107 protein-coding genes and 2 tRNA genes (1 of these 109 running past the window's edge) are annotated in these 112,161 nt (G+C 72.1%); 51 read left to right on the top strand and 58 right to left on the bottom strand.

The features are described 5' to 3' along the window. A protein-coding gene (locus tag ACULK2_RS01595; RefSeq protein WP_445969822.1) for a DUF7882 family protein crosses the window boundary here: on the top strand, window positions 1-225 show its 3' portion. 99 nt of this gene lie to the left of the window's left edge; the window shows 225 of its 324 coding nt (coding positions 100-324); its start codon lies off the left edge, out of view; it ends in the stop codon at window positions 223-225. Window positions 226-253: 28 nt separating this feature from the next. Here ACULK2_RS01595 and ACULK2_RS01590 read toward each other — a convergent pair whose 3' ends face one another. Next, complete coding sequence (locus tag ACULK2_RS01590) at window positions 254-457, bottom strand: hypothetical protein (RefSeq protein ID WP_445969821.1); 204 nt, start codon at window positions 455-457, stop codon at window positions 254-256. A gap of 201 nt (window positions 458-658) precedes the next feature. Between ACULK2_RS01590 and ACULK2_RS01585 the strand changes: the two genes are divergently transcribed. Continuing rightward, window positions 659-1,189 (top strand): SRPBCC family protein, encoded by a 531-nt coding sequence (locus tag ACULK2_RS01585; protein ID WP_445969820.1) that lies wholly within the window; start codon window positions 659-661, stop codon window positions 1,187-1,189. On the opposite strand, the gene ACULK2_RS01580 is transcribed toward ACULK2_RS01585, so the two are convergent. Continuing rightward, the gene (locus ACULK2_RS01580) at window positions 1,186-1,548 is read right to left on the bottom strand and encodes a DUF7882 family protein (RefSeq protein WP_445969819.1); all 363 of its coding nucleotides are present in this window, start codon (window positions 1,546-1,548) and stop codon (window positions 1,186-1,188) included. The two genes, ACULK2_RS01585 and ACULK2_RS01580, sit on opposite strands and share 4 nt — an antisense overlap. Window positions 1,549-1,688: 140 nt before the next feature. Between ACULK2_RS01580 and ACULK2_RS01575 the strand changes: the two genes are divergently transcribed. The 4 genes from ACULK2_RS01575 to ACULK2_RS01560 all read left to right on the top strand — a co-directional run bounded on the left by ACULK2_RS01575 (window position 1,689) and on the right by ACULK2_RS01560 (window position 5,099). Beyond that, window positions 1,689-2,570, top strand: coding sequence for an SDR family oxidoreductase (locus tag ACULK2_RS01575; RefSeq protein ID WP_445969818.1), 882 nt, complete (start codon window positions 1,689-1,691; stop codon window positions 2,568-2,570). A gap of 32 nt (window positions 2,571-2,602) precedes the next feature. Next, window positions 2,603-2,875 carry a DUF7218 family protein gene (locus ACULK2_RS01570; protein ID WP_445969817.1) on the top strand — a complete coding sequence of 91 codons (273 nt, stop codon included), beginning with the start codon at window positions 2,603-2,605 and terminating at the stop codon, window positions 2,873-2,875. A 10-nt stretch (window positions 2,876-2,885) separates the two neighbouring features. After that, window positions 2,886-3,860 carry a DNA topoisomerase IB gene (locus ACULK2_RS01565; RefSeq protein ID WP_445969816.1) on the top strand — a complete coding sequence of 325 codons (975 nt, stop codon included), beginning with the start codon at window positions 2,886-2,888 and terminating at the stop codon, window positions 3,858-3,860. 210 nt (window positions 3,861-4,070) lie between these two features. After that, window positions 4,071-5,099, top strand: coding sequence for a fatty acid desaturase (locus ACULK2_RS01560; protein ID WP_501044947.1), 1,029 nt, complete (start codon window positions 4,071-4,073; stop codon window positions 5,097-5,099). A 69-nt stretch (window positions 5,100-5,168) separates the two neighbouring features. On the opposite strand, the gene ACULK2_RS01555 is transcribed toward ACULK2_RS01560, so the two are convergent. Both ACULK2_RS01555 and ACULK2_RS01550 read right to left on the bottom strand, forming a co-directional pair. Continuing rightward, the gene (locus tag ACULK2_RS01555) at window positions 5,169-5,510 is read right to left on the bottom strand and encodes a DUF7882 family protein (protein ID WP_445969815.1); all 342 of its coding nucleotides are present in this window, start codon (window positions 5,508-5,510) and stop codon (window positions 5,169-5,171) included. 52 nt (window positions 5,511-5,562) lie between these two features. Further along, entirely contained in the window at window positions 5,563-8,082 is a 2,520-nt protein-coding gene (locus ACULK2_RS01550; protein ID WP_445969814.1) for an ATP-dependent DNA ligase, read from the bottom strand. A 184-nt stretch (window positions 8,083-8,266) separates the two neighbouring features. Between ACULK2_RS01550 and ACULK2_RS01545 the strand changes: the two genes are divergently transcribed. The 3 genes from ACULK2_RS01545 to ACULK2_RS01535 all read left to right on the top strand — a co-directional run bounded on the left by ACULK2_RS01545 (window position 8,267) and on the right by ACULK2_RS01535 (window position 11,047). Then, a complete protein-coding gene (locus ACULK2_RS01545; protein ID WP_445969813.1) occupies window positions 8,267-9,616 on the top strand; it encodes a glucose-6-phosphate dehydrogenase in 1,350 nt (449 codons plus the stop codon). A gap of 96 nt (window positions 9,617-9,712) precedes the next feature. Continuing rightward, window positions 9,713-10,678 carry a non-homologous end joining protein Ku gene (ku, locus tag ACULK2_RS01540; RefSeq protein ID WP_445969812.1) on the top strand — a complete coding sequence of 322 codons (966 nt, stop codon included), beginning with the start codon at window positions 9,713-9,715 and terminating at the stop codon, window positions 10,676-10,678. A gap of 51 nt (window positions 10,679-10,729) precedes the next feature. Then, window positions 10,730-11,047 (top strand): hypothetical protein, encoded by a 318-nt coding sequence (locus ACULK2_RS01535; RefSeq protein WP_445969811.1) that lies wholly within the window; start codon window positions 10,730-10,732, stop codon window positions 11,045-11,047. A 32-nt stretch (window positions 11,048-11,079) separates the two neighbouring features. Here ACULK2_RS01535 and ACULK2_RS01530 read toward each other — a convergent pair whose 3' ends face one another. From ACULK2_RS01530 to serS, 11 genes are all read right to left on the bottom strand, one after another. After that, window positions 11,080-11,610 carry a ClbS/DfsB family four-helix bundle protein gene (locus ACULK2_RS01530; RefSeq protein ID WP_445969810.1) on the bottom strand — a complete coding sequence of 177 codons (531 nt, stop codon included), beginning with the start codon at window positions 11,608-11,610 and terminating at the stop codon, window positions 11,080-11,082. 43 nt (window positions 11,611-11,653) lie between these two features. Continuing rightward, window positions 11,654-13,423: a malto-oligosyltrehalose trehalohydrolase gene (gene treZ, locus ACULK2_RS01525; protein ID WP_445969809.1), complete on the bottom strand. Its 1,770-nt coding sequence runs from the start codon at window positions 13,421-13,423 to the stop codon at window positions 11,654-11,656. Further along, the gene (gene treY / locus ACULK2_RS01520) at window positions 13,420-15,819 is read right to left on the bottom strand and encodes a malto-oligosyltrehalose synthase (protein ID WP_501045005.1); all 2,400 of its coding nucleotides are present in this window, start codon (window positions 15,817-15,819) and stop codon (window positions 13,420-13,422) included. Before treY ends, treZ begins: the two co-directional genes overlap by 4 nt. Before the next feature lie 101 nt (window positions 15,820-15,920). Further along, entirely contained in the window at window positions 15,921-18,128 is a 2,208-nt protein-coding gene (glgX, locus tag ACULK2_RS01515) for a glycogen debranching protein GlgX (protein WP_445969807.1), read from the bottom strand. Between the two features lie 219 nt (window positions 18,129-18,347). After that, window positions 18,348-18,797, bottom strand: coding sequence for a hypothetical protein (locus ACULK2_RS01510; RefSeq protein WP_445969806.1), 450 nt, complete (start codon window positions 18,795-18,797; stop codon window positions 18,348-18,350). Between the two features lie 370 nt (window positions 18,798-19,167). After that, window positions 19,168-19,256: transfer RNA gene (locus ACULK2_RS01505), tRNA-Ser, on the bottom strand. Window positions 19,257-19,385: 129 nt separating this feature from the next. Further along, window positions 19,386-20,699: an LCP family protein gene (locus ACULK2_RS01500; protein ID WP_445969805.1), complete on the bottom strand. Its 1,314-nt coding sequence runs from the start codon at window positions 20,697-20,699 to the stop codon at window positions 19,386-19,388. Window positions 20,700-20,760: 61 nt separating this feature from the next. Then, window positions 20,761-20,845 (bottom strand) — tRNA-Ser (locus ACULK2_RS01495). Window positions 20,846-20,995: 150 nt separating this feature from the next. Then, a complete protein-coding gene (locus ACULK2_RS01490; RefSeq protein ID WP_445969804.1) occupies window positions 20,996-22,408 on the bottom strand; it encodes an LCP family protein in 1,413 nt (470 codons plus the stop codon). A gap of 127 nt (window positions 22,409-22,535) precedes the next feature. After that, window positions 22,536-23,348 carry an HAD family hydrolase gene (locus ACULK2_RS01485; protein ID WP_445969803.1) on the bottom strand — a complete coding sequence of 271 codons (813 nt, stop codon included), beginning with the start codon at window positions 23,346-23,348 and terminating at the stop codon, window positions 22,536-22,538. After that, window positions 23,345-24,613 (bottom strand): serine--tRNA ligase, encoded by a 1,269-nt coding sequence (serS, locus tag ACULK2_RS01480; protein ID WP_445969802.1) that lies wholly within the window; start codon window positions 24,611-24,613, stop codon window positions 23,345-23,347. Before serS ends, ACULK2_RS01485 begins: the two co-directional genes overlap by 4 nt. A gap of 129 nt (window positions 24,614-24,742) precedes the next feature. On the opposite strand from serS, the gene ACULK2_RS01475 reads away from it, so the two are divergent. Further along, window positions 24,743-25,975: a diacylglycerol/lipid kinase family protein gene (locus ACULK2_RS01475; protein WP_445969801.1), complete on the top strand. Its 1,233-nt coding sequence runs from the start codon at window positions 24,743-24,745 to the stop codon at window positions 25,973-25,975. Between the two features lie 130 nt (window positions 25,976-26,105). On the opposite strand, the gene pheA is transcribed toward ACULK2_RS01475, so the two are convergent. Next, window positions 26,106-27,065 carry a prephenate dehydratase gene (gene pheA, locus ACULK2_RS01470; protein ID WP_445969800.1) on the bottom strand — a complete coding sequence of 320 codons (960 nt, stop codon included), beginning with the start codon at window positions 27,063-27,065 and terminating at the stop codon, window positions 26,106-26,108. A gap of 138 nt (window positions 27,066-27,203) precedes the next feature. Between pheA and ACULK2_RS01465 the strand changes: the two genes are divergently transcribed. The 3 genes from ACULK2_RS01465 (at window position 27,204) to ACULK2_RS01455 (ending at window position 31,007) form a co-directional block, all read left to right on the top strand. Continuing rightward, window positions 27,204-28,490, top strand: a complete 1,287-nt coding sequence (locus tag ACULK2_RS01465) for a DUF445 domain-containing protein (RefSeq protein WP_445969799.1) — start codon at window positions 27,204-27,206, stop codon at window positions 28,488-28,490. 58 nt (window positions 28,491-28,548) lie between these two features. Next, a complete protein-coding gene (gene pgm, locus ACULK2_RS01460; RefSeq protein ID WP_445969798.1) occupies window positions 28,549-30,180 on the top strand; it encodes a phosphoglucomutase (alpha-D-glucose-1,6-bisphosphate-dependent) in 1,632 nt (543 codons plus the stop codon). Between the two features lie 116 nt (window positions 30,181-30,296). Further along, a complete protein-coding gene (locus tag ACULK2_RS01455) occupies window positions 30,297-31,007 on the top strand; it encodes a hypothetical protein (RefSeq protein WP_445969797.1) in 711 nt (236 codons plus the stop codon). Here the strand turns inward: ACULK2_RS01455 and ACULK2_RS01450 are convergent. Continuing rightward, window positions 30,902-32,251 (bottom strand): nucleotide disphospho-sugar-binding domain-containing protein, encoded by a 1,350-nt coding sequence (locus tag ACULK2_RS01450; RefSeq protein WP_445969796.1) that lies wholly within the window; start codon window positions 32,249-32,251, stop codon window positions 30,902-30,904. The two genes, ACULK2_RS01455 and ACULK2_RS01450, sit on opposite strands and share 106 nt — an antisense overlap. After that, window positions 32,248-34,419 (bottom strand): glycosyltransferase, encoded by a 2,172-nt coding sequence (locus ACULK2_RS01445; RefSeq protein ID WP_445969795.1) that lies wholly within the window; start codon window positions 34,417-34,419, stop codon window positions 32,248-32,250. The genes ACULK2_RS01450 and ACULK2_RS01445 overlap by 4 nt, the downstream gene beginning before the upstream one ends. Window positions 34,420-34,552: 133 nt before the next feature. Here ACULK2_RS01445 and ACULK2_RS01440 point away from each other — a divergent pair, with 133 nt between their 5' ends. Continuing rightward, window positions 34,553-35,749 (top strand): polysaccharide pyruvyl transferase family protein, encoded by a 1,197-nt coding sequence (locus ACULK2_RS01440; RefSeq protein ID WP_445969794.1) that lies wholly within the window; start codon window positions 34,553-34,555, stop codon window positions 35,747-35,749. A gap of 81 nt (window positions 35,750-35,830) precedes the next feature. On the opposite strand, the gene ACULK2_RS01435 is transcribed toward ACULK2_RS01440, so the two are convergent. The 4 genes from ACULK2_RS01435 to ACULK2_RS01420 form a co-directional block, all read right to left on the bottom strand. Continuing rightward, complete coding sequence (locus tag ACULK2_RS01435) at window positions 35,831-37,441, bottom strand: amidase domain-containing protein (RefSeq protein WP_445969793.1); 1,611 nt, start codon at window positions 37,439-37,441, stop codon at window positions 35,831-35,833. A gap of 136 nt (window positions 37,442-37,577) precedes the next feature. Continuing rightward, the gene (locus ACULK2_RS01430; RefSeq protein WP_445969792.1) at window positions 37,578-38,975 is read right to left on the bottom strand and encodes an MFS transporter; all 1,398 of its coding nucleotides are present in this window, start codon (window positions 38,973-38,975) and stop codon (window positions 37,578-37,580) included. After that, window positions 38,968-39,768: a M15 family metallopeptidase gene (locus tag ACULK2_RS01425; protein WP_445969791.1), complete on the bottom strand. Its 801-nt coding sequence runs from the start codon at window positions 39,766-39,768 to the stop codon at window positions 38,968-38,970. The genes ACULK2_RS01430 and ACULK2_RS01425 overlap by 8 nt, the downstream gene beginning before the upstream one ends. Continuing rightward, a complete protein-coding gene (locus ACULK2_RS01420; protein ID WP_445969790.1) occupies window positions 39,768-40,502 on the bottom strand; it encodes an amidase domain-containing protein in 735 nt (244 codons plus the stop codon). Before ACULK2_RS01420 ends, ACULK2_RS01425 begins: the two co-directional genes overlap by 1 nt. A gap of 300 nt (window positions 40,503-40,802) precedes the next feature. Here ACULK2_RS01420 and ACULK2_RS01415 point away from each other — a divergent pair, with 300 nt between their 5' ends. From ACULK2_RS01415 to ACULK2_RS01395, 5 genes are all read left to right on the top strand, one after another. After that, window positions 40,803-42,071: an ABC transporter substrate-binding protein gene (locus ACULK2_RS01415; protein ID WP_445969789.1), complete on the top strand. Its 1,269-nt coding sequence runs from the start codon at window positions 40,803-40,805 to the stop codon at window positions 42,069-42,071. Between the two features lie 85 nt (window positions 42,072-42,156). Beyond that, entirely contained in the window at window positions 42,157-43,191 is a 1,035-nt protein-coding gene (locus ACULK2_RS01410; protein ID WP_445969788.1) for a carbohydrate ABC transporter permease, read from the top strand. Further along, window positions 43,188-44,105 (top strand): carbohydrate ABC transporter permease, encoded by a 918-nt coding sequence (locus tag ACULK2_RS01405; protein ID WP_445969787.1) that lies wholly within the window; start codon window positions 43,188-43,190, stop codon window positions 44,103-44,105. The genes ACULK2_RS01410 and ACULK2_RS01405 overlap by 4 nt, the downstream gene beginning before the upstream one ends. Window positions 44,106-44,131: 26 nt before the next feature. After that, the gene (locus ACULK2_RS01400) at window positions 44,132-45,577 is read left to right on the top strand and encodes a GH1 family beta-glucosidase (RefSeq protein WP_445969855.1); all 1,446 of its coding nucleotides are present in this window, start codon (window positions 44,132-44,134) and stop codon (window positions 45,575-45,577) included. 59 nt (window positions 45,578-45,636) lie between these two features. Then, complete coding sequence (locus tag ACULK2_RS01395) at window positions 45,637-46,662, top strand: LacI family DNA-binding transcriptional regulator (RefSeq protein WP_445969786.1); 1,026 nt, start codon at window positions 45,637-45,639, stop codon at window positions 46,660-46,662. Between the two features lie 26 nt (window positions 46,663-46,688). Here the strand turns inward: ACULK2_RS01395 and ACULK2_RS01390 are convergent, their stop codons facing one another. Genes ACULK2_RS01390 through ACULK2_RS01380 form a run of 3 tightly spaced genes read right to left on the bottom strand, consistent with a single transcriptional unit; the run spans window position 46,689 to window position 50,870 of the window. Continuing rightward, window positions 46,689-47,663, bottom strand: a complete 975-nt coding sequence (locus ACULK2_RS01390; RefSeq protein ID WP_445969785.1) for a DNA-methyltransferase — start codon at window positions 47,661-47,663, stop codon at window positions 46,689-46,691. Window positions 47,664-47,697: 34 nt separating this feature from the next. Beyond that, window positions 47,698-49,425 (bottom strand): amidohydrolase, encoded by a 1,728-nt coding sequence (locus tag ACULK2_RS01385; RefSeq protein WP_445969784.1) that lies wholly within the window; start codon window positions 49,423-49,425, stop codon window positions 47,698-47,700. Further along, a complete protein-coding gene (locus ACULK2_RS01380; RefSeq protein WP_445969783.1) occupies window positions 49,422-50,870 on the bottom strand; it encodes an APC family permease in 1,449 nt (482 codons plus the stop codon). Before ACULK2_RS01380 ends, ACULK2_RS01385 begins: the two co-directional genes overlap by 4 nt. 123 nt (window positions 50,871-50,993) lie before the next feature. Between ACULK2_RS01380 and ACULK2_RS01375 the strand changes: the two genes are divergently transcribed. Together ACULK2_RS01375 and ACULK2_RS01370 are read left to right on the top strand one after the other, a co-directional pair. Continuing rightward, window positions 50,994-51,620 carry a TetR/AcrR family transcriptional regulator gene (locus ACULK2_RS01375; protein WP_445969782.1) on the top strand — a complete coding sequence of 209 codons (627 nt, stop codon included), beginning with the start codon at window positions 50,994-50,996 and terminating at the stop codon, window positions 51,618-51,620. Between the two features lie 107 nt (window positions 51,621-51,727). Next, window positions 51,728-52,273, top strand: a complete 546-nt coding sequence (locus tag ACULK2_RS01370) for a flavodoxin family protein (protein WP_445969781.1) — start codon at window positions 51,728-51,730, stop codon at window positions 52,271-52,273. Window positions 52,274-52,335: 62 nt separating this feature from the next. On the opposite strand, the gene ACULK2_RS01365 is transcribed toward ACULK2_RS01370, so the two are convergent. The 3 genes from ACULK2_RS01365 to ACULK2_RS01355 form a co-directional block, all read right to left on the bottom strand. Beyond that, window positions 52,336-52,656 (bottom strand): hypothetical protein, encoded by a 321-nt coding sequence (locus ACULK2_RS01365; protein ID WP_445969780.1) that lies wholly within the window; start codon window positions 52,654-52,656, stop codon window positions 52,336-52,338. 183 nt (window positions 52,657-52,839) lie between these two features. Beyond that, complete coding sequence (lplAB, locus tag ACULK2_RS01360) at window positions 52,840-53,889, bottom strand: lipoate-protein ligase LplAB (protein WP_445969779.1); 1,050 nt, start codon at window positions 53,887-53,889, stop codon at window positions 52,840-52,842. 147 nt (window positions 53,890-54,036) lie between these two features. Continuing rightward, window positions 54,037-55,272, bottom strand: a complete 1,236-nt coding sequence (locus ACULK2_RS01355) for a glycoside hydrolase family 6 protein (RefSeq protein ID WP_445969778.1) — start codon at window positions 55,270-55,272, stop codon at window positions 54,037-54,039. Window positions 55,273-55,430: 158 nt separating this feature from the next. Between ACULK2_RS01355 and ACULK2_RS01350 the strand changes: the two genes are divergently transcribed. Continuing rightward, window positions 55,431-56,093, top strand: a complete 663-nt coding sequence (locus tag ACULK2_RS01350; protein WP_445969777.1) for a histidine phosphatase family protein — start codon at window positions 55,431-55,433, stop codon at window positions 56,091-56,093. Window positions 56,094-56,125: 32 nt separating this feature from the next. On the opposite strand, the gene ACULK2_RS01345 is transcribed toward ACULK2_RS01350, so the two are convergent. The 5 genes from ACULK2_RS01345 to ACULK2_RS01325 form a co-directional block, all read right to left on the bottom strand. Further along, entirely contained in the window at window positions 56,126-56,974 is an 849-nt protein-coding gene (locus ACULK2_RS01345; RefSeq protein WP_445969776.1) for an alpha/beta fold hydrolase, read from the bottom strand. Between the two features lie 93 nt (window positions 56,975-57,067). Beyond that, window positions 57,068-57,913 (bottom strand): transglutaminase family protein, encoded by an 846-nt coding sequence (locus ACULK2_RS01340; RefSeq protein WP_445969775.1) that lies wholly within the window; start codon window positions 57,911-57,913, stop codon window positions 57,068-57,070. Further along, window positions 57,910-58,839 carry an alpha-E domain-containing protein gene (locus ACULK2_RS01335; protein WP_445969774.1) on the bottom strand — a complete coding sequence of 310 codons (930 nt, stop codon included), beginning with the start codon at window positions 58,837-58,839 and terminating at the stop codon, window positions 57,910-57,912. Before ACULK2_RS01335 ends, ACULK2_RS01340 begins: the two co-directional genes overlap by 4 nt. Then, window positions 58,833-60,605, bottom strand: a complete 1,773-nt coding sequence (locus ACULK2_RS01330) for a circularly permuted type 2 ATP-grasp protein (protein ID WP_445969773.1) — start codon at window positions 60,603-60,605, stop codon at window positions 58,833-58,835. Before ACULK2_RS01330 ends, ACULK2_RS01335 begins: the two co-directional genes overlap by 7 nt. Before the next feature lie 254 nt (window positions 60,606-60,859). Continuing rightward, window positions 60,860-61,663 carry a maleylpyruvate isomerase N-terminal domain-containing protein gene (locus ACULK2_RS01325; RefSeq protein ID WP_445969772.1) on the bottom strand — a complete coding sequence of 268 codons (804 nt, stop codon included), beginning with the start codon at window positions 61,661-61,663 and terminating at the stop codon, window positions 60,860-60,862. Between the two features lie 501 nt (window positions 61,664-62,164). Between ACULK2_RS01325 and ACULK2_RS01320 the strand changes: the two genes are divergently transcribed. From ACULK2_RS01320 to ACULK2_RS01310, 3 genes are all read left to right on the top strand, one after another. After that, window positions 62,165-62,734 (top strand): hypothetical protein, encoded by a 570-nt coding sequence (locus ACULK2_RS01320; RefSeq protein ID WP_445969771.1) that lies wholly within the window; start codon window positions 62,165-62,167, stop codon window positions 62,732-62,734. 58 nt (window positions 62,735-62,792) lie between these two features. Beyond that, window positions 62,793-63,191, top strand: a complete 399-nt coding sequence (locus tag ACULK2_RS01315; protein ID WP_445969770.1) for a hypothetical protein — start codon at window positions 62,793-62,795, stop codon at window positions 63,189-63,191. 111 nt (window positions 63,192-63,302) lie between these two features. Then, a complete protein-coding gene (locus ACULK2_RS01310) occupies window positions 63,303-63,881 on the top strand; it encodes a Pr6Pr family membrane protein (protein WP_445969769.1) in 579 nt (192 codons plus the stop codon). Window positions 63,882-64,153: 272 nt separating this feature from the next. Here the strand turns inward: ACULK2_RS01310 and ACULK2_RS01305 are convergent, their stop codons facing one another. The 3 genes from ACULK2_RS01305 to ACULK2_RS01295 form a co-directional block, all read right to left on the bottom strand. Then, window positions 64,154-64,291, bottom strand: a complete 138-nt coding sequence (locus ACULK2_RS01305) for a hypothetical protein (protein WP_445969768.1) — start codon at window positions 64,289-64,291, stop codon at window positions 64,154-64,156. 236 nt (window positions 64,292-64,527) lie between these two features. Next, the gene (locus ACULK2_RS01300; protein ID WP_445969767.1) at window positions 64,528-65,058 is read right to left on the bottom strand and encodes an RNA polymerase sigma factor; all 531 of its coding nucleotides are present in this window, start codon (window positions 65,056-65,058) and stop codon (window positions 64,528-64,530) included. Further along, window positions 65,055-65,795 (bottom strand): hypothetical protein, encoded by a 741-nt coding sequence (locus ACULK2_RS01295; RefSeq protein ID WP_445969766.1) that lies wholly within the window; start codon window positions 65,793-65,795, stop codon window positions 65,055-65,057. The genes ACULK2_RS01300 and ACULK2_RS01295 overlap by 4 nt, the downstream gene beginning before the upstream one ends. Before the next feature lie 312 nt (window positions 65,796-66,107). Here ACULK2_RS01295 and ACULK2_RS01290 point away from each other — a divergent pair, with 312 nt between their 5' ends. Beyond that, the gene (locus tag ACULK2_RS01290; RefSeq protein ID WP_445969765.1) at window positions 66,108-66,686 is read left to right on the top strand and encodes a hypothetical protein; all 579 of its coding nucleotides are present in this window, start codon (window positions 66,108-66,110) and stop codon (window positions 66,684-66,686) included. A 98-nt stretch (window positions 66,687-66,784) separates the two neighbouring features. Here ACULK2_RS01290 and ACULK2_RS01285 read toward each other — a convergent pair whose 3' ends face one another. Then, window positions 66,785-67,021, bottom strand: a complete 237-nt coding sequence (locus ACULK2_RS01285) for a hypothetical protein (protein ID WP_445969764.1) — start codon at window positions 67,019-67,021, stop codon at window positions 66,785-66,787. Between the two features lie 189 nt (window positions 67,022-67,210). On the opposite strand from ACULK2_RS01285, the gene ACULK2_RS01280 reads away from it, so the two are divergent. Further along, window positions 67,211-67,609: a hypothetical protein gene (locus ACULK2_RS01280; protein ID WP_445969763.1), complete on the top strand. Its 399-nt coding sequence runs from the start codon at window positions 67,211-67,213 to the stop codon at window positions 67,607-67,609. 108 nt (window positions 67,610-67,717) lie between these two features. On the opposite strand, the gene ACULK2_RS01275 is transcribed toward ACULK2_RS01280, so the two are convergent. Next, a complete protein-coding gene (locus ACULK2_RS01275; RefSeq protein ID WP_445969762.1) occupies window positions 67,718-68,251 on the bottom strand; it encodes a DUF2510 domain-containing protein in 534 nt (177 codons plus the stop codon). 103 nt (window positions 68,252-68,354) lie between these two features. On the opposite strand from ACULK2_RS01275, the gene ACULK2_RS01270 reads away from it, so the two are divergent. From ACULK2_RS01270 to ACULK2_RS01250, 5 genes are all read left to right on the top strand, one after another. Next, complete coding sequence (locus tag ACULK2_RS01270; RefSeq protein WP_445969761.1) at window positions 68,355-69,140, top strand: nucleotidyltransferase domain-containing protein; 786 nt, start codon at window positions 68,355-68,357, stop codon at window positions 69,138-69,140. A gap of 608 nt (window positions 69,141-69,748) precedes the next feature. Then, entirely contained in the window at window positions 69,749-70,363 is a 615-nt protein-coding gene (locus ACULK2_RS01265; protein WP_445969760.1) for a recombinase family protein, read from the top strand. Window positions 70,364-70,484: 121 nt separating this feature from the next. Next, window positions 70,485-70,958 (top strand): MarR family winged helix-turn-helix transcriptional regulator, encoded by a 474-nt coding sequence (locus ACULK2_RS01260; protein ID WP_445969759.1) that lies wholly within the window; start codon window positions 70,485-70,487, stop codon window positions 70,956-70,958. Between the two features lie 5 nt (window positions 70,959-70,963). Further along, window positions 70,964-72,448 (top strand): MFS transporter, encoded by a 1,485-nt coding sequence (locus ACULK2_RS01255; RefSeq protein WP_445969758.1) that lies wholly within the window; start codon window positions 70,964-70,966, stop codon window positions 72,446-72,448. Window positions 72,449-72,650: 202 nt separating this feature from the next. Then, window positions 72,651-74,294 (top strand): M20/M25/M40 family metallo-hydrolase, encoded by a 1,644-nt coding sequence (locus ACULK2_RS01250; protein WP_445969757.1) that lies wholly within the window; start codon window positions 72,651-72,653, stop codon window positions 74,292-74,294. A gap of 101 nt (window positions 74,295-74,395) precedes the next feature. Here ACULK2_RS01250 and ACULK2_RS01245 read toward each other — a convergent pair whose 3' ends face one another. After that, entirely contained in the window at window positions 74,396-75,403 is a 1,008-nt protein-coding gene (locus ACULK2_RS01245) for a LacI family DNA-binding transcriptional regulator (RefSeq protein WP_445969756.1), read from the bottom strand. 241 nt (window positions 75,404-75,644) lie between these two features. Between ACULK2_RS01245 and ACULK2_RS01240 the strand changes: the two genes are divergently transcribed. The 5 genes from ACULK2_RS01240 to ACULK2_RS01220 all read left to right on the top strand — a co-directional run bounded on the left by ACULK2_RS01240 (window position 75,645) and on the right by ACULK2_RS01220 (window position 81,966). Further along, window positions 75,645-76,124, top strand: a complete 480-nt coding sequence (locus tag ACULK2_RS01240; RefSeq protein ID WP_445969755.1) for an L-rhamnose mutarotase — start codon at window positions 75,645-75,647, stop codon at window positions 76,122-76,124. After that, window positions 76,121-77,287: an L-rhamnose isomerase gene (gene rhaI, locus ACULK2_RS01235; protein ID WP_445969754.1), complete on the top strand. Its 1,167-nt coding sequence runs from the start codon at window positions 76,121-76,123 to the stop codon at window positions 77,285-77,287. Before ACULK2_RS01240 ends, rhaI begins: the two co-directional genes overlap by 4 nt. 5 nt (window positions 77,288-77,292) lie before the next feature. Then, window positions 77,293-78,264: an alpha/beta hydrolase gene (locus ACULK2_RS01230; protein ID WP_445969753.1), complete on the top strand. Its 972-nt coding sequence runs from the start codon at window positions 77,293-77,295 to the stop codon at window positions 78,262-78,264. Between the two features lie 29 nt (window positions 78,265-78,293). Further along, complete coding sequence (locus ACULK2_RS01225; protein ID WP_445969752.1) at window positions 78,294-80,330, top strand: bifunctional aldolase/short-chain dehydrogenase; 2,037 nt, start codon at window positions 78,294-78,296, stop codon at window positions 80,328-80,330. Between the two features lie 199 nt (window positions 80,331-80,529). After that, window positions 80,530-81,966, top strand: a complete 1,437-nt coding sequence (locus ACULK2_RS01220; RefSeq protein ID WP_445969751.1) for a rhamnulokinase — start codon at window positions 80,530-80,532, stop codon at window positions 81,964-81,966. A gap of 11 nt (window positions 81,967-81,977) precedes the next feature. Here the strand turns inward: ACULK2_RS01220 and ACULK2_RS01215 are convergent, their stop codons facing one another. Continuing rightward, a complete protein-coding gene (locus ACULK2_RS01215) occupies window positions 81,978-82,553 on the bottom strand; it encodes a hypothetical protein (protein WP_445969750.1) in 576 nt (191 codons plus the stop codon). A 33-nt stretch (window positions 82,554-82,586) separates the two neighbouring features. Next, entirely contained in the window at window positions 82,587-83,084 is a 498-nt protein-coding gene (locus tag ACULK2_RS01210) for a pyridoxamine 5'-phosphate oxidase family protein (RefSeq protein WP_445969749.1), read from the bottom strand. Window positions 83,085-83,182: 98 nt separating this feature from the next. On the opposite strand from ACULK2_RS01210, the gene ACULK2_RS01205 reads away from it, so the two are divergent. From ACULK2_RS01205 to ACULK2_RS01195, 3 genes are read left to right on the top strand one after another with little or no spacing between them, the layout of a single operon-like run. Beyond that, window positions 83,183-83,845: a TetR/AcrR family transcriptional regulator gene (locus tag ACULK2_RS01205; RefSeq protein WP_445969748.1), complete on the top strand. Its 663-nt coding sequence runs from the start codon at window positions 83,183-83,185 to the stop codon at window positions 83,843-83,845. 28 nt (window positions 83,846-83,873) lie between these two features. Continuing rightward, window positions 83,874-84,827: a 2-hydroxyacid dehydrogenase gene (locus tag ACULK2_RS01200; protein ID WP_445969747.1), complete on the top strand. Its 954-nt coding sequence runs from the start codon at window positions 83,874-83,876 to the stop codon at window positions 84,825-84,827. A gap of 40 nt (window positions 84,828-84,867) precedes the next feature. After that, entirely contained in the window at window positions 84,868-85,839 is a 972-nt protein-coding gene (locus ACULK2_RS01195) for a serine hydrolase domain-containing protein (RefSeq protein ID WP_445969746.1), read from the top strand. 87 nt (window positions 85,840-85,926) lie between these two features. Here the strand turns inward: ACULK2_RS01195 and ACULK2_RS01190 are convergent, their stop codons facing one another. Next, complete coding sequence (locus tag ACULK2_RS01190; protein ID WP_445969745.1) at window positions 85,927-86,703, bottom strand: IclR family transcriptional regulator; 777 nt, start codon at window positions 86,701-86,703, stop codon at window positions 85,927-85,929. Window positions 86,704-86,905: 202 nt separating this feature from the next. Between ACULK2_RS01190 and ACULK2_RS01185 the strand changes: the two genes are divergently transcribed. The 3 genes from ACULK2_RS01185 (at window position 86,906) to ACULK2_RS01175 (ending at window position 90,774) form a co-directional block, all read left to right on the top strand. Then, window positions 86,906-87,499: a DJ-1/PfpI family protein gene (locus tag ACULK2_RS01185; protein WP_445969744.1), complete on the top strand. Its 594-nt coding sequence runs from the start codon at window positions 86,906-86,908 to the stop codon at window positions 87,497-87,499. A gap of 100 nt (window positions 87,500-87,599) precedes the next feature. Next, on the top strand, window positions 87,600-89,531 hold the full coding sequence (locus ACULK2_RS01180) for a cell wall-binding repeat-containing protein (RefSeq protein ID WP_445969743.1): 1,932 nt from the start codon (window positions 87,600-87,602) through the stop codon (window positions 89,529-89,531). 136 nt (window positions 89,532-89,667) lie between these two features. After that, a complete protein-coding gene (locus ACULK2_RS01175; protein ID WP_445969742.1) occupies window positions 89,668-90,774 on the top strand; it encodes an NYN domain-containing protein in 1,107 nt (368 codons plus the stop codon). Between the two features lie 5 nt (window positions 90,775-90,779). On the opposite strand, the gene ACULK2_RS01170 is transcribed toward ACULK2_RS01175, so the two are convergent. Beyond that, window positions 90,780-91,289, bottom strand: a complete 510-nt coding sequence (locus ACULK2_RS01170) for a DUF1707 SHOCT-like domain-containing protein (protein ID WP_445969741.1) — start codon at window positions 91,287-91,289, stop codon at window positions 90,780-90,782. A 182-nt stretch (window positions 91,290-91,471) separates the two neighbouring features. Here ACULK2_RS01170 and ACULK2_RS01165 point away from each other — a divergent pair, with 182 nt between their 5' ends. From ACULK2_RS01165 to ACULK2_RS01150, 4 genes are read left to right on the top strand one after another with little or no spacing between them, the layout of a single operon-like run. Next, window positions 91,472-92,284, top strand: coding sequence for a FadR/GntR family transcriptional regulator (locus tag ACULK2_RS01165; protein WP_445969740.1), 813 nt, complete (start codon window positions 91,472-91,474; stop codon window positions 92,282-92,284). Window positions 92,285-92,299: 15 nt separating this feature from the next. Then, complete coding sequence (locus tag ACULK2_RS01160; protein ID WP_445969739.1) at window positions 92,300-93,586, top strand: alpha-hydroxy acid oxidase; 1,287 nt, start codon at window positions 92,300-92,302, stop codon at window positions 93,584-93,586. Then, window positions 93,583-94,629, top strand: coding sequence for a lactonase family protein (locus ACULK2_RS01155; protein WP_445969738.1), 1,047 nt, complete (start codon window positions 93,583-93,585; stop codon window positions 94,627-94,629). Before ACULK2_RS01160 ends, ACULK2_RS01155 begins: the two co-directional genes overlap by 4 nt. A gap of 40 nt (window positions 94,630-94,669) precedes the next feature. Further along, window positions 94,670-95,455, top strand: coding sequence for an SDR family NAD(P)-dependent oxidoreductase (locus ACULK2_RS01150; RefSeq protein ID WP_445969737.1), 786 nt, complete (start codon window positions 94,670-94,672; stop codon window positions 95,453-95,455). A 43-nt stretch (window positions 95,456-95,498) separates the two neighbouring features. Here ACULK2_RS01150 and ACULK2_RS01145 read toward each other — a convergent pair whose 3' ends face one another. Further along, window positions 95,499-97,862 (bottom strand): glycoside hydrolase family 3 C-terminal domain-containing protein, encoded by a 2,364-nt coding sequence (locus ACULK2_RS01145; protein ID WP_445969736.1) that lies wholly within the window; start codon window positions 97,860-97,862, stop codon window positions 95,499-95,501. A gap of 151 nt (window positions 97,863-98,013) precedes the next feature. Further along, window positions 98,014-99,474 (bottom strand): hypothetical protein, encoded by a 1,461-nt coding sequence (locus tag ACULK2_RS01140; RefSeq protein ID WP_445969735.1) that lies wholly within the window; start codon window positions 99,472-99,474, stop codon window positions 98,014-98,016. Window positions 99,475-99,601: 127 nt separating this feature from the next. Between ACULK2_RS01140 and ACULK2_RS01135 the strand changes: the two genes are divergently transcribed. Both ACULK2_RS01135 and ACULK2_RS01130 read left to right on the top strand, forming a co-directional pair. Further along, complete coding sequence (locus ACULK2_RS01135; RefSeq protein ID WP_445969734.1) at window positions 99,602-100,792, top strand: molybdopterin-dependent oxidoreductase; 1,191 nt, start codon at window positions 99,602-99,604, stop codon at window positions 100,790-100,792. Beyond that, window positions 100,789-101,238, top strand: coding sequence for a hypothetical protein (locus ACULK2_RS01130; RefSeq protein ID WP_445969733.1), 450 nt, complete (start codon window positions 100,789-100,791; stop codon window positions 101,236-101,238). The genes ACULK2_RS01135 and ACULK2_RS01130 overlap by 4 nt, the downstream gene beginning before the upstream one ends. On the opposite strand, the gene ACULK2_RS01125 is transcribed toward ACULK2_RS01130, so the two are convergent. From ACULK2_RS01125 to ACULK2_RS01095, 7 genes are all read right to left on the bottom strand, one after another. Continuing rightward, on the bottom strand, window positions 101,124-101,957 hold the full coding sequence (locus ACULK2_RS01125) for a class I SAM-dependent methyltransferase (protein WP_445969732.1): 834 nt from the start codon (window positions 101,955-101,957) through the stop codon (window positions 101,124-101,126). The genes ACULK2_RS01130 and ACULK2_RS01125 overlap by 115 nt on opposite strands. Then, window positions 101,954-102,622 carry a TIGR04282 family arsenosugar biosynthesis glycosyltransferase gene (locus tag ACULK2_RS01120; protein ID WP_445969731.1) on the bottom strand — a complete coding sequence of 223 codons (669 nt, stop codon included), beginning with the start codon at window positions 102,620-102,622 and terminating at the stop codon, window positions 101,954-101,956. The genes ACULK2_RS01125 and ACULK2_RS01120 overlap by 4 nt, the downstream gene beginning before the upstream one ends. Beyond that, window positions 102,619-103,302, bottom strand: coding sequence for a glycosyltransferase family 2 protein (locus tag ACULK2_RS01115; protein WP_445969730.1), 684 nt, complete (start codon window positions 103,300-103,302; stop codon window positions 102,619-102,621). Before ACULK2_RS01115 ends, ACULK2_RS01120 begins: the two co-directional genes overlap by 4 nt. Further along, on the bottom strand, window positions 103,299-104,408 hold the full coding sequence (locus tag ACULK2_RS01110; RefSeq protein ID WP_445969729.1) for an NAD-dependent epimerase/dehydratase family protein: 1,110 nt from the start codon (window positions 104,406-104,408) through the stop codon (window positions 103,299-103,301). Before ACULK2_RS01110 ends, ACULK2_RS01115 begins: the two co-directional genes overlap by 4 nt. Beyond that, window positions 104,405-105,196: an MTAP family purine nucleoside phosphorylase gene (locus ACULK2_RS01105; RefSeq protein WP_445969728.1), complete on the bottom strand. Its 792-nt coding sequence runs from the start codon at window positions 105,194-105,196 to the stop codon at window positions 104,405-104,407. Before ACULK2_RS01105 ends, ACULK2_RS01110 begins: the two co-directional genes overlap by 4 nt. 84 nt (window positions 105,197-105,280) lie before the next feature. Next, a complete protein-coding gene (locus tag ACULK2_RS01100) occupies window positions 105,281-105,631 on the bottom strand; it encodes a hypothetical protein (protein ID WP_445969727.1) in 351 nt (116 codons plus the stop codon). Window position 105,632: 1 nt separating this feature from the next. Next, window positions 105,633-106,109, bottom strand: a complete 477-nt coding sequence (locus ACULK2_RS01095) for a hypothetical protein (protein WP_445969726.1) — start codon at window positions 106,107-106,109, stop codon at window positions 105,633-105,635. 124 nt (window positions 106,110-106,233) lie between these two features. Here ACULK2_RS01095 and ACULK2_RS01090 point away from each other — a divergent pair, with 124 nt between their 5' ends. Further along, the gene (locus ACULK2_RS01090) at window positions 106,234-106,833 is read left to right on the top strand and encodes a TetR/AcrR family transcriptional regulator (RefSeq protein WP_445969725.1); all 600 of its coding nucleotides are present in this window, start codon (window positions 106,234-106,236) and stop codon (window positions 106,831-106,833) included. A 14-nt stretch (window positions 106,834-106,847) separates the two neighbouring features. Next, on the top strand, window positions 106,848-108,380 hold the full coding sequence (locus ACULK2_RS01085) for a carboxylesterase/lipase family protein (RefSeq protein WP_445969724.1): 1,533 nt from the start codon (window positions 106,848-106,850) through the stop codon (window positions 108,378-108,380). Between the two features lie 40 nt (window positions 108,381-108,420). Here ACULK2_RS01085 and ACULK2_RS01080 read toward each other — a convergent pair whose 3' ends face one another. From ACULK2_RS01080 to ACULK2_RS01055, 6 genes are all read right to left on the bottom strand, one after another. Next, the gene (locus ACULK2_RS01080; protein WP_445969723.1) at window positions 108,421-108,864 is read right to left on the bottom strand and encodes a VOC family protein; all 444 of its coding nucleotides are present in this window, start codon (window positions 108,862-108,864) and stop codon (window positions 108,421-108,423) included. A gap of 85 nt (window positions 108,865-108,949) precedes the next feature. Further along, complete coding sequence (locus ACULK2_RS01075; protein WP_445969722.1) at window positions 108,950-109,522, bottom strand: dihydrofolate reductase family protein; 573 nt, start codon at window positions 109,520-109,522, stop codon at window positions 108,950-108,952. 19 nt (window positions 109,523-109,541) lie between these two features. After that, window positions 109,542-109,880: a cupin domain-containing protein gene (locus ACULK2_RS01070; protein WP_445969721.1), complete on the bottom strand. Its 339-nt coding sequence runs from the start codon at window positions 109,878-109,880 to the stop codon at window positions 109,542-109,544. Next, a complete protein-coding gene (locus ACULK2_RS01065) occupies window positions 109,877-110,440 on the bottom strand; it encodes a dihydrofolate reductase family protein (RefSeq protein WP_445969720.1) in 564 nt (187 codons plus the stop codon). The genes ACULK2_RS01070 and ACULK2_RS01065 overlap by 4 nt, the downstream gene beginning before the upstream one ends. Window position 110,441: 1 nt before the next feature. Next, complete coding sequence (locus tag ACULK2_RS01060; RefSeq protein ID WP_445969719.1) at window positions 110,442-111,260, bottom strand: alpha/beta fold hydrolase; 819 nt, start codon at window positions 111,258-111,260, stop codon at window positions 110,442-110,444. Between the two features lie 52 nt (window positions 111,261-111,312). Further along, window positions 111,313-112,035 carry an AraC family transcriptional regulator gene (locus ACULK2_RS01055; protein WP_445969718.1) on the bottom strand — a complete coding sequence of 241 codons (723 nt, stop codon included), beginning with the start codon at window positions 112,033-112,035 and terminating at the stop codon, window positions 111,313-111,315. Between the last annotated feature and the right edge of the window lie 126 nt (window positions 112,036-112,161).

Here is a 112,161-nt window from a genome sequence, read left to right as displayed (position 1 = left end):
TCCGAGAGCTTCGCCATGACCTGGGAGCACGGCATCGAGCACGGCAGCGGCCGGACGACGCTGTGGCTGCACGAGTCGATCCCGCTGCAGTTCGTGTTCAGCGGCAACCGTCCGCCGAAGCTCAACCGGCTGTGGATCGAGCAGATGCTGCTCTCCGCCAACAGCACGACCGGCCTGCAGAACGTGCCGGAGCCCGACGAGAACGAGCCCTTCGAGTTCGACTGATCGAACCGGTCGCCCGGACGGGCTCGGTTCAGTCGACGGACTCGATCTGCGTCGTGACGTAGTCCACGTCGGAACGGTCCAGCCGCTCGGGCGCGGCCCGGCCGGTGAGCTCCACGATCTCGGCGCGCACGCCGTCACCGAGCGGCGCGTCCGGATCGGCGAGGATCGCGTGCTTGCCCTCGATCGACAACCGCGGCCACCAGTCCTCGATCCGGCCCTCGCGCTCGCTCATCCGATGCCCCCTCCGTCGTGTCGCCCGATCCCCGCGACATCGTGTCGCCCGGTCCCCGCAGACGTAACCCCGACCCGCGCGACCCTTCCGTAGTAACAGCCGCCCACGCATGCGGCAACCCCCTCGATCGGCGGCGACCGACATGCCTACGGTGGCCGCCGACGTGCGGTTCTGCGCGTCGACCGAAGGAGGGAGATCACCATGAGCACGACCGTGACCGCCGACATCGAGGTGGACGTCCCGATCCGCGTGGCCTACGACCAGTGGACGCAGTTCGAGTCGTTCCCGCACTTCATGAGCGGCGTCGACTCCGTCCGTCAGCTCGACGACTCGACGACCCACTGGGTCGTCTCGATCGGTGGCGCGACCCGCGAGTTCGACGCGGACATCTCCGACCAGGTGCCGGACGACCACGTCGCATGGCACAGCACGACTGCCGAGGTCCATCACCGGGGCCGCGTGCAGTTCCGCCCGGTGACCGCCGACCGGACCCGCGTCGACGTCACCCTCGAGTGGGAGCCGGAGGGCTTCGTCGAGGAGGCGGGCGCAGCGCTCGGGTTCGACGACCGCCAGGTCGAGCACGACCTGAAGAAGTTCAAGGAGTTCATCGAGTCGCGCGAGCTGCCGACCGGCGCCTGGCGCGGGGAGGTTCACCAGGGAGCCGCACGCAGCGGCGCCGACCCGCTCGGGACGGACGGCGTGGTCGGCCAGGACCCGGACCTCCGCCCCTAGTCGGCTTCGGAGGCGGGCCCGCGGTCGGCGGCGCCCGCCTCCGCGCCGATCTGCTCGGGCCCGATCTGCTCGGGCACGAGCTGGATCCCGCCAGTGGAGTTCGCGCTGCGCATGAGTTCCTCGAGGTAGGCGCGATTGAGTTCGGGCGGCTCGGGATCGTCGAAGGAGAAGCGCAGCGGGATGTTCGGGTGCAGCCACAGCGTGGTCCGCCCGAGCGGCTGGTCCTCGGGATGCTGCCACGAGACGGTGAACGATTCGCCACGACGCAGCTTGGTCACGATCGCGATCTGCAGGTGCGCGAGCGCCCGATCCTCGATGCCGATGGCGGTGGCCGTGTTCCCGTAGTACAGCGTGCCCATGCCACGAGCGTATCGGGGTCGCGCGGCCGATCGGCGGGCCGTCGGTCCCACCACCACCGGTGGGAGGACGTCAACCCCCTCCGCGCCGGCCGCGCCCGAGCGTACCGTGGCCGCACGGACATTCGAAGGAGGAGGTCCCGGTGCACGACCGTCTGATCGACCCGACCACCAAGCACACCGCAGAACCCTTCCCGCGCCAGGAGCAGCCACCGCCCGGCATCACGCCGCGGATGTCGCCGCAACCCGATCACGGCGAGCACACCTACCGCGGCTCGGGCCGCCTCGCCGGTCGTCGCGCGCTCATCACGGGCGGGGACTCCGGCATCGGCCGGGCCGTCGCGATCGCCTTCGCGCGGGAGGGCGCCGACGTCGCGATCGCCTACCTGCCGAGCGAGCAGGAGGATGCCGACGAGACGGCGTACTGGGTGCGCGACGCCGAGCGGCGCGCCGAGCTCCTGCCCGGGGACCTCGTCGACGAGCAGCACTGCGCGGAGCTCGTCGAGCGGACCTGCGACGCCTTCGGCGGCATCGACCTGCTCGTGCTGAACGCCGCACACCAGCGCGATCGCGGCGGCATCGACGAGGTGCCCACCGACGACTTCGACGCGGTCATGCGCGTCAACCTCTACGCGAGCGTGTTCCTCGCCCGCGCCGCGGTGCCGCGGATGGAGGCCGGCTCGTCGATCATCACGACCTCGTCGATCCAGGGGTTCGACCCGTCGTCCCGCCTCGTCGACTACGCGATGACGAAGGCGGCGCTGGTCGCCTTCACCAAGGCCCTCGCGGAGGAGCTCGGACCCCGCGGCATCCGGGTCAACTCGGTCGCCCCCGGACCGATCTGGACACCGCTCATCCCGTCGACGGGATGGCCGGACAAGCTCCCGAAGTTCGGGCAGGACACGCCGCTGGGACGTGCCGGGCAACCGGCCGAGCTCGCGGGCGCCTACGTCTACCTCGCATCGGACGACGCGTCGTACACGTCGGGCGCGATCCTGCCCGTCACCGGGGGCAAGCCGCTCTGACGGGCGGCTCGGACACGGAAGGAGCAGAGGACATGCCCGGGAAGCGACGGGGACAGAACTCGCTGAAGGACCCCGACCTCTACGAGGAACTCCGCGACGACGGTGCGTCGAAGGAGAAGGCGGCGCGCATCTCGAACGCGGCCGCGGCGCGCGGCCGGAGCTCGGTCGGCAGGAAGGGCGGCGAGTCCGGCAGCTACGACGACTGGACCGTGCCGGAGCTGAAGAAGCGCGCCAGGGAACTCGGCCTGTCGGGCTACAGCGACATGCGCAAGGGCGAGCTCATCAGCGCCCTGCGCAACCACTGAGAGGCGACGGATGCCGCGACTGCGACGCGTCGAACCGTACGCGTCGCCGGGGCTCACGCGCCATCGCAGCGGACGGGGATTCACGTACCGCCGCGCCGACGGCTCGCACGTCGACCGCGCCGAGCGGAACCGCATCGCCGACCTCGCGATCCCGCCCGCGTGGACGGACGTGTGGATCGCCGAGGCGCCCGACGCGCACATCCTCGCCGTGGGCGTCGACGCGGCCGGACGCCGGCAGTACCTGTACCACCCGGTGTGGCGGGAACGCCAGGACGCCGAGAAGTTCGAGCGGATGACGGCGCTCGCCGGGGTGCTTCCCGGTGCACGGCGCGGGGTCCGGCGCGACCTCGCACTCGACCTGCTGCTGCGCGAGCGCGTGCTCGCCGCCGCCTTCCGCACGCTCGACCTCGGCGGCATCCGCATCGGGTCGGAGGAGTCGCTCGCCCAGGCCAGGAGCCGCGGCCTCACGACGCTGCTCGTCCGCAACGCCCGGCTCGAGGGCTCGGACGCGGTCCGGCTGCGGTTCCGGGCCAAGGGCGGGATCGCGCAGGACCTGGTGCTCGAGGACGCCGCGCTCGCGGCGTTCGTCGAGGGAATGTCGGGCCGATCGCCGTCCGCCCGGCTCTACGCGTTCGCGGAGGGGCGGCGCATGCGCCCGCTCGGGCCGGCCGACGTGAACGAGGACATCCGCGCGCGGACCGGCGGGGACTTCACGGCGAAGGACTTCCGCACGCTCCGGGGTTCGATCGCGGCCGCCGACCGTCTCGCCGAGCTCGGCACCGCAGGCACGGCGAGGGCCCGCGCCGCGGCCGAGCGGGAGGCGATCGTCCGAGCGAGCGAAGTGCTCGGGAACACGCCGGCCATCGCGAAGGCCAGCTACGTCGACCCCCGGATCATCGAGGCCTACGAGCACGGACGGCTCGTCGACCTGCGCGGCGGCCGGGAGCGCGCGCTGCTGCAGCTGCTCGTCGACGACGCCGGATGATCCGTGCGCGGACCGTGCGTCAGCTGGGGATCCCCCGCACGTACGTCCGACGGCACATATGCGGACGTACGCTTGCCTTATCCGCGGGTGCACGCCCGCACCACACCGGCTGGGAAGTCGACGACGACGGGCCGGACCATCAGTTCACTCACCTCAGCACCGCAGGTCGGTGCCATCCGTTCGACCAAGGCGCGCGGCGATCGGCCGCCCGTGACCCAGAGCTACACCGCGTTGTCGCAGGTGATCAAGGAGAGCGGGCTCCTCCGCCGCACGCCGGTCTTCTACGCGCTCCTCGTCGGCGGACTCGCGCTCGCCCTCGGCGGCGCGATCACGGGATTCATCCTGCTCGGCGACTCGTGGTACCAACTGCTCATCGCCGCGGCGCTCGGCATCATCTTCACCCAGTTCGCGTTCTTCGCCCATGAGGCGTCGCACCGCGCCGTCCTCACGTCGGGCCGGGCCAACGACCGGGTCGGACGTGTCGTCGCGGCCGGCGTCGTCGGGATCAGCTACCAGTGGTGGATGACGAAGCACACGCGCCACCACGCGAACCCCAACAAGGTCGGCAAGGACCCTGACATCGACTTCGACACGATCTCGTTCGTCGAGGAGGATGCCGCGCGGCAGCGCGGCCTGCTCCGCTGGATCGCGCGCCGCCAGGGCTGGCTGTTCTTCCCGCTGCTGACCCTCGAGGGCCTGAACCTGCACGTCACCTCGATCCGCTCGCTGTTCGAACGCCGCCCGGTCCCCGGCCGCGTGCTCGAGCTGTCGCTCATCGCGCTGCGCCTCGGCGCCTACCTCGCGGTCGTCTTCTGGTTCCTGCCGCTCGGCATGGCGTTCGCGTTCCTGGGCGTGCAGCTCGCGGTCTTCGGCGTGTACATGGGCGCCTCCTTCGCGCCGAACCACAAGGGCATGCCGATCGTCCCCGCCGACGCGAAGCTGGACTTCCTCAGCAAGCAGGTGCTGACGAGCCGCAACATCACCGGCCGTTGGACGGGTGCGCTGATGGGCGGCCTCAACCACCAGGTCGAACACCACCTCTTTCCGAGCATGCCGCGCCCGCACCTCTGGCGCGCGAGGGAGATCGTCCGGGAGCACTGCCGATCGCTCGGCGTCCCGTACACCGAGACCACGCTCGTCGACTCCTACGGGATCGTGATCAGGTACCTCAACCGCGTCGGCCTCGCCGCGCGCGACCCGTTCGACTGCCCGGCCGCGGGCGAACTCCGGCGCCGCTGAGCCGCTCCTCGGGCGCTCCGGATCGGGCCGCCATCGCCGACCGATGGGGCCGTTCGCGTGATCGACCGGTCAGGCCGCCTCGACGGGTGCCGCTGCCGGGTGCCGCTCGGCGGCCGGGTGCTCGAGGTCGAGCACGATGCCGCCGCCGGAGTTCGCCCCCCGCATGAGCTGCTCGATCCACTCGCGGTCGAGCTCGCCCGCCTCGGACGTCTCGAACACGAAGCGGAGCGGGATCGCGGGATGCAGCCACAGCGAACCGCGGCCACGGACGGAACCATCGGTGTGGCGCCACGACATGGTGAAGCTCTCGTTCCGGCGGAGCTTCGTCGTGATGGCGATCTTCAGGTGCGCGAGCGCGCGGTCGTCGATCTCGATCGGCGTTCCGGCGTCGCCGTAGTAGAGAGTGCCCACGAGGGAAGATTACCCCCGATCGGGTGACACGGGTACGGCGAGTTCCCCGGAATCACGGGCCTCGGCCGTCCGTGTCCCCCGACCGCGCCTCGCCCTCCCACCGGACGTCCTCGGGCGACTTGTCCGGCCGGAGACCCCGCCATCGCGGATGCCGCGCGACCCCGGTCCGCGTCCATTCGCCGAACTCGATCTCGCCGACGAGTTCGGGCCGGACCCACACCGCGTCCACGGCATCGGCCGCCGGCACGTCGACGAACGGCTCCGTGTCCCCCACGAGGCCGTCGAGCATTCCCTGCAACCTCTCGGATTCGCGCTCGCGCAGACCGGAGCCGACCCGCCCTGCGTAGCGGAGCCCCTCGTCGGTCGGGATGCCGACGAGCAGCGAGCGGATCCGCCCCGAGCGGGTTCCGCTGCCCACGCGATACCCCCCGATGACGACCTCCTGCGTCCGGGAGAGCTTGACCTTCACCCAGTCGTCGCTGCGGACGCCGGGCCGGTAGCGGGACCCGCGCCGCTTCGCGACGATTCCCTCGAGGCCGATCCGTCGCGCCTCCTCGAGCGCGGCGCCCGCGTCGAGCGCCACGATCGGCGGCACCTCGACGGGCGCGTCGGTCGTCGGGCGCAGCAGGCGCTCGAGGCGCTCCCGCCGGCGCGTGTACGGTTCGTCGAGCGTCGGCACGCCCGCGACCTCGAGCACGTCGAAGAGCCGCAGGCGAACGGGCACGGATGCCGCGGCCGCGGCGATCTCGCGCGGCCTGCCGACGTTCATCCGACGTTGGAGCAGCCCGAAGTCGGGCCGCCCCTCCTCGTCGAGGGCGACGATCTCGCCGTCGACCACGGCATCCGCGCGGAGCGCGGAGCCGAGCCCTGCGAGCTCGGGATACGTCGCCGTCTGGTCGATCCCGTTCCGGCTCACGAGCCGGGCGACGCCGTCCTCGACGCGGGCGACCACGCGGATGCCGTCCCACTTCCATTCGATCGCCCAGTCGTCGCCGCCGACCAGGCCGGCGGTGCCGGGGACGGCGAGCATCGGCGTGGGCACGGGATCGCGGGACGCGCCCGGACGGGCGGCCGGCGCCGGCGGTTCGGCCGTGGCGTCACGGGATCGGGACGACGAGGCCGCACGCGGGCGGGACGAACGCGGCGCCGCGGCGACCGGCGCGACATCCGCCCCTCGCCCCTCGCCGGACCCGGCGCGCTGCTCCTTCATCCGGTGCAGGAGCCACTGGCTCTTCTCCCCGTCGCCCTGCGTGCGGATGAGCGCGAGTCGCACCCGCCCGAGCGGCCCGCCGACGCGCCCGTGCAGCGTGAAGATGACCTCGTCGTCGCGCCATTTCTCGGTCTCGTAGGTTCCCGTGTCCCAGACGCTCATGGAGCCGGCCCCGTACTGGCCCTCGGGGATCGTCCCCTCGAAGACGAGGTACTGCATCGGGTGGTCCTCGGTCTGCACGGCGAGGTGGTTCGTCCCCGTGTCGCCCGGGACGCCCTTCGGCACCGCCCAGCTCTTCAGGACCCCGTCGCGTTCGAGCCGCAGGTCGAAGTGCAGTCGCCGGGCGTGATGCTCCTGGATCACGAACCTCGGGTCGCCGTCGTTCGCGACACCCCACGCCGAGTCGGGCATCGGCTCGGGCGTCGACCCGGCGCTCCGCATCGAGAGGTAGGTGCTGAGCGGGCCGTCGGCGTTCGCGCCCGTCACCTCGAGCATCGGATCGCCGCGCTCGGCGACGAGCGCGACCACCTCGTCGGCCTCGAGGTGGCGGAGCTCGGGGTCGTCGAGCTCCCCCCACGTGCGCGGCGCGGCGACGGTCGGGCGGAACCGCCCGCGCAGCGAGTAGGGCGCGATCGTGGTCTTCTTGCCGTTGTTCTGGCTCCAGTCGATGAGCACCTTGCCGCCCCGGAGCGTCTTCCGCATGCTCGACACGATGAGGTCGGGATGGTCGGCCTCGAGCGCCCGCGCGAGTTCGTGCGCGACGGCCGACACCTGATCCGAGGTCTGCGCGCCGTCGAGGGCGGCGTACAGGTGGATGCCCTTGCTGCCGCTCGTCACCGGGACCGGCTCGAGCCCCATCGGGCCGAGGATGCCGCGCACCATCCGCGCGACCTCGGCGCACTCGGCGAGGCCGACGCCCTCGCCCGGGTCGAGGTCGAACACCATGCGGTCGGGGTTCGCGGGCGAGCCGGAGGCGTCGAACCGCCACTGCGGCACGTGCAGCTCGATCGCCCCCATCTGCGCGAGCCACACGAGGCTCGCCCTGCTGTCGGCGACCGGATACGACTTGTCGCCGTCGGAGTGGTGCTGGACACCGCGCCGCACCCAGTCGGGCGCGTGCTCGAGGTTCTTCGCGAAGAACGCCTGCTCCGGATGGCTCGGCGTGCCGACCCCGTTCACCCACCGCTTCCGCGTGATCGGCCGCCCGGCCACGTGCGGCAGCATCACCGGCGCGATGTCGGCGTAGTAGGCGATCATCTCGCCCTTGGTCATGCCGGTCTCCGGATACATGACCTTGTCGAGGCTCGTCAGCCGGAGCCGACGTCCGTCGACGTCGACCATCTGCGCCGGGCCCTGCGCCATGCACCCATCCTGCCCCGTCCGAAGCGTCCGATGCCGTGCGACCGGCAGGGGGTTGCGGATCGCGGCGCGGGGCGCCCGCCGCGGCATCCGCTGCGCCTGTCAACCCCGGGGGCCGATCGGGCGGATCCGACGGCACCGCCCTAGCGTGGATGGCGCCAGTCGTTCCAGGATGGAGGAGACCGACATGACCGCACCGGCCACGCTCCTCATCCTCGGCGCCGACGGCGACCTCACCGAGCGACTGCTCCTGCCCGGGCTCGGAACGCTGCTCGCGTCGGATGACCTCGAGCTCGAGGTGATCGGCGCCGGCCTCGGCGACCTGGACGCCCCGTCGTGGCGCGCGAAGGTCGCGGCGGCGGTCGCCGACGTGCCCGAGCCGCGCCGCTCGCGCCTGCTCGAGGGCACCCGCTACCTCCGGGCGGATGCCACCGAGCCCGATGGGCTCGCGCGGCTGCTCGACGCGTGCCGCTTCGTGCCCGTGCTCTACTTCGCGCTGCCGCCGGCGGTGACCGTGCGGGTCTGCGCCGTGCTCGAGCACCTCGAGACGCCCGCCGGGCTGCGGCTCGCGCTCGAGAAGCCCTTCGGCGGCGACCTCGAGGGGGCTCGGGCGCTGAACGGACTGCTCACGCGCATCGTGCCCGAGCGCCAGGTCTACCGGATCGACCACTTCCTCGGCCGCGCGACGGTGCTGAACCTCCTCGGCGTGCGCTCCGCGAACCGCCTCATGGAACCCGTCTGGGACCGGCACTCGATCGAGCGCTTCGACCTCCTCTACGATGAGACGCTCGGGCTCGAGGGTCGCGCCGGCTACTACGACCATGCGGGCGCCCTCATCGACATGGTCCAGAGCCACCTGCTCGCGGTTCTCGCGCTCGTCGCGATGGAGCCGATCTCGCGGGTGGACGAGGTCGACCTGCGCGACGCGATGGCCGCCGTGCTGCGGGAGACGTCGGTGCGCGGCGAGGACGCGGTCGCGTCCAGCCGCCGCGCCCGGTACGCGGCGGGCACCGTCGACGGTCGCACGCTGCCCGCCTACGTGGACGAACCCGGAGTCGACCCGGACCGCAGCACCGAGACGCTCGCGGAGATCGTGGTCGAGATCGGCACCGAGCGCTGGCGAGGCGTGCCGTTCCGGCTCCGCTCCGGGAAGGCGCTCGGCCGAGCCCGCAAGGTCGTCCGCGCAGTGTTCCGGCCGGTTCCGACGATCGAGGGCCTCGAGGGGCGTCCCCGATCCGACTGGCTCGAGCTCGACCTGAGCTCCGGGCAGGTCGAGCTCGGCCTGACCATGAACGGCGGCGGCGATCCGTTCGCACTGGAGCAGACCACGCTCGTCGCCCAGCAGGTCCCCGGGGCGCTGCTCCCCTACGGCGAGGTGCTGAAGGGCATCCTGACCGACGACCCGACCCTCTCCGTGCGCGGCGACATCGCCGAGGAGTCGTGGCGCATCGTCGAACCCGTGCTCGCCGCATGGCGCGACGATCGGGTCGCGCTCGAGGAGTACCCGGCGGGCTCGGACGGTCCGCCGAACCGCTGATCCGGCCCCGGAGCCGCGGACGCGGCATCCAGTCGTCGCCGGCCCGGGCGCCGGGCGGGGGTACCGCCGACCGCCGCTGGGGTGTGTACTGGGGGGATGCGAGCCGTGTGGAAGGGGGCGGTCACGTTCGGCCTGGTCAACGTGCCCGTCAAGCTGTACAGCGCCACCGAGGACCACGACGTGTCCCTGCACCAGGTGCACGACGCGGACGGCGGGCGGATCAGGTACCAGCGCGTCTGCGAGATCGACGGCGAGATCGTGCCCTACCAGCACATCGACAAGGCGTACGACGACGGCGATCGCACCGTCATCATCACCGACGAGGACCTCAAGTCGTTGCCGGCCGAGCGCAGCCGCGAGATCGAGGTCGTCGAGTTCGTGCCGACCGACCAGATCGACCCGATCATGTTCGACCGCAGCTACTACCTCGAGCCCGACTCGGCGTCCAACAAGGCGTACGTGCTGCTGCGCGAGGCGCTCGAGTCGACCGACCGCACCGCGGTCGTGCGGATGGCGCTGCGCCAGAAGACGCGCCTGGCCGCGCTCCGCGTGTTCGGCGACGTCCTCATGGTGCAGACGCTCCTCTGGAGCGACGAGGTGCGGAAGGCGAACTTCCCCGCACTCGACGAGCCGGCGAAGATCACGTCGAAGGAGCTCGACCTCTCCAAGCAGCTCATCGAGAGCCTCTCGAACGACTTCGAGCCCGAGCAGTTCGTCGACGAGTACCAGCAGGAGCTCCGCACGCTCATCCAGGCCAAGCTCGAGCAGGGCGACGCCCTCGACACGGCGGCCACGTTCGGCGAGCAGCCCGAGGAGGAGGGCGGCGAGGTCATCGACCTGATGGAGGCCCTGCGGCAGTCGATCGCCGCGAAGCGCGGCGGCGGGGCGGATGCCGCGTCGAAGGCGTCGTCGACGAAGTCGTCCTCCTCGGCGTCCGGGAAGTCATCCTCGACGTCGTCCTCGACGGCGAAGAAGTCCGCTGCGAAGGCCTCATCCGCGAAGTCCGGCTCGACGGACGAGAAGCCGGCCGCCAAGCGGCGCACGACGAAGAAGGCCGGCTGACCGCCGCGTCAACCCCGTGCCGGCCCGCGGGTCGCGACGTAGCGTGGCGCCATGAGCGACAACGACGACATCCTCTCGCGGTTCGCGGCCGGTGAGGGCGAGAGCGGCCCGCCCGCGCCCGAACGGCCCCACGACCTGCCCCGACCCGAGGACGACGTCCCGGGCGCGAACACCGACACCGACGACACCCGCACGTCGCCCGGCAGCGAGACCGAGACGATCGAGAAGCAGCAGGACCCGATGCCCGACCGGGTCGCGGCGGACGTCGACGAGTCGCAGGTCCGGGCGGTGCCCGGGACGGGCGGCCCCGACGACGCGGGCGACGTCGACGTCGATCCCGACGAACTGAACCTCCCCGGCCGTTCCTGAGTCGACGGAGCGGCCGGGCGGTCGCTCGGCGATCAGTCGGTCGACGGTGACGGCGGCGGCGCCACCACGCCGAGCGCCCATGCGTAGTGGCCGCCGAGGCATTCGTGCGCGGGCTCGGCGAGGGTCGCGCCGCGGAGCCAGCCACGACCGTCGGCGAAGATCTGGGCGTCGGTCATGGCGTCGAGGCGCGCGAGCGTGGAGCGGTGGCTCGCGCGGAGGCGCTCGCGGGCGGTATCGGGGTCGCCGTCGCCCCGATAGCGGTCGCGGAGGTCGCGGTTCAGGCGGTCGAGGTCGCGCCAGGTGTAGCCGTCGGCGGGATACGCGGGCTCCTTCCCCGCGTCATCCGCGGCGAGCCAGTCGAGCAGCAGCACGTGCCAGGCGTGCAGGTGATTGACGACGTCGACCGCGTCGCGATCGCGCGGCTCGGGGGCCGCGGCATCCGTCATCGGCTCGGTGCGTGCCGGGAGCGCCGCCCCGCCGAGCGAATCGAGCGCTCGCTCGAGTTCGGCGAAGCGGTCGACCGCCTGGCGGACGAGGTTGGCGCGGTGCTGCGGGATCGTCACGCGCCCAGCCTACGAGCCGTCGGCGTCCGCGCCGGCGAGCCCGTCACGGAGCGCCGTGCGCGACGGCGAGGATCGCGGCCGTCTCCGGCGGGAGTTCGAGCATGCGGTCCGGGGTTCCGGCGGCGGCGAGCAGCGGGTCGGTCGCGAGCAGCATCTCCGCGGGGCCCTCGAGCTCGACGGCCCACGGTTCGGTTCCGAGGTTCACGAGCACCACGACCCGTTCGTGGCCGTCCGGGGCTCCGCGATCCATCCGGAATCGGCCGGACGCGTCATCCGCCCAGGCCGTCGTGTGCTCGAACGACGGGTCGGTCAGCTCGGGCCGCGCACGACGCAGCGTGAGCAGCCGCCGGTGCAGGTCGAGGAGGCGCGCATGCGCGCCGTCCCGATCCGCGGGCTCGGCCCAGTCGAGCTTCGACCGTGCGAACGTGGCCGGATCCTGCGGGTCCGGCACGACCGACTCGTCCCAGCCCATGCGCGCGAACTCGGCGATGCGCCCCTCGGCGGTCGCGCGGCCGAGGTCGGGCTCGGGATGCGACGTGAAGAACTGCCACGGCGTCGAGGCGCCCCACTCCTCGCCCATGAAGAGCATGGGCGTGAACGGCGACGTCAGGTTCAGCACGGCGGCGAGCGCGAGACGCCGTTCGCCGAGCGCCGGCGAGAGCCGATCCCCGGTGGCGCGGTTGCCGACCTGGTCGTGGTCCTGCGTGAAGGTGACGAGCCGCCAGGTCGGCACGGCCGGGTCGATCGGCCGCCCGTGGTCGCGGCCCCGGAACGACGAGTACGTGCCGTCGTGGAAGAAGCCGCGCGTCGTCGTCTTCACGAGCGCCTCGAGCGGCGCGAAGTCGGCGTAGTAGCCGACCGTCTCGCCGGTGAGGGCGACGTGCATCGCGTGGTGGTGGTCGTCGCTCCACTGCGCCGTCAGTCCGTACCCCCCGGCCTCGCGCGGCATGATCAGCGTCGGGTCGTTGAGGTCGGACTCGGCGATGAGCGACAGCGGGCGCCCGACGTGCGCCGAGAGCGCATCGGCGTGCTCCGCGAGCTCTCGCAGCAGGTGACGGTCGGACCGGTCGCGCAGCGCATGCACCGCGTCGAGCCGGAGCCCGTCGACGTGGAGGTCGCGCAGCCACATCATCGCGTTCTCGACGATGTAGCGGCGCACCTCGGGCTCGTCGAGGTTCACCGAGTCGCCCCAGGTGTTGCGTTCCGCGGTACGCAGGTACGGCCCGAACCGGGGCAGGTGGTTGCCGCTCGGACCGAGGTGGTTGTAGACGACGTCCTGGATGACGGCGAGCCCGCGCGCGTGGCACGCGTCGACGAAGCGCTGGTAGGCGGCCGGCCCGCCGTAGCCCTCGTGCACGGCGTACCAGAGCACGCCGTCGTACCCCCAGTTGTGGGTGCCGTTGAACGCGTTGACGGGCAGCACCTCGACGAAGTCGACGCCGAGGTCGACGAGGTGGTCGAGTCGATCGATCGCCGAATCGAGCGTGCCCTCGGGCGTGAAGGTCCCGATGTGCAGCTCGTAGACCACGCCGCCGGCGAGCTGACGGCCCGTCCACGCGGCATCCGCCCACGCGTGCGCGCCGAGGTCGAAGGCCGCGCTCAGCTCGTGCACGCCCTGAGGCTGCCGGAGCGATCGCGGGTCGGGCAGCGCGCGATGCTCGTCGTCGAGCACGAAGCCGTACTCGTCGCCGGGCTCGAGTTCGATGTCGGCGCGCCACCGGTCGCGATCGTCGCGGACCATGGGCACGTCGGGTCGGCCCGGGCGACGGAGCGCCACGCGCGTCGGGATCGGGGCCCAGAGCTCGGGGATCATCGGGCGGACTCCTCGTCGTCGCGGCGGACGTCGCGGCCGGGCGCGTCGGCGGTGTCGGGGCCGGATGCCGCGGGCACGAGCAGCGCGACCGGATACGCCGCGAGCACCTCGGCGAGCGCGAGCGCTCCGCCGTCGAATCGCCGCCCGGTGAGCAGGTCGACCACGGGCCCGCCCGCGGTGAGCACCGCCGTGTCCGCCCACGCGCCGGGCGGAGCGGATGCCGCGGGCTCCGCGCCGACGCGTGCCGCCAGACCGGCCGGCAGGCGGGTCGCCACCGTCACGGCGCCGCCGCGGTCGAACGCGATCGCGTGGCGCGAGGCATCGCCGACGACCTCGAGCGGCCGATACCGCGTGAACCACGCGGGGTGGTCGCGGCGGGCGCGGAGCGCACGCGAGGTGACCAGGAGCTTGGCGGCGCCCGTGGCATCCGTCGCGGGGAGATCACCGCGCCGTACGGCGGCGTCGAGGTCGGCGAGCATGCGGCGCCGCAGTGCGACGTCGACGGGTCGCCGGTTGTCGGGGTCGACCAGGCTCGTCTCCCACAGCTCCGAGCCCTGGTAGACGTCGGGTACGCCCGGCATGGTCAGTTGCAGCAGCTTCGCCGAGAGCGAGTTCGACCAGCCCGCGGGCGCGAGCCAGGCCACGAGGGCGTCGAGGCGCTCGCGCACCGCCGGAACGTCGTACGCCCGGTCGATCACGTCGTGCATGCGACGCTCGAACGGCTCGTCGGGCGTGGTCCAGCGCGTCGAGACGGATGCCTCGCGCGCAGCCTTCTCGGCGTACGCGTGCGCACGCTCGCGCTCGAGCGGCCAGGCGCCGACGATCGCCTGCCAGAGCAGCGCGTCGAACGGACCGTCGCCCGTCGATCCTGCCGTCGCGCGGAGGCCGTCGAGCTCGATCGACCACCGCTCGGGGATCTCGGCGAGCACGTCGAGTCGCGCCCGGACGTCCTCCCCGCGCTTGGTGTCGTGCGTCGAGAGGGTGGTCATGGAGTGCGGCCACGCGGCGTGCCGTCGAACCTGCCGTTCGTGGAAGCGTTCGACGGGGATCGCGAACTCCGACGGATCGCCGCCCACCTCCGTGAGCGAGCCGAGTCGCGTGTACCGGTAGAACGCCGTGTCCTCGACGCCCTTGGCCATGACCATCCCGCTCGTCTGCTGGAAGCGGATCGCGACCGGGTGCGCCGGGTCCGCCAGCACGGGCAGCAACGCGTCGACGGCGCCGGCGAGGTCTGGCCGATGTCCACGCGCGAGCTTCGCCGCCTCGGCGAGATGCGCCGCACCCGCAGGCAGGTACGACCGGTACACGGGGAAGCAGGCGAGCAGCTCGGCGAGCGCGTCCGCGGCGTCGGCCGGTCGCGGCTCCGGCAGCATCCGCTCGAGCCGGAGCACCTCGCTGCGGAGGATGCCGTCGGCGATGCCGCGCTTGGTGCCGTGGATCATCTCGTGCCAGTCGACGGGGCCGTCGATGCCGGTCTCGGCGCGCAGCCTCGCATCGAGCGCGTCGAGCGCCGCCTCGCCGTCGGGGTCGACGAGCACCCGGTCGACGTCGGCGAGCGCGTCGTACCCGGTCGTGCCGTCGGTGCGCCAGTGCGGCGGCAGCGGCTCGTCGCCCTCGAGGATCTTCTCGACGAGGAGGTACGCACCGGCCGTGGCCTCCGACAATCGCCCGAGGTACGCACCGGGGTGTGCGAGACCGTCGGGATGGTCGACGCGCAGGCCGTCCACGAGTCCGTCGTGGATCCAGCCGACGATCGCCTCGTGCGTCGCGTCGAACACCTCGGGCAGCTCCACCCGGACGCCGGCGAGCTCGTTGACCGCGAAGAATCGCCGGTAGTTCAGCTCGGCGTCGGCACGCTGCCAGTGCACCAGCTCGTAGTGCTGGCGGGCGTGCACCGTGAGCGGGTCGGCGCAGTCGTCGGCCGAGCCGGGCGCGAGCGGGAACCGGTGCTCGAAGTACCGCAGCTCGCCCCGCTCGATGCGCAGGTCGCCCGCGGCGGCCGCCTCCTCGACCGTGCCGCCGAGCACCGGCAGCCGGACCTTCCCGCCCGTGAGCGCCCAGTCGACATCGAAGGCCTCGGCGTGCGGGGAGTCCGGGCCGAGCTGGAGCAGGCTCCACCACCACGGGTTCTGGGCGGCGTCCGCGACCCCCACGTGGTTGGGCACGATGTCGACGAGGATGCCGCGTCCCGCGCGGTGCGCGGCGTCCGCGACCGCCGCGAGGCCCGACTCCCCGCCGCGGGCGGGGTCGACGCGGTCGTGCGCGACCACGTCGTACCCGTGGTCCGAGCCGGCGCGCGACGGCAGGATCGGCGAGAGGTAGAGCCAATCGGCGCCGAGCGCGTCGAGGTAGTCGACGACGGATGCCGCGTCGTGCAGGTCGAACGCCGGGCGCACCTGCAGCCGGTACGTCGAGCGCGGCTCGCGCGCGGCCGGTCCCCGCGAGTGCGGCGGCGTTCCGGCGCGCTCGTCCGACGCCCGCCCCGCGGCATCCGGCGTCACCTGCCCGCCTCCGACTTCGGGGCCGGCGCCTCGTCCTTCGCGGCGGCCACCATCGCGGAGAGCGATGCGGCGACCGAGTGGTCGACCTCCTCGGGTGTCGGGTCGTGCTGGCAGAGGACCACCAGCGATCGCTGCTCGAGCGGGATCACGCCGCCCGGCTGGACGGGGGTGCTGTCGGCCTGCCGGCCGGCGGTGTCGATGAGCACCTCCCACTCGGGCGAGAGCTCGTGCTCGGGAATCGTGAACTCGACGGTGTCGTCGTGCGCATTGAAGAGCACGATGAAGTGGCGGTCGACGATGCGCTCGCCGCGTCGGTCGCGCTCGCGGATGCCCTCCCCGTTGAGGAACACGCCGATCGCCTTGCCGAATCCCGCATCCCAGTCCTCGGGCGCCATGGTCGACCCGTCGGGGCGCAGCCACACGATGTCGGGCACCGGGCCGCCCTCCGGCTGCCGGATCGGCCGCCCGTCGAAGAACCGGCTGCGCCGGAACGTCGGATGTTCGGCGCGCAGCTTCGCGACCGCCGCCGTGAACTCGATGAGCGGCTGGTCGGCGTGGTCCCAGTCGATCCAGCTGAGCGGGCCGTCCTGCGCGTAGACGTTGTTGTTGCCCTGCTGCGTGCGACCGAGCTCGTCGCCGTGCGAGAGCATCGGCACGCCCTGCGAGAGCAGCAGCGTCGCGATGAAGTTGCGCTGCTGGCGCGCGCGGAGCGTCAGGATCTCGGGGTCGTCGGTCGGGCCCTCGACGCCGAGGTTGTACGACCGGTTGTGCGACTCGCCGTCGTTGCCGTCCTCGCCGTTCGCCTCGTTGTGCTTCTCGTTGTACGAGACCAGGTCGCGCAGCGTGAACCCGTCGTGGGCGGTGACGAAGTTGATGGATGCCACGGGCCGCCGCCCCGAGTGCTCGTACAGGTCGGCGGAACCGGTGAAGCGCGACGCGAACTCGCCGAGCGTCGCCGGTTCGCCGCGCCAGAAGTCGCGCACCGTGTCGCGGTACTTGCCGTTCCACTCCGTCCACTGCGGCGGGAAGTTGCCCACCTGGTAGCCGCCGGGGCCGACGTCCCACGGCTCGGCGATGAGCTTGACCTGCGAGACCACCGGGTCCTGTTGCACGAGCTCGAAGAACGTCGACAGCTTGTCGACCTCGTAGAACTCCCGGGCGAGCGTCGATGCGAGGTCGAACCGGAACCCGTCCACGTGCATCTCGAGCACCCAGTAGCGCAGCGAGTCCATGATGAGCTGCAGCGCGTGGGGGTGGCCGACGTTCAGCGAGTTGCCGGTCCCCGTGTAGTCCATGTAGTACCGGGGCTCGTCGTCGACGAGGCGGTAGTAGGCGGCGTTGTCGATGCCCCGCATCGAGAGCGTCGGGCCCAGGTGGTTGCCCTCCGCGGTGTGGTTGTAGACGACGTCGAGGATCACCTCGATGCCGGCCGCGTGCAGGGACTTCACCATCGCCTTGAACTCCTGCACCTGCTCGCCGCGCTGCCCCGCCGAGGCGTACGCGTTGTGCGGCGCGAAGAACGCGATCGTGTTGTAGCCCCAGTAGTTCGACAGGCCCTTCTCCTGCAGGGTGCCGTCGTTCACGAACTGGTGCACGGGCATGAGCTCGATCGCCGTGACCCCGAGCTTCTTCAGGTGCTCGATGACGACCGGGTGGCCGACGCCGGCGTAGGTGCCGCGGATCTCCTCGGGCACGCCCGGCAGCGTCTGCGTGAGGCCCTTGACGTGCGCCTCGTAGATGAACGAGGCCGCGTAGGGCGTCCTGGGCTGGCGGTCGCCCGACCAGTCGAAGAACGGGTTGGTGACGACGCCGAGCATCATGCTCTTCGCCGAGTTCTGGTCGTTGCGCCTGCCCGGGTCGCCGAACTGGTAGCCGAAGAGCGACTGGTTCCAGTCCAGCTCGCCCTCCACGGCCTTCGCGTACGGGTCGAGCAGCAGCTTGTTCGGGTTGCACCGCAGGCCGCGCTTCGGATCGTTCGGTCCGTGGACGCGGTAGCCGTAGCGCTGGCCGGGCTGCACCTGCGGCAGGTAGGCGTGCCAGATGAACGCGTCGACGTCGATGAGCTCGACCCGCTCCTCGCGGCGCCGCTGGTCGAACAGGCAGAGCTCGACCTTCTCGGCGACCTCGCTGAAGAGCGCGAAGTTCGTGCCGTTCCCGTCGAACGTCGCGCCGAGCGGGTAGGTGGAGCCGGGCCAGCTGTGCATTCATCCCCCAACGGTGAGCCTCCGGCCATCGTAGGGGGCGGATGTCCCGGGCGCCCCGCCGGTTGACGCGGGCGGGCTCGACGTGGTCACGCGGCGGAGCCATGCGCCGGCGCAGTCCGAGGCGGTCGACGGCGACACCGCGCGACGGCGCGGTCGGAGACGCCGACGGCCGGGGCGCGATTCCTCGCGCCCCGGCCGCCGGTCGTGGTGGAGCAGCCCCTACTCGGAGTCGGACTCCGCGTCGCAGGATGCGGCGACCGCGCTCGACGCCTCCTGGACCGCGGTCTGCTGCGCGGCGAGCTCGTCCGGGTCCTGCTCGACGGTCATCACCGACGGGTCCTCCTCGGACGGCACCTCGGTCAGGCCGTCGGCGTACGTCGACACCTCGTTGAGGGCGGTCTGGAACCCGCCGAGCGCGTCGATGAGCGCATCGTCGTCGCCGGCCTCCTCGATCAGCGCGTCGGTCCGCTCGGACGCCTCGCCCAGGTAGTCCTGGAGGCCCTCGAGCGAGGACGGCGCGGCGATGTTGTTCTGGACGCCGTTCGAGATGTCGCGGACGTCCGCGGCGATCGTCGTGCAGCTCTCCTCGCCGGACGCGGTGTCGTCGCCGCCGCCGGTCGCGCAGCCCGTGAGCGCGAGGGCACCGGCGAAGACCAGTGCTGCGGGCATGGTGAAACGTCGCATACTGCAACTCCCCCTGTTTCTCGGTTGAACAGATGGAGCATAGTCCCCCGCACCGACATGCGCCCACCCCCGGCGCTCGGCGGGGCGGATGGGTTCAGTCCCCGATCAGCGCCCCGATCCGCGGCGGCACCGACGCATCATGCAGGGAGGTCGTGTCCCCCAGCGGCCGGCCCTCCGCGAGGTCGGCGAGCGGGCGGGGCATGATCCTGCCCGATCGGGACTTCGGCGGGGTCCGGGACGAGCCGATGTCGCGGTGGCTTCGCGATCGGCCCGATCGGCCGCGTCGCAGCCAGAGGCTCTCCGGGAATGCGGAACGGCCGCGATCGCTCGCGGCCGTCCGGCTGGAAATCCTCTGCGGAGACGGCGGGATTTGAACCCGCGGTCCCCTTACGGGGACTCCACCTTAGCAGGGTGGTGCACTCGACCGGACTATGCGACGTCTCCTCGCGGACACCCGAAGGCGAACGCGACTGCCATCATAACCGGCATCCCGCCGAAAAGACGATTCGAGGTGCGGATGCCGCGGGCGGCCGCCACCCGCGGGCACGGGTGGCGCCGCGAGCCGACCGGCGGCTACTGGTCGGCGAGCGTGCGGCCGGCGGAGCAGCGGGTCTCGGCGGCGGTCTGGCCGGTGACGTCGCTCGGGAGCGCCTGCTCGGTGGGCTCCGGCGCCGTCGTCTCGGTGGGAGCCTCGGCCGCCGGTTCCTCGGTCGTGGTCCCGTCGGTCGGCGTCTCGGCAGCCGGCGCCTCGGTCGGCGTGGCGTTCGGGTCGCCGCTGGAGGTGAACGTCGCATCCTCCGCCGCCGTGGGGTCGAGCACGACCGGTGTGTCGTTCTGGAGCGCGAGGTTCACAAGCTCGGCCGACTCGGTGGGCGCGACCGCGCCGCCGCCTTCGACGTAGCCGGTCGGATACTGGATGAACGCGATCTTGGAGAGATCGGTGTCCTTCAGCGCCTTCGCGATCGAGACCATGCGCGTCGGGTCGTTGAGGCTGTCGGAGAGCTGCATGTTGGACAGCGCGGCCTTCGCGATGCCGTAGAGCTTCACGGGGTCGGTGTAGGTGCCGTCGCTCTGGAGCTTCCGCGCGAGCGCCGACAGGAAGACCTGCTGGTTCGAGATGCGGCCGAGGTCCGATCCGTCGCCCACGCCGTGGCGCGTGCGCAGGAACTGCAGCGCGTCGATGCCCGACAGCGAGTGCGTGCCCGGGTCGAGGAACATGCCCGTGTACTCGTCCTCGATCGGCTCGGCGACGCAGACGTCGACGCCGCCGATGGCCTCGGAGAGGCCCGCGACGCCCATGAACTGCACGACGCCGGCGAAGAGGATCGGCACGCCGGTCAGTTCGGAGACCGTCTTCACGACGCACGGCATGCCGCCGTACGAGAGCACCGAGTTGATCTTGACGTCGTACTGCTCCCAGAGCTCCTCACCGGACTCCGGGTCGGTGCACCCGGCGGGAACGTCGACGAGCATGTCGCGCGGGAAGCTGATGACCTCGACGTGCGAGTGGTCCTCCGAGACGTGCATGAGCATCGTCACGTCGTTGAGGACCGCGGTCTCCTCGTCGGGATCGCCGAAGCCCGTCCCCTGGCCCGCGCGGCTGTCGCTGCCGATGACGAGCAGGTTGAGGCCGCCCTCTATCGCGCCGACGTCGGGCACGCCCTCGAGCTCCTGCTCGTTGCCGAGGGTGACCGTCGGCTTCGCCGTCGAGGCGAGGTCGAACGCGGCGTACGCCGCCACGGCGGCGCCCGAGGTGAGCACCACGGCGACGACCGATGCGAGCGCCTTGGTGAGCGTCCCCCAGACACCGTTGTTCCGGAGGCGTCCGTGGCGCGTGCTCGAGGCGGCGTCGGGTCGCGAGGTCGACTGCGGGGCGGGGCGGGTCACTCGGTCTCCTCTCGGGGTCTCGGTCGGTCTCTGGCGGTGCGTCGTCATGCCGGATCTTCGGCGGAGGGCGTGGGATTCGAACCCACGAGGCATTGCTGCCCACTGGTTTTCAAGACCAGCTCCATCGGCCGCTCGGACAGCCCTCCTCGCCCCGCGCGCCACCGTTCCGCGTTTCCGCGGCACGTCGACGGGCTGGGCAGGGCCGATTCTAGCCGAACCGCATTCTGAACAGGTTTCCACGCCGCTGCTGTGAGTGTCCTGAACCGCCAGGGCGAGATGAAGGGCGAATCCCCCGATCAGCCCGAATTCGCGGAACCGCAGCGCACTTCGGCCGCGGTCTGCCCGCTGACGTCGCCGGGCAGCGCCTCGGTCGTCGGCCCTGCGGTCGGTGCCGGCGTCGCCGGGTCCGAGGACGCCGCAGGCGCCTCCGGCGTGGCGGATGCCTCGTCGCCGGGCGTCTCGGGCGCGTCATCCGCCTCGTTCGGGTCCACCGTCCCGAACGGCGTGTCCTCGTTCGCGTCCGGGTCGAACTGCAGGGCGACGTCCTGCTGCAGTGCGGACGCCACGACATCGGCCGATTCGCCGGGCACCACGGCGCCGAAGTCGTCGGTGTAGGCGGTGGGGTACTGGATGAAGACGACCTTGTCGAGATCGGTCGACTGCAGCGCCCGTGCGATCGAGACGAGCCGCGGCAGGTCCTGGAGCCCCGACGACAGCGTCATGTTCGTGACGACGGCCCGAGCGATGCCGTAGAGCTTCACCGGGTCGCCGAGCGTGCCCGCCGACTGCACCGTGCGCGCCAGCGAGGCCAGGAAGGTCTGCTGGAGTGCGATGCGGGCGAGGTCGCTGCCGTCGCCCACCGCGTGACGGGTGCGGAGGAACGCGAGCGCCTCGTACCCCTTGATCACGTGCGACCCGGCGTCGAGCACGAGGCCCGTGTAGGCGTCCTCGATCGGGTCGACGACGCAGACCTCGACGCCGCCGACGGCCTCGGAGAGTGCGGCGACCCCGTCGAACTCGACGACGCCCCCGACGGGGATCGTGATGCCGAGCATCTGCTCGAGCGTCTTCGCGATGCAGCCCAGGCCGCCGTCGTTCAGGATGGTGTTGATCTTGACGCCGTAGCGTGCGGCGTAGCCGGGGGCCTCGGGATCGTCCGGGTCGGGGCAGGCGGGGACGTCCACGAGCAGGTCGCGCGGGAAGCTCACGACCTCGGCGTGCGTATGGTCCTGCGAGATGTGGAGGAGCATCGTCACGTCGTTCAGCACGCCCGACTCGAGGTCCGGGTCGCCGAACGCGCCGCTCTCCGGCCGCTTGTCGCTGCCGACGAGCAGGAAGTTCAGCCCGCCCTCCATCGCGCCGATGTCGGGCACGCTCTCGAGCACCTGCTCGCTCTCGAACCTCACGCTCGGCTTGGCGGCCACCGGCGTGACGATCGAGCTCACGGCGAATGCCGCGACCGCACCGGATGCCGCGAGCAGGACCGCCAGCGCGGCCCCGACGCCCTTCGCGATCGCCCGACCGGCCGTGCGCCGAGGCAGGCGACCGTGGTGGGCGGGCGGGACGGCCGCCTCGGTGAGCACCGGAGGGAGGCGCGCGCCGGAAGGCGCCGGCGGCGGGATCGCCGCGGGCAGCCGGACGTCGTCGCCCGACGCGCCGTCATCCGCCGCCGGCGTGTCGTCCTGCGGTGCGTCCACCAGATCGCTCACGCGTGCCCCCGTTGGCGATCCTAACCACGATCGGCCCGATCGGGGCGGGAACACGGGCCTGCGGGTCGTGGTCCGAGCGCGGTCGGGGTGAGCCGAACGCTGGGTCCTGCCGCGAGCCGTCGTGGGCTCAGGGCAGCGAGTCGAGCACGGCTGCCAGGCCCGCCTCCTCGATGCGGCCCGTGCGCTCGTGCGCCGCGGCGACGACCTCGGCGGGCGCCTGCCCCATCGCGACGGCGCGGCCGGCGGCGCCGGCCCAGTGGAACATCTCGATGTCGTTGCGCCCGTCGCCGACGGCGATCACGCGCCGCAGCGGCACGCCGAGCCATCCACGCACCCGCTCGAGCGCCGTGGCCTTGTTCACGCCGTCCGGGGCGATGTCGAGCCACGCGGTCCAGCCGATCGCGTAGCTGACATGGTGCAGGCCCATGCGCTCGACGAGCCCGAAGAACTCGTCGAGGTCGTGGTCGACCGACGTGGCCACGACGCGCGTCGCGGGCTGGCCGAACAGGCCCTCGAACTCGACCTCGCGCGCGCGCTCGAGGTTCCAGTCGGACATCCCGCGGGTGAAGAGCCGGTACCCGTCGGCGAGTTCGACGAGGAACCGCCCCTCGGGCAGCTCGTCGCGGATCCGCAGCAGCACGTCGGTCGGGTCGAACGTCTCGACGTGCGCCTGGGCCCACCCGTCCGGCGAGGACGGATCGCGGCGCATCGTGATCGCGCCGTTCGCGGTGACCACGTACTCGGGCTCCAGGCCGAGGTGCTCGAGCACGGGCCGGGTCGTCGACCAGGAGCGCCCGGTGGCGAGCGTCACGAGGTGGCCGCGTGCGGCGGCGGATGCCACGGCCTCGGCGACCGCGGGATCGATCGATTCGTCCTCGTGCATGATCGTGCCGTCGACGTCGAGGGCGACGAACCAGCGATCGTCGGGCGCGGCGGTCATCGTGCGACGGGGCGGAGCACCTCGAGGCCGCCGAGGTACCCGCGGAGGGCCTCGGGCACCACCACCGAGCCGTCCTCCTGCTGGTGCGTCTCGAGGATGGCGACGATCCAGCGCGTCGTGGCGAGCGTGCCGTTCAGCGTCGCCACGGGCGCCGTCTTCCCGCTCCCGGTGCGGTGGCGGATGTCGAGGCGGCGCGCCTGGAACGTCGTGCAGTTCGAGGTCGACGTGAGCTCGCGGTAGGCCTGCTGCGTGGGGACCCACGCCTCCACGTCGTACTTGCGGGCCGCGCTCGAGCCGAGGTCGCCCGCGGCGACGTCGATCACGCGGTAGGCGAGGCCGAGCGCCTGCAGCATCTCCTCCTGCCAGGCGAGGAGCCGCTCGTGCTCCTCCTCCGCGTCGGCGGGGTCGACGTAGCTGAACATCTCGAGCTTGTCGAACTGGTGCACGCGGATGATGCCGCGCGTGTCCTTGCCGTGGCTGCCGGCCTCGCGCCGGTAGCAGGTCGACCAGCCCGCGTAGCGGATCGGCCCGGCCGACAGGTCGAGGATCTCGTCGGAGTGGTACCCGGCGAGCGCGACCTCGCTCGTGCCCGTGAGGTACAGGTCGTCCGCCGGCAGGTGGTAGACCTCCTCGGCGTGCGCTCCCAGGAAGCCCGTGCCCTGCATGATCTCGGGTCGCACGAGCGTCGGCGTGATGAGCGGCGTGAAGCCGTTGCCGATCGCCTTCTCGAGCCCCATGTTCATGATGGCGAGCTGCAGACGTGCGCCGACGCCCTTGAGGAAGTGGAACCGGGCTCCCGACACCTTGGCGCCGCGCGCCATGTCGATGCCGTCGAGCAGCTCGCCGATCTCGAGGTGGTCGCGGGGCTCGAAGCCGAACGCGGGGATCTCGCCGACCTCGCGGAGGACCTCGAAGTCCTCCTCGCCGCCGGCGGGCACCCCGTCGACGACGACGTTGCCGATGCGCTGCACCGCGGCGGCGAACGCCTCCTCGGCGGCCGAGGCGTCGGCGTTCGCCTGCTTGACCTTCGCCGCGAGCTCCTGCGCCTGCGCGACGAGGGCGGCCTTCTCCTCCTTGGGGGCCTTCGCGACCTGCTTGCCGAACGCGTTCTGCTCGGCGCGGAGCGACTCGAACGCGGTGATGGCGGCGCGTCGGGCGGCATCCGCGGACACCGCATCGTCGACGAAGGCGGGCGACTCGCCGCGCGCCTCCTGCGAGCGCTTGACCAGGTCGGGGTTCTCGCGGAGCAGCACGGGGTCGATCACCCGAGCAAGTGTAGCCGGGGCATCCCCGGGCGCCTCGGGCCGAGGTCCGTCAGGTCCGGGGCCCTGCGCCCGTCGAGCCCGTCGGGGCCGACATGCGACCGGACGGTCCGCATGCCCTAGATTCGATCCATGGGCGGGGGCGGACAGACGACGGATGCCGCGGGCGGCGACAAGCGCGCAGCGGTGATCTTCAACCCGGTGAAGCAGGGAATCGAGCAGCTGCGCACCGCGGTCGAGGCCGTCGAGCGCGAGCACGGCTTCGGGCCGACGCTGTGGATCGAGACCACGGAGGAGGACCCCGGCACCGGCCAGGCGCGCGAGGCGCGCGAGGCCGAGGTCGACCTCGTCATCGCCGCCGGCGGCGACGGGACGGTCCGCGCGGTCGCCGAGGGGCTCGAGGGTGCGGAGACCCCCGTCGGCCTCGTCCCGCTCGGCACAGGCAACCTGTTCGCCCGCAACCTCGGCATCCCCGTCAACGACATCCCCGGAGCGGTGAGGCTCGCCTTCGGTGGGCGGGACCGCGCCGTCGACGTGCTCCGCGCCCGCGTGCGCCGACCCGACGGCACGACCGAGACGGAGGTCTCGCTCGTGATGAGCGGCATCGGGCTCGACGCGGCGATGATCTCGAACACCGATCCCGACCTGAAGAAGCGCGTCGGATGGCTCGCGTACGTCGACGCGGGGCTCCGCGCCATCCCGAACTCGAAGCCCTTCCGCATCGCGCACCGGCTGGATGACGGCCGGACGCACCGCTCCCGCGTGTCGAGCATCCTCATCGCCAACCTCGGCTACCTTCCCGGCAACATCGAGCTGATCCCGGATGCCGAGGTCGACGACGGGCGGCTCGATGTCGTCCGCCTGCAGCCCCGCAACTTCTGGGGCTGGATGCTCGTGTGGCGGAAGGTCATGTGGGAGAACCGCGTGCTCCGCAGGTCGGCGCTCGGCCGGCAGCTCATCGACCTCACGGGCGGCAACAAGCGTCGCGAGGTCGTCTACTCGAGCGGCGGCACGGTCGACATCGTGATCGACGGCGAGCCGCAGGAGTTCGAGATCGACGGCGAGGAGATGGGCGAGATCACCGCCGCGCGCTTCGCGATCGACCCGAAGGCGCTCGTGATCCGCGTCGGGTCCCGCCCGCGCGAGGCGGCGGCGGAGCCGGTCGCCGACGAGGCCCCGTCGGACGGCGCGCTCGAGGCCGAGCTGGACGAGGCCGAGCTCGAGGCGGCGGAGGAGGCTGCGGAGGAGGCGGTGGCGACCCAGCCCGTCACGGGCGAGCTGTCGACCGCCGAGATCGCCGCCGCCGACGTGGCCGACGCGCCCGCTGCCGACTCGCGCGAGGAGCCGGACGGCGCCGACCGGTAGCCGCGCCGCCGGCGGCGCCTCGTCGCGGCCCGAGCGCGCGGCATCCGTCGACCGTCCCTGCCGGCCGCGCGGGGAGCGCGGTCGAACCGCGGATCGGGCTACGGCTCCGTCGCCGGCTCGATCATGGAGCTCAGGCCTCCTCGGGTTCCCCGCTCAGGATGCCGCGCAGCCAGTCGCGCGCCTCGATGAAGATCTCGTCGTCGTACTTGGAGTGGTACTCGACCTCGCGGCGGTCGGCGCGCGGGTAGGAGCCCAGGAAGACGACCTTCGGGCTGAAGCGCCGGAGGCCGAGCAGGGAGTCGTACACGCGCTCGTCCTCGACGTGGCCGTCGAGGTCGATGACGAACCGGTAGCGGCCCATCTCGTCGCCGATCGGGCGCGACTGCAGCAACGACATGTTCACGCCGCGCGTCGAGAACTGCTCGAGCATCGCCAGCAGCGAGCCCGGTTCGTCGTCGGGCAGCTCGACGATGACGCTGGTCTTGTCGGCGCCCGTGCGTGCCGGGATCAGCCGCGACCGGCTCACGAGCACGAACCGCGTCATGGCGTTCGGGTTGTCGCCGATCGCCTCCGCGAGCACCTCGACGTCGAGGTGGTCGACGATACCGGGCGGGGCGACGGCGGCGTCGGCCAGGCCGTTCTCGAAGAGGGATGCCGCGGCCTGCACGTTGCTCGTCGCGGGAAGGTGGGCGTGGTCGGGCAGCTCGCGCTCGAGCCATCCGCGGGACTGCGCGTAGGCGACGGGATGGGCGTTGACGACCCGGACCTCGTCGAGCCGCGTGCCGGGGCGCGCGACGAGCACGAAGTTCACGGGCACGAGGTACTCGCCGATGATGCGGAGGCCCGCGACGGTCGCGAGCGCGTCCTGCGTGGCGGACACGCCGCCGTCGACAGAGTTCTCGATCGCGATCATCGCGGCGGTCGAACGGCCCTCGACGACGTCGGCGAGCGCCTCCCCCACGTTGTTGACGCTCCGCCAGTGCCGGCCCGTCGCCTCGGGCACCTGCTTCAGGGCCGCCTCGGTGAACGTGCCGGCCGGCCCGAGGTACGAGTACGTCTCGTCGGGGCGTGGCTGCGCGGCATCCGTCATGCCCCTCAGCCTACGGCGGCGGGCTCTTCCCAGGAGTGATGCGGCGGGTCGCTGCAGAGCGCGGCGTGGCGTCCCGGGAAGCGCCGCAATCGCGGCGAACACTCCTGGGGAACGTAGGGTGGCGAGGGGGTGGGGCGCATGACGACGACGGATGCCGCGGCCGCGCGGCGCGCGGTGCCGACCGACGAGGAGCGGCGCGTCGCGCTGCGGCGCATGAAGCGGATCGCGCTCGGCCTGCTGCTCGTGGCCGCAGCGGTGTTCGCGGTCGCCTTCCCGCTGCAGGACACGGTGCCGTGGATGGGGTTCGTGCGGGCGGCCGCCGAGGGCGCGATGGTCGGCGCGATCGCCGACTGGTTCGCGGTCACGGCGCTGTTCCGCCACCCGCTCGGGCTGCCGATCCCGCACACGGCGATCATCCCGCGCCGCAAGGACGAGATCGGCGCCACGCTGGGGGCCTTCGTCGAGGAGGAGTTCCTCTCCGAGGCCGTCGTGACGGGGAAGCTGCGGTCGATGGGCATCGCGAGGCGACTCGGCGAGTGGCTGCGCGAACCCGAGAACGCCGAACGTGTCACCGCCGAGGCATCCGTCGCCGGACGCGGCGTGCTCGCGCTGCTCGGCGACGACGACGTGGCCGGCGTCATCGAGCAGCTCGCCCGGCGTCACCTGCTGGAGCCCGAGTGGGGCCCGGCGATCGGACGGGTCGGCGCGCGGCTCGTCGCGGCCGACCAGCAGCGCGCGGCGGTCGACGCCGTGCTCGAGAAGCTCGAGACATGGCTGGCGGAGCACCCGGAGGCGTTCGGCACCATGGTCTCGAGCCGCTTGCCGAAGTGGGTGCCCGGCTTCGTCGGCGGGCTCGTCGACGACCGTGCCTACCGGGAGGTGCTCGCGTTCGCGCGGTCCGTGCGCGACGAGCCGCGGCATCCGCTGCGCCTCGCGATCGACCGCTGGCTCGCCGAGGTCGCGGACGACCTGCAGCACGATCCGGCCATGATCGAGCGCGTCGAGCGGCTGAAGCTCGACCTCGTCGACAGCCCGCGGCTGCGCGAGTTCGCCGGCGAGGTGTGGGATTCGGTCAAGGTCTCGCTCGTCGCCTCGCTCGAGGATCCGGCGAGCGAGCTGCGCAGGGGCGTCCGCTCGGCGCTCATGGAGATCGGGGCGCGCCTCGCGACCGACGACGAGCTCGCCGCGAAGGTCGACGTGTGGGTGACGGATGCCGCGGCCTACGTCGTCGGCAGGTATCGCCACGAGATCGCTGGGGTCATCACCGAGACCGTCGAGCGGTGGGACCCGACCGAGACGACCGAGAAGATCGAGCTCCAGGTGGGCCGCGACCTGCAGTACATCCGCATCAACGGCACGGTCGTGGGCGCCCTGGCGGGCCTCGCCATCCACTCGATCGCGACCGCCGTCGGCGCCCTCGCCTGACCTCCGAGGTCGCTCCGAGGGGGTGTCGCGCAGGCAGTGCTACCGGCAGGATGGGGACATGCACGAACGAGCAGGAACCCCGGCGACCGAATCCGACCTGATCGACGTGGAGGCCCTGCTCAGGGCCTACTACGACCTGCATCCGGATGTCTCGATCCCCGAGCAGCGCGTCGTGTTCGGCACGTCGGGCCACCGGGGATCGAGCCTCAACACGGCGTTCAACGAGGACCACATCCTCGCCATCACGCAGGCCATCGTCGAGTACCGCGCGGGCCAGGGCATCACCGGCCCCCTCTTCATCGGCGCCGACACGCACGCACTCAGCGGCCCGGCGCAGACGACGGCGCTCGACGTGCTGGTCGCCAACGGCGTGCGCGTGCTCGCCGACGAGTACGACGACTACGTGCCCACGCCCGCCCTCAGCCACGCCATCCTCAGCTGGAACAACGACCCCGCGCGTCGCGCCGAGGGCGAGGCCGACGGCATCGTCATCACGCCGAGCCACAACCCGCCGCAGGACGGCGGCTTCAAGTACAACCCGCCGCACGGCGGTCCCGCCGACTCCGATGCGACGAGCTGGATCGCGAACCGGGCGAACGAGCTCATCGCCGACGGCCTCCGGGGCGTCAACCAGGCCGAGCCGAGCGCGGTCGAGACGTACGACTTCCGCGGGAACTACGTGGAGGACCTGCAGCACATCATCGACTTCGACGCCATCCGCGAGAGCGGCATCCGGATCGGCGCCGACCCGCTCGGCGGCGCGTCGGTCGGCTACTGGGGCGCCATCCGCGACCGCTACGGCATCGACCTCACCGTCGTGAACGAGAAGGTCGACACGCGCTGGTCGTTCATGACGCTCGACTGGGACGGCAAGATCCGGATGGACCCGTCGAGCCCGAACGCGATGGCGTCGGTGCTCGCGAACCGCGAGGGATTCGACATCCTCACCGGCAACGACGCCGACGCCGACCGGCACGGCATCGTCACGCCCGACGGCGGCCTGATGAACCCGAACCACTACCTCGCGGTCGCGATCGAGTACCTGTACACGCACCGGCCCGACTGGCCGGCGGATGCCGCGATCGGCAAGACGCTCGTCTCGAGCTCGATGATCGACCGCGTCGCCGAGTCGCTCGGCCGTCGGCTCTGGGAGGTCCCGGTCGGCTTCAAGTGGTTCGTGCCCGGCCTCCTCGACGGGTCGGTCGCCTTCGGAGGCGAGGAGAGCGCGGGGGCGTCGTTCCTCCGCACGGACGGCACGGTCTGGACGACCGACAAGGACGGCATCCTCCTGTGCCTGCTGGCGTCCGAGATCCGCGCCGTCACGGGGAAGTCGCCGAGCGAGCTCTACGCCGAGCTCGTCGAGCGCTTCGGCGCTCCGGCGTACCAGCGAACGGATGCCGCGGCATCCGCTGCGCAGAAGTCGGCGCTCGGCAGGCTCGACGGCGAGGCCATCGCGGCCACCGAGCTCGCGGGCGAGCCGATCGTGGCCAAGCTCTCGGCCGCGCCCGGCAACGGCGCCGCGATCGGCGGCGTCAAGGTCGCGAGCGAGCACGCCTGGTTCGCGGCGCGCCCCAGCGGCACGGAGGACGTCTACAAGATCTACGCCGAGTCGTTCCAGGGCCCGGAGCACCTCGCCGAGGTGCAGGCCGAGGCGAAGCGGATCGTCGACGCGGCGCTCGGGGCGGCGTAGGCGGCGCCCCGCACGGCGGCGGTGCCCCGCGCGGGGCCCGGGGCGGCGGGGAGCGGACGCGGTGCACCCCTGTCAAGCGGGGGCGCGGGGGCCCGGCCGCTGCCTAGCATGTGGAGGTGACCAACCTCGTCGTGATCCCGTGGCGCCCCGCACCCTCGCGGATCCCCGCCTTCGAGCGCGTCCTCGCCTGGTATCGGGCCGAACTCCCGGAGTTCCGCGTCGAGACGATCGACAGCGACGACGACGTCTTCGTGCTCGCGCGCACCCGCAACCTCGCGGTCGCGCGGCTCGCCGACCCCGGTGATGTCGTCGTGATCAACGACGCCGACACGCTGCCCGAGGCCGGCCCCATGCGGGACGCGATCGCCGCCGCGCCGCGCAGCGGGCGCGTGCACCTGCCGTACACCACGTACCGCTGGCTGGGTCCGGAGGGCACCGCCGAGCTCGAGGCCGGCTCTGCGGCGGCCGACTGCTCGCACGTGCTCGTCCACGGCGCCTGCTCCGGCGTGTACGTGACCACGGGCCGGACCTGGGCGGCGCACGGAGGGCAGGACGAGCGGTTCCGCGGCTGGGGATTCGAGGACTCGGCCTGGCGGTTGGCGCACGAGGCCATCCTCGGCGTTCCGCCGCAGCGGCACGAGGGAACGGTCTACGCGCTCTCGCACGTGCCGGAGACCCGCGCCGGCGATCAGTACGATCGCAACGCCGCGCTCATGGAGCGCTACCGCGAGGCCGCGGGAGACCTCGACGAGATGGCGGCACTCGTCGCGGAGGGCGTGGCCGTCAGGGCCTCGAACGCGACCTCGGGCCCGGGCCTCGCGGCCTGACGGGCCGCCGCGGCATCCAATCGCCCGCGCGCCTCGGCGGGCAGGTCGAGCACCAGGCGGATGGCCCCGGCGAGGTCCGCGGCACTCGCGGCGTTCGGATCGAGCGCCGTGCCGAACCCGCTCCGCTCGATCGCGGCCGCACCCGCGAACTGGTCGGTCGAGAACGGCAGCACGACGAGCGGCACGCCCGACCCGATGGCCTCCGTGACGGAGTTGTTGCCGCCGTGGGTGACCGCCGCGGCCGCGCGCCCGAGCAGCCGGACCTGCGGCAGGTACCCGCGGACGAGCCAGTCCCCGGGCACGTCGCCGAGCTCGGCGGCGTCGGTCGACCCGGTCGCCACCGCGGCCCGCAGGCCGGTCTCGCGGAGCGCGCGGACGACGCGGGCGAGCACGTCGCCGCGCACGGAGAGGAAGCTGCCGAAGCTCACGTAGACGAACGGCTCGTCGGTCGCGAGCCACGCCGCCACCTCGGCGTCCGCAGGCTCCGCCCTGCGGGTCGACCCGAGGTACCGGTGCGGTGGCATCCGCCGCCGCCTGCCCGGATCGACCAGCTCTCCGGGGTAGTTGTAGAGCACGAGCGGGCCGTGCGCCGCGAACGCGTCGTCGATCGGACGGTGACCCGGATCGAGTTCGCTCGCGGCGCCGTTCCAGGCGTCGGTGAATCGCTCGGCGACCACGCGACAGGTCCGCTCCAGCTCCCGCAGCCCGCTGGCATCCGGCGCGAAGGCGGACGGCCACGCCGGCGGCACCCCGTAGAGCTCCCGGCCGACGGGAAGCGCACTCGGATGGCCGAGGACGACATCGCCGTGCGGAACGCCCGCGGCCTGGAGGCCCAGCCGGGCGCTGAACGCGAGATGGTCGACGATGACGTGCTCGGGCGCGACCTCCTCCACGATGCGGCACGTCTCCCGTGCGCGTCCGACCGGATCCCACATCAGGTCGGTGAGGCGTTCCGCGGCCTGGTACTGCAGCGTGGCGAGCGCACCCTCGGCGGTGGCGCGGAAGAAGCCGCGCAGCGAGGCGCCCTCGTCGGGCGGCTGCTCGCCCGCGGCGATCACGCCGGGATTCGAGCCGCGGCCGAGCCGGAGATCGCGACGCTCGAAGCCGAAGGACTCGACGATGCCGGCCGTGGCCGGACCGGTGGCCACGACGACCCGCTCGCCGCGCTCGCGCCACGCGGTGGCCAGGGTGGCCAGCGGAAGGAGGTGGGACGCGTAGTCGGGACTGACCACCAGGAGCGTCATCCGAGGCTCCCCGCCGACGCCAGCAGGTCCGCCTCGTCGACGACGACGCCGCGGTAGACCTCACCGAGCGTCCCCGCCATGCGCTCGACCGTGAACCGCGATCGGACCATCTCGCGTGCTCGCTCCGCCCTTCCGTCGACGCCGTCGTCGACGTCCGGCCGCCCCGCCGCATCCAGTGCGCCGTCGAGCGCGGCTCCGAGCCGGGCCGGGTCCCACGTCGCCGTGAGGACCCCGGTCTCGCCGTCGTCGACGTAGGTCGCCGGCCCGCCGGACTCGGGCGCCACGACGAACAGTCCTGCGGCCAACGCCTCGAGCAGGGCGATGCCGAACTCCTCCTTGAGGCTGGCGCAGACGTAGAGGCCGTCGGGCGCGACGAGCCCCGGCACGCCGATCCGCGCCGCGGCGAGCCATCGGGCGACGACCTCGTTCGGGCGGTGGCCCGGCAGCATCAGCCCACGGCGCGCCCGATCGCCGACCGGCACCGCCGCGTCGATGCGACCGAGCTGCTCGCGCTCGTCGGCCGAGGGCGCGTCGAGGTCGCCGCCGACGACGAGCAGGTTCGCCCGTGATGCCAGCGGGCCGTTCGCCCACGTCTCCACGAGCGTCGCCATGCCCTTCACCCGGTGGAGGCGTCCCACGCTCAGGATCAGCGGAAGTCCGTGCCGTTCGGGCGCGAGCGCGCCGACGAGTCGCCGGAGCTCCTCGATCGCCGGTCCGGCGGTCGCGCCGCGCCGGTGCGCCTCCGCCTCGCGGACCGCGCGATCGATCGCATCGACGTCGACCCCCTCGGGCACGATCGTCCGGCTCGCCGGATGCGCCGCGAGGTCGACGCCGACGAGGCGGCGCAGGTCCTCCTCGAGACGCGGGCGCGGGAACAGCACGGCGTGGGCCGCGTTCGCCGCGAGCCGCTGGACCAGACGCGCCCGGAACCAGAAGTGCTCCGCGTGGTCCACCCCTCCGAACCCGGTGCGCGGCAGGCGACCGGAGCGGTCGAGCGATTCGATGACCCCGTGGGGATCCGGGGCGAGCGAGAAGACGAACGGCGTGCCGAGTTCGCGCGCCACGTCGACCGCGGCGAGGCTCCCGACATCCGCCATCCTCAGGTGGATCACGTCGACGCCGCCGGCGGCGCGCAGGATCCGCCGGATGCCGCGGCGCGTCGCGACCCGCAGCGGCCACGCGTCGGCGGCCGGCACCGGATCGTGCAGGAGCGGGATGCGGCCGTACTCGTGCCCGCGTCCGTCGGAACCCTCCGCCGCGGCCAGGTCGTCGAGCGCCTGGGCCGTGGAGCCCCGCGACAGGGTGATGACGCGGTCGACGCCCGTCGCGGGGTCGCGGACCAGCGCGTCGCCGAGGCGCACGAGCAGCGTGGCGATGCCGCCGTTGTCGCCGGCTCCCGCCGAGCGGAGCTCCGGATCGATGTCGGCGTGGAGGAAGAGCTGGGCCGCCGTCACGCCGGGCGCCGTGCGTCGGCGCGGCGGGCCGGAGCGTTCGACGTCGGCGAGGGCGAGGCGGGCGATGTCGGCGAGTCGCGCGTCGCGGCGCGCGATCGCGTCGAGCGCCGCGACGACGCCCGTCGCCCCCGGGCGCTGGCCGAGCGCGGAGACGGCGGCGGCGCGCGCACCCGACTCCTCCGATCGGTCGGTCGCGACGCGCAGGAGCGGCGCCGTCGCGAGCGGGTCCCGGACGAGGCCCAGCGTCTCGACCAGCCGAGCGCGCGCCGCGGGATCGTCGATGCCGAGGAGCGCGCCCTCGATCCCGGTCACGAGCGGCGCCGGCGCGAAGCCCGACCACTGCTCGAGCGTGCGCTGGGCGAGCATGCCGGCGAACCCGCCCGAGCCGACCATTCCGAGGAGGGCGCCGAACGCCTCGTACCTCGGCAGCCCGGACCCCAGCGCCCATGCAGCGTGCTCCCGGAGGAACGGCCGCTCGTCGGCGAGCAGTCTGGCGAGCACGCGGGCGGCCTCGCGGTCGAGCATCCCGGCGAGCGCGTGCGTCGCTGCGATCGCGGCGAGTTCGTCGTCGCCCCGCAGCACCCGGTCGAGCATCCGGATGGTGCGGGCGCCCGGATCCCGACCGGATTCGAACGCCAGGTCGTCGGCGGCGTGCATCCCCTCGATGATCGTCGGCGCATCGAGCACGGCGTCGAGTGCGGTCCGGACTCCCATGTCGCTCCCCCTGTCCGCCGCGGCCGTCCGGGTCGAGATGGATCCGGGCGGCGCATGCGATCTGGATGATACTTCGGCACAATGGACGTTCCTGTCACCCGGTTGACAGTTCGCTGGGAAGAAGGGGCGGGGCATGCGGGTCGTGGTGATCGGCGACGTCGGAGTGCGGGACGGCATGATGCACATCGGCGACGAGGCCATGTTCGAGGCGATGGTCGGCGAGCTCCGCGGTCGGGGGGTCGAGGAGATCATCGCGATCTCGGCGTCCCCGGCCGACACCGCGGAACGGTACGGGGTGGAGGCGATCCACGGCGTCGGGTTCTCCGGGTCGCGAGACGACATGCGGCACCGCCTGGAAGCGGTCCGGGCGGTCGCAGGCGGCGCTGCTCTCGGGCTGGCGCCCGACGACCCCGCGCACCTCGTCGTGGCGTCGGTGGCGACGTCGGACGGCGTGGTCGTCGCGGGCGGGGGCAACCTCGCGTCGAACTGGCCGTCGCACGTGTTCGAACGCGCCGCCCTCGGCGCGGTGGCCGAACGGCTCGGGCGCCCCCTCGCCGTCTCCGGTCAGACGATCGGTCCTCGGCTCGACGGCGGCGACCGAGCGCTCGTGGCCGGGATCCTGGGTTCGGCGCGGCTCGTCGGCGTCCGCGAGCACGCATCGCTGCGGCTCGCCGCCGAGCTCGGCGCTCCGCCGGAGCGGCTCGCCGCCGATCGCGACGACGCGAGCTTCCTCGGTTGGCGCGACGAGCCGGGCGGGCGGGACTCCGACCCGTACCTGCTCGTGAGCCTGTCGCTCCACCTCGGCGGGCTGGCGCGCGACGAGACCGTCCGCGGGCTCGCGGTCGCACTCGACGGGCTTGCGGAACGGATCGGAGCGCCCGTGGTGTTCCACCCGCACTTCGGGTCGCTCGATCCCGCGGTCGACGCCGGCGATGAGCTGCTGCACGCCGAGGTGAGCGCGGCCATGCGCAGCCCGTCCACGGCGCTGCAGGTCGGCGATCCGCGGTCCGCGGCTCGCCTCGCGCGGGGTGCCGCGATGCTCGTCACGAGCCGGTACCACCCGGCCGTGTTCGCCGCTCCCGCCGGGGTTCCCGTCGCGGCGCTCACGACCGACGACTACACCGAGGTGAAGCTGCGGGGCGTCACCGGCTGGTGGGGCCAGTCCGGAGTGGCGCCGCTGGGCGACGTCGCATCCCGGACCGGGGCCGACGTGCTGACCGCGGCCTGGCGCGCCCGATCGGAGGCCCGGGCCGCCGCCGACGACCTGCGCGAGGCGGCGCTCGCCGCGTCCGCGCGGCGGTTCGACCGCCTGGTCGACGCGATCTCCTGACGGCACCGGTCGAGGGCGCCGAGGCGGCCCGTCGGGCCGCGGCCGAGCAGCGCAGCCCAGCCCAGCCCAGCCCAGCCCAGCTCAGCTCAGCGAGAAGTACGCCACCGAGCCGCCGCCCGTCGCGAGCGCGACGTCGACGTCCCAGTAGTCGGCGTCCTTGGTGTGCCCGCCGACCCAGACCTTCGTCCCGGAGGACGTGTGCTCGACGCGCGTGACGACGGCCGTGTGGTCGCGGTCGCCGGAGCCGTCCCAGTCGAACTGGGCGATGTCGCCGACCTTGACCTCGCCGCGCTGCGCGTCGGTGAGCTCGGTCGCGACGTCGGTGCGCGTGCGCAGGTAGTCGCGGAGCGCGGTCGAGCTCGACCAGGCGCTGGTCATCTGCCCGGTGCCGCGGTCGTAGTTCCAGGCGGCGTCCATCTTCCAGCCGCGCGCGATGAGCGACTGGCTCGCGAAGTTGGCGCAGTCGACGCCGCTCAGCACGGCGTACTGGGCGGTGTTGTAGTTCGACCAGTGCGCGAGCACGTATTCGACCTGGGCATCGATGCGGGCGTCGTCGGTGTAGGTGATCGAGAGCGGCGCGCGGTCGACCTCGTCGGCCTCGAACGGGGCGGATGCCTCGACGACGCCCTGGAGCGACGTGGTGATCGAGGCGGGGGCGGATGCCACGGGCACCTCGACGTCGATCGCCGACCCGTCGGCGTCGGCGAGGACCACGTCGGCGTCGCCGCGCACGGAATCGTCGACGGCCGGGATGGCGAAGGTGATCGTCATGGCGTCCGACTCGATGATCTCGGCCGGGCTGCCCGCGACGGTGACCTCGGCGACCTCGTCGAGGTTGCGGCCCTCGACGGTCACCCGGGTCCCGCCGGTGAAGGGCGCCTCGCTCGCGGAGAGCTCGGTCGTCACGACCGGGCGGTCGTCATCGTCGGCGGGCGGGATCACCACGTCGTCGGCAGCGGATGCGTCGAGCTCGTCGATCGCGGCGTCCCCGGGCGAGGCGTCCGCGATCGCACGCTCCCCCGCGCCGTTCACGAGCGCGCCGCCGACGACGGCGCCGCCGAGGAGGAACACGGCGCACGCGACGAGGAGCGAACGTCGGGGCTCGCTCGAGGGCCGACGGTTGCCGCGACGGTCGGCGCGGTGCCGCGGGAAGCGGTGCCCCTCGCCGAGCGGGCGGACGCGGCCGGTGCGGGCGTCGACGTCCGTCGTGCTCCCACCCGGGGTGGTCGGCTCGGCCGGAACGGGCGCGGTCGAGTCGACGGACGTCCCGGCGGGGACGCCGGCCGCGGGACCGTCCTCGGCACCGTCCTCGGCGGGGGAACCGAGGGCGGGCATGTCCCGGGCGGGGGAACCCGGGACCGGGCCGTCCTCGGCGGGGGAACCGAGGGCGGGCATGTCGGCGACCGGGGTGTTCGGCTCGGCCGGATCGGGCACGGTCGAGTCGGAGGAGGTCGCCGGGGTGAACGTCGACCGGGCGGCGCCGGGCCGCGTGCCGTCGACCTGCTCCGCGCCGGGCGTCGCCGCCGCGGGCGTCACGGCATCGGCACGGGCCTCGGCGTGCGCCGCGGCGCGACGTTCGTCGGCCTCGGCGCGAGCGGAGGGCTGCGTCAGGTCGAAGTCGCGCGCGGCATCCGGGTCGGGTGCGCGGTAGGTGGATCGACGGTGGGCAGGCAGGAGGAAGTTCTTGGGCACGAGGGGTGGGGGTGTTCCGTGTCGGCGTTTCGGGGGACAGCCCAGCCCATCATGCGTTCTTGTGAGGATCCCTCGCGCGCACTGGGAGGAGCGTGAGAGCGCGCTCACGGCCGAATGGCGCGTGAGGTGCCGTGGACTATGCGGTCCGGCTGCGGCGCGCCCGACGCGCCATCGCGACCCCGGCGAGCACGAGCGGGACGAGGACCACGATCGCGACGAGGTTCACGCCCGCGAACCCGGCCAGTCCGAGCACGAGGCCGGAGAGGGCCGCGGATGCGGCCGCCGCGACGTTCATCGCGGCGTCCGTCGCCCCCTGGAGCGCGACGCGCGACGCCGGATCGACCGTCGTCGTCAACAGCGTCGAGCCGCCGATCAGCGCCGCCGACCAGCCGAGCCCCAGGAGTCCGAGCGCGACCGGGATGAGCACCATCGAGTCGCCCGGGGCGAAGATGCCGATGAGGGTGGCGACGAGCAGGATGGCGCCGCCGAGCGCGATCACGCGCGGGGCCCCGACACGGTCGACGAGCCAGCCCATGAGGGGGCTCGCGGCGTACATCCCGAGGATGTGGATGCTGATGACGACCCCGACCATCGCGATGGGGACGCCGTGCCCGGTCATGTGCACCGGCGTCATGACCATCACGCCGACCATGACGGTGTGCGCGCACACGATCGCGAGGATCGCCAGGCGACCGCGCGCGTCGCGGAAGGCCGCACGGAACGCGGTCCACGACCCGACACGCTCACTCGAGCCCTCGCCGGCGGCGTCGCCTGCCAGCCGACCGGCCCGTGGCAGCCGCAGCACGGCGCCGGCGATGAGGGTCGCGACGGCGAACACCGCGCCGGAGAGCACGAACGGTCCGACGAGCGCCGGCAGTCCGGCCGCCCTGCCGAGTTCGTCGCCGGTCGAGGAGAGCAGCGGTCCGGCGACCGACCCGATCGTCGTCGCCCAGAGCACGAGCGACATCGACCGCGCCTCGAACCCCGGCGAGGCGACCTCGGTCGCGGCGAACCGCGCCTGGAGCCCCGCGGCCGTACCCGCGCCGAACGCGGCGAGCCCGAGGAAGACGACGGGGACCAGCCCCGTCGACGCCGCGACGACGATGAGGACCGCGCCGACCGCCGACGACGCGTACCCCGTCGCGAGCGCCACGTGCCGGCCGGAGTGCACCGCGAGGCGGGCGAGCGGGATCGCCGCCATCGCGGCGCCGAGCACGCTCGCCGACTGCGAGAGGCCGCCGAGTGCGGTCACGCCCGTCAGGTCGGCGACGAGGATGGCCGCGAGCGCCATGCCGGTCGCGACGCCGATGCCGGCCAGCAGCTGGTTGACGATCAGCAGGCCGAGCTGCAGGCCCGCGCGGCCGCGCGCGGGCTCGCGCCGCGGCATCCGATCGGTCGCGCCGGGCGCGGCCTCGCTCGACCGGGCCGCACCCGAGGACCGCCCGTCGGAGACCGCCGGGCGGGAGACCGCGCTGCCGGATGGGGCCGGACCGGACCTGCCGGGGCCCGAGGCATCCGCTGCCGGGTCAGGCATAGTCCGGCGCCGCCGGGAGGCCGAAGAACTCCTCGAGCGTGGTCACGCCCTGCTCGCGCATCTCGTGCGAGAGGTCGGTGCCGATGTAGCGGAAGTGCCACGGCTCGAACTGGTAGCCGGTGACCGCGACCTTGTCGGCCGGGTAGCGCAGCAGGAACCCGAACCGGTATGCGTTGTCGCGGAGCCACTGGCCCTCTGGGGTGTCGGCGAAGCAGACCGCGAGCGCGCAGTTCCCGGAGGCCGGGCCGATGTCCATCGTCAGGCCGGTCTGGTGCTCGCTGAACCCCGGGCGCGCGGTCAGCTCGTCGTCGTTGTCGTACACGCGCTCCTGCGCCTCGTAGGAGCGGTAGGCGCTGTTCGAGGCGAGCGAGAGCCCCGCCTCGTCGGACGCGGCCCGGAACATCTTCACGACCGCGTCGGCCGCCTCGGCCCGCATGAGCGGCTCCCACGTGTGCGCGACGGGGACGACCACGAGGTCGGCGGGCTCGAAGTCGGCCGGGTTCAGCGGGCGGAGCTTGTCGACGACGACCCAGATGCTGTTCGGGTCGTCGATCGAATGGGCGGCCTTGTCGAACGTGTCGACCGGCGTGGGGGTCGACGTGGCCGTCGGCGCGGGGCGGGGGGTCGCCGTCGGCGTCTGCGACGGCGTCGCCGTCGGGTTCGCCGATCCGGAGGACGGCGTGAGCGCGACGATCGCCCAGACGACCGCTGCGGCGACGAGGACCATGCCGATGACGGCGGCGATCATGCGGTTGCGACGGACGCGCGGCGACGCGCTCGAGCCGAGGGTCATCAGTCGGCGAGGCTCCAGTAGTACACCTCTGCGCCCGGGTGCTCGACGGTGATCGCGACGTCGACGTCGCGGTAGTCGCTGTCCTTCGTGTGGCCGGCGAAGGCGATCCGCACCTCGCCGTCGTCGCCGCGCTCGATGCGCGTCACGATCCCGGTGTGGTCGCGGTCGCCCGAACGATCCCAGTCGAACTGCACGACGTCGCCGAGCTGCACCCGGTCGCGGTCGGCGTCGTCGAGCGGTGTCGCGAGCTCGGGGTGCGCGGCGAGCCACTCGTGCATCGCGGTCGAGCTGCGCCACGACGCGCTCGACGAGTAGGGGTCGCCGCCGTGGTACCACTCGTCGGTCTGCGACCATCCGCGAGCGACCAGGGCCTGGCTGGTGAAGTTGACGCAGTCGTTGCCCTCGAGCACACCCCACTCCTCGACGTTGTAGTCGGACCAGTACTCGAGAGCGTAGTCGAGTTGGGCGAGCACGTCCGGGTCGCTCGTGGTGTCGGCGACGAGCTCGGCCTCGGAGCCCGCGTCGGCGACGTCCGAATCGCCGTCGTCGCCGGGCGCGTCGGTCGCATCCGTCTCGGGCGGGCCGCTCCGAGTCGGCGAAGCGGAGTCGGAGGAGGCAACCTGCGGAGGCACGGGCGGGATGCCGGCGCAGCCGGCCAGGCACGTCGCGCCGAGGAACGCCACGCCGGCGAGGCTGGCGAAGGCGCGGCGGCGGGTGGCGAGTCGGCGAGGCACTCCGCCACGGTAGCCGCGGCGGCTCGGAGGATGCCGGGAGCAGCCTGCGTGCGAGCGGTGCGTCCGGGGTGCCGGAGATGGGAGCGGTGGCGCGTGTCCCTGCCGCTCGGCCGGGTCCTCACCGCATCACGGAGAGGTCACGATCGCACCGGATGGCGTGAATGTGAGAGCGCTCTCTTGACATGACCGCGTTCGAATGCCTAGCATCGGGAACCGCATCGTGAGAGCGCTCTCACCACCGGGTGGCGCACGCTCGCACGACGACCCGCAATCCGATTCCACGCACACAAGGGAGTGACCGTGAAGCTTTCACGACGCACCAAGGCGATCGCCGCCATCGCAGGCGCCGCATCGTTCGCCCTCGTCGCCAGCGGCTGCGCCGCGGGCGACGACGCCGCCTCCGAGGACAGCGGCCCGGTCGAGCTGACCGTCGCGACGTTCAACGACTTCGGCTACACCGACGAGCTCCTCCAGGAGTACATGGACGAGCACCCGAACGTCACCATCGTCCACAACCGCGCCGCCGAGTCCGGCGACGCCCGCGCCAACTACTTCCAGAAGCTCGGCAAGGGCGGCCTCGCCGACATCGAGGCCGTCGAGATCGACTGGTTCGCCGAGGCCATGCAGTACTCCGACCTGCTCGCGGAGGCTCCGGACAGCGTCAAGGGCCGCTGGCTCGACTGGAAGGAGGCCGCTGCCACCGACGCCGACGGCCGCCTCGTCGGCTTCGGCACCGACATCGGCCCGCAGGGCATCTGCTACCGCGCCGACCTGTTCGAGGCCGCCGGCCTGCCGAGCGACCGCGAGTCGGTCGCCGAGCTCTTCGACGGCGACTGGGAGCACTTCCTCGACGTCGCGGACCAGTACCGCGAGGCCACCGGCAAGCCGATGATCGACTCGGCCAACTCGGTCCTCCAGGGCATCGTGAACCAGATCGAGTACACCTACACCGAGCCCGACGGCAACGTGATCGCGACCTCGAACCCCGAGATCGAGAACGCCTACAAGCTCGTCACCGAGCGCGCCATCCCGAACTCGGCCTACTCGGGCCAGTGGTCGGACGACTGGTTCGCCTCGATGGCCAACGGCGAGTTCGCCACGATGCTCTGCCCGGGCTGGATGCTCGGCGTGATCTCGGGCAACGCTGCGGACGTCACCGGCTGGGACATCGCCGACGTCTTCCCGAACGGCGGCGGCAACTGGGGCGGCTCGTACCTGACCGTCCCCGCCGACGGCGACAACGTCGAGGCCGCCCTCGAGCTCGCGGACTGGCTGACCAGCCCCGAGACGCAGATGAAGGCCTTCGCCAACGCCGGCACCTTCCCGAGCCAGCTCGAGGCTCTCGAGGGCGACGAGCTCGCAAGCGCCACCAACGAGTACTTCAACGACGCGCCGAGCGGTGAGATCCTCTCGAACCGCGCCGCCGCGGTGACGGTCGCCCCCTACAAGGACGCCGACTACTTCAAGTACCACGACGCCCTCCAGAACGCGGTCAACCGCGTGTTCGACGGCTCCGAGGACGAGCAGTCCTCGTGGGACACCTGGGTCGCCGAGGTCGAGGCCTTCTAGCCCCGCCACGGGTGTGCGGGTCGGGGCGACCCGGCCCGCACACCTCGCCTCGACCCATCCGCCCCTCCCCTGATTCGGAGCCATCGTGACCTCGACGCAGACGCGCCCGACGGTGTCGGCGCCCCAGCCCGACCCGGCAGAACCGCCCGCCCGCAGCAGCGTGCGCGTGCTGTCGTTCCGCCAGAACCTCAGCCGGTGGGACCTCAAGCTCTCGCCGTACCTCTACATCTCGCCGTTCTTCATCATGTTCGCGATCGTGGGACTCTTCCCGATCGGCTACACGGCGGTCATCTCGCTCATGGACTGGGACCTGGTCCGCAACTCGGGCGAGTTCATCGGATTCGACCAGTACGTCTGGATCCTGCAGAACCCGCAGTTCTGGACGGCGCTCCGCAACACGTTCAGCATCTTCCTGCTCTCGAGCGTGCCGCAGCTCGTCGCCGCCGTCTTCATCGCGGCCATGCTCGACCGCAACATCCGGGCGAAGACGTTCTGGCGCATGAGCGTGCTCGTGCCGTTCGTCATCGCGCCCGTCGCGGTCGCCCTCATCTTCAGCAACATGTTCGGCGACAACCACGGCCTCGTGAACGGCATCCTCACCGACCTCGGCCTCCCGGCGATCCAGTGGCACAAGGACCCGTTCTGGAGCCACGTCGCCATCGCCACGATGGTCAACTTCCGCTGGACCGGGTACAACACCCTGATCCTCCTCGCCGCGATGCAGGCGATCCCGCGCGACTACTACGAGGCCGCGACGGTCGACGGCGCCGGCGCATTCCGCCAGTTCCTCAGCATCACGCTCCCCTCGCTCAAGGCGACGCTCATCTTCGTCATCATCACCTCGACGATCGGCGGGCTGCAGATCTTCGACGAGCCGCGCATGTTCGACAACACCGGCGAGGGCGGGCCGGCGCAGCAGTGGCTCACGATCACGCTGTTCCTCTACAACATCGGCTGGGGCGAGTGGAACTTCGGACGGGCCGCCGCGCTCGCCTGGATCCTCTTCCTCATCATCCTCGTCATCGGCCTCATCAACCTCGCGGTCACCCGCTCGCTGGTCCGCGGCGAGGGCACCCGCGCCCCGAAGGCCGGCAAGCAGAAGAAGGGAGTGCGCGCATGAGCTCCCTGAACTCGCCCGCCGCGCTGACCATCACCGAGTCGAGCATCCCCGACACGCCGCAGCGCCGGCGCAACCGGACGACGCGGATCAGGGGCCGCCGCGCGGGGTTCTGGGTCTACGCGGGCCTCGGCGTCGTGCTCCTCGGCTCGCTGTTCCCCTTCTACTGGTCGTTCCTCATCGGTTCCGGCGATGCGACGACGATCAACTCGCCCGACTTCTCGTGGTGGCCCGGCGGCAACTTCCTCGCCAACGCGGGCGCCGTGCTGAACGATCCGGCCGTGAACTTCTGGCCCGCCCTGTGGAACTCCATCTACAGCTCGGCGCTGATCGCGGCATCCGTCGTCATCACGTCGACGCTCGCCGGGTGGGCGTTCTCGAAGCTGCGGTTCCGCGGCTCGAAGGCACTGCTGGTCTTCGTCGTCGCCACGATGGCCGTTCCGACCCAGCTCGGCGTCGTGCCGCTCTACATCCTGTTCGCCGACCTCGGCTGGACCGGGCAGATCGGCGCGATCATCGTCCCGGCGATCACGAGCGCCTTCGGCGTGTTCTGGATGACGCAGTACCTCCGCCAGGCGGTGCCCGACGAGCTCATCGAGGCGGCCCGCGTCGACGGCGCCTCGATGATCCGCACGTTCTGGACCGTCGGCGTCGTCGCCGCCCGGCCGGCCGCCGCGATGCTCGGCCTCTTCACCTTCGTCACGGCCTGGAACAACTTCTTCTGGCCGTTCATCGTGCTCGACCGCACCGACCCGACGCTGCCCGTCGCCCTCTCGCTCCTGCAGTCCAACTACTTCGTGGACTACTCGATCGTGCTCGCGGGCGTGCTGCTGTCGACCATTCCCCTCCTCCTGCTGTTCGTCGTCGCCGGCAAGCAGCTCGTCTCAGGAATCATGCAAGGAGCCGTCAAGGGATGACCACCATCCAGCCCACCACCACCGCGATGCCGGATGCCGCGGCGGCACCGTCGGCCGTGCGCCGCTTCCCCGAGGGCTTCCTCCTCGGCGCTGCGGCCGCCGCCTACCAGATCGAGGGCGCCGCCCACGAGGACGGCCGCACCGACTCGATCTGGGACGCGTTCAGCCGCGTGCCCGGCGCGGTCATCAACGCCGACAACGGGGATGTCGCGTGCGACCACTACCACCGCTACCGCGACGACGTCGCGCTCATGAAGGAGCTCGGCCTCGACACCTACCGGTTCTCGACGTCGTGGGCGCGCGTGCACCCCGACGGCGGCCCGGTGAACCCGAAGGGCGTCGACTTCTACTCGCGCCTCGTCGACGAACTGCTCGAGCAGGGCATCCTGCCGTGGCTCACGCTCTACCACTGGGACCTCCCGCAGGCGCTCGAGGAGCAGGGCGGCTGGGCGAACCGCGACACCGCGCTCCGGTTCCGCGACTACGCGCTCACGATGCACGACGCCCTCGGAGACCGCGTGAAGGTCTGGACGACGCTCAACGAGCCGTGGTGCTCGTCGTTCCTCAGCTACACGGGCGGCGCCCACGCGCCGGGCCGGCAGGACGTCGGGGCGGGACTGCGCGCCGCGCACCACCTGCTGCTCGGGCACGGCCTCGCGGTGCAGGCGCTCCGCGAGCGCGACGCATCGCTCGAGCTCGGCATCACGCTGAACCTCACCGTCGCGAAGCCCGTCGACCCGACCCGGTCCGGCGACCTCGACGCCGCCCGCCGCATCGACGGCCAGTTCAACCGGGTCTTCCTCGACCCGATCTTCCGCGGCCACTACGCCGGCGACCTGCTCGCCGACGTCGGGCACCTCGGACTGCGCGACGCGATCCTGCCGGGGGACCTCGATGTCATCTCGACCCCCATCGACGCACTCGGCGTGAACTACTACCACGGCGAGTACGTCAGCGACCGCCCCGCGGAGCACCCGCTCGGCGGCCAGGCGCCCACCGACCGGCCGACGCGCTCTCCGTTCCCGGCCGCCGAGGGCGTGCACTTCCACTCGCAGGACCTGCCGCAGACGGGCATGGGCTGGGAGGTGCAGCCCGACGGGCTGCGCGAGCTGCTCGGCCGCGTGCACCGCGAGTACGCCGGGCCGGCCGGCGTGCGACTGTTCGTGACCGAGAACGGTGCGGCCTACGACGACGAGGTGGCACCGGATGGCGCGGTGCACGACGCGGAGCGCACCGAGTTCCTGCTCGGGCATCTCTCGGCCGTCCTCGACGCGATCGACGAGGGCACGCCGGTGCACGGCTACTTCTACTGGTCGATCCTCGACAACTTCGAGTGGGCCTGGGGCTACGACAAGCGATTCGGTCTCGTCCGGGTCGACTACGACACCCAGGAACGCACCGTCAAGGACAGCGGACACGCGTACCGGCGCGTCATCCGCGACCGCGGCCTGACCGCGGCATCCGCTCGCTGAGCGACCCGACGAGCGCGCCCCGGACCGAACCCGTGACTGCCGGAAATAGACTGATCAGCATGCAGGGGGCAGGCGGTTCCGGGGCGCGCTCGTCTGCGCCGACCCTCGAGATGGTCGCGCGTGAGGCGAACGTGTCGCGCGCGACCGTGAGCCGCGTCGTGAACGGCTCGCCGAAGGTCTCCCCCGAGGTCGCCCGTGCGGTGAACGCGGCCATCGCGAAGCTCAACTACGTGCCGAACCGGGCGGCGCGTTCGCTCGCCAGCCGGACGTCGGGAGCCATCGGGCTCGTCGTGCCCGAGGACACGCGCATGTTCTTCGGCGACCCGTACTTCGCGGCGATCGTTCAGGGCATCACCCGCCGGCTCGATGACAGCGAGTACGTGCTGAACCTGTTGCTGTCGACGAGCGACCCGAACCGGAAGACCCTGCGCTACCTGCGCTCCGGCGTCGTCGACGGCGCGCTCGTCGTCTCGCACCACGAGGGCGACCATCTCCTGCACGAGGCCGCGCACGAGATGCCGATGGTCTTCGGCGGACGTCCGCCGAACATCGCCGACGACGACATCTTCGTCGACGTCGACAACCTCGAGGGCGGGATGACCGCGACGGAGCGCCTCCTCGCGATCGGCCGCCGCCGCATCGGCACCATCACGGGCCGGCTCGACATGCCCGCCGCCGTGGACCGACTCGCGGGCTTCCGGCGCGCGATGGAGACCGCCGGCATGCCCGACGACGCCGTCGAGACGGCCGACTTCTCCGTCGCGGGTGCGGTGGCGGCGACGCGGCGATTGCTCGACCGCGTGCCCGACCTCGACGGGATCTTCGTCGCGAGCGACCTCATGGCCACCGGCGCGCTCGCGGTGCTCCGCGAGCGGGGGCGGCTCGTGCCCGACGACGTCGCCGTGGTCGGCTTCGACGACAGCCCCGCCGCGACGTCGTCGGCGATCCCGCTCACGACGGTCTACCAACCGTCGGAGGAGATGGGCTACATGATGGCCGACCTGCTCGTGCGGCTGCTCGCGGGCGAGGACGTACCGCACCGCAACATCATGCCGACGCGGCTCGTGCGCCGGGCGTCGGCGTAGCCTCCGAGCGGACGGCGCGGCGCACGTCAGGCGTCGAACCGGACGTCCGCGGCATCCGCGAACCGGCGACGCATGACCTCGATCGCGTCGGCGTGCTCGTCGACGAGCACGAAGCGGCGGCCGAGCGCGCGGGCGACCGCGCCGGTCGTGCCTGAGCCCGCGAACGCGTCGAGCACCCAGTCGCCCGGCCGGCTCGACGCCTGCACGATGCGGCGGAGCACGCCCTCGGGCTTCTGCGTCGGGTACCCCGTCTTCTCGCGCCCGGTCGGCGAGACGATCGTGTGCCACCAGACATCCGTCGGCAGCTTGCCGCGCGCGGCCTTCTCGGCGGTGACCAGCCCTGGCGCCATGTACGGCTCGCGGTCGACGGCATCGGAGTCGAAGAAGTACGCCTCCGGATCCTTCACGTACACGAGGATCGTGTCGTGCTTGGTCGGCCAGCGCCGCTTCGACTTCGCGCCGTAGTCGTACGCCCAGATGAGCTCGTTGAGGAAGCACTCCCTGCCGAACAACGCGTCGAGCAGCACCTTCGCGTAGTGCGCCTCGCGGTAGTCGAGGTGCAGGTAGAGCGTGCCGTCGTCGGCGAGCAGGCGCCACGCCTCGACGAGCCGCGGCTCGAGGAAGCCCCAGTAGTCCTCGAACCGGTCGTCGTAGCGCATGAGGTCGCCGCGGATGCGCTCGTACCGCTTGCCGCCGAAGCCGGTGACGGTGAGCCGCCGCGGGTCGGCGGATGCGGCGACCGCCGGGGCGGGGACGGGCGGCACCCCTCCGGCACGGAGCCCGGCGGCGTCGGCGACCGGTGCGACGTCGATGGCGGATGGCGCGGGCGCCGCGACATCCGTCATGCCGTGTCGCACGTGGCGCAGCGATCGCCGCGCCTGCTGGCGACCCGTGTTGAACGGCGGGTCGAGGTAGACGAGCGTGAACCGGCCGTCGGGGAAGGATCGCAGCACGTCGAGGTTGTCGGCGTGGATGACGCGGTCGGGTTCGTCGGCGGACACCGCTCAAGTCTGCCAGCGGCGGGCCGAGCCTCGTTCAGTGGACGTGCACGTGTTCGTCCCCGACCGGTGCCGTGCCGACGGGGTCGTCCCCTGCGAACCCGCCCACCGCATCCGCCACCGCGCCCGTCGAGTGCACGAGTCGGCCGCCGACCATCGTGAGCTCGGCGTGCTCGCCGAGCACGCCCGCCGGGTCGCCCGCGTGGTCGTACAGGTCGCCCGACCAGATGACCAGGTCGGCATCCGTCCCACGCGTCACCCGCCCGCGCGTGGACTCGAGGTGCCAGGCGCGGGCGCCACCCGCCGTGTACGCCTCGAGCGCGCGATCGAGTCCCACGCGTTCGGCCGCGGTCCACGCCGCCGAGCCGTCCAGCCCGGCCCGCGTCGCAGCGGAGTACAGCCCGACCAGCGGGTCCATCTCGCCGACCTGCCAGTCGCTCGAGAACGCGACCGTCGCTCCCGACTCGATCAGGCTCCGGAATCGCCAGGCGCGGCTCCACCGCTCCTCGCCGACGTTCTCCATCCACGTGCCGGCGACCAGGTCGGGCGAGCAGTGCCGGGGCTGCATCGCCGCGGTCACCCCGAGTTCGGCGAACCGCGCCAGGTCGTCGGGGTGCAGGCACTCCACGTGCACGATCCCGTGCCGCCGGTCGACCGTGCCGTTCGCGCGGCCGGCCCGCTCGATCGCGTCGAGCGCGAGGCGGATGCCGCCGTCGCCGGTCGCGTGAGTGTGGGTCTGGAAGCCCAGTCGGTCCAGCTCGGTGATGACGCCCACCAGTTCGCGCCCGGCGTCGCCGGGATACGACGGGCGACCGCGCACGCCGGGGCGGTTCGCGTAGTCCTCGAGCATGAGCGCCGTGTGGGGTTCGATCACGTCGTCCGCGTAGAGCTTGAGGGGGCCGAGCCGGAGCAGCCCCTCCGGGTCGGGCGACCCGGCCGCACGGTCGACCGCGGTGCGCAGCTCGGCGCGGAACGCGGCATCCGCCCCGACCGGGTGGAAGAGCGCCGCGATCACGCGCGAGGTCAGCACGCCCTCGGCGAGCGCGCGCTCGAAGAGCGGCAGCTCGGCGAGCGGCACCTGGGGCTCGACGACCGTGGTGATGCCGAGCGAGGTCGCCATCCGCATGCTGCCCTGCAGCTTGCGGTAGCGCCGCTCGGGCGAGTACATCGGGATGTCGCGCTGCAGCGCGGCGAGCCCGGCCACCGTCATGGCGCTGGTGTAGAAATCGGTGACCCAGCCGGTGGCCGCTCCCTGCTCGTCCCGCTCCGGGCGGCCCCAGGCGAGGGCGCCGCCGTCGGCGACGCCGAGGGCGCGGAGGGCGTGCGCGTCGAGCCAGACCGAGTGCTGGTCGTACGTGGTGACGAGGATCGGCCGGCCGAGCGGATCGAGGCCGGCGAGGTCGCGGGCGTTCGGCCGGCGACCCTCGACGATCGAGTAGACGGCGTTCTCGGCGCAGATCCACGCGAGGTCCGGACGTCGGGCCGCGAACGCCGCGATGCGTCGCCGCACCTCGGCCAGCGTGGTCGCCCCCTCGAGCGACACCGCGTCCTCGTCGAACCCGAGGAGCAGGTGGTTGTGGCTGTCGATGATGCCCGGCGTCACGAGCCGCCCGTTCGCATCGATCGTGCGGGCGGCGGCCGGGGCGTCGGCCGCGGCACCCACCCAGGCGATGCGCCCGCCGACGACGCCGACGGCCTCGGCCCACGGAGCGAGCGGATCGAAGGTGCGCACGCGCGCGCCGGTGATCAGGAGGTCGAGGCTCATTTCGCCGGCTCCCAGTGGTCGTCCTCGGCCGCGAGCAGGTGCGCGGTACCGGGGTTCCTGCGGAGGTACAGGCCGTAGTAGGCGAAGCCGGCGACGACGATGCCGATCGCGATGCCGAGGCTGACCCACTGCGCGGGATCGAGGACGCCGATGACGAAGATCGCGGCGATCGCGATGAGCGAGACGACCGGGGCCAGCGGGTGGAGGGGCATGCGGAACAGGCCGGTCACGTCCTCGCCGCGCCGTGCCGCGGCATCCGTCTGCCGGCGCACGACGAGGGCGGCCAGCGCGATGAAGCCGTAACTGAAGGCCAGCGTCGAGCCGGTCGCGTTGAGGAGCACGTCGAACGGGATGAAGCAGGCGGCCAGTGCGAACACGCCCATGACCACGGTGGCCGCGACCGGCATCCGCGTCGCCGGCGAGACGACGGCCAGCGGCCGGGCGATCGGGCCAGGAAGTGCGCGGTCGCGGGCGGCGGCGAAGAGCAGGCGGCCGGACTGGAGTGCGATCGCGATGATGGCGTTGACGATCGCGAGTGCGACGGCCACGAGCACGACGACGGTGACCGCGTCGCCCGATCGCGCCGAGAGGAAGGTCTCGACCGGCAGCGCGGCGCCGAACAGCTCCTCGAGCGAGTCGGCTCCGACGAGGATCGCGGTCAGCGGGACGAGCTCGGCGACGACGGTGATCACGGCGCTCCAGATCACGGCGCGGGCGATGGTGCGGCGGGCGTTGCGCGTCTCCTCGGCGAAGTAGATCGCGCCGCCGTAGCCGTTGTACGAGAAGATGCCCTGCGTGATCGCCAGCACGAGCCCGGCGATGCCGAGCGGGGCGAGTCCGCCGGTGGCCGTGTCGAGCGCCTGCGGGTCGAGCAGGTCGGTGATCGGTCGTTCGACCTGCACCAGGCCGAGCACGGCGACCAGGGCGAGCGCGGCCATCTCGACGACGAGGAAGGCGCCGGTGACCCATGCGTTGGCGCGGATGTTGAAGCAGGCCGTGACCGTCGCGAGCACGATGACGACGATCGCCGTCCACAGCGGGTCGAGTCCGGCGATCGCGACGCCGAGGTAGTCGGCGACGCCGAGCGCGAAGATCGCGACGATGAGCGGCAGCGTGACCAGGCTGATGAGGAACACCGCGGCACCGGACGCGGGCCCCAGCACCCGGCTGACGAGCGAGTAGTCGCCGCCGGCGATCGGATGCCGCGAGCCGAGCTCGGCGTAGCAGAGCGCGATGAGCAGGCTGATCACGCCCGCGAGCGCGAAGCCCCAGAAGACCCCCGTGCCGTACGTGGCGAGGGCGGCGCCGCCGAGGATGAAGACGCTGGACGCGGGCGAGATGCCGGAGAGCGTGATGAGCACGTTGCCGCCGACGCCGAGCGAGCGCGAGAGCTTCGCGCCGTGCGTCGTCGTGGCGGCGGTGTCGAGGGTGGGCGGTGTGGTCATGTCGGTCTCTCTTCGTCGGGAGCACGTCGTGGTCCGGGGGCGATGACGCTGGTCAACCAGTTATTTGACACTAACGTCAATGAACTCGATGAGTGTGGCAGGGCGATCGGCTAGTGTCAAGGCATGGCTCGACCGCGCAACCAGCGGGCCCGCCGCGACGCGCTCATCCAGGCGACGTACGACGCGGGCCACCGGCACGGGCTCAGGTCGCTCTCGCTCACCGACGTCGCCGCGCAGGCGGGGCTCACGCGAGGTGCGATCCTCTACTACTACGAGGACCTCGACGCGCTGCTCGTCGAGGCGCACGCGGCCGGCATCGAGCGCTTCTGCGACGCGCGCGACGCGCGCATCGCCGAGCTCGCCGACCCCCGGGAACAGCTCGCCGCCGCGATCGACGGCGGCCTGCCGAGCGGGCCGGACGACGCGCTCATGAGCCTGCTCTACGAGTTCGACGTGCTCGCCGGCACGTCGGCCCTGCACGACGAGCTCGTGCAGCGGCTCTACCTCCGCCAGCTCGACACCTACCGCCGGATCTTCCGCGCGGGTCGGGAGGGTGGGGTGTTCGCCCCGCGACTCGAGGACGACCGGCTCGCCATGACCTTCGTCGCACTCGAGGACGCATACGGGCTGCACATCGTCGGCGGCAACGCGCTGATGACCGTCGAGACGGCGGCGGCGGCGATGCGCGCGGTCGCCGACGACCTGGGTTGCCCGAGCGTCGCCGCAGGCGCCGAGTCGACCGCGAGCTGAGTGCCGAACGTCCGAGCGGGCCGTCGGCCTCTCGGCCGTCGGGCGTCGGGCGTCGGCCGTCGGCCGAAGGTCCCGGGAGCCCCACCGCCCGGCGACTAGCGTGACCGATGGCACGAGAGGCGGCGGCGCACGGACGGGCGGTGGAGACGATGCGCGCACTGGTGGTGTACGAGACGATCTGGGGCAACACGGGGGCCCTGGCCGAGGCGGCGGCCGAGGGGCTGCGCCGCAGCGCGGGCGTCGAGCGGGTCGACGTCGTTTCGGCGGTCGAGGCTCCGTCCGCGATCGACCCGGACGTCGACCTCGTGGTGGTCGGCGGCCCCACGCACGCCTTCGCGATGTCGACCGCGTCGACCCGCAGCAACGCCCGTCAGCAGGGCGCGACCGAGATCCCGGCGCGCGGGATCCGAGAGTGGATCGGCGAGCTCGCCCCGCCGACCTCGGCGATCGCCGTCGCGACCTTCGACACGCGCACGGTGAAGCCTCGGCTGCCGGGCTCCGCGGCGAAGAAGGCGATGAAGGCGCTCGTCGCGAAGGGGTTCCGTCCGGCCGATGCGCCGAGGACCTTCGGCGTGCACGGGTACTCGGGCCCGCTCGCCGACGGCGAGCTCGACCGGGCGCGCGAATGGGGCGCGACGCTCACCGACGCCTGACGCCGCGCCGCGGCATCCGTCTGCCCCGGTGCTCGCAGGCGGGCACCGTCAGGCGCCGTCGCTCAGCGGTCGACGTCGAGGCGGATGCGCCCGCGGAACCGGTCGGGGTCGTCGTCGTCGGCGTCGGCCGCCGCGAAGGAGATGCCCTTGTCGCCGTCGCCCGGGACCGGGGCGGGGACGGGCAGCCGGGCCTGGCGATCGACCTCGACCTGCGCCTCGTACTTGCGCGGCGCGAAGACCTCATCGCCGATCATCATGACGGCGGAGCCGCTCGGCTTGCCCGCCTTGGTCTTGTCGGACAGGTCGATCCACCCCTTGCGCGTGGCGAACACGCCGAACGCGATGACCGCGCCGGCGATGATCAGGATGACCCACCAGTCCACCCGGCGATTCTAGACGCCCTGATCTCTCCTCACGTTCAGCCCATCCCCAGCCCCGGCCCCGGTGCTCTTCCCAGGGGTCATCCGGCGCGCCGCTGCGATCGGCGGCGCGTCGTACTGAGAGACGAACGGATCGGGGGGCCGTTCCTGAGAACGGAGCCTCGCGCGGGCGAGAGGCCGCACACGTCAGGGGACGCGGTTCAGCCAGTCGGGCGTGGCGAACTTCGAGTCGACGAGCGACTCGGCCTCGGCGAGCTCGTCGGCCGTGACCGACCCGGGCGTCGCCCCGTACAGCCCGGCGAAGGTCTCCTTGAGTCGCTCGATGATCTCGGCGCGCGCGAGGCCCGTCTGCGACCGCAGCGGGTCGACGCGCTTGGCCGCCGACGCGATGCCCTTGTCGCTGATCTTCTCGCGGCCGATCCGCAGCACCTCGAGCATCTTCGCGTTGTCGAGGTCGTACGCCATCGTCACGTGGTGCAGCACGCCGCCCGATCCGAGTCGCTTCTGCGCGGCGCCGCCGATCTTGCCGGCCGGGCTCGCGATGTCGTTGAGCGGCTGGTAGGTCGCCTCGATGCCGAGCGAGCGCAGTCCCTGCAGCACCCAGTCGTCGAGGAAGGCGTACGAGTCGGCGAAGCTCATGCCCTGCACGAGCTCGGAGGGCACGTAGAGCGAGTAGGTGACGACGTTGCCCTTCTCCATCATCATCGCGCCGCCGCCCGAGATGCGACGGACGACGTCGAATCCGTACTTCGCGGCGCCGGCCGGGTCGACCTCGTTCCTCACCGACTGGAACGAGCCGATCACGACGGCCGACTCCTCCCACTCCCAGAACCGCAGAGTGGGCTTCCGCCGCCCCTCGCCGACGCGCGTCGCGAGCACCTCGTCGAGCGCGAGGTGCACCCTCGGCGGCACGGCGGGGTCGTGCACGATCTCCCATTCGTAGTCCGACCAGGTGCGGGCATCCGTCATCGCGCGGCGCACGGCGACCGCGATCGCCTCGGGCGAGAAGCCCAGCATGACCGCGTCGGGACGCAGCCCCTTCGCGATCGCGGCCGCGATCTGCTTGGCGTCGGATGCCGCGGGCAGCCCGCCGAGCGCCCGGTTCAGGTCGTCGAGCGCCTCGTCGGGTTCGAGGAAGAAGTCGCCGGCGACCCGGGCATCGCGGATGGTGCCGTCGACGACGTCGAAGTCGACGACCACGAGCTTGCCGCCGGGGACCTTGTACTCACCGTGCATGGGTCAAGCCTACGGATGCCGCGGCGCGGGCGGTCGCTGCGGGCGCGCCCCGCTGCTTGAGGGGGCGCCCGGCGGGCGGGAGTCGGCGCAGGCGATGGGTGGGGTGCGCCGACTCCCGCCCCTTCGAGGGGCTCCGGGGCGACCGCGCTACGGGGCGACCGGCGGCATCGCGTTCGCGATCAGCTCATCGGCCATCTCGACGAACCACTGGCCCGCCGCGGGGTCGACCATGTCCCGCTCCGGGTCCTCCGGGCCGGGGGTGCCGCGCAGGCACTGCCCGTCGGATTCGCCGGGGACCTTGACCCACAGGTAGGCGTCGATGAGCTCGGCGCCGGTGTCGGTCGTCGGGCGGAGGCCCAGGCCGCGATCCGGCGGGTTGCACCACACCTGCGGGTCGGGGTGGACCTCGGTCGGCGTCCACGGTCCGACGCCGTTGCGGCTCGTGTCGATCACGAAGTGCGCCTGGGCGTCGGGATCGCGCTCCAGACCGGTGTCGGCGTAGGCCTGGTCGTAGGCGGCATCCGTCAGGACCCAGGTCGAGAAGTCGGCCGGGTTCGCGGGGTAGTACTGGCTGCCGCACCACTCGCGCTGCCACCACGTGTCGAGGTCCAGGTGGATGCACTCGGAGATCCACGTGCCGTACTTCTGCTGGCGCTCGGTCGTCTCGTAGTTCGAGACGTTGAGGAAGAAGCCGTCGGCGCGTTCGACGCCGGCCTTGATCAGGCGGTCGGCGATGTCGCCGACGCCGAGCCATGCGGAGTGCGTGCCGTCGAGGTAGACGGCCGTGTTCGGCAGCGCCGCGAACGCGTCGACCGCGTGGTTCAGCATCGCGAAGCGCTCGTCCGCCGCGGTGGCGGCATCCGCCTCGGCCGGCTGGCACCACTCGAGTTGCCCGTTGATCGTGGTGTACCAGGGGATGATGCCGAGTCCGTCGGGCTCGAGGATGACGACGGCGTCCTTGTTGCCGATGCCCTTGGCGAAGCCGTCGATCCACGCCGTGTACTCCTCGACGGTGGTCGCGCCGCCCGCGGAGTACTGGGCGCAGTCGCGGAACGGGATGTTGTAGGCGACCAGGACGGGCACCTCGTCGGCGGCGTGGGCCGCGGCGACGACGCGCTTGACGTCCTGCTTGGCCTCGATCGGGGTGCCGCCGTTGATCCAGGTCGCGCTCGGGAACGAGCCGAGGAGCAGCGCGTCGGCTCGCGCGTCGCCGTCGAGCGCGGCGGCGGCCTCGATCGTGGTGCTCGCCGGGTTCGTCCAGAGGATCGCCTCGGGCGACAGCACGTCGTTCGCGGCGTAGGCGGGGGATGCCGCGAGCGCGAGCGCCGCGACGGCGACGGCCGCTCCTCCGGCGAGCGTCTTCGGATGGTGCGGAAGCTTCATCGGTTCCTCCTGGCAGTTCGGTCGTCGTTGACGCCGTGAGAGCGCTCTCACGGTGCACAGCCTGCCGCGCCGCCGCGCGGCTGTCAAGAGGCGTGGATGGCGCGGGCGTAGGCTCGGCCACGAGGCATCCGCCGGCACACCGCGAAGGAACGCAAGCGATGACGACGCTCTACCTGACCCGCCACGGCGAGACCGTGTGGCACGGCGAGCACCGCTACGCCGGCCGGTCCGATGTCGACCTCACCGCGAGCGGGCTCGCGCAGGCCGACCTGCTCGCCGAGTGGGCGTCGCGCGCCCGGCTCTCGGCCGTCGTCTCGTCGACGTTGTCCCGAGCGCGCTTCACGGCCGAGCCCGCAGCCGCAGCGGCCGGCGTCGAGCTGCGCACCGACGCGCGGCTCGTCGAGATCGACTTCGGCGAGGGCGAGGGACGGTCGCCGGCCGAGCTGGCGGAGCGGATACCGGAGGCCTGGGCGGCGTTCGGACGACGACCGGCGCACAGCCCGCTGCCGGGTGGAGAGGCCGGCATCGACGGCGTCGCCCGCGCCGCGCCCGCGCTGCAGGAGCTCGTGGAGGAGTTCGGCGTCGGCGATGCGACGGTCGGCGGGTCGGCGGCGTCGCGCCGCGGTCGGCGGGTGCTCGTCGTGTTCCACGGCACGCTGCTCCGGCTGCTGCTGTGCGAGTGGCTCGGCATCGATCCCGACCGGTACCGGGACCTCTTCCCCGAGGTGCTGAACGGCGCGATCACCGAGGTGCGGTTCGAGCGGGTCCACGGGCGCGTCCAGCCGCGGCTGATCGGCTTCAACGTCCCTGCGCTCCGCTGACGCGGCATCCGTCGCACGTCGACGAGGGCACGTCAGTCGACGGCGAAGCGGGCGTCGAGCCAGGCGATGAGGTCGGCGCGCACCTCCGCCTGGTTGGTCTCGTTGAAGATCTCGTGGCGGGCGCCCTCGTAGACCGTGAGGGTGACGTCTGCCAGGCCGCCCCGCTCGGCGTAGGCGTTCGCGAGCTTCAGCGCGCTCTTCTCGCCACCGAGCGAGTCGTCCGAGCCGACCATGATGAGCAGCGGGAGCTCCTCGGGGAGGTTCCGCCGCGGGCGGCCGAGCAGGCGTGCCGCCTCGACGAGACCGAACAGCTCCTGCAGCGGCACGGCGGTCGTGTACGGGTCGGCGGCGAACGCCTCCGCCACCGCGGGATCGCGCGAGAGCCACTCGAGGCCGGTCGTGCCGAGGTGCCGATGTCGCCGGTTCAGGTCGCCGGAGTTCATGTGGATCGGCGTCCGGTACGCCGTGCCGGTGAGGACCACCGCATCCCAGTCGTCGGGGTGCCGCTCGAGCAGGATCTGCGACATGAGCGAACCCCACGAGTGCCCGAGCAGCACGAGCGGCACCTCGTCGCCCTCGGTCTCGCGGATGACGCCGGTGAAGAGATGCACGTCGTGGATCGCCGCGCGCAGCCCGCCCGGACCGAGCCTGCCCATCCTGTCGAGGTCGCCGCCGTGCTGCTCGAAGCCGGTCTGCCCGTGCCCGCGGTGGTCGTCGGCCCAGACCGAGTAGCCGGCGGAGTTCAGCGCCTCGACGAGCGGGCCGTAGCGACCGATGTGCTCGCCTACGCCGTGCACGAGCTGCACGACCGCGACCGGCTCGGGCACGCGCCAGGCCTCGTAGTGGATTCGCACGCCCTGGGGGTCGGTGAACGTCGGCATGCGCTCATCCTGTCATCCGGGAACACGAGCGGATGCCGCGGCGCGACGCCGCCCGCGACCACCGGGTGGACATCGCACGGCGTCCCCGCCCGGTCAGGCCTCCCGCGTCACCTCGACCGACACGAACAGCTCCGACGCTCCGGGGCCGGCGTACACCCCGCGGAGCGGGGCGACGTCGGCGTAGTCGCGGCCGCGGCCGACGAGCACGTGCAGCTCGCCCACCTCGGCGAGGTTCGTCGGGTCGTACCCGCGCCAGGCGCCCGCGAACCACTCGACCCAGGCGTGCGACTCGCCCGTCACCGTGACGCCCACCGGTGCCTCGCGGTCGGGGTGGAGGTAGCCGGACGCGTACCGCGCGGGGATGCCGACCGAGCGCAGCGCGCCGACCGCGAGGTGCGCGATGTCCTGGCAGACGCCCTTTCGCTCGGCCCACGCCTCGCGCGCCGTCGAGTTCACGGCGGTCACGCCCGAGACGTACTCGACGGCGTCGCCGATGGCCCGCGAGATCTCGAGCGCGGTCTCGCCGACGGGCATGCCCTCTGCGGCGATCTCGGCGGCGAGCGCGGCGACCTCGGGCGGCGGCTCCGTGGCATCCGTCTGGGTCGTGTACTCGATGAACGGCACGCTCGACGCGCGGATGCCGGCGAGTTCCTCCCACGTCGGCTCGGGCCCGCGGCCGGGCAGCGGGCGCACCTCGACGACGCTCGTCGCGGTGACCGAGAGCTCCCGGTGCGGGGTCAGCACCTCGAACGTCGAGACTCGCGTGCCCCAGTAGTCGAGGTAGGCGTGCTGGGTCGCGCCGGGGCGGATGTCGAGCGCCGCATGGAGCACGAACTGCTCGCCGCCGGAGTGCGGCAGCATCCGCGCCTCGTTGTACGACGCGGTCGCCTCCTCGGCGTAGGCGAACCCGGTGCGGTGGACGATGCGCAGCCGACTCACGAGACCTCCCCGATCCAGACCGGCACGACGCTCGCCGGGAAGTACCGCTGCCGGATGGCGTCGCTGCCCGCGGAGACGACCTCCTGCACGCGCTCCATGTTCCCGGCCAGGTCGAACAGGATGTCGCCGATCGGCCGGTACTCGAGCTCCGAACGGATCTGCCCGAGCAGGCGCTGGGCCTGGTCGGTCACGCCGACCCGCCCGGCGCGGGGGTCGATCTCGCGCAACGACTCCTCGGCGCGGATGACGCTCGAGATGATCGAGCGCGGGAAGAGCCGGTCGAGCAGCAGGAACTCCGCCGCCGAGAGCGTCGACGGCACACCCCGGTAGCTGCGCAGGTACGCCTCGTACCCGCCGCAGCTGCGGAGGATCGTCGTCCAGCTCGGCCCGCTCGCCTCGGTGAGCGAGCGCGTCGCGAGCAGGCGCGCGGTCATGTCGGCGCGCTCGATCGCGCGCCCGAGGCTGAAGAAGTGCCATGCCTCGTCGCGGCTCGAGGCGGAGTCGACGACCCCGATCGCGAGCGCGGAACGGTCGCGCACCCAGCGGAAGAACTCGTGCGTCTTGTCGGATGCCACGTGCCGGGGCATGCGCGCATAGGTGTGGTTCAGCGCCTCCCACAGCTCGGTCGAGACGATCTCGCGCGCGCGGCGCGCGTTCTCGCGGGCCGCCGTGACCGAGTGCGCGATGGAGGCCGGATGGTGCGGATCGACCGCGAGCAGCGCGATCACGTCCTGCGGGCCGAGCGCGACGTCCTCGTTGGGCTCGCTGCCCATGACGGCCATGAGGGCGCGGCACGCGGAGTCCTCGTCGATCCACGGGTCCTCGAGCAGGAGCTGCAGGTGCACGTCGAGGATGCGCGCGGTGCCGTCGCTCCGCTCGATGTAGCGGCCGATCCAGAACAGGCTCTCGGCGATGCGGCTCAGCATGGCGGCGCCTCCTCGCTGGTCGACGATCGTGACTGCTGTTGCTGCTGTTGCTGCTGGCGGACCGGGGCGTCCTCGTCCTGCGGCGACGACTCGGGCCGGTGACTGCGGTGGTGCGCGGCCTGCTCGACCTCGACGATCGGGCTCGTGGCGTTCGCGATCGCGGTCGCGGTCAGTGGGGCGGATGCCGCGCCGCCGGCGCCCGCGGACGCGGCGCCGGTCGCCTGGTCGGCGACGATCGCCCCGACGCGCGCGCCGCCGCCCTCGGGCCGCGGGCTCGGCACGAGTCCCGCGATGGGGCCCGTCGTCACCGAGTCGTCGAGCACCCAGGTGTCCTTCGAGCCGCCGCCCTGGCTGGAGTTCACGACGAGCTGCCCCTCGGGGAGCGCGACGCGCGTGAGCCCGCCGGGGAGCACCCAGACGTCCTCCCCGTCGTTGACGGCGAAGGGTCGCAGGTCGGCGTGCCGTGGCCGCATACCGTCCTCGACGAGCGTCGGCAGGGTCGAGAGCTGCACCACCGGCTGGGCGATCCAGCCGCGCGGGTCCTTGAGCAGTCGACCGCGCAGCTCCGCGAGCGTCGACCTCGAGGCATCCGGCCCCACCACCAGGCCCTTGCCGCCCGACCCGTCGACGGGCTTGACGACGAGCTCGTCGAGGCGGTCGAGCACCTCTGCGAGCGCCTCCGGCTCCTCGAGCCGCCAGGTGTCGACATTCGGCAGGATGGGCTGCTCGCCGAGGTAGTAGCGGATGAGGTCGGGCACGTAGGTGTAGACGAGCTTGTCGTCGGCGACGCCGTTGCCGACCGCGTTGGCGATCGTGACGTGGCCGAGGCGCGCCGCGAGCATGAGCCCGGGCGCGCCCAGCACGGAGTCGGGGCGGAACTGCTGCGGGTCGAGGAACTCGTCGTCGACGCGCCGGTAGACGACGTCGACGCGGGTCGGGCCCGCGGTCGTGCGCATCCACACGCGGCCGCCCGAGCAGAACAGGTCGCGGCCCTCGACCAGTTCGACGCCCATCAGGCGCGCGAGCAGGGTGTGCTCGTAGTACGCGGAGTTGTGGACGCCGGGCGTGAGCACGACGACGGTCGGGTCGTCGACCCCCTCCGGCGCGCTCGCGCGGAGCGCCTGGAGCAGGCGATTCGGGTAGTCGCCGACCGGCCGCACGCGCATGGAGGTGAAGAGCTCGGGCAGCGTCTGCGCCATCACGCGCCGGTTCGAAATGACGTAACTCACGCCGCTCGGCACCCGGACGTTGTCCTCGAGGACCCGCCAGTCGCCGATCTCGTCGCGGATCACGTCGATGCCGGCGACGTGGATGCGCACGCCGTTCGCGCTCTCGATGCCCGCCGCCTGCCGGTGGAAGTGGTTCGACGAGCTGATGAGCGCGGCGGGGATGACGCCGTCTCGGACCGCGTCCTGCCGGCCGTAGACGTCGCCGAGGAACCGCTCGAGCGCGCGCACGCGCTGCGCGACGCCGGCCTCGACGACGTTCCACTCGTTCGCGGCGATGACGCGCGGCACGGCGTCGAGCGGGAAGGGGCGCTCCTCGCCGGCGAAGTCGAACGTGACGCCCTGCGCGAGGTAGCTGCTCGCGAGCGCGTCGGTCCGGCCGCGCAGTTCGTCCTGGGTCATGCGCGCGAGCGCGGGGTAGAGCTCGCGGTACGGCTCGCGCACGGTGACGGCGTCGGCGGGGAACATCTCGTCCCACGGCCGGGCGCGACTCCGCCTGCGCGACCGCGTCGCCGCGTATCCGTCGAAGAGGCTTCCCATGTCCCGAGGGTTCCAGCTGGGTGTTTCAGCCCGGTTACCGGCACGCGTCGGGCGGGAATCGGGCATGGGGGCCCGCACTGAGAGCGAACCTCCTCGGCCACCAGGTCTCTCCACAGATTCGGGGCGTCCCGCCACCGTTCCTCACCAGAGTTCTGGTGTCTCGAATCCGATGCCCCCGGATGCCGACAGCACGCGCAGCGCCGCTGCTGTGATCGGTTGGGCACCTCACTGCGTCGAGAAATCCGAAGGGGCGGTCATACGGACGGGTCCCAGGCGATGAGCTGGTCGAAGATGCGGCGGTCGCCGTCGAGCTCGAGGCGATCCATGGGGATGCGGCCGTAGAAGAACAGGACCAACTCACTGGCTGTACCGCGGGCGGAGACGTCGGCCGCGGGTGGGTCCTCGCCTGCAGCGGGCGCGCCGAGGCGGGTGACTCGTGCACCGTCACGGTCGAGCCGGAGTCGCCACGACGAGCCCTCGGTGGCGTGGTAGTCGACGACGGCGGGCTCGTGCGGCCAGGCAACCGTCGTTGCGCAGAGGGTGAACTGGCAGTCGTCGAACCCGTCGAGGGCGACCTCGTCTGGAATCGGTTGAGGGTCACCGACGGTGAGCTGGGCATCGTAGGTGTACACCGCGATCTCAGGAAGTTGGCGTCGCGCCCACGCTCCGGAGGTCTGCGGTGACGGCGAGTCGTCCCACCACGTCCAACACGGGCGATCCGGGCCGGCCTCGCGCAGCGTGCTCGTCAGTCGCTCGACCGACTCGGTCCACCAGGCCAGGAGAGCGTCGCGCTCCCGGGGAGCACCGGCACCGTCCTCCCATGCGGACTTCTCCGGGGGACCGCCTGCAGGCCCGGCGGCGACGATCGCGGCGGTCTTGCGCCGGCCCATGCCGGCGTGGTGCACGAGATCGAACAGCGTCCGCCCGGGAGGGGCATTCGGATCGCTGGTCAGAACGGGCACGTCGAGGCCGGGCGCCGCCTCGATCGCAGCGCGGAACGCGGCGGACCGTTCGTCGATGAGCCGGAGATGATCAGCGAACGTGAGACACGGGTGCACTCCGGTTTTCTACCACCGTGCGAGCCGACAGCTGCGAGACCCGGCCCTGTGCGATGAAGGCGCCTCGATCGGGCAGAAGCGCGTGCGGGGTATCTGCGAATCTGCCATGGCGAGATTCCAGCCCCGCCGCATCGGCGCTTGCGTCGATCGGCGTGCACCGATCTCCGATGTCGCACGCGCCGGACCACCGTCTTGACAGTTGATGCGGGTGATGGTCACTGCCCACCCGCAGCAACCGTCCACAACTGTGGTGCTGGGCTACTGATGGACCGGCGCATGCGCCGCACCACCGTGTTGACAGTTGATGCGGGTGATGGTCGCTACCCACCCGCAACAACCGTCCACAACTGTGGTGCTGGGCTACTGATGGACCGGCTATCGGGCACGGCCTGCCTGTCGGGGTGCTTCGCGCGCGCACGACGGCGATCGAAGCCGCACCGGCCGCGGCGAACCCTGTGGATCGCCATGCCAGAGAGGCCTCCGAGTCGATAGGTTCAGGGCGTGATGAAGACCCGAACGAGCCGCGCCGCCCTCACCGCGCTGCTGATCTTCCCCCTGCTCACTGGCTGTACCACTGCGGACGCCTCCTCCCTGCCCGACACCGACACGACCTCGAACGCGGACGCCCCCGTTCCAATCGAAGGGGACACCGACGGGGACGGCGAGCTCTCCGAGCACGAGAAGCAGGTCCTCGCGAGGAATGCACCCCGCGACATCACCCTTCACGACGGCACCGTCGTCGTAGTGACACCCGGACAACCCCTCCCTCAGCCGCTCATCGACCAGATCGCCGCCGACGCGGCCCCCGGCGCGGCACAGACACAGACCGATGACGAATTCGCGCCGATGGAAGGCAAGAGAAGCATCCTCGAGGTGGCAAGCTCATACGCCGACGAGATCGGTCGTACCGTTGTCATCGTCTACTGGGGCTTTGGTACCTGGAGCACGGTCTCATCCGTCGACGAGACTGGCGGGACCGAGCTAGGAGGCACCAGCGACCAAGCCGCGATGGTCGCGGCGGCTACCGACTGGGCTGAAACTCACGACGCCTACGTCGTCGTTGTCGAGTAGACACCGTCGATGCGCCGGTAGACCTGCAGGTTGCGGCGACGCGACCCCTGGAGGTGCGATGAAGAAGGAATCTGCGGCGGCGAAGGACTGGCGCCCACCGGCCGCCAACCGTCACTTCGTGCGGTGGCTCGTTCTGACGTGGGCCGTCGGCGCGGCGCTGTTGGTACTTCCGCTCGCGTTCACGATCGAGGGGTACGCCGTTGCGGCCAACTACGCCGGCAACCCAGACCCGACTTCGCAGGGTCACGCCAGTGAGGCGATGCTCGGGGGCGGATTCGGATTGTTTCTCGGGATGATGGTCCTCATCGTGTGCACGATCGTTGCTGCGCAGATCGCTCGGCATGCGGGCCTCAATGTCCTGGGGGTGACTCTGGGAGGCGCCGTTCTCATGGTGCTCGTCGCGCTCCCGGTCAGCTGGCTGCTCGTCCGACCGGTCGGCGGCGCTTGGCTGGCCTAGACAGGTGCGCGCCGATCATGTTCCCCACGCGATGAGGGCCACAACGTGAGCTCGCGCGACGCGCCTCGTGCAGTCGCGTCGCTGATCGGGCCGGCTCGGATCACCGTAGGCGTGCTGGGTATCGCCCTGCTCGGCTACGCCTACACGCTCCGCATCGCGGCTGGAGACGGCAACCCGTTCGACTACTTCGGCTACTTCACCAACCAGACCACGCTCTTCACCTGCGTCGTGCTGATCGTCAGCGGGGCGGTCACGGTGCGCCGGCGCGCCGCGCCCGAGTGGCTGAACCTCCTGCGGGGAATGGCGACCGCGTACTTGATCGTCGTGGGAATCGTCTACAACGTCCTCGTCCCGGGAACTGGCAGCGCCCCCGCCTGGGTGAGCGCCGTACTCCACATCGTGTTGCCCCTGGTCATCGCGACGGACTGGATACTCGTCCCCGATCGCTCGACGCTGCCCTGGCGCCGTCTCTGGTTCATCGTGCTGTACCCGCTCATCTGGGTCAGCGTCGTTCTCGTTCGCGGCGCATCCGACGGATGGGTGCCATACGGATTCCTCCTCCCTGAGCGCGGAACTGCTTCCTTGACTGCGCACCTCGTCGGGCTGCTCTGCGCAGTACTCGTCGCCGGCGCTCTGGTCTGGGCCGCCAGCCGAAGAAGTCCCTGGCACACCGACATCAGTCCCGCCTGATCGACACGTCCCCACCCGGGCTCGCAAGACACGGCTGAGCATCCTGCAAGACGATCGACGGGGAGCCGAGTGAGGAAAAGGCGCTTGTCCGCTGAGGGATCGTCCGTGCGTCAGCGGCGGACCGGCTTTCGCGCCGCACCACCGTGTTGACAGTTGATGCGGGTGATGGTCGCTGCCCACCCGCAACAACCGTCCACAACTGTGGTGCTGGACCACTGATGGACCGGCCACCGGGCGGGCGATGGATGGCACATCGCGGGGCTCGCTGTCAGTCAGTTGAAGAGGATGTACCAGTTCAGACCCAGCGGGATGAGGGAGATCAGCGTGAGGGCGATTCCCGAGATGAGCCATCTGTGATGATGCAGCTCGACGACGACGAGGGCGCCGAGGATGGCACTGCTCGTGGCCATGAGGATTCCGGTTGCCCAGAGTGTCGGGTCGGAGGACGGATCGATCCGATCGTGAACCGTTCTGCCGAAGAACGGGGCGTTCGCCATCGCGTTGTTCCAGACCGCGGCGAATGCGATCCCGGATGGGATCAGGATCCCGAGAGTGAAGACGCCCAGCGCAGTCCATCGGGCCCATGGCGCGGCCCGGGTACTGCCCGGCGCGGCGTCGCGCCGGGCTGGCGTTGGGCGGGACGAAGTCATTGGCGCGATGGGTCAAGGAGCTGGTCACGAAGGCGTCGCCTGGCTCGCGAGTACCGAGCCCGCGCTGCGTCGGCCCGAAGTCCCAGGACGGCGCCCGCCTCGGCGACGCCGAGGCCCTCCCACGCGACCAGGCAGACGAGTTCCTGGTCGCGGCGTGGCAGCGAGGCGAGGGCGGTGATGGCTCGGTCGTCGCTACTCTCGGGCGCGATCGGGTGCTGTCGGAGCTCGGTCCGCAACCGTTCGGCGATCGCGAGGCGCTTCGCCGCGGTGCGGCGGTGAGCGTTGAGGACGTTTCGGGCGATACCGAAGCTCCATGCTCGCCGCTGGTCGTGCTCGGCCGGGAGCCGGCCGCGGCGTCGCCATAGGACGAGGAGCGTTTCGGAGAGGCAGTCGGCGGAGTCCTCGGCTGGGCTGACGCGGCGTGCGAAGTAGCCCAGCAGGTCTCCCGCGACCGACCGGATGAACTCCTCGACGTCGTCAGTCGTTGGGCTCGAGACCGGTGCATCCTGCACCATGTCAGCCGTCACTGTTCGACTCCCTCGAGCAGCCCCTTGCAGGAGGCCACCTTGTAGAGCGTGGCAACCGAGTCCATCTGGCCGGCTCGGCCGTCCTCGGTGTAGCCGAGGATTGAGGCGACGATGTCTCCGGTGATGTCCTGCGTGACCATAGTCGGGTAGTTCCCGGGCTCGGAGAGCCAGTCCGCGGCGCGTTGACCACGTGCCGGGTCGTCCGCAGTCTCGGCTCCGAGCCAATCCGCCGCCCATGCGCAGAGTGCGAAGTTCTCGTAGGTCGAGGTCATCAGACCCTCCTGCGCAAGACCGTCACGCATCTTCTCGAAGACCCGGGTCACGCTGGCGATGGCGTCCTCCCGGGTCACGCCGTGGGGAAGGCGGAGATCGGTGGGGTAGGCCTCGATCACCACCTCGGGCGCATCTGGTGCGCGAAGATCGATCCACTCGGTGGCGTCTTCCTCGGTACTGACCGCCGGATTACCGAACTCATCCGTCCTGGCCAGCCAGGACGTCAACGCGGCGGCCGGCACTGCGAGACCAACCCCGGCCAACGCGACAACGGCTCCGACGATGAGCCGCCGGGCACGGACCACCGCACGTTCACGTCGGGTCGCGCGCTCAAGCGATGCCCGCAGTCGGGGTTCCTCGAAGGCCCGGGTCAACTCCACGAGTTCCCGGGCGACTGACGGTGATGAACTGAGCGCGCCGAGCGCCTCGATCCGCGCGTCCGCACCATCTCGCGTATCGGTCATACCTCTCCATGTCCGGAAACCCGCCGAACGTGACAGCCCTCGAACAATCGCGTGCACCCTTCGTGCGCTCATCCGACTTCACTTGATCCGGAGATCCATCTCCTCCACCATTCACACATGACCCGACCCCTTCGCGCGACATCACGCCCTGCCACACGTCGCCGCACACCAGTCGCCCTCATCGCGACGTGCGTCCTCACTGCCGGCGCATTGACCGGCTGCAGCCCCGCCCCACCGATCGAGCCCACCCCGTCACCGACGGACGACGCGGACCTCTCCCTCGTCCTGATCCCGATGCCCGAACTGGAACCGGTGCCCGAACCGGCGCCACCGCTGCCTGACGCCGAGATCGAACTTGCGCGGCTGGCCGACGCCGACGCGGCCTGGGACCGGCTGCTGAGCACCTACCCCGACGCCGAGCGCCCAGCAGACCCGTTCGAGACGTACATCGCCGAATCCGACCTGCTCGAAGTGCGGCGTGCCTGCTACGACACCGCGGGACTGCAGATCGAGGAAGGCCACGCCGCGACCGACCCCGATGGACCGGCCTTCGCGATCAACCCGCTTCCGGCCAGCGAATCCGAGGCCATCGCGGTCTGGGTCTGTGAAACAGTGCACCCGATCAAGCGCTCCGCCGCCGGCCCGACCGACGCCGAACTCGGCTGGATCTACGACTACCTCGTCGCGTACAGCGCGCCCTGCCTCGCCGCGAACGGCATCGACAACCCCCCGCCCGCCCCCCGCGAGGAATGGGTGAGCAAATGGCCCGACTACGTCTGGTTCCCCAACATGGGAACCGCGCCCATCGAGCCGGAGCGCGAACAGGCCCTCTTCGAACTCTGCCTCGACATCGACACGAAGATGGCCGAGCATCGCGCCGAACAGGGCTGAAGAATCCGGTGCACCAACCCGACGCACCGGTTCTGGCATTCCCTTCCCATCGGCGACCCAACCGGAAATGCGATCAGTCGGGGATAGGGAGCGAGCCGCTAGTAGTTGGCGCCGAGTTCGTCCCGTAGCCGCTCGATCAGATGCTCGAGTCGAGCAACGACGACCTGGTCGTCGGCACCTCCGTCGTCGGTTGGCTCGACGCTCATGAGCCTCGTCCGCAGGGTGTATACGGCCTCGTGACCGAGTTTTCCGGAGAGGGTCATTGCCCGCGTCGCGTCGCAGAGTCGGGCAAGCGTTCGAAGGTCGGCGACACTGAGACTCTGCGATTCGGGCATGAGTCGATCCTGCACGACGCCCCCGCGGAAGCGGTCGCGCTGAATGATCGTGGGTGGTGGCTGGGCACGCTAGCGCGGCAGACTTGGCCCCAGGTCGGCTGCCGGGAGGCGAAGGGGGCGTAATTGGTAGTATCCACGGGTTCCGAGGGCGTGGGTCGTCGGGGTTCGACCGGCGCACCGGGGTGGGTCATGCCGACCCTGCTCACGGTCTGGTTCCTCGCCGTCCTCACCAACATCGTGATCGCTCTCAACGCAATCACCGAGATGTTGTACTTCGAGCTCGACATTCCATCCATGGAGGGCCTCATTGCAGCCAGGCCGTGGGTATGGGGCAGCATGATCGGGTTCATCGTGCTCGCCGCCCTCGGCTGGTGGATGGGCTCACGCTGGTGGCAAGCGCTCCTCGTCGCGTCAACGGGGGTGGTCGGCGTCATCCTGCTTCGGATCGAGGACAACGGCCCCATCGTCGCAATACCGTTCCTGATCGCCACTGGCATCGGCGCCGTGGCCACCCTGTTCACCGCGCGCCCCTTCAGGGGAAAGAAGCGCCGCCAGTCACAGACCACGACAGCAATGCCGCAGGCGTAAGTGCCTCTTCTGAGACAGCCCCCGCGAGCAAATCGCGCTGAAACCCACCAATCCGACCGTCCGCAGAAGGGGATCGTGCGCGCGTCGTCGCGCGGAGCGAAGATGCGTCTACCCGGCGAGGCCGGAGTTTGCCCACCAGGCGGGAGCCTGCGCGATCAGCAGCGCGACCGCAACCATGACCGCGGTGGCCGCGATGACGCTCGCACCGATGGCATGCTGCAACCGCCGGTCCTGATTCCGGCGCGCGTTGCGGACCGTGATGATCCCGAGGCCGACCGACCAGAGCCCAACGAGAACGACGACGCCCTCCGTGACGATCAGGAACGTCGCACCGACGAGCATCGACATCGCCGCAGGCAGCGCAACCGCAATCGCGAGGCACAGGGCCGACACCGCGAGGCAGATCGTCGCCTGGACCAGAGCCGACACCGCGAGGTAGTTCGTGGGAGAGGTCGGGCCGAGGTCGCGGTAACTCTTCACGTACGCGATGAGCTCCGAATCCTCCGGCTTTGGTCGGAACTCCGTGTCCGACCATGCGCTGCCGGTCCACCAGCGCTCCAGATCGGGCGCCTCGGGATCCTCGTACCAGCCGGCCACGATCGAACCGGGTTCAAGACCCTCGCGATCAGCCCTCACCGTCATGCCATGAACGGTACCGTGCTCGCACCGGAGCTTGGCTGCTGCCGTCCACGTCGCGCTGAGGATCGTCGAAGATCTCTATCGACGCCGGCGGTATCGTCGAGCCGTGCGTGCAGTCCCGATCTCCCTCGACTTGCAAGTGGTTGCAGAAATCGATCGGCGCTTGTCGACGGTGTCGGCCGAGCACGCGGTTCGAATTCCGTGGGCGATCGAGAGTGGCAGCCGGGCGTGGGGCTTTCCGTCGCCGGACAGCGACTTTGACTGCCGGTTCGTGTTCATCCGTTCCCGCGATCACTACGTCTCGTTGTGGCCTTCCCGAGACGTTATCGAGACGCCGCTCGACAGCACGTTTGACGTGAACGGGTGGGACCTGGCAAAGACAGTCAGGCTGATCGTGAAGGGCAACGCGACGGCGATCGAGTGGCTTCGCTCGCCAATCATCTATACCGGCGACGCCGACTTCCGAGACGGCCTCCTTTCGCTTGCCGACGCTGTGGTTGAGCGCAGCGCGATCGGGCGGCACTATCTTCACGTCGCCAAGCAGCAAAGGACCGGCCCGGCGACGCTGAAGCGGTTCTTCTATGTGCTGAGGCCTGCGGCCGCCCTGCGATGGCTGGAAACACATCCGGCGGACGCCGTGCCGCCCATGGACCTCCAGACGTTGCTGGCCGAAGGAGACGTCGACGGTGACGTACGCGATGCGGCAAGCGAACTCATCACGCGGAAGGCGCGAACACGGGAGCTCGGTGGGGGAACACCGCCCGCGGTCCTGGAGCGATTCGTGACCACGGAACTCGAACGAGCTGAACGGTTCGAAACGATGGCCCCGGCGAATGATCCCATCCGCACGCGGGCCTTGGCGGACGAATACTTCAGGTCACAGCTCGGCTGAGGCGAACGCCCGCTGAGGGATCCTCGAGCGATGCCTACTTCGAGGCCCTCAACTTCAACTCCAATCCCGATGAGCCCTACGGCATTCGAGACGTTGCGATGCGCGTGGCCATATTCGGATCCTCAGGAAGCTGGGCGATCTTCGGGGAGCGGGACTTGGTCGCGTGGTGGTCAGAGAAAGGCTCGGATGACCCAGCCGTCAGGACCTGGGAGATACGCCGGAGACCCTGGGCCTACACGGCTCAGCAAGCGCTCGACCTCTGGGGTCTCGGCTTCCAAGGCCTCGCGGTCCCCGAGGAGTTGGCGGCGCCATTCCTGGAGGACTATCAGGACTTCGATCGCGAGACCGATCCCGAGGAAGGGCTGCCATACCTGCCGCCTTGGGAACGTCTCGATAAGCCCTAATTGACCGGCGCCCGTCGCGCTCAGGGATCGGGCTTGGCAGGCGATCACTCGGCTGAGCCGCTTCGATCTCCCGAGCTTGGACACGACGGATCCAAAGGACGTCAGGTGCGGCGAATCCAACTCTCGGGCGGGCTTCGAGCGGGAAACCGGTGACGAGATCTGCGACGGTTGCCGCGGACTGCTCCCCGGGGCGAACCTGCGGCCATGAACGCATTGATGATCGGATACGCCAGGGTCTCCACGAACGACCAGGATCTCACCATCCAGAAGCAGGCGCTCGAACAACTGGGAGTCCATCCCGACCGTATCTACACCGACCGCGGTCTCACCGGAACCAACCGTGACCGACCCGGACTCCGCGAAGCGCTGGCCGCATGCCGTGACGGTGACACCTTCGTCGTCACGAAGCTGGACCGCCTGGCGCGCTCATTGCGCGACGCGCGGGACATCGTCGACGAGCTCACCGAACGACATGTCTCACTGAACCTCGGTGGATCTGTGCACGACCCAAACGACCCCGTCGGACGGCTCCTGTTCAACGTGCTCGCCATCGTCGCCGAGTTCGAATCCGACCTGATTCGCGCCCGCACCCGCGAAGGGATGCAGCTCGCGAAGGCCAAGGGACGTCTGAGAGGCAGGCAACCGAAGCTTTCCGGGCCGCAACAGCAGCTGCTCGCTGAGGTCTACGCTCAGCGCACGCGCACGACCACGGAGCTCGCCGCGATGTTCAACGTGTCGAGAGCGACCATCTACCGGTCGATCCGGCGCACCGCCATCGCTGACGAGGCCAACGAGTTCACGCGGTCCACCTCGGGATGACGCTCATGAGCACGTGCGACTTGCCCATTGAGGGATGCCGCGCGGTACCACCGCTGCGCCTCCCAGCGCGCGTGCGCGGCCCTCGGAATCATTAGGCACCCTAATTTGTTAGGCTAACGATGTGACCGACACCATCGCCCAGGCACCCGCTCAGGCACCCGCCCGCGCCCGCCGCGCCCCCCTCGCCGAGCAGAGCACCGAGCTCCGCCTCGCGGTCATGCGCCTGGCCCGACGCATCCGCCAGGAGCGCGCCGACGCCGAACTCAGCGCCACGCAGTACGCGGCCCTCGCCTGGACCGCGAGCGAAGGCCCGCTCACGCCGGGCCGACTCGCCGAGCTCGAGCGCGTCACTCCCCCGTCGATGAATCGCACGGTGAACTGCCTCGTCGAGTCCGGCCTGCTCGTGCGCGAGGGTTCGCCCGACGACGGCCGCAAGGTCCTGCTCCGCACGACCGACGCGGGCGAGGCGATCGTCCGCGAGACCCGCCGGCGCCGCGACGCCTGGCTCGCCAAGCGGTTCGCCACCCTCTCCCCCGACGAGCGCGACACGCTCGCCGCCGCCACCGAGATCCTCAGGAGGCTCACCGACCAGTGAGATCCATGTTCCGCTCCCTCGCCTCAGTCGACTACCGCATCTGGTTCGTCGGCGCGCTCGTCTCCAACATCGGCGCGTGGATGCAGGCCACCGCCCAGAGCTGGGTCGTGCTCACCGAGCTCACCGACAACGACGCCCTCGCGGTCGGCATCACGATGGCCCTCCAGTTCGCACCGCAGCTGCTGCTCGTGCCCGTGACCGGCCTCATCGCCGACCGCTTCGAGCGCCGCAAGATCCTGATGTTCACGCAGTCGGCCCTCGGCCTGCTCGGGCTCGCGCTCGGGCTCCTGCTCATCTTCGGGCACGCGGAACTCTGGCACCTCTACGTCTTCGCCGGCCTCCTCGGCATCGTGAACGCGGTCGACATCCCGGCGCGCCAGACCTTCGTCGCCGACCTCGTCTCGTCGTCGAACATGTCGAACGCGGTCGCGCTGAACTCTGCGTCGTTCAACGCCGCACGCATGATCGGCCCCGCCCTGGCGGGCGTGCTCATCGTGCTCGTCGGCACCGGCTGGGTGTTCGTGATCAACGCGGTCACCTTCATCGCGGTCCTCGTCGCGCTCGCGAAGCTCAAGCGCTCCAACCTGCGACGGATGCCGCGGGCTCCCCGTGAGCGCGGCGCCTTCGTCGCGGGCTTCCGCTACGTGGCCGGGCGACCCGACCTCGTCGTCGTGTTCGTGATGGTGTTCCTGATCGGCGCCTTCGGCATGAACTTCCCGATCTTCTCCTCGACGATGGCCGTCGAGTTCGGCCGCGGCGCCGGCGAGTACGGCCTGCTCTCGTCGATCCTCGCGATCGGCTCCCTCACGGGTGCGCTGCTCGCCGCCAAGCGCGAACGCGCGCGCATCCGCGTCATCATCGCCGCCGTCGCGTTCTTCGGCGTCGCGGCCACGGTCGCCGCCGTCATGCCGACGTACTGGCTGTTCGCGGCATCCACGATCTTCATCGGGTTCACCGTCGTCACCATGCTGACGACCGCGAACGGCTATGTGCAGACGACGACCGACCCGCTGCTGCGCGGGCGCGTCATGGCGCTCTACATGGCGATCCTCTCCGGCGGCACGCCGATCGGCGCACCCATCGTGGGTGCGGTCGCGAACGCCTGGGGTCCGCGCTGGGCACTGGGCGTCGCCGCGGTCGCCGCCGGCATCGCCGCACTCGTCGGCCTCGGCTGGCTCATCGTCTCGCGCGGCCTCCGGGTGGTCCGGCACCCGATCGGCGGGCGGATGCCGCGCTTCGGACTCTCGTACGCCGAGGCGCCGACGGCCGCGATCGCGGTGCCGATCACCCGGGCCGTCGAGGTCGTGCCGACGGGGACCGCGCCGCTCGACCTGGTGACCGGCGCGGTCGACCGACCCGCGCACATCCCGGTGGACGACGGCCGACACGTGGCGCGGCGCCCGACGAGACCGGCCGAGGGTGGCAGGCCGCGCATGGGCGGCGCAGCCGCGCCATCCGCGTCGCGCCCGCCTGCGCCATCCGGCACCTGACGCAACGATCGCGCGCTCCGCGCCGATTTCCGGCATCACGGCGCGACCGACGTCACGCATCCGTCGCACTCTCGCGCGACCCCTTGACCTCGGCCGCGGCGCGGTGTCAGGGTCGGTCTCGTCCGGGCACCGCCCGCCGGCGTGTCCGGATGTCCCGGATGGCACCGTGCCCCCGGTTCTGACCACCCCCATGGGAGAGACCGTGAGAAGACGAACTCGGAATGCCACGATCGCCGCGGTTGCCGCGACCGCGGCGATCGCCCTGACCGCGACGAGCGCGCAGGCCGCCGTGCCCGTGAACACCGCCCCGTTGCGCGACGCCGTCACCGCCGACGGAATCATGAACCACCTCGCCGAGCTCCAGGACATCGCCGACGCCAACGGCGACACCCGAGCGAGCGGGACGCCCGGGTACGGCGCGTCGGTCGACTACATCGAGGATCTCCTCGTCGACGCCGGCTACCTCGTCGACCGGCAGACGTTCACCTTCAACTCCTTCACCGAGCTCAGCGAGCCCGAGATGGATCGCGTGTCGCCCGACCCCGAGATCTACGAGCCGTTCGTGGACTTCGTGACGGCCGAGTACTCGGGCAGCGGCGACGTCACCGCGCCGCTCGAGGCGGTCGACCTGTCGCTTCCGCCGGGCTCCACCGCCAACACGTCGACCAGTGGCTGCGAGGCCTCCGACTTCGACGGGTTCACCTCGGGCAACATCGCGCTCGTGCAGCGCGGCTCGTGCGACTTCGCCGTCAAGGCTGCCAACGCGGCCGACGCGGGCGCGAGCGGCGTCATCATCTTCAACGAGGGTCAGGACGGCCGACAGGAGACGCTGAATGCGACGCTCGGCGACGCCTTCAGCGACGACCTCCCGGTCGTCGGCACCTCGTTCGCGATCGGCGACGAGCTGGCGACGCTCCTCACATCGGGTGAGGTCGTCATGCACCTGATGACCGAGACGCTCATCGAGCTCGGCGTCGAGACGCAGAACCTCATCGCGCAGACGCCGACCGGCCGCACCGACCGGGTCGTCATGGCCGGCGCCCACCTCGACTCCGTGTCGAGCGGCCCGGGCATCAACGACAACGGAACCGGCTCCGCGGCGATCCTCGAGACCGCGCTGCAGATGGCCGCGCTCGACATCCAGCCGCGCAACGCCGTGCGCTTCGCATGGTGGGGCGCCGAGGAGGCCGGCCTGATCGGCTCGCAGTACTACGTCGACTCGCTGCCGAAGAAGGAGGCGAACAACATCGAGCTCTACCTGAACTTCGACATGGTCGGCTCGCCGAACTACGCGAACTTCGTGTACGACGGCGACGGCGACGCGTTCGGCATCAAGGGCCCGAGCGGCAGCGACGACATCGAGCACCTGTTCTCCGACTTCTTCGCCTCGATCGGCGAGGAGTCCGAGCCGACGGAGTTCGACGGACGGTCGGACTACGACGCCTTCATCAGCGCCGGCATCCCGGCCGGCGGCCTGTTCACCGGTGCCGAGGGCGCGAAGACGGCCGACCAGGTGCTCGACTACGGAGGCCTGTCGGAGTTCGAGGGCGAGCCCGTGTCGTACGACCCGTGCTACCACCAGGCCTGCGACAGCCTCGACCCGGTGGCCGACGGTGCCGACGCCGAGCTGTACGCCGCGCTGAACGCCGCGTACGGTGGCGCGCTCGAGTACGAGGGCGTCATCAGCAACGTCAACCAGGAGGGCCTCGCCGACATGGCCGACGCCATCGCGCACGCGGTCCTCACCTACGCGATGTCGACGTCGTCCGTGAACGGCACGGCGAAGGCCTCGTCGAAGGCGGCGGAGAAGGCCGGCGACCACCTGGGCGCCCACCTGTTCCGCTGATCCTCGCCCGACCGGTCGGCCCTCCCGTGCGATGCGCGGGAGGGCCGGACCGTTCGGGGCAACGTCGGGCCCGTAACGTGCGGCGCCGTTCGCCGGCGGCGTCAGTGCCCCGTCGACTCCCGCACGACGAGTTCGGGCTGGAACTGCACCTGGTCGGGGGTGAAGTCGGCACCGTCGCGCGCCTCGCGGAGCAGCAGGTCGACGGCCGTGTAGCCGATGAGCCAGGCGGGCTGGCGGATCGACGAGAGCGGCACGACCGACGCCTGCGCGAAGTCGATGTCGTCGTACCCGATGAGGGCGATGTCGTCGGGCACGCGCAGGTCGCCCAGCATCACGAGCGCCTGCAGCACACCGACGGCGAGCAGGTCGTTCGCGCAGAAGATCGCGTCGGGACGGTGTCCGGGCGCCCGGTCGCGGATCGCCTCGCCGGCGGCACGGCCCTCGAGCACGGTCGTGCCCGACGTCTCGACGACCTCGAGCGTCACGCCCGGCGTCTCGGCGGCCGCGCGGCGCGCACCCTCGAGCCGGTCGGCGACCTGGTGGATCGACGACGGCCCGCCGACGAACGCGATGCGTCGCCGTCCCGACTCGACGAGGTGGCGCACGGCCAGGGCCCCGCCGATGACGTCGTCGACGGCCACCGACGAGAAGCTGCGGTCGGGCGCCTCCCGGTCGACGAGCACCACCGGAACACCGCGCGACCGCGCGCGCTCGAGTCGCGGCAGGTCATCGCTGCGCGGCGAGATCAGGACGCCACGGACGCGCTGCTCCTCGAAGAGGTCGAGGTAGGCGCGTTCGCGATCGGGGTTGTCGTCGCTGTTGCCGAGCAGGATCGTCATGCCGTCCTCGGCGGCACGATCCTCCGCGCCGCGGGCGACATCGGTGAAGAAGGGGTTCCGCACGTCGAGGACGACGAGGCCGATCGACCGGCTGCGGCCGGCGCGCAGCTGCCGGGCCGCGTCGTTGCGCACGAAACCGAGCTCCTCGATCGCCGCGAGCACGCGCGCGACCGTCTCGGGCGCGACCTTCTCGGGCCGGTTCAATACGTTCGAGACCGTGCCGACCGAGACGGATGCCGCGGCCGCGACCTCGCGCACGCTGACTGCCATCGGACTCCCCTCCGGGTCGGAGTCTACGAGGCGCTGGACCGGATGCGGGCGCGCTCCGGCCGTGAGCGACGCGCGGCGCGCCCCGCAGCGCATGAAGATCCGGGCGATGGGCGCCTCCAGCCGACGATCACCCCGATCTTCATGCACGAGCGTCCGGCGCGAGGAAGCGCATGCCGTCTTGCGTGCTCCGGCATCGTGGTCTACGCTTTGAAACGATTCACGACGAACGGAGAGCTCGACGATGAGCACTGGCACCACGCAGCGGGTCTGCTTCCAGCTGCAGGTCGACCCCGCTCGCCTCGACGAGTACCGCGAGCGCCACGCCGCGGTCCAGCCCGACATGCTCCGGGCCATCGAGGCATCCGGTCGCCGCAACTACTCGCTCTTCCTCCGCGAGGACGGGCTGCTCATCGGCTACTACGAGGTCGACGACGACGACGCGGCCCAGGCCGCCCTCGCGAACGACCCGCGCACCGCGCCGTGGGAAGCCGAGATGGCGGAGTTCTTCGTCGCGCTCGACGGCGGCCGTCCCGACCAGGGCGCCCCGCGGATCCCCGAGGTGTTCCACCTCGAGGACCAGCTCGCCGCGCTCGACGCGCCCGGAGAGCCCGCGGCATCCGACCCCGCCGACCGGCACGCCGGCACCGAGACCCCCGCACCCGGCGCAGCCGCCGGCCACGCGGCATCCGTCACCACCCGCACAGAAAGCAGCGAACAGTGAGCACCATTCCGCAGACCGTCCTCGACCAGCTCGAACTGCAGGCCATCGAACTGCCGAGCTGGGCCTTCGGCAACTCGGGCACCCGCTTCAAGGTGTTCGCGACGCCCGGCACGCCGCGCGACCCGTACGAGAAGATCGCGGATGCCGCGCAGGTGCACAAGCACACCGCCCTCGCGCCGACCGTGGCGCTGCACATCCCGTGGGACAAGGTCGACTCGTACGACGACCTGCGCCGCCACGCGGAGGACCACGGCGTCTCGCTCGGGACGATCAACTCGAACACGTTCCAGGACGACGACTACAAGTTCGGCGCCCTCACCCACGAGGATGCGGCCGTCCGGCGGAAGGCGATCGACCACCACCTCGAGTGCATCGACATCATGCACGCGACCGGCAGCCGGGACCTCAAGATCTGGCTCGCCGAGGGCTCGAACTACCCCGGCCAGGCCGACCTGCGCGGGCGGCAGGACCGCCTGCACGAGTCGCTCGCCGAGATCTACGCGGCGCTCGGTGACGAGCAGCGCCTCGTGCTCGAGTACAAGTTCTTCGAGCCGGCGTTCTACCACACCGACGTGCCCGACTGGGGCACGAGCTACGCCCAGGTCGCGGCGCTCGGCGACAAGGCCATGGTCTGCCTCGACACGGGCCACCACGCGCCCGGCACGAACATCGAGTTCATCGTCATGCAGCTGCTTCGCCTCGGCAAGCTCGGCTCGTTCGACTTCAACTCGCGCTTCTACGCCGACGACGACCTCATCGTGGGCGCGGCCGACCCGTTCCAGCTGTTCCGCATCGTCTACGAGGTCGCGCGCGGCGGCGGTCTCAACCACCCGGATGTCGCGTTCATGCTCGACCAGTGCCACAACGTCGAGGACAAGATCCCCGGCCAGATCCGCTCGGTGCTGAACGTGCAGGAGATGACCGCGCGCGCCCTGCTCGTCGACACCGACGCGCTGCGCGCCGCGCAGGTCTCGGGCGACGTGCTCGAGGCGAACCGCATCTTCATGGACGCCTTCTACACCGACGTGCGCCCGGCCCTCGCCGAGTGGCGCGAGTCGCGCGGCCTCCCGGCCGATCCGATGCAGGCGTTCGCGGCATCCGGCTACCTGGCCCGGATCGCCGCCGACCGCGTCGGAGGCGTGCAGGCCGGCTGGGGCGCCTGAGCCCCATGTCGATCGAGACGACGGGAGCGTACGGCGCGGCCGATGGACTCGTGCGCGTGTACCCCGCGGATGCCGCGGCCGCGCGCCCGACGCCCGCGCTCCTCTGGGCGCACGGCGGCGGCTTCGTCGCGGGCGACCTCGACATGCCCGAGGCCGACTGGGTCGCGCGCGCGTTCGCCGCACGCGGCGTCACGGTCGTCTCGATCGACTACCGGCTCGTCGGCGCCGACGGTGCGAACGCCTACCCGGCGGGCTCCGACGACGTGCTCGCCGCGTGGGCATGGACCGGGGCGCACGCCGACGAGCTCGGGATCGACGTGGCGCGTGTCGTCGTGGGCGGCGCGAGCGCCGGCGCGAACCTCACCGCGGGCGCCGTGCTGCGCTCGCTCGGCATCGCGGCCGGTCGCCGTGCTGCGGCCGCCTCAGACTCCGCCGGCGGGGCGGACCGGTTCCCGGACGCGGCTGTGGAGGCCGCGCCGCGCTCCGACGCTCCGTCGGCGGGATTCACTCCGGCGGGGGTGTTCCTCGCCTACCCGACGCTGCTCGCCGTGCAGCCGGCACCGGATGCCCCGCTGCGGGCGCTGCTCGACGCGAATCCCGATGCCGACCGCTTCGGGCCCGCGCGCGTCCTCGAGATGTACGAGGCCTACCTCGGCGGGCCGGTCGGCGATGCACCGCTCCCGGCCGTGCCCGGACTCGCGGCGCCCGCCGACCTCGCCGCGTTCCCGCCCGTGCTCATGGTGAACGGCGAGGCCGACGAGCTGCGCGTGTCGGGCGAGGCGTTCGCCGCGACCCTCGCGGCCGCCGGCGTACCCGTCGACGTCGTGACGGAACCGGGCACCGAGCACGGGCACCTGAACCGGCCGGATGAGCCCGCGGCATCCGTCACCGTCGAGCGCGTCGTCGACTGGCTGGCGGGTCTTGTCGCGTCATCCGGCCGAATTCCAGCGATCGCCGGCACCCCCGACCACCCCTGACCACCTCCTCCCACCGAAGGAATCACCTCATGACGAACCAGGCAGCTGCCGACCTCATCGCGCGGTCGAACCGCCTCGGCGCCGACCCGAAGAACACGAACTACGCCGGCGGCAACACGTCGGCGAAGGGCACCGAGACCGACCCCGTCACGGGCGAGCCCGTCGAACTGCTCTGGGTCAAGGGCTCCGGCGGCGACCTCGGCACGCTCACCGAGCAGGGGCTCGCGGTGCTGCGCCTCGACCGAATGCGCGCGCTCGTCGACGTCTACCCCGGCGTCGACCGCGAGGACGAGATGGTCGCCGCGTTCGACTACTGCCTGCACGGCAAGGGCGGCGCGGCCCCCTCGATCGACACCGCCATGCACGGCCTCGTCGAGGCCGCGCACGTCGACCACCTGCACCCCGACAGCGGGATCGCGATCGCGACGGCCGCCGACGGGGAGGCCCTGACGACCCGCATCTTCGGCGACAAGGTGGTCTGGGTGCCGTGGCGCCGCCCCGGTTTCCAGCTCGGACTCGACATCGCCGAGATAAAGGCGGCGAACCCGCAGGCGGTCGGCTGCATCCTCGGTGGGCACGGCATCACGGCGTGGGGCGACACGTCGGACGAGGCCGAGGCCAACTCGCTGTGGATCATCGACACCGCCGCGGCCTACATCGCCGAGCACGGGGCAGCCGAGCCGTTCGGCGGCGTGCGCGCCGGCTTCGAGGCACTCCCCGAGGCCGAGCGGCACGCCCGCGCTGCTGCGTTGGCCCCCACCATCCGCGGCCTCGCGTCGACCGACAAGCCGATGGTCGGGCACTACACCGACTCCGACGTCGTGCTCGACTTCCTCGCCGCCGAGCGCGCGCCCGAGCTCGCCGCGCTCGGCACGAGCTGCCCCGACCACTTCCTGCGCACCAAGGTCAAGCCGATGATCCTCGACCTTCCTGCCACGGCCACGGTCGACGAGCAGCTCGCCCGCCTGCAGGAGCTGCACGCCGAGTACCGCGCCGACTACCGGGCGTACTACGACGCGCACGCGACATCCGACTCCCCCGCGATCCGCGGCGCCGACCCGCTCATCGTGCTCGTGCCGGGCGTCGGCATGTTCAGCTACGGCGCGAACAAGCAGACCGCGCGCGTGGCGGGCGAGTTCTACGTCAACGCGATCAACGTGATGCGCGGCGCCGAGTCACTCTCGACGTACACGCCGATCTCCGACGCCGAGAAGTTCCGCATCGAGTACTGGGCGCTCGAGGAGGCGAAGCTCCAGCGGATGCCTGCGCCTGCGACCCACCAGGGCCGCATCGCGTTCGTGACCGGCGCGGCATCCGGCATCGGCAAGGCCATCGCGACCCGCCTCGCGGCCGAGGGCGCGTGCGTCGTCGTCGCCGACCTCGACCTCGAGAAGGCGCAGGCGGCCGCGGCCGAGCTGGGCGGAACGGATGTCGCGATCGGCGTCGCCGCGAACGTCGCCGACGCCGACGGCGTGCAGGCCGCGATCGACGCGACCGTACTCGCGTTCGGCGGCATCGACCTCGTCGTGAACAACGCCGGACTCTCCCTGTCGAAGCCGCTGCTCGAGACCACGGAGAAGGACTGGGACCTGCAGCACGACGTCATGGCGAAGGGCTCGTTCCTCGTCGCGAAGGCTGCCGCGAAGGCGCTCATCGAGCAGCGGATGGGCGGCGACGTGATCTACATCTCGTCGAAGAACTCGGTGTTCGCCGGTCCGAACAACATCGCGTACTCGGCCACCAAGGCCGACCAGGCCCACCAGGTGCGGCTGCTGGCGGTCGAGCTCGGCGAGCACGGCGTGCGCGTCAACGGCATCAACCCGGACGGCGTCGTGCGCGGCTCGGGCATCTTCGCAGCCGGCTGGGGCGCGAACCGCGCCGCGACATACGGCGTGAAGGAAGAGGACCTCGGGCAGTTCTACGCGAACCGCACGATCCTCAAGCGCGAGGTCGTGCCCGAGAACGTCGCCGACGCCGTCTACGTGCTCACCGGCCCCGAACTCTCCCGCACCACCGGCCTGCACATCCCCGTCGACTCGGGCGTCGCCGCGGCGTTCCTCCGATGAGCGGCTCCCGTCACGGCCGCCCTCACGGTCGCCCTCACGGTCGAGATGCCACGTGCGGCCGTTTCCGGGCGGAGGAGGCCGCCAGAAGTGGCATCTCGAACGGTTCCCGCGCGCACGAGGCCGCCAGAAGTGGCATCTCGAACGGTTCCCGCGCGCACGTGGCCGCCAGAAGTGGCATTTCGCGCGAGAGGATGGCGCGGTGAGCGGCGGGGCGGTCGCGGCGGTCGACCTCGGGGCGACGAGCGGACGGGTCATCGTCGGGCACGTCGACCAACCGGCCGGCCGGCTCGAACTCGACCAGGTCGCGCGGTTCACGAACGGCCCGGTGCGGATGGCGTCGGGGCTCCACTGGGACTTCACCGGGCTGTACCGCGACCTCACGCGCGGTCTCGCCGGCGCGTTCCGTCGCGAGCCCGGCGTCGCGTCGATCGGCATCGACTCGTGGGCGGTCGACTACGGGATGCTCCGCGGCGGCCGCCTCCTCGGCGAGCCGTTCCACTACCGCGACGCCCGCAACGACGCCGCGGTCGAGCGGGTGCACGCGCGCGTGCCGTTCGCCGACCTCTACCGTCGCAACGGTCTCCAGTTCCTGCCGTTCAACACCGTCTACCAGCTCGCCGCCGAAACCGAGGGGCGGGGCGGATGGCTCGGCCTCGCCGATTCGCTCCTGCTGATCCCCGACCTCATCGGATTCCAGCTGACGGGCGCGAAGGTCGCCGAGCGGACGAACGCCTCGACGACGGGGCTCGTGGATGTGGCCACCGGCGAGTGGGACGACGACCTCATCGCGGAGCTCGGGCTCCCGGCCTCCGTGTTCGCCCCGCTCGTCGATCCGGGCGCCTCCCTCGGCGCACTGCGGCCCGACATCGCCGCCGAGCTCGGCGCCCCCGGCGGCCTCGAGGTCGTCGCGGTCGGCTCGCACGACACCGCGTCGGCGGTCGTCGCCGTGCCCATGAAGGCCGAATCGGCCGCGTACATCTCGTGCGGCACCTGGGGGCTCGTCGGCGTCGAGCTCGAGCACCCGGTGACGACGGATGCCGCGCGCGAGGCGAACTTCACGAACGAGGGCGGCGTCGACGGACGGGTCCGGTTCCTGCACAACGTCATGGGCCTCTGGCTGCTGTCGGAGTCGGTGCGCTGGTGGGAGCGGGACGGCGAGACGGTCGACCTGCCCGAGCTGCTCGCGGCCGCGGCATCCGTCACCTCGCCGGTCGCCGTCTTCGACGCGAACGACCCCCGGTTCCTCGCGCCCGGCGACCTGCCCGGACGCATCGCCGAGTGGTGCGCCGAGCACGGCGTCGCCGCCCCGGAGAGCCGGGCCGAGTTCGCCCGGTCGATCATCGAGAGTCTCGCCGACGCGTTCGCCGACGCGGTGCGGACCGCGTCGGTGCTGTCAGGCATCGACGTGGAGACGATCCACGTGGTCGGCGGCGGCGCGCTCAACGAGCTGCTGTGCCGGCGCACGGCCGACCGCGCCGGCATCCCGGTGCTCGCGGGGCCCGTCGAGGCGACGGCGATCGGCAACGTGCTCGTCCAGGCTCGGGCGCAGGGCTTCGCCGAGGGCGATCTCGAGTCCCTGCGCGCGCTCGTCGCCCGGGCGTTCGCGCCGACGCGGTACGAGCCGTCCGGACGCTGAGGACGAGCGCGTCAGTGACCGTGCGCGAGCTGCTGGAGCACCACGACGGCGAGACCGAGGAGCACGAGCAGGCCGAGCGCGACGAGCTGCTCCCACCACGCGACGTGGGTGCGGCGCACGGCGACGTACCCGATGATGCCGAGCGTCACGAGGTACACGATCGAGGCGGCACGCAGCGCGCCCTCGAGCTCGAACACGCCCGCGATCGCGAGGACGAGCAGCACGAGCGGCACGCTCGCCGAGGCGAGTGCAGACCCCGCGACGCGCAGCATGCGGCCGAGCGCGTGGCGCCGAGGCAGTTCGGCGTGCACCACGATGTGTGCGATCACGTCGGCCGCGAGGCCCGCCGCGGTGATGGCGACGATGCCGACGAGGAGGGTCAGCGTGGCCCGCGTCGCAGTGAGGTGCTCCGCGTTCTCGTGCTGCACGAGCACGATCGCGAGGCCGGTGAAGGTTGCGTAGACCCGCTCCTTCAGCGCCTCGACGCGCTCATCGACGGGCCGGTCGCGACGGCGCGTGCGGAGCGAGCCGCGGTCCGACCGGCCCGCACCCGGCGATGGCTCGGATGCGGAACCGGACTCGTCCATGCGCGCCATCGTAGTGACCGGACGGCAGCGCGCTCAGGCGGCGACCGGCGTCGCGACGGGCACGCGCCCGCGCGCGTGCTCGGTGTCGCGCATGCCGAGCACCGAGACGCCGATCCCGTACGTCACGAAGTCGCCGTGAGGACGCAGCGCGACAGCGACGAGCGCGCCGCGCTCGCCGCCGTCCGTGACCTCGAGCCCGTGCAGCAGCGCCCGGCCGACCGTCGGCGGCAGGTCGGCCACGGGCACGATCTCGGCGGTCGCAGCGAACGTGATCGTCGCGGCGGGCACCCTGACCCACGGCACGAACGGCACGCGCTTCGCGATCGGCACGGTGACCGAGACGGACGGGTTCGCGGCGATGTGGCGCGCCTTCCACTCGCGGTCGTTCGTGGTGAACCAGATCAGGCCGTCGTCGACGTGGTGCATCACGCCCGCCGTGCGGGCCTCGCCGCGTGCCGACACCATGCCGACGACCAGGAAGTTCTCGTTCGCGATGGCCTGCCAGACCGTTTCGCTCGTGATGTCGACCATGTCGCACCTCCGCTTTACATTGTCAAGGCTTTACGATGTAAAGCAGGATACGAGCGAGGGCTTGACATTGTCAAGCATGTGCCGGAAGCGGGGAGCGGATGAGTGAGACGGTCACGACGGATGCCGCGGCCGAACGCGCGGCGGCGGTCCCGCCAGCAGGCGCCGGCGGCGGCTCCCCCGGCCGCGCCGCACTGCTCCGCTCCCTCGAGGAGCTCGCCCGCGCGCAGGGGCTCAGCAACGTCGGCCTCCGCGAGGTCGCGCGGCGCGCCGGCCTTTCGCACGCCGCGCCGACGCACTTCTTCGGGAGCCGCGAGGGCATGATGCGGGCGCTCGCGCTCGAGGGCCTCGCACTCCTCGACGACGAGCTCTGCACGGCGCAGGAGGTCGCCGCGCACCTGCCGGGTCGCGAGCGGCTCGTCGCCGACGCGCTCGAGTTCGTCGCGTTCGCGCGCCGGCATCCGGCCCACTACGACGCGATCTTCCGCACGCCCGCGATCGCGCAGGGCGACGACGCGCTCGATCGTGCCCGACTGGCCGCGCTCGACGGCCTGCGCGCGCTCGTCGCCGACGTGCACGCGGCGGGCGACATCCGCGGCGACGTCGAGACGACCTTCCTGCAGTTGTGCGCGCTGAGCCACGGACTCGCGTCGCTCGCGGTCGACGGGCTGCTGCACGGCATCGACGACCTCGCCCGCGACGATGCCGCGCAGTCGGCGCTCGTCGAGCACATCGTCCGTGCCCAGGTCGAGCAGCTGCCGTGAGCGCCGTCGCGGCTGGAAGGATCGACGCATGAGCGAGCACCCGAGACTTCTCATCACCGTGCCCGGCGCGACCCTGCGTCACGCGCTCGAGCAGACGGCGGGCGGCGTACCCGAGGGCGTCGAGCTCGTCGAGTGGGACATGACCGGGCCGCCGCCACCCGAGGCGTCAGGTCGCCGCATCGACATCGTCGTGCCGCCCTACATGGGCGCGTCGGCGCGCCTCGGCGTCCTGGACGGACTCGACGTCGGGCTCGTGCAGTCGCAGTCGATCGGCTACGACGACGTGCCGGGCGCACTGCCGCCCGGGCACGTGTTCGCCAACGCGGCATCCGTGCACGAGACCTCGACCGCCGAGCTCGCGGTCGGGCTCGCGATCGCGGCGCAGCGCGGCATCCCCGACTTCGTGCGCGCCGCCGACGAGGGGCGCTGGGCGCCCGCGCGGCACGCGAGCCTCGCCGACCGCCGGGTGCTGCTCGTCGGGTACGGCGGCGTCGGCCGTGCGATCGAGGAGCGGCTCGGCGGTTTCGAGGTCGAGCTCACGCGCGTCGCGAGCCGGGCGCGCGACGACGAGCGCGGTCGCATCCACGGCGTCGACGAGCTGCCGGAGCTGCTGCCGTCGACCGAGGTCGCGATCGTGGTCGTCCCGCTGTCCGACGAGACGACCGGGCTCGTCGACGCGGAGTTCCTCGCCGCGCTGCCCGACGGCGCGCTCGTCGTGAACGTCGCGCGCGGCGCGGTCGCCGACACCGACGCGATCGTCGCCGAGGCGACATCCGGCCGCCTGCGCTTCGCGCTCGACGTGACCGACCCCGAGCCGCTGCCCGAGGGGCACCCGCTCTTCGCCCTGCCGAACGTGCTGGTCTCGCCGCACGTCGGCGGGGCGACGACCGCGATGATGCCGCGCATGGCGCGGCTGCTCCGAGACCAGATCGAGCGGATGCTGCGGGGCGACGGGCCGCGCAACATCGTGCTCCGCAGCTGACCGCACGAGCGCCACGAGCGCCACGAGAGGACACGACCCCATGCCGCAGTTCGACCACGCCTTCGACTGGGTCCGCCGCAACGTCGCCGACGGACCGCTGCCGAACGCCGTACTCGGCGTCGCGAGCGCCGACGGCGTCGTCGCGCTCGACGCGTTCGGCGAGACATCCGTCGACGACCACTACCCGCTGTTCTCGATCACGAAGCCGATCGTTGGTCTCGCGGCGCTGCGACTCGTCGAGCAGGGCCGGCTGACGCCCGACACGCCGCTCACACGCGCTCTGCCGGGCTTCGGCGCGGGCCGCGACGATGTCGTGCGGCTGCGCCACCTGGCGAGCCACACCTCGGGCATCGTCGAGCCGCCCCTCGACACCCCCGCCGGGCTCCGCCCGTCGCTGCTCGCTCCGGGTCGCGACTTCGCCGCCGGCACCGTCTCCCGGTACTCGACCATCGCGTTCGAGGGCATCGCCGCGCTCATCGAGGACGCCTCGGGAGCGCCGTGGGAGCGCGCGGTCGCCGAGGTCGCCGAGCGATCGGATGCCTCGGGCCTCACGTTCGACGCCGACGCCTCCCCGCACGCTCCCGTCGACGCCGCAGCACAGGGCCTCGACTATGCGCGGTTCGCGGCGCTGCGGCATCCGGGCGCGGGCCTGCTCGGGCGTGCCGGCGACCTGCTCGCTCTCGGCAGCGCGCTGCTGAGGAACGACGGCGCCGTGGTCGCGCCGGTCACGGCCGCCGCCATGCTGCGCCCGCTGACCGCGGGCCTGCCGAAGCTCGAGCCGTACCCCGCGGCGCGCGGGCAGGACTGGGGCTTCACGTGGAACCTGCGCCACTCGGCCCCGGGCCTGCTCACGACCGACACGTTCGGGCACGGCGGCTGGGCCGGCACCGAATTCTGGATCACGCCGTCGCTCGGCGTGTGCTTCGTGCTCATGACGAACCTCGGCGGCGGATTCGGGCGGTTCGGCGTCGACGCCGACGAGCTGCACAACGCGGTCGCGACGGCGGTCTGACGCACCTGCGTCAGGCGGGCCTTCGCCGCGAGAGGCACCCGCGACCCTCGATCGCGCACGACGGCCGGCGAGCCCCGGCCGCGCCGATCATCCCGCCAGCCGCGCCGACACCTGCCACGCCCCGCGGCGTACCGCGCGCTCGAGCTCCCGCGCGCGCGACGGAAGGTCCTTCGCGGAGACCGACACCGAGACCGCACCGACCACACGACCAGCCGCGCTCCGCACCGGTGCGGCGATGCAGGCGAGCTTCGGCAGGTACTCCTCGACCTCGACGGCCAGCTGCTGCGCGCGCACGTCGTCGAGTCGTTCGCGAAGAGCCGCGGCATCCGTCACGCTCGACGCAGTGAGCTGCTTGGCGCCGTGCCGCTCGAGGAAGCGATCGACGGCGGCATCGTCGCGCGAGGCGAGCATGAGCTTGCCGAACGCCGTCGTGTGGCTCGCCTCGGAGAATCCGACGTGGAGCTGGCCGATCCGCGGGTGCTCGGGCGAGTCCTCGATGTGCGCGACCGCGATGTCGTCGCCGCGGAAGACGGTGAGGTACGCCGGCGCGCGGACGGTGTCGTGGAGCTCGCGCAGGACCGCGCGCACCGGGTGGGTCGCGACGAGCTGCACCTGCAGGGCGCGGCCGAGGTCGTCGACCGATCGGCCGAGGATGTAGCGGTGCTCGCCCGGCTGGCGCGCGAGGTAGTGCTGGTGGTGGAGCGTCGCGAGCAGGCGGTACGCGGTCGATTGGCCGAGCCCGAGGCTGGCGGCGATCTCGGCAGCGGTGAGCCCGGTCGGTGCGGCGCCGACGAGCTCGAGGATCCGCAGCGCCCGCTCGGCCGACTGGATCCCGGCGCCGCCCCGGCGCTCCACTGCGCTCATGGGCTCGATGCTACGCCGCCGCAGCGGCCGCGTCGCGGGCCGATCGGTCCTCCGTGCGCCGACCTGACGTGCGATTCGCACATAGTGCGAAGCGCGTATGCCGGGACCCGTCGAGGCGCGCAGGGTGAGGTCGAGCGGATGGCACCGAGCCGCCCGCGCCGCATCCCGCCGCCCGGCGGGCCGACGTACAGAGAGGTACCCCATGTCGAAGATCCTGATCCTCACCGGCGACGCCGCCGAGACGCTCGAGGTGTTCTACCCCTACCACCGCCTCCAGGAGGCCGGATTCGAGGTGCACCTCGGCGCGCCAGAGGCGCGCAGGCTCCAGTTCGTCGTCCACGACTTCGTGGACGGGTTCGACACGTACACCGAGAAGCTCGGGCACACCTGGCCGGCGGATGTCGCGTTGGCCGACGTCGACCCTGCCGACTACGTGGCGATCGTCGTGCCGGGCGGCCGCGCTCCGGAGTACCTGCGCAACAACGAGGACGCGAAGCGCATCGTCCGGCACTTCCTCGAGGCCGACGCCCCGGTCGCCGCGACCTGCCACGGCCCGCTGCTGCTCGCCGCCGCCGGCGTGCTGCGCGGCCGCACCTCGTCGGCCTACCCGGAGCTCGCGATCGACATCGAGACGGCCGGCGGGGTGTTCGAGGGCGGCGGTGGCGTGGTCGACGGCGCGCTCGTCACCGCGCGGGCGTGGCCCGACAACGGCACGTGGATGAAGGCGTTCCTCGAGGTGCTCGAGGCGGCCGGCGTGCGCGCCGACGCCGAACTCGCGGGCGCGTCGGCGGGCTGACCCGCGCCGCTCCTGTCGGGCGGCGGCCCCTCTCGGTCGGCTTCTCTGGGGCCCCCACCGTGCGTGGTACGTTGAAAACTCCCTGCCTAGGAGTACCCGAATGCCCTCGCTCCTCCGCCTCGTCGGGGCCGCCCTCGCCGTCGCCGTCGCCATCCCGTTCCTGACCGCCGTCGAGCCGTCGCCCGCCGACGCATCGGAGATTCTCCGCTCCGTGGATCTTCCCGGGGCTCCGACCGAAGTCGCGATCGCGCCCGACGGGTCCCGCGCGTGGGTGACTCATGAGGCCGAAGATCTCCTCTCGGTCGTGGACGTCGCAGCGGGCGTGCTCGTCACGAGCCTGCCGATCCCGGGCGGACCGCGATCCGTGACCGTCAGCCGCGACGGAACGAAGGTGTACGTCGGAAGCGTGGAATGGGAGACCTCGAACGAGGGCCACGGAATATCGATCGTCGATGCGGCCCGGTCCGAGGTCATCGGATACTTCCCGCAGGCCTGGACGCCGAGACATCTGTCGGTATCCCCGGACGACCGGTATCTGGTGGCGTCCTCCGATGTCAAGGTGACGGTCTTCAGCACCTCGACCAGAGCGCGCCTGAGAGTGATCGAACTCGAAACCGAGACCGGCCGCGTCGAATTCGGAACCGCTCCGAACATCGGCCACGTCGTCTCCGGGTCGGGGTACCGGGGGTTGTGGACGATCGACGTCAGCACCGGGGCGAAGAAGTCGCGGGTAGAACAACTGAGCAGCGACGGCAACCGGGTGGCGGTCACCCCTGACGGAATTCAGGGATACGTGATGGGCTGGGGCACCCTTCGTCGGGGGGATCTCATCGAGCCGAACGGCCTGATTGAAACCACGATCCCGTCCAAGCGGGAGCCCGTGATGACCGTCGATGGGCTCCGGCTCGTGACGGTCGACCCCGACCGAGATGGATTGCTCGTCAGTCGAGTGGCCTCCGGCGCGCTCGAGCAGACCATCGCCGTCCCCTCTCCGGGCACGGCCGCGATCGCCGCCGACAGCCGCACCGTCGTGGTGCCCAGCTACCCGTCGAGCGTGGCGGTTCTCGATCTGGGACCGGTCCCGACGCCGGCGGAGGTGGCCGTCACGCGCCTCGCAGGAGCAAGCCGGTACGACACCGCGGCCGAGATCGCAGAATTCGGGTACCCCGACGGGGCTTCGACCGTGTTCATCGCTACCGGCGAGAATTTCCCCGATGCGCTGAGCGCCGCCCCTGCTGCTGCGGCGGTCGACGCTCCTCTCCGCCTCGTGCGTCGCGGCTCCGTGCCGCAACGGACGATGGACGAGCTGGCGCGACTCTCCCCTTCCCGGATCGTCGTCGTCGGAGGAACGGCCATCATCTCGGAAGATGTGCTGGGTGCGCTCCGGACCGTCGCTCCGACGATCCGTCTGGCGGGTGCCAACCGTTACGCCACATCCCGCGCAATCGTCGACTATGCCTTCGGCGAGTCGGGGGCGGCCGAGCTGTTCGTGGCAACAGGCGAAGCCTTTCCCGACGCACTCTCCGCCAGTGCTGCAGCGGGGGTCTCCGACGCTCCTGTCCTGCTCGTGGACGGTTCGCATCCGCGCATGGCGCCCGACGGGAACTCGGTGCTCGACCTCGGGAGCGAAACGAAGGCCCTGCTCGAGCGTCTTGCTTCGGAGCACTCCACCGTTGTAGGCGGACCCGCAGTCTTCAGCAGGCTCTCGAATCACTCCTTCGGACTCTCGACGCCAAGCTGGGTGGAACGGATCTGGGGTATGAATCGGTATTCGACCTCCTCCAGAATCGTCGGACGCGCTGCGCCGAGTGCAACGACCACGTTCATCGCCACCGGCACAGGCTTTCCCGACGCGCTCGCCGGCGCGGCGCTCTCGGGAGCACTCGGTGCGCCGCTCTATCTCGTTCCCATGGGGTGCATACCCCAGGCGACGCTGTTCGAGATCGCGACCAACGGCACAGAACGTCTCGTGGTGCTGGGCGGCGAGAACGCCGTCTCGACGACTGCCGCCGAACTCACGCCGTGCGGGTGAGCTGAAGCGGAGCGCGCTGCGCGGTCCTTCGGCTGTCAGGGCTACGCCGATGATGTCCCGAGTTCGCCCAGTCGATTCAGGCGCGTCGGAGGCGGCACGTCCTACGATCGAAGCACGCCCACGACGGAAGGTCCTCATGCCAGCCTCGGCAGAACCCCGGGTCGCGCTCTACTTCGACTTCGACAACATCGTCATCTCCCGGTACGACCAGCTGCACGGCGACAGCCAGTACCGCAAGGACACCTCACGCAACAAGGCGGTCTCCGCCGGCACCAAGGCCGCGGAGCGCCTGAAGGAGGCGACGGTCGACATCGACGCGGTGCTCGACTTCGCGGCGACGTTCGGCACGATCGCGATCGCGCGCGCCTATGCCGACTGGTCGACGCCCGTGAACGCGAGCTACCGCGGCCAGCTCATCGACCGTGCGGTCGACCTCGTGCAGCTCTTCCCGCTCTCGGCGACGAAGAACGGGGCCGACATCCGCCTCGCCGTCGACGCAGTCGAGGACATGTTCCGCATCGACGACCTCTCGCACATCGTGATCGTCGCCGGCGACTCCGACTACGTCGCGCTCGCGCAGAAGGCCAAGCGCCTCGGCCGGTACGTCGTCGGCATCGGCGTCGCGGGGGGCACGAGCCGGGCGCTCACCGCGTCGTGCGACGAGTTCGCCGACTACGACGCGCTGCTGGCGACGGACGCCGCCGTGGCCGACGACGAGGCGAGCGCGCCGGCGCCGCCGCCCAGTGGCTCCCGCGGCAGGCAGGGCGGCGGTGCGGCGAAGAAGCAGGGGGCGACGGATGCCGCGGCCGATGCACCGGCGGAGACGTCCGCCGACGCCGAGCCGGCCCCCGCGCGCCGACGGCGCGCCACCTCGAAGAAGGCCGCGGACGCGACCCCCGTCGACGCCCAAGCGGACGCCGCCGCGGACAAGCCGTCGGTTCCCACGACGGCGGTGCAGTTCATGGCCCCCGGCGAGGAGTCGGATGACGCACCGGCGGGCACCACGCGCAACCCCGGACGACTGCTGCTCAAGGCGCTCGAGCTGCTGCGGTCGAAGTCCGACGAGGAGTGGCAGCCGAGCGGCGCGGTGAAGAACCAGATGCTGCGCATGGATCCGTCGTTCCAGGAGCGGCGGCTCGGCTTCGCGTCGTTCACGGACTTCCTCAAGTCGCGCGGCGGCGTCGTCGAGCTCGACGAGACGACGGGCCAGAACCGCGTGCGGATCCGCCCGAAGAAGGGCTGATCGACTCAGCGATTGCGTTCGGTCGCCGCGCCGCCGTAGACGATGATGCCGGTGATCGGGATCAGGAAGAACCACAGCCACGACCAGGCGAACCCGCCGGGCGTCCAGAACCCGAAGCCGAAGAAGAGCAGCAGTGCGACGAACGGCGAGAGCGCCATGACCGTGTCGCCGACCCGGCCCCCGAGCGCCCGCGAACGACGCTGCGAGGGCGGCGGCGGGGCCGCATCCCACCCCGTCGTGGTGCTCGACGGGAGCCCTGCGTACGCGGGCGACGGGCCCGGCGGCGGAACGGGGGCGACGCTCGGCGATCCGGGCGCGATCGGCGGCAGGTCCGCGAACAGCGGTGCGAGGTCGGCCCGCGTCACCGCACTGCGCGCGGCGGCGGACCGCTGCTCGAACTCGGCGGGCGTGAGCCGCCCCTCGGACTGCGCCGAGGCGAGGTGGCCGACCGCCTCGTCGCGCTCCGCATCGCTCAGTCGCTGTCCGGGTCGGTCGGGGTCGGCGTATCCGCTCATGTCACGAGCCTGCCCTTCCGGAGTGCCGTCCGACAAGGACCATCGGTCCGCCGGGAGACGACGCATCGGTCGCGTTCGAGCGGCACCGCTCCGCCATGTGGTCTGACCACATCTGCTAGGCTGTGGTCAGACCACATCGGCGGGCTCGTTCGGGCGCGCCGCACGCGCGCGAGGGAGACGGCATGGGCGACGAGGCATCCGCCCGCTCGATCGAGCCGCGCGCGTGGCAGGCCGTCCTCGAGCACGTCGAGCGGAAGCTCCTCGACGGCGAGCTCGCCCCCGGCGACCGGCTCCCCGGCGAGCGCCAGCTGGCGGCCGACCTCGGCGTCGGGCGCTCGAGCGTGCGCGAAGCGCTGCGCGTGCTCGAGGTGCTCGGCCTCATCCGCACCCACGCAGGCTCCGGTCCGACCGCGGGCGCGATCATCATCGCCACGCCCGGCGGCGGCATGAGCGCGCTCATGCGACTCCAGGTCGCGGCGAGCGGGTTCCCGGTCGACGACATCGTCGCCACGCGACTGCTCCTCGAGACCCACGTCGCCGGCGACCTCGCCGCGAGCACGGCGCGCGACACGGCATCCGCCCCCGACCTCGGCGCGGCCCAGCGACTGCTCGACGCGATGGACGACCCCGACCTCGACCCGGCCGAGTTCCTGGCGCTCGACGCCGCCTTCCACCTGGCGCTCGCCGAGGCATCCGGCAACCAGGTCGTCAGCGCGACGATGGCGGGCCTGCGCAGCGGCATCGAGGGCTACGCGCTCGCCGGCCACGGCCGCATCGCCGACTGGGCGACGACGTCCGCCAGGCTGCGGGCCGAGCACCGCGGCGTGCTCGACGCGATCAGGGCAGCGGATGCCGCGGCCGCGCGCACCCGAATCCACGACCACATCTCGGGGTACTACGCCGAGATCTCCCCCGACGCCGGCGTCGCCGCCGGCACCGACCCCGCCCCCGACCGCACCGACCGCGGCGCGCCCGGCGCGCCCGCCCACCCGTAGGAAGAGAGCACCAGCATGGTCCAGCGCCAGTTGCCGAACCCCCGCGAGCTCGCCGAGCTCATGAGGTTCAAGACCCCGACGCTCAACGCGACCGAGCGTCGCCTCGAGAAGGCGCTCACGATCGCCGACCTGCGCGCGATCGCCAAGCGCCGCACGCCGAAGGCGCCGTTCGACTACACCGAGGGCTCCGCCGAGGCCGAGATCTCGCTCGCCCGCGCGCGCCAGGCCTTCCTCGACATCGAGTTCCACCCGTCGATCCTGCGCAACGTGCCCGAGGTCGACACCTCCCGCGAGGTGCTCGGCGGTCCGAGCGCCCTGCCGTTCGGCATCGCGCCGACGGGCTTCACGCGCATGATGCAGACCGAGGGCGAGGAGGCCGGGGCCGCCGCTGCCGGCGCCGCCGGGATCCCGTTCACGCTGTCGACGCTCGGCACGACCTCGATCGAGGGCGTGAAGGCCGCCAACCCGAACGGTCGCAACTGGTTCCAGCTGTACGTGATGAAGCAGCGCGAGATCTCGTACGGCCTCGCCGAGCGGGCGGCTGCCGCGGGCTTCGACACGCTGTTCTTCACGGTCGACACCCCGGTCGCGGGCGCGCGCCTGCGCGATAAGCGCAACGGCTTCTCGATCCCCCCGCAGCTCACGCTCGGCACGGTGATCAACGCGATCCCGCGCCCCGAGTGGTGGATCAACTTCCTGACCACGCCCAAGCTCGAGTTCGCGTCGCTCTCCTCGACCGGCGGCACGGTCGGCGAGCTGCTCGACTCGGCGATGGACCCGACGATCTCGTTCGACGACCTCGACGTGATCCGCAAGATCTGGCCGGGCAGGATCGTCGTGAAGGGCGTGCAGACCGTCGAGGACGCGAAGCTCCTTGCCGACCGCGGCGTCGACGGCATCGTGCTCTCGAACCACGGCGGCCGCCAGCTCGACCGCGCGCCCGTGCCGTTCCTCCTGCTGCCCGACGTGGTGCGCGAGGTCGGGGGCGACATGGAGGTGCACCTCGACACGGGCATCATGTCGGGCGCCGACATCGTGGCCTCCGTCGCCCTCGGCGCGCGCTTCACGCTCGTCGGCCGCGCCTACCTCTACGGCCTGATGGCGGGAGGCCGCCGCGGCGTCGACAAGACCATCGAGATCCTCCGGAACGAGATCGTCCGCACGATGAAGCTGCTCGAGGTCGCGACGCTCGACGAGCTCGAGCCCAAGCACGTCACGCAGCTCACCAGGCTCGTGCCCGTCGCCCGACCGGTGGCCGCCGCCGCCGAGCAGGTCGCCGACCGCACGCCGGTGCAGCTGTGACCGCTCCGCGGCGCCGATTCGCCGTCGGGTGCTACACGCCCGACGGCGCCGGCCCGGCGGTGCACCTCGTCGAGCGCGACGCCGACGGCGGATGGCGCGTGCTGACCTCCGCGGCGGCATCGAACGCGTCGTTCCTCGCCGTCGCGGGCGACGTCTGGTTCGCGGTGGGCGAGGATGCCGCGGGGTCGGTGGTGAGCTTCCGGCTCGAGTCGGGCGGCGACTCCGGCGCCCGGCCCGCGCTGGTGCCGGTCTCATCCGTCGTGCACGGCGAGGCCGACCCGTGCCACGTCGTCGTCGCGGCCGAGCACGGTGTGCTCCTCGTCGCGAACTACACGGGCGGCTCGGTGACGGCCGTGCCGGTCGAGCCCTCCGGCGAGCTGGGGCGGCCGGTCACCCTCGCACTGCCCCACCGCACCGGTCCGGTCGCCGACCGGCAGGACGCCCCGCACGCGCACCAGCTCGCGGCGACGCCGTGGGGCACCCACCTCGTCAGCGACCTCGGCGGCGACGCCATCCACGAGCTCGTGATCGAACGGGCGACGGATGGCGCGGCGCCGGCGCTCCGCATCGCGCGCACGCTCGAGCTTCCGCCGGGGACCGGCCCGCGGCACATGCTCGTCGGCGGAGGGCTGCTGCACGTCGTCGGCGAGCTCGACGGGCGGCTGCACACCTTCGACCTCGACTCCGCGACCGTGGCGGCGACCGGGACCGAGCGCGTGGTGGCCCCGACCGCCGGCCCGGCCGCCGACGTCGTGCAACCCTCGCACCTCGACCGCGCCCCCTCTGGGAATCTGCTCACGGCGCTCGTCCGCGGTCGCGACACGGTCTCGGTCTTCGAGGCGACGGATGCCCCGCACCCGCGCCTCGCGGCCGAGCTCCCGATCGGGGCCGCGTGGCCGCGCCACCATGCGCACCTCGACGACCGCACGGTCGTGGTCGCCGCGCAGGAGGACGACGTGCTCGTCGAGCTCGACCTGGTGACCGGTGCCGCACGCCGCGTGCTCGGGTTGACCGCTCCCGCCTGCGTGGTGCCGCTCGCCTGATCCGGCGCCCTCGCGACGCACTCGTGCCTAGGATGACGCCATGAGCCTTCCCGCCGCCTGGAACCTCGAGGGACGCGTCGCGATCGTGAGCGGCGCCGGCAGCCCGCAGGGCATCGGCTTCGCCGCGGCGCGGGCGCTCGGCGAGCTCGGCGCGGGCGTCGTGATCACGGCCACGAGCGAGCGCGTGCACGAGCGCGCCGAGGAGCTCCGGCGACTCGGCATCACCGCGACCGGCCTGATCGCGCGCCTCGATCTCGAGGAGCAGGTCGACGACCTCGCCGCGGAGCTGGCGGCCGCCGGCATACGCCCCACCATCGTCGTCAACAACGCCGGCATGATCGCGACCGGAGACCCCGAGATGCTCCACGGCGACGGCACGATGCCGCTCGCCGACTGGAACGCCGGCATCGCGATGAACCTCACGACGGCGTTCCTCCTGACCCGCGCGATGCTGCCCGGGATGCGCGAGGCGGGGTGGGGCCGCGTGGTCTGCGTGTCGAGCGTGTCGGGTCCGCTCATGGCATCGCGCGGCGACGTCGGATACGCCACCGCGAAGGCGGGCATGCTCGGCTACGTGCGGGCGCTCGCGGTCGACGAGGCGCTGTCCGGCATCACCGCCAACGCGGTGGCACCCGGCTGGATCGCCACCGCGAGCCAGCTCCCGAGCGAGGCCGAGGAGGGCCTGCTCGTGCCGGTCGGGCGCAGCGGTCGACCTGACGAGGTCGCCTCCGCGATCGCGTGGCTCGCGAGCCCGGGCGCCTCGTACGTCACCGGCCAGCTGATCCCCGTCGACGGCGGAAACGCGGTCGCCGAGGAACGCCGCTGACGCAGGGACTCGGCGCACCCGCCGAGTCCCTGCGCCGGGCCGGTCAGCCCTGCGGTGCGTTCGCCGCGGCGATGAGCTGCTCGATCTGCTCGAGGTCGAACGCCGACCCGGGGAACATCGCCGCGCGGCCGATCGGCATCGCCCCCATCATCTGCATCATGCCCTCGGCGTCGAGGCCCAGGCCGCCGGCGGTCTCTGCCGGTCGCTCACCGGAGGCGTCGCCGGCGCCGGCCGCTGCCTCGCCGCCGAGCAGGTCGGCCGCCATTGCCGCGAGCGCCTGGCCCACGATCGGACCGGCGACGGGATGCGCCATGACCTCGCTGATCGTCGACTCGATCGTGAGCGGGATCCGCACCGGGTCGGCCTCGACGTCGACCGTCGCGACCGCGCGGATGTCGCGGCTGGACGCACCGATCTCGACCGTGTACTCGCCGCCCTCGACGATCCACAGGTCGACGCGGGTGTCCCAGTAGGCGAGGTCGGTGCGGCGCACGCGCACCTCGACCTCGCGTCGCTCCCCGGCAGCCAGGGCGACCTTGGCGAAGCCCTTGAGCTCGCGCGGCGCGCGCGCCACGGTCGAGCCCGGCAGCGACGTGTAGACCTGCACGACCTCGGCGCCGTCGCGCGCCCCCGTGTTCGTGACGGGCACCCGGACGAGCAGTCCGTCGTCGTCGGAGCTCACGACGGCGTCGCCGTACTCGAAGGTCGTGTACGAGAGGCCGTGGCCGAAGGGGAAGGTCACCTCGAGCTCGCGCGCGTCGTACCAGCGGTATCCGACGAGCACGCCCTCGCCGTAGCGCACGTGGCCGTGCTCGCCGGGGAAGTTGCCCCAGGCGGGAGTGTCCTGGATGCGGACGGGCACGGTCTCGGTCAGCCGGCCCGACGGGTTCACGGCGCCGTAGAGCACGTCGGCGACGGCCGACCCGCCCGCCTGGCCGAGCAGCCACGTCTCGAGGATCGCGGGGACCCGCTCGGCGAACGGCGCGAGGCGCACGACGCCGCCGTTCGAGAGCACGACCACCGTGTTCGGGTTGGCTGCGAGCACGCGGTCGACGAGCTCGAGCTGGGCTGCGGGCAGTTCGATGTCGCGACGGTCGAAGCCCTCCGACTCGAGGCTGGCGGGCAGGCCGAGGAACAGCACCGCGACCTCGGCGTCGGATGCCGCGGCCACGGCCTCGTCGGCGAGCCCGGCGGCATCCGATCCGTCGATGGTGAAGCCGGGGGCGAAGGTCACCGCTCCGGCGCCCGCGACGTCGCGGATCGCCTCGAGGGCGGCATCGACGCGCGTGGCGTTGACGTGCGAGCTACCTCCGCCCTGGAAGCGAGGCGTGCGGGCGAACTCGCCGATGACGGCGACGGATGCCCCGGGCGCGAGCGGCAGCAGGGCGCCCTCGTTGCGCAGCAGCACGATGCTGTTCGCGGCGGCCTCGCGGGCGAGGGCGTGGTGCTCGTCGACGTCGTAGACGGCGTCGGGGTCGGCGCCGGCGACGGCCTTCTGCGCGAGCTCGACGGCGCGGCGGGCGCCGGTGTCGAGCACGGTCCCGTCGAGTTCGCCCGACTCGACGGCGGCGACGACCTGCGCGTCGGAGCGTCCGCCGTTGGCGGGCATCTCGAGGTCGAGCCCGGCGGCGAGCGCCGCCACGCGGTCGGTGACGGCGCCCCAGTCCGAGACGACGAGTCCGTCGAAGCCCCATTCGTCGCGGAGCACCTCGGTGAGGAGGAACCGGTTCTGCGACGCGGGCACGCCGTTCACGCGGTTGTACGAGCACATCACCGTCCACGGCTGCTCGTCCTCGACGACGCGCTGGAAGCCGCGGAGGTAGATCTCGCGGAGGGGGCGCGGGTCGATGTCGGCCGACACGCGCATGCGGTCGTCCTCCTGGTTGTTCGCGGCGTAGTGCTTGAGCGACGCGCCGACGCCCTGCGACTGCACGCCGCGCACGAGCGCCGAGCCGAGCACGCCCGAGACGATCGGGTCCTCGGAGAGGTACTCGAAGTTGCGGCCGCACAGCGGCGAACGCTTGATGTTGATGCCGGGGCCGAGCAGCACGCCGACGCCCTCGGCGCGCGACTCCTCGCCGAGGGCGACGCCGACGCGCTCGAGCAGGTCGGGGTCGAACGACGAGCCGAGCGCGACGGCGGGCGGGAAGCAGGTGGCCGGCACCGAGGCGGCCATGCCGAGGTGGTCGGCGCTCTCGTCCTGCTTGCGCACGCCATGGGGGCCGTCGGTCAGCAGGATCGACGGGACGGGGCCGACCTGCTTGGTGGTCCAGAAGCTCTCGCCGCTAGTGAGCGCGGCCTTCTGCTCGGTGGTGAGGCCGGCGACGAGGTCGGCCGCGGATGCCGACGCGAAGGCCGCTCGGTCGGACGCCGAGTCGGTCGCGTCGGTCTGGATGGTGTCGGTCATGGGTGCCTCTCTCGTCGCTGAGTCTCGAAAACGGTACAACACTCGGTTTTCATTCTCAAGACGTATCGCGCGGAACTCGAGCTGGACACGGTTTTCTCAGGTCGACGACGAGGCGGAATGCCGCGAGCCCGCGGCATCCGCCCCTGTCCCGTCACCAGCTCGTGACCAGCAGGTGCTGCACCGCGAGGGCGAACGCGAGCTGCCCGGCGAAGCCGGCGCGGCGCCAGCGCTCGGTGAGGAGCGCCGTGCCGACGAGGAGCCACGGGACGAACGGCAGCCAGATGCGCTCGACCTCGGCCTTGCTCATCTGCGAGAGGTCGGCGGCGAGGACGGTGGCCGCCGCCGCGAGCGCGAGCACGATCACGACGCGCTCGGCGCCGGTCTCCGAACGCCACCCGGTCGCGCGCGCGGCCGTCGTCGCGATCGCGGCGCCCATCAACGGGCCCGCGCTGATCGAGAGCGCCGCGAGGTTGCCCCACACCCAGTAGGTGAACTGGCGGTGGCTCGCCACGCCGTCCCAGTAGCGCTCGACGAGCACCGGGAACGCCTCCCACCAGAGGAAACCGAACGCCGCGAACGCGAGCACGACGGCGAGCGCCACCGCCGCCGCGATCGGCAGCGGCCGCCAGTCGCGGCCGAGCCACAGCACCGCGAGGGCGAGGATGCCGAGGATCGGCAGTCCGTACGACATCATCACGCAGTAGCCGAGGAGGAGCCCGGCGAGCGCGCTCCAGGCGACCATGGCGGCCGTGCCGCGGCCCGCCGCCTCGGGTCGCGCCGTCTCGAGCGCGCGCCCGCGGGCGGTCGCCGCGAACCCGAGCGCGCAGAGGCCCCACGCGGCGACCGCCGCGAACATCCCGTCGGCCGACACCGCGAACCAGATCGCGGCCGGCCCCATGGCCAGGAAGGGCGCGACCCGCCGCGCGGCATCCTCGGCGCCGAACCGGCGGAGCAGCGCGAGCACCGCGAGCGCCGCGGTCGCCCCGATGAGGAGCACCACGAATCCCGCGGCGAGCCCGCCGCCGAGCCCGAGCCGGACGAGCCCGACGAAGACGAGCAGCGCCCCGGGCGGGTGCCCCGCGATGTGCACGGGCCAGTTGTCGACCGAGTCGAGCGGGATGCGGGCGACGTAGTCGCGCAGGGTCGCCCCGAAGTCGGTGACCTCGCGCGCGGTGCCGAGGTACTCGTACCTGTGCTCGAGGACGCGCCCGATGCCGTCCCAGCCGTCGACGGTCGCGAGGGCGACCATCCAGGCGACCGCGGCGCCGTAGACCACGGCGAGCAGTGCACCCCAGCTGAGCCGGCGCGCGAGCGGCAGGCCCCAGACGGCCGCGGCGATCGCGAGCAGCACGGCGGGCAGCGTGCCCGGCCCGAGCCGCGGCATCCATTCGGCGTGCAGCGGCGGGAACGACCGGATGTTCATGTCCTGGCCGAGGAGCGGCGGCACGATCATGGCGAGCGCGATGAGGGCGAGCGCGACGCCGAGGCCGACCCACGGCGCCGCGGCGACGAGCGCGCGCCGGCGCGGCGAACCGGCGCGGGCAGCGGATGCCGCCGGCGCGACGGATGCGGCGGGCGCCCCGCCGCCGGACCCCTCGGGTTCGACCTGCACGCTCCGAGCCTACGAAGCGGCCGCACGCCCGGGCAGGGGTGGACTTCTTACGGATGTCGGAACGCGCGTCCGCGAACCGTAAGCTCCGGCCGTCGCATCCGCCGCGGCCCGGTGGTCCACTGGAGGCATGGCCGGCTTCACCGAACGCGCCTCGTCCCGGATCGCCGAACGACTCGAGCCGCTCGCGGGCGCCGCGCACGACGCGGCATCCGACCCACGCGTGAAGTCGCCGCGCACGACCGTCGTGGTGGGACGTCTGCTCGGCGCCGCGTTCCTCATCTGCTTCGGCACGGGCGTCTACAGCCACCTGCTGCAGGACCCGCTGCCGTGGCTGCCGATGCCGGCGCGACCCGTCGAGCTCTACCGGTGGACGCAGGGGATCCACGTGATCGCGGGCACCGCCGCCGTTCCGCTGCTCCTCGCGAAGCTCTGGACCGTCTACCCGCGCCTGTTCGCCTGGCCGCCGGTGAGGTCGGTCGCGCACTTCCTGGAGCGCGCGTCGATCGCGGTGCTCGTCGGCGTCTCGCTCGTCGAGGTGACGATCGGGCTCATGAACCTCGTGCAGTGGTACGCGTTCCCGTTCCCGTTCCGGGCGACGCACTTCGCGCTGGCGTGGGTGCTCATCGGCGCGCTGGCGGTCCACCTCGGGGTGAAGCTCCCCCTGATCGTGCGGGTCTGGCGGCGGCCCGCGGGCGACCGAGCGGATGCCACGGGCCGCTTCGTGTCGCGTCGCGGGTTCCTCGGCGGGGTCGGCGCGGCCGCGGCAGCCGCCGTCGCACTCACCGCGGGCCAGACGGTGCCCGCGCTCGCGCCGCTCAACGTGCTCGCGCCGCGCCGGATGGGCGTGGGACCGCAGGGCCTGCCGATCAACCGGACCGCGGCGCAGGCCGGCGTCACCGGGACCGCCGTCGCGCCCGACTGGGTGCTCACGGTGGCGACGCCCTCGGGCTCGCGCGACTTCACGCTCGACGACCTGCACGCGCTTCCGCAGACCGAGGCGGTGCTGCCGATCGCGTGCGTCGAGGGCTGGAGCCAGTCGGCGACGTGGCGCGGGGTGCGGCTCGTCGACCTGCTGGCCGCAGCGGGTGCCGCGGAGCCGACCGAGCCCGTCCGATTCGAGAGCCTGCAGGAGCGCGGCGCGTTCGCCCGCACCGAGATGCCGCCGCAGTACGCCCGCGACCCGCTCACGCTCGTCGCCCTCGAGCTGAACGGCGGCACGCTGCACATCGACCACGGGTTCCCGGCGCGCGTGATCGCGCCGGGGCGGCCGGGCGTCATGCAGACGAAGTGGCTGCGACGGATCGAGGTGACGGCGTGAGGGCGGCACGCGGAGTCCTCGTCGCGCTCGGGCTCGGGCTCGCCGCGTTCGGCGGGTTCCTGGTGCTCACCGAGATCGCGCCGTCGCGGTGGCTCGGCATCCTCGTGTGGGTGGTCGCCGCGATCCTGCTGCACGACGGCGTGGTGGCACCGATCGTCGTCGCGTTCGGGCTCGGCGCCGCGCGCGTGCGCGACCGGCTCGGGCTCGGCGATCGCGGCGTCGCGGTCGCGCAGGGCGCGCTCGTCGTCGGTGCGATCCTGACGGCGATCACGGTGCCCGCGCTCGTCGCCTCGATGCTCGGCAACCCGAACCCGACGATCCTCGTGGGCTCCTACGGCATCGCGCTCGCGGTCATCTGGGCCGTGCTGCTCGTGGTGGCCGCGATCGCCCTGCGCGTCTCGCGGACGGCGCTCCGTCGCGCGGACCGCGCCGCGCGCACGAAGTGACGGCCTGCCGCGTCCCAGTGCTCGGCGACCGCGAGTCCCGCGTCCGCCGCGAGGGCGACCGCGACCGACCAGCCGACGCGCGCCCACGGGAACGGCGAGCTCTCCCGGCCCCCGTCGTCGACGAGCGTGCAGTGGTCGACCATCGCGAGGTCGGGATCGGCGTCGACCTCGACGAGCACCTGCCCGCCCCCCGTGAGCAGCTCGGCGCACCGCCGCAGCAGCGCGGCCGGGTCGCCGCCGATGCCGATGTTGCCGTCCATGAGCAGCACGCTCTGCCAGCGGCCCTCGAGCGGGAGCCGGTCAAACACGGAGCGGCGGAGCGCGAGGCCGCCCGCACGGCGCGCGCGCTCGACGGCGTGCGGCATGACGTCGATGCCGAGCGCGGGGACCGACCGCGCGTCGGCGGCGTGCAGCATCCGGCCGGGCCCGCAGCCCACGTCGAGCATTGGTCCGTGCGCCCGGTCGAGCACGGTCAGGTCGGCGTCGCCGGCCGGCCGCACCCAGCTGCCGGCGTCGAGTCGGTGCGAGGTGCCGTCGGCGCCGCGCAGCGAGAGGGTCGCGATGTCCTGCCCGGCGAGGAGCCGCACGTACGGCTCTCCGCGGCCGGCGCCGAACGCGACCACCTCGGACTGCGCGAACGGCGGGGCGGCCTCCGTCGCCCGGGTCGGCGCGCCGGGGCCGGTCGACGCGGGGGCCGGCCTGAGCGGTGGCGCGCTCATCGCCGTCCTCCCGTGAGCTCGCGGTGCCGCCGCGCGAAGCGCGTACCGGGGGCCGCCAGGGCGACGGATGCCGCGGAGCCGGCGGTGTCGACGTCGGTGAGCTCGTCGAGCAGTCCGACGACCAGGCCCGCCGCCTCCAGTCGTTCGAGCTGGCGTCGCCCGGTGTCGTCGCGCGACATCGGCACACCCCGGATCACGGCACCGTCGGGCTCGCGCATCGCGAGCGCCCAGAAGCCGCCGTCGGCGGCCGGGCCGAGCCACGCGTCGGGCGCCGGGGCGCCGGGCGTCCGGCCGGCCGCCGACCGGACCGGAACCCGCCCGCCCACCGCGAGCGCGGCCGCCACGAGGGCCGGCGTGAGCTGCGGCGTGTCCATGCCGACGAGCAGCGTCGGCTCGTCCATGAGGTCGAAGAGGTGCGCGAGCCGCTCGTCGAGCTCGCCCGACGCCTGGGCGATCACGTCGAACCCGGCGGCCGCCTCGGGCACCGCATCGCCGTCGAAGTAGAGCACGCGCCGGTCGACCGGCAGCGCGCCGACGACCTCGAGCGTGTCGTCGAGGGCGGCTGCGGCGAGCGCGGCGGCCTCCTCGGGCGTGAACGGCGGGGTGAGCCGGGTCTTCACGCGACCGGGCAGGCACTCCTTCGCGATGACGGCGACGGCGGTCACGCGTGCACCTCGCGGAAGATCCGCGACATGTCGCCGATCGCGGTGAACGTGCCGCGCACGGTGCCGGTCACCTTGGAGCGGCCCTCGCGCGGCAAGTACGGCACGTCGAGCTCGCGGATGCGCCATCCGTCGGCCGCAGCGCGCAGCACCATCTCGAGCGGGAAGCCGCTGCGGCGATCGAGGATGCCGAGACCCTGGAGCCGGGCGGTCACGGTCACGCGCATCGGGCCGAGGTCGTGCAGGCGCGTGCCCGTGCGTCTCGACATGCGGCTGGCGAGCACCCGGTTCGCGAACCGGGCGTGCAGCGGCCACGCCGACCCGCTCGTCGGCCGGCGCCTCCCGAGCACGAGGTCGGCGTCGCCGCGCTCGACCGGGAGCAGCAGTCGCGGCAGCTCGGCGGGGTCGAGCGAGGCGTCGGCGTCGCAGAACGCGACGAAGGGAGCAGTGGCCGCCTCGAGTCCGGCGTTCGCGGCCGCACCGAATCCGCGCCGGGTCTCGGTGACGACCGTCGCCCCGAGCTCGCGCGCGACCTCGGCCGACCGATCGGTCGAGCCGTTGTCGACGACGATCGCCCGCACGCCGTCGGGCAGCCGGCCGAGCACCCACGGCAGCGCCCGTTCCTCGTCGAGGCACGGGAGCACGAGGTCGACGCGCGCGGGCGCGTGCCGCCCGGCCGTCATCGGGCCGCTCCCCCGCGCCGGGCCTCTGCGGCGACGCCTGCGCGGTCGTGCTCGCGCGCGCCGGCCGCGCCGGCTGCCGCGAACTCCGCGAGGCCGTGCTCGAGGACGATCCGCGGCGCCCAGTCGAGTTCGGCCCGCGCGCGGGCGGATGACGCGGTGATGTGCCGAACGTCCCCGAGCCGGTACTCCCCCGTCACGACCGGGTCGGGCCCGCCCATCGCGCGCGCGAGCCCGGCGGCGAGCTCGCCGACCGTGGTGACGACGCCCGACCCGACGTTGAACGCGCGCGCCGCGCCGGCCGGCATGCGCCGGAGCGCGTCGGCGGCGGCGAGGTTGGCGCTCGCGACATCCGCCACGTGCACGAAGTCCCGGCGCTGCGCGCCGTCCTCGAACACCCGCGGCGCCTCGCCCCGCGCGAGCGCCGAGCGGAAGATCGCCGCGACACCGGCATAGGGGGTGTCGCGCGGCATCCGCGGTCCGTAGACGTTGTGGTACCGCAGCAGGGCCGCGCGGCCGCCCGTCGAGCGCGCCCATGCCGCGGCGAGGTGCTCCTGCGCGAGCTTCGTCAGCGCGTAGACGTTCCGCGGATCGAGCGTGTCGTCCTCGTCGACGAGGTCCGGGGCGAGCGGATGCCCCGTGGCGGTCTCGCGCGGATCGAACCGCCCCGCGTCGAGGTCGGCGAACGTCCGCGCGGCCGGTCGCCGCCGCCGTCCCTCGGCGTCGCGGTACGCACCTTCGCCGTAGACGACCATCGACGAGGCCAGCACCAGCCGGTCGACCTCGGCGCGCGCCATCGCCGCGACGACCTCGGCCGTGCCGTGCACGTTGCTCGTCGCATAGTCGGGCGCATCCTGGAGGTCGACCCCCAGCCCCACCTTCGCCGCCTCGTGGAACACGACCTCGACCCCGGCGAGCGCGCGATCCAGCACGGCCGCGTCGCGCACGTCGCCGTGCACGAGTTCGACGCCCTCCGGGAGCGGGGTGGATGCGGCATGCACGTCGGGTCGCAGCGAGTCGAGCACCCGCACGCCGTCCCCGCGCTCGAGCGCCGCCCGGACGACCTCGCCGCCGATGAACCCGGCACCGCCGGTCACGAGGATGGTCATCGCGCCACCGGCCGGCCGAGCACGTGCGCGATCGCCTCGGCGTCGATGAGCTCGCGCGGCGTGTAGTCCGGTGGGGTCGCGGCGACGATGCGCTCGAGCGACGCGAGCACCCGCGGCCGTGCCTCGGCGAGGCGGCGGAACACCAGCTCGGCGGTCACGGCGTCGGGGTCGTCGTCGACGTGCCCCGTGTCGGTGTCGGTCACGAGGCAGAGCGTCACCGTCCCCATGCCGAGCTCGGCGGCGAGCGCGACCTCCGGGCAGAGGGTCATGTTCACGAGGTCGGCGCCGGCATCGCGCAGCACGGAGGCCTCCGCCCGCGTCGAGAACCTCGGACCCTGGATCACCGCGACAGTGGCCCGCCCCGCGGCATCCGGCACCGCCTCGACCGCGATGCGGCGCAGTGCCGGGCAGAACGGTTCCGCGAACGGCAGGTGCCGCACGAGCGTGCCGTCGTAGAACGTGTCGGCGCGCCCCCAGGTGCGGTCGAGCAGTTGGTCGGGGATCGCCCACGACTGCGTGGGGAACTCCGCCCTGAGCGACCCCACCGCCGCGGTCGACACCACGGCGCGCACGCCGAGGTCGGCGAGCGCCCACGCGTTCGCGCGCGCGTTGATCCGGTGCGGCGGGATGGTGTGCCCGTCACCGTGGCGCGCGAGGAAGACGACGTCCCGGCCGCCGAGTCGGCCCGACGTGACGGTCGCCGAACCGAACGGCGTGGTGTGGTCGCGCGTCTCGCCGTCGATCAGCGCGGCCAGCCCCGTGCCGCCGATGACCCCCACCGTCTCCATGGCTCAACCCTGCCCGTCCCCCGCTCCGCCGGATCGAGGAGCTTCCTTACGATCCGGTGACGCGCAGGTGTCGGCCGGACGACATCAGTCGCCCTCGTCGATCAACTCCAGGAGCTTGCGCGCGGCGTCGCGGATCTCGTCGTGGTCGTACTGGCCGGCGCGGCTCTCGAGCGAGATGACCGCACAGCGATGCACCTTCGAGAAGTCGCCGTAGGGGAACGAGTACGCCCCCTTCGTCTCGTCGTTCTCGTCGTCGTCGATGCCGAGGTGCCAGTGCCGGAACTCGGTCCACCCCTCCTTCTCGAGGAACGCGTTCTCGTCGTCGGCGCTGGGGGCGTGCTCGCTCCAGTCGTCGCGCTCGTCGCGCACGACGTCTCCGTCGCGCACCAGCTTCCGCGCCTGGCGGAGCCCCGGTTCGTTCAGCCGGATCGCCATGTCAGCTCCTCCGTTCCATCCTCCGCACGCGCTCCTTGGCGGTCTTCCGCGCGCGCTCCTGGTCGGTCGGCGTGGTGATCGAGGCGAAGAGGGTGCGGAAACCGCTCACGATCGCCATGTTCGACGGGCGCTTCACCTGCTTCCGCTGCCGCTCGATCGACTTCGCCGGGCTGCCCTTCCGCGAGGCATCCGCCGACGATGCCCGGCCGCCGGCGCTGCCGTACCGGATCGAGACCCGCTCCAGCCGTGCCGCCGAGCGCTTCGCCGCTCGTCGGGCCGCGTGCGGCACGCGGTCGGCCTCGCGCTTGACGACGCCGATGCGGCGCTTCTCGGCGGATGCGACGGACTTCACCCGCGACTGGGCGGGCTCGGGCAGCGACGACGCGAGCTTGCGGGCCTGCTTCTCCGCCCGTTCGGCCTGCTTCACCGCGCGCTTCGCGGCCCGGCGAGCGTCGCGGTCGGTGGCGGTCTTCGGCATGCGTCCTCCCACGGATCGGCACGACGGCCACGGACGGGGCCGTCTGGACGCGACAGTACGCCGCGAGGCGTCCGTCCCCAACCCCTTGACGGGCCGCGCGGGCCGCGCAACCTAGGATCGAGGCATGGCACGGCGGGGGGCGTACGCGAAGGGCGTCGCGAAGCGCGAGGAGATCCTCGCCGCGGCGCTCGACGTCATCGCACGCCACGGCTACGGCCGGGCCTCGGTGCGCGAGCTCGCGGACGCGGTCGGCCTCAGCCAGGCAGGCCTGCTGCACTACTTCGGCACCAAGGAGGAGCTCTTCGCCGCGGTGCTGCGCAAGCGCGACGAGGCCGACCTCGCCCGCACCCGCGACCTGTCGGGCGCGTCATCGACCTTCGACGGCTTCCGTGAGATCATCGGCCGCAACGCCGAGGTCCCGGGCCTGATCCAGCTCTACGTCCGCCTGTCGGCGGAGGCGACGGATGCCGCCCACCCGGCGCACGCGTTCTTCGCCGAGCGCACGCGGAGCTTCCGCGAACTCGTCTCAGGCGACATCCGCCGCATGCAGGCGGACGGCACGGCGCGCGCCGACCTCGACGCCGATCAGGCGGCCATGCTCCTGCTCGCGGCGGCCGACGGCCTGCAGGTCCAGTGGCTCATGGACCCGTCCGTCGACATGGCCGAGCACGTCGCGACGCTCCTCCGCCTGCTCGAGCCGCCGACCCCGCCAGCCGACGCCTGACCCGAGGAGATCCCGTGGCCGAGCCCGCACGCACCGTCGACGTGACGACGAGCGCCGGGGTGGTGCGCGGGAGGTGGCGCGGGGTGCCCGGCGACGCCGGGACCTCGGCCGCGTTCCTCGGCATCCCCTTCGCCGAACCGCCCGTCGGCGACCTGCGGTTCGCCGCACCCGTCCCCGCGCGCCCGTGGGAGGGCGTGCGCGACGCGCTCGAGCACGGCCCGACGGCGCAGCGCGGCGATCCCGGGGTCACGCTCATCCCCGAGCCCTCGGTGCCGGGTGACGCGACGCTCAACGTCGACGTCTTCACCCCGTCGGCCGCGCGAGCCGCGGGCGACGCCCGGGGCCTGCCCGTGCTGGTCTGGTTCCACGGCGGCGGCTATGTCGCCGGCTCGCCGGCGAGCCCCTGGTACGACGGCCGCACGTTCAATCGCGACGGCGTGGTCACCGTGAACGTGTCGTACCGGCTCGGCTTCGACGGCTTCGGGTGGATCGAGGGAGCCCCCGCGAACCGCGGCGTGCTCGACTGGCTGCTCGCGCTCGAGTGGGTGCGCGAGAACGTGGCCGCCTTCGGCGGCGATCCGGCGCGCGTGACGATCGCCGGGCAGTCCGCCGGCGGCGGCGCGGTGCTCACCCTGCTCGGGATGCCGCGGGCGCAGGGGCTGTTCCACCGCGTCTGGGCCGTCTCACCGGCCCTCGCCGACGTCCCAGCCGATCGCGCGCGGGCGTTCGCGCGCCGGATCGGCGAGCTCGGCGGCATCCGCCCCGACCTCGACGGAATGCGATCGCTGTCGGAGGACCGGCTGCTGCAGCTGCAGCGCGAGGCGATGCGCCCGCCCCGCGGCGCTCGCGGCGGGGGCGCGGAGCTCGTCGCCACCGGCCTGCCGCTCGGGCCCGTCGTCGACCGGGAGCTCGTGCCGGCGAGGACGCCGACCTCGCTCGCGGCGGGCGTCGGGGCCGCCGTTCCGCTCGTGCTCGGCACGACCGACGACGAGTTCTCCTCCGCGTTCCGCGGTGCCGCCGAGCGCCTGCGATGGGTGCCGCGGAAGTCGGCGCTGAAGCGCCTCGGCCTCGTCGAGCCGCGGCGCTCGGAGTGGCTCGAGGCGAACCGCGGCGAGCACCTGCACGGCACGGCCGCCGTGCTCGGCCGGTACGTGACCGACCACGTCTTCCGCGCGCCGCTCGTCCGCACCGTCGCCGCGCGGGAGCTGGGCGCGGCGGTCGCGGCCACGGATGGCGCCGCCCCCGCCGCGACCTGGGCGTATCGGTTCTCGTGGCGTTCGCCCGTCTCGGGCGCGGCGGTGCACTGCCTGGACGTGCCGTTCCTGTTCGACCTGCTCGCGGACTCGCACGTGCCCGCGGTGGCCGGCACCCGCGCGCCGCAGGCGCTCGCCGATCGCCTGCACGCCGACGTCGTCGCGTTCGTGACGGGCGCCGACCCGGCGTGGCCGACCGCAGCAGGCGAGGCGTTCCCGGCACGGGTGTACGGCACGACGATCGCGACCATGCCCGACGCGTACGCCTCGGCGCGGCCGCTCTCCGGGGTCTGAGCCGGGCGGCGCTCGAAGCGGCGGGCAGCCGCGGGCCGCGTCAGCCGGAGTTCTTCGCCAGTTCCTGGGCGAGCATCACGAGGATGCCGCTGGGACCGCGCACGTAGGTGAGCTTGTAGACGCCCTGGTAGTCGGCCACGCCCCGCAGGGGATGGCACCCGTGCCGCGCGGCGATCGCGAGGGACTCGTCGATGTCGTCGACCGAGAAGGCGACGCGGTGCATGCCGATCTCGTTGGGGAGCGTCGGCTGCGTCTCGATGGCGAGGTCGTCGAGGTACTCGAACAGCTCGAGCCGGCCCGAGCCGTCGGGCGTCTGCAGCATCGCGATGCGGGCGTGGTTGCCGTCGAGGCCGACGGCGGTGTCGGTCCACTCGCCGCTCACCTCGTCGCGCCCGACGACCTCGAGGCCCAGGTCGGTGAAGAAGGCGATCGTCGCCTCGAGATCCCGGACGGCGATCCCGACGTTCTCGAGTCGTATGGTCATGCGGTGCATCGTAGCGACCGCCGCGGTCATGCGCGTCAGGGTGCGGCGACGTCGGCCGGCCCTCGCGGCGGAGCGGGAACACCGTTCACGGCGAGCTCCTGCTCGCGAGCCGGTAGCGCTCGGCCGCCGCTCCTGATCGGAACACGCGGCGATCCACGAGCTCGAGCTCGATCCGCTCGCGCAGCCCGTCGAGCAGCCTCGGCCCGTGCCCGGCGAGAACCGGCTGCACCACGAACACGTACTCGTCGATGAGTCCGAGATCGGCCAACGCCCGGGGGAGGGTCACTCCGCCGACGAACAGGCCCTCCCCCGGTTCCTGCTTGAGCCGCCGGACCGCTCGCTCGAGGTCGCCCCGCACGAGCTCGGCATTCCAGTCGACCGATTTCAGCGTGCTCGACACGACGTACTTCTTCGTCCGGTCGATGCGCTCGGCGAACGGGATCTCCCACGGCCGCATCCAGTCGGGCCACGTGCCCGTGGCGGGCTGCCGCCACGCGGACTCCATCATCTCGTAGGTGGTCCGGCCGAAGAGCAGGGCATCGGCTCGTTCCACCTCAGCGGTCCAGTAGCGCATCGACTCCTCATCGGGCGCGAGCCCTGCCTCGTGATGGACGCAACCGTCGAGCGTGACGTTGATCGAGTATCGAAGTGGTCTCATCTGATCGATCTCCCCGGAACTATTCGAGCCACTCGGTGACGAAGCGGTCGTTGGCGTGGATGTGGGTCGCCTCGTAGGTTCCGCCGTCGAGCACCTCGAATCGATGCGCGACCAGCGCGGGCACGACCAGGATCTGGCCGCCGACCGCCACGAGCTGCTCGTCGGCGACCGTGAACAGGGCACGACCGGCGTGGATGAGGAAGGTCTCGACGTAGGGGTGTCGATGCAACCGGGGCCCTGCGCCGGGGCGTGCCGCGTACTCGCGGATGAGGCTGACGGGCGAGCCGTGCAGGTAGCCCTCGAAGTCCTCGTCGCGGCCGATGTCGACGGGTTCGACGGGGATGGTCGTCCCCGTCATCGGGCGCGCTCCAGGATCGTGACGAGCACACCCTCGCCGTAGACCCTCGCCTCGGTGAGCTTCCACATCGTACGATCGGCCGTCTCCGCCCAGAGCCTGCGCCCGTGGCCGAGGAGCACCGAGAACGACATCAGGTGGATCTCGTCGACCAGGTCGGCCTCGAGCAGCCCCTGCGCGAGCTGGATGCTGCCCGCCACCGAGATGTCGCCGTCGACCCTCCGTTTGAGCCGAGTCACCTCGTCGACGAGGTCGCCGGAGAGCACCGTCGTGTTGTTCCACTCCGGGTCGACCAGCGTGCTCGACACCACGAACTTCGGCATCGCGTTGTACGTGTCGGCGAGCTCGCCGTCGTACTGCGGCCAGGCCGACGCGAAGCCCTCGTAGGTCGTGCGCCCGAGCAGCAGGGCCGAGGATCCCAGCGCCTCCTCCTCTTTGAACTTCTCGCCCTCCTCGCCCCGGTCGAATTCGAAGCTCCAATCGGGGTACTTGAAGTCCTCGCCGCCTGGCGCCTCCACGACGCCGTCGAGCGAGATGAACTCGGTGAGCACGATGCGTCCCATGTCAGTTCTCCTCGATGAAGTCGCGCAGCGAGTGCGCGAGCACTTCGGCTGCGGTGGTGTGGTTCTCACCCGGCACCGCCTTCAGCGTCGCGGTCGGCAGGTGCTCGGCGACCGCCTGCGCACCGGCGGACAGGTGCGGCCAGGTGCCGGTGCCGTGCATGACCAGCACGGGGACGTCGACGCGATTCCAGAGGTCGGCGCGCAGCGGCTGCCCCGACATCGTGTCGCCGACCTGACGGCCGTCGTATGCGATGGTGGGGGCGATCGCCTCGAGTGCCGGCCAGAAGTCGCTGCCGCGCATGCCGTCGACCATCTCGCCCGGCATCCCGGCGGCCTCGGTCATGAAGAGGGCGACCGCGTCGCCCGGGCGACCCTCGGCGACCGCGGCGTCGAGCTGCTCGACGTAGTCGGCTCGCAGCGGCCGGCGGGACCCGTTCGCGACGACGGGCGGCTCGAAGAGCGCGAGTCGCGCGATCGGAACGCCGGCCTGTGCCGCGTTGAGGGCGAGGAGCGCCCCGGAGGACCATCCGAAGACGGTCACCGGACGACCCTCAGAGACCGCTGCGATGATCGCTTCGAGGTCTTCGAACTCGCGCTCGACCGCGTACGGGGCGGTGTCGCCGCTCTCGCCGCGCCCGCGCCGGTCGTAGCCGACGACGCGGAACCGGTCGGCGAGCAGTTCGGCCGTCGCAGCGTTCTCCGGGGTCGTGGCGCGGTAGGCGGTCGCGCCGTCGATGATGATGATCGGGTCGCCGTCGCCCCAGGCGGTGTACGCGATGGTGGTCCCGTCGGCGGACCTGACGGTCGTGTTCTCGGCCAATTTCGTGAGCCCTTCTCGTCGTGCCGCGGTGATCGACCGCGACGACTTCACGCTAGGTCCGGCCCGGCCCCTCGGGCTTGTACAGAAGCGACAGTGGATCGGCCGCCTCGTCATGCGCCCCGAGCTGCGTCGCCGTGCGCCCGATGAACCGTTGCAGGGCTCGCGCCAGATGAGGCTGGTCGTAGAAGCCGAGCCGGTGCACCACGTCGAGCGGCGAGACACCCTCTCCCAGCAGCACGGCGGCCTCGCGCGCCCGTTCGATCTGGCGGATGGCACCCCGGGTGAGTCCGGTTGCGGCGGCCACGCGGCGCTGCACGGAGCGCGTCCCCACCTTCGCGATCCCGCCCCAGACGATCTCATCGACCAGTGGATCCCGCACGAGCACGCCGGCACGGACGAGCCGTTCGACGAACTGCTCCGCGTTGTCGAAGTGCGGGATCTCCCATTCCTCGCCCCGCAGCACGAACGATCGGCCGCTGACATGGGGACTCTCGACGTCGCCGTCGACGAGTTCCCCGATCGGCAGGTGCGGCATGGAAGCACCATGCGCGAACGTGATGCCGACCGAGCGCGAGTCGCCCACGACCTCGGCGATCGAGGCGGATGTCTCCGGCCCGCGCACCGCGGCACGGATCACCCCGCCGTCCTCCCAGAACACGAGCTCCCAGTTCGAGGTGGCGATCGACGTCATCTGCTCGAAGCCCGACGTGCGTCCCTGCCAGACCCGCGCGATGTAGGGCGAGTCGGACGCCCGGTGGCTGCTCTCGATCGGCACGCCACCACCTTCGCACGAACCCGCCGGAACTGGTCCCTTCATGGCCGGCTCTCAGTCCCTGCGGCGGTGCGGGACCTGCCGGCCGACGGGCGCTTCGGTCTGCGAGGATCGCGGTACGGGATTCCT

It is taken from the genome of Agromyces molybdatiresistens (assembly GCF_052748445.2).
This window is presented reverse-complemented; position numbering and strand designations above follow the sequence as displayed.

Bases quoted from the DNA above. Each gene is read 5' to 3' on its own strand.
- ACULK2_RS01590 (WP_445969821.1), bottom strand. From the start codon at position 457: ATGAGCGAGCGCGAGGGCCGGATCGAGGACTGGTGGCCGCGGTTGTCG.
- ACULK2_RS01585 (WP_445969820.1), top strand. From the start codon at position 659: ATGAGCACGACCGTGACCGCCGACATCGAGGTGGACGTCCCGATCCGC.
- ACULK2_RS01580 (WP_445969819.1), bottom strand. From the start codon at position 1,548: ATGGGCACGCTGTACTACGGGAACACGGCCACCGCCATCGGCATCGAG.
- ACULK2_RS01570 (WP_445969817.1), top strand. From the start codon at position 2,603: ATGCCCGGGAAGCGACGGGGACAGAACTCGCTGAAGGACCCCGACCTC.
- ACULK2_RS01565 (WP_445969816.1), top strand. From the start codon at position 2,886: ATGCCGCGACTGCGACGCGTCGAACCGTACGCGTCGCCGGGGCTCACG.
- ACULK2_RS01550 (WP_445969814.1), bottom strand. From the start codon at position 8,082: ATGGCGCAGGGCCCGGCGCAGATGGTCGACGTCGACGGACGTCGGCTC.
- ACULK2_RS01545 (WP_445969813.1), top strand. From the start codon at position 8,267: ATGACCGCACCGGCCACGCTCCTCATCCTCGGCGCCGACGGCGACCTC.
- ku (WP_445969812.1), top strand. From the start codon at position 9,713: ATGCGAGCCGTGTGGAAGGGGGCGGTCACGTTCGGCCTGGTCAACGTG.
- ACULK2_RS01535 (WP_445969811.1), top strand. From the start codon at position 10,730: ATGAGCGACAACGACGACATCCTCTCGCGGTTCGCGGCCGGTGAGGGC.
- treZ (WP_445969809.1), bottom strand. From the start codon at position 13,423: ATGATCCCCGAGCTCTGGGCCCCGATCCCGACGCGCGTGGCGCTCCGT.
- glgX (WP_445969807.1), bottom strand. From the start codon at position 18,128: ATGCACAGCTGGCCCGGCTCCACCTACCCGCTCGGCGCGACGTTCGAC.
- ACULK2_RS01510 (WP_445969806.1), bottom strand. From the start codon at position 18,797: ATGCCCGCAGCACTGGTCTTCGCCGGTGCCCTCGCGCTCACGGGCTGC.
- ACULK2_RS01485 (WP_445969803.1), bottom strand. From the start codon at position 23,348: ATGACCGCCGCGCCCGACGATCGCTGGTTCGTCGCCCTCGACGTCGAC.
- ACULK2_RS01475 (WP_445969801.1), top strand. From the start codon at position 24,743: ATGGGCGGGGGCGGACAGACGACGGATGCCGCGGGCGGCGACAAGCGC.
- pheA (WP_445969800.1), bottom strand. From the start codon at position 27,065: ATGACGGATGCCGCGCAGCCACGCCCCGACGAGACGTACTCGTACCTC.
- ACULK2_RS01465 (WP_445969799.1), top strand. From the start codon at position 27,204: ATGACGACGACGGATGCCGCGGCCGCGCGGCGCGCGGTGCCGACCGAC.
- pgm (WP_445969798.1), top strand. From the start codon at position 28,549: ATGCACGAACGAGCAGGAACCCCGGCGACCGAATCCGACCTGATCGAC.
- ACULK2_RS01450 (WP_445969796.1), bottom strand. From the start codon at position 32,251: ATGACGCTCCTGGTGGTCAGTCCCGACTACGCGTCCCACCTCCTTCCG.
- ACULK2_RS01445 (WP_445969795.1), bottom strand. From the start codon at position 34,419: ATGGGAGTCCGGACCGCACTCGACGCCGTGCTCGATGCGCCGACGATC.
- ACULK2_RS01440 (WP_445969794.1), top strand. From the start codon at position 34,553: ATGCGGGTCGTGGTGATCGGCGACGTCGGAGTGCGGGACGGCATGATG.
- ACULK2_RS01430 (WP_445969792.1), bottom strand. From the start codon at position 38,975: ATGCCTGACCCGGCAGCGGATGCCTCGGGCCCCGGCAGGTCCGGTCCG.
- ACULK2_RS01425 (WP_445969791.1), bottom strand. From the start codon at position 39,768: ATGACCCTCGGCTCGAGCGCGTCGCCGCGCGTCCGTCGCAACCGCATG.
- ACULK2_RS01405 (WP_445969787.1), top strand. From the start codon at position 43,188: ATGAGCTCCCTGAACTCGCCCGCCGCGCTGACCATCACCGAGTCGAGC.
- ACULK2_RS01400 (WP_445969855.1), top strand. From the start codon at position 44,132: ATGCCGGATGCCGCGGCGGCACCGTCGGCCGTGCGCCGCTTCCCCGAG.
- ACULK2_RS01395 (WP_445969786.1), top strand. From the start codon at position 45,637: ATGCAGGGGGCAGGCGGTTCCGGGGCGCGCTCGTCTGCGCCGACCCTC.
- ACULK2_RS01385 (WP_445969784.1), bottom strand. From the start codon at position 49,425: ATGAGCCTCGACCTCCTGATCACCGGCGCGCGCGTGCGCACCTTCGAT.
- ACULK2_RS01380 (WP_445969783.1), bottom strand. From the start codon at position 50,870: ATGACCACACCGCCCACCCTCGACACCGCCGCCACGACGACGCACGGC.
- ACULK2_RS01375 (WP_445969782.1), top strand. From the start codon at position 50,994: ATGGCTCGACCGCGCAACCAGCGGGCCCGCCGCGACGCGCTCATCCAG.
- ACULK2_RS01370 (WP_445969781.1), top strand. From the start codon at position 51,728: ATGGCACGAGAGGCGGCGGCGCACGGACGGGCGGTGGAGACGATGCGC.
- lplAB (WP_445969779.1), bottom strand. From the start codon at position 53,889: ATGCACGGTGAGTACAAGGTCCCCGGCGGCAAGCTCGTGGTCGTCGAC.
- ACULK2_RS01355 (WP_445969778.1), bottom strand. From the start codon at position 55,272: ATGAAGCTTCCGCACCATCCGAAGACGCTCGCCGGAGGAGCGGCCGTC.
- ACULK2_RS01350 (WP_445969777.1), top strand. From the start codon at position 55,431: ATGACGACGCTCTACCTGACCCGCCACGGCGAGACCGTGTGGCACGGC.
- ACULK2_RS01345 (WP_445969776.1), bottom strand. From the start codon at position 56,974: ATGCCGACGTTCACCGACCCCCAGGGCGTGCGAATCCACTACGAGGCC.
- ACULK2_RS01335 (WP_445969774.1), bottom strand. From the start codon at position 58,839: ATGCTGAGCCGCATCGCCGAGAGCCTGTTCTGGATCGGCCGCTACATC.
- ACULK2_RS01330 (WP_445969773.1), bottom strand. From the start codon at position 60,605: ATGGGAAGCCTCTTCGACGGATACGCGGCGACGCGGTCGCGCAGGCGG.
- ACULK2_RS01315 (WP_445969770.1), top strand. From the start codon at position 62,793: ATGAAGAAGGAATCTGCGGCGGCGAAGGACTGGCGCCCACCGGCCGCC.
- ACULK2_RS01305 (WP_445969768.1), bottom strand. From the start codon at position 64,291: ATGGCCACGAGCAGTGCCATCCTCGGCGCCCTCGTCGTCGTCGAGCTG.
- ACULK2_RS01295 (WP_445969766.1), bottom strand. From the start codon at position 65,795: ATGACCGATACGCGAGATGGTGCGGACGCGCGGATCGAGGCGCTCGGC.
- ACULK2_RS01285 (WP_445969764.1), bottom strand. From the start codon at position 67,021: ATGCCCGAATCGCAGAGTCTCAGTGTCGCCGACCTTCGAACGCTTGCC.
- ACULK2_RS01280 (WP_445969763.1), top strand. From the start codon at position 67,211: ATGCCGACCCTGCTCACGGTCTGGTTCCTCGCCGTCCTCACCAACATC.
- ACULK2_RS01275 (WP_445969762.1), bottom strand. From the start codon at position 68,251: ATGACGGTGAGGGCTGATCGCGAGGGTCTTGAACCCGGTTCGATCGTG.
- ACULK2_RS01265 (WP_445969760.1), top strand. From the start codon at position 69,749: ATGAACGCATTGATGATCGGATACGCCAGGGTCTCCACGAACGACCAG.
- ACULK2_RS01255 (WP_445969758.1), top strand. From the start codon at position 70,964: ATGTTCCGCTCCCTCGCCTCAGTCGACTACCGCATCTGGTTCGTCGGC.
- ACULK2_RS01245 (WP_445969756.1), bottom strand. From the start codon at position 75,403: ATGGCAGTCAGCGTGCGCGAGGTCGCGGCCGCGGCATCCGTCTCGGTC.
- ACULK2_RS01240 (WP_445969755.1), top strand. From the start codon at position 75,645: ATGAGCACTGGCACCACGCAGCGGGTCTGCTTCCAGCTGCAGGTCGAC.
- ACULK2_RS01230 (WP_445969753.1), top strand. From the start codon at position 77,293: ATGTCGATCGAGACGACGGGAGCGTACGGCGCGGCCGATGGACTCGTG.
- ACULK2_RS01225 (WP_445969752.1), top strand. From the start codon at position 78,294: ATGACGAACCAGGCAGCTGCCGACCTCATCGCGCGGTCGAACCGCCTC.
- ACULK2_RS01215 (WP_445969750.1), bottom strand. From the start codon at position 82,553: ATGGACGAGTCCGGTTCCGCATCCGAGCCATCGCCGGGTGCGGGCCGG.
- ACULK2_RS01210 (WP_445969749.1), bottom strand. From the start codon at position 83,084: ATGGTCGACATCACGAGCGAAACGGTCTGGCAGGCCATCGCGAACGAG.
- ACULK2_RS01205 (WP_445969748.1), top strand. From the start codon at position 83,183: ATGAGTGAGACGGTCACGACGGATGCCGCGGCCGAACGCGCGGCGGCG.
- ACULK2_RS01200 (WP_445969747.1), top strand. From the start codon at position 83,874: ATGAGCGAGCACCCGAGACTTCTCATCACCGTGCCCGGCGCGACCCTG.
- ACULK2_RS01195 (WP_445969746.1), top strand. From the start codon at position 84,868: ATGCCGCAGTTCGACCACGCCTTCGACTGGGTCCGCCGCAACGTCGCC.
- ACULK2_RS01190 (WP_445969745.1), bottom strand. From the start codon at position 86,703: ATGAGCGCAGTGGAGCGCCGGGGCGGCGCCGGGATCCAGTCGGCCGAG.
- ACULK2_RS01185 (WP_445969744.1), top strand. From the start codon at position 86,906: ATGTCGAAGATCCTGATCCTCACCGGCGACGCCGCCGAGACGCTCGAG.
- ACULK2_RS01180 (WP_445969743.1), top strand. From the start codon at position 87,600: ATGCCCTCGCTCCTCCGCCTCGTCGGGGCCGCCCTCGCCGTCGCCGTC.
- ACULK2_RS01175 (WP_445969742.1), top strand. From the start codon at position 89,668: ATGCCAGCCTCGGCAGAACCCCGGGTCGCGCTCTACTTCGACTTCGAC.
- ACULK2_RS01170 (WP_445969741.1), bottom strand. From the start codon at position 91,289: ATGAGCGGATACGCCGACCCCGACCGACCCGGACAGCGACTGAGCGAT.
- ACULK2_RS01165 (WP_445969740.1), top strand. From the start codon at position 91,472: ATGGGCGACGAGGCATCCGCCCGCTCGATCGAGCCGCGCGCGTGGCAG.
- ACULK2_RS01160 (WP_445969739.1), top strand. From the start codon at position 92,300: ATGGTCCAGCGCCAGTTGCCGAACCCCCGCGAGCTCGCCGAGCTCATG.
- ACULK2_RS01150 (WP_445969737.1), top strand. From the start codon at position 94,670: ATGAGCCTTCCCGCCGCCTGGAACCTCGAGGGACGCGTCGCGATCGTG.
- ACULK2_RS01145 (WP_445969736.1), bottom strand. From the start codon at position 97,862: ATGACCGACACCATCCAGACCGACGCGACCGACTCGGCGTCCGACCGA.
- ACULK2_RS01135 (WP_445969734.1), top strand. From the start codon at position 99,602: ATGGCCGGCTTCACCGAACGCGCCTCGTCCCGGATCGCCGAACGACTC.
- ACULK2_RS01125 (WP_445969732.1), bottom strand. From the start codon at position 101,957: ATGAGCGCGCCACCGCTCAGGCCGGCCCCCGCGTCGACCGGCCCCGGC.
- ACULK2_RS01115 (WP_445969730.1), bottom strand. From the start codon at position 103,302: ATGACGGCCGGGCGGCACGCGCCCGCGCGCGTCGACCTCGTGCTCCCG.
- ACULK2_RS01110 (WP_445969729.1), bottom strand. From the start codon at position 104,408: ATGACCATCCTCGTGACCGGCGGTGCCGGGTTCATCGGCGGCGAGGTC.
- ACULK2_RS01105 (WP_445969728.1), bottom strand. From the start codon at position 105,196: ATGGAGACGGTGGGGGTCATCGGCGGCACGGGGCTGGCCGCGCTGATC.
- ACULK2_RS01100 (WP_445969727.1), bottom strand. From the start codon at position 105,631: ATGGCGATCCGGCTGAACGAACCGGGGCTCCGCCAGGCGCGGAAGCTG.
- ACULK2_RS01095 (WP_445969726.1), bottom strand. From the start codon at position 106,109: ATGCCGAAGACCGCCACCGACCGCGACGCTCGCCGGGCCGCGAAGCGC.
- ACULK2_RS01090 (WP_445969725.1), top strand. From the start codon at position 106,234: ATGGCACGGCGGGGGGCGTACGCGAAGGGCGTCGCGAAGCGCGAGGAG.
- ACULK2_RS01080 (WP_445969723.1), bottom strand. From the start codon at position 108,864: ATGACCATACGACTCGAGAACGTCGGGATCGCCGTCCGGGATCTCGAG.
- ACULK2_RS01075 (WP_445969722.1), bottom strand. From the start codon at position 109,522: ATGAGACCACTTCGATACTCGATCAACGTCACGCTCGACGGTTGCGTC.
- ACULK2_RS01070 (WP_445969721.1), bottom strand. From the start codon at position 109,880: ATGACGGGGACGACCATCCCCGTCGAACCCGTCGACATCGGCCGCGAC.
- ACULK2_RS01065 (WP_445969720.1), bottom strand. From the start codon at position 110,440: ATGGGACGCATCGTGCTCACCGAGTTCATCTCGCTCGACGGCGTCGTG.